We start from the raw sequence: 115,343 nt of genomic DNA on the forward strand, positions 1-115,343 counted from the left end.
TCTTCTTGAACTCTTCCTTATCGGCATTCATCTTCTTCATGTCCATACCAAGAGCTGCTTGTGCCTTAGCCTTAGTTGAAACATCAGGGATAGCGATTGGTTGCTGAACACCTTTCTTGGCTAGCAGTTGAGCAAGCTTGATACGTGCATCACCCGCTTTATCTACTGCAGTACCGAGTATGCGCAGTGCTTCGTCAGCCGCGTGAGCCGCTACACCGTGAGAGGCAGTAGCATAATCCCAGCGCCACTGTGAATGACGGATATCCATTAAGATAGGCTTCATTTCAGCTTCAGTTGCGCCAGCGTCCCAAGCCGCTTTAGCTTCAAAGTGCGCTTTAACTAACTGAGACTCAGCACGTTCTTTAAGGTCAGCAACTTTAACTTTACGCTCTTTAGTTAAGTTAACCATGAACTCTTTGCTTTGAGAGTGACAAGTCGCACAGGTTTCTTCGAAGCGATCGAATGGGTTACCTACCTTGTGGTCGGTAAACTTACGACCTTCAGCATTCTTAACTTTAGGCATATGACAGTCAGTACAGCTAACGTTGTTCTTACCGTGTACGCCTAGCTGCCAAGTTTCATAACCTGGGTGCTGTGCTTTCAGCATTGGTGTCTTAGACAAAGCATGAGTCCAATCTGCGAACTCCATGTTGTCGTAGTAGACTTCCATCTGCTCAACAGTTGTACCCATATCCCATGGGAACTTCACAAAGCCTTTACGATCTTTAGTCTTCTCGAAGTAGTATTCTACGTGACACTGACCACAAACCATTGACTGCTTGTCTTTCTTAGACGCTTTATCAAATGGTGTGCCTAATGTTGCCATTGCGCGGTCGGCAAATGGACGAGACATACGTAGTTTAGAAGAACCTTTCTCGTGGCAATCTGCACAACCGATAGTATTAGCGATTTCAGCACCGCCTTTGTACCACTTACCAGTGAAGTAGCCATCTTCGCCCTGCTCTTCAATAACGCGAGGCACATCAGGGCTCTTACAAGACCAACATGCCATTGGCATTGGGCCATCTTCAGCAGACTTTGGTGCACCGGTACGAAGCGTGTTACGAACATCAGTCAATGCATACATATGACCACGAGGCGCATTATAATCTTTCGCGAAACCGTAACCTGCCCACAACACAACTAGGCTAGGTACTTCTTCAAGCATATCTACAATTTCTTCGCTTTCAGCAGTGTCATGCCAGCTGTTGTACTGCTTAGAAAACTTATCTTTATAAACTTCATTGCGGGGCTCAGTTTTTTCACTTGCCATTGCGCCAGTAGCCATTAGGCTAGCAGCGACCAAAGCACTTAGTGCAAAGGTTTTAGTCGTTAATGTTCTCACCATCTCATCTCCGTGTTACTTTTTATAGTAGTCTTTATAACCACAACATCTCCAAGGCCAAAGTTAGTCCCTTAAGCCTATTAAAAATATACCCCTTATGGGGTATCCGGGGTAAAACTTGAGGCAGATCATAGTGTGAATGTGTTGTTGGTCACATTTTTGCCACTTTGTTAATTTTATCAGCGACTGCTAAACAAGTAACATAGTCCAAAGTTCCGATTTCTCTCTATAATTTAATGAGTTCTAATACATGAAGAAAGGCAGTCTCACCTCCACAATATTAAGGTTAATGTTAACCCTAATTTTACTTTCCAGTGGACTCGCCACATTCGCTATAGCCAATTTGGCATATAGCCTCGGGGATGCAAGAGCCATCAACGCTTCCGGCTCGCTGCGAATGCAAAGCTACCGCCTGATGTTCTATGCCAACTCTGGCAGTGAAGAGGCAGACGAAAAAATCAAAGAATTTGAAGCCACCCTGCACTCGGATGCCTTAAAACGCTCTCTGGACTGGATGACACCGGATGATCTCTCCTCTCAATACCTGCTAGTAATCGAAAAATGGCAGATGATGAAGCAGTATATTGAAGAGGAAAACAGCCGCCTCTATGTCTCGGCACTAAAAGATTTTGTCGACACCATAGATCTGTTCGTACTGGAAACTGAAGAGTTCGCCGCCTTCAAACTCAAGTTACTGGCGGCCAGCCAGATCTCAGGCCTGGGACTCATGTTATTAATCGCTTTCTTTGCGGTACGCTTTACAAAGCGTAAGGTGGTAACCCCCCTAAATCAGCTGATGGAGTCTGCTAACACCATCTCTAAGGGGGAATTTGATGTCACCATGCCTGATAGTGAATATATCGAGCTCAGCTCCCTCAGCAATGCCCTGGCCAGCAGTGCTAAAGAGCTATCAACTCTGTATAACAATTTGGAAAACCAGGTCAAAGAGAAGACCTTTGCACTGACTCGCGCCAATAATGAATTAACACTCCTTTATGACAACTTGGTGATGCTGCACTCCGGAAAACTGGAGCTCAGCACCCTTAAGCAAGCGCTGAATCAATTGCGAGCGCACGAGCCCAACAGCTTCTTGCGTCTGGTGATCGCTCAAGATGACAAAGAGAAACTCTATATTGATGCTGATGGCGGCTGGCCAGTAGCCTCGCGCAGTCAAACACGTTTCCCGCTAAAATTTGCCGACAACGAACTGGGCTATTTGGAGGTCACTTCGCTTGGGGAGATCAATCATCCGCTCTTTAAAAACTTCGCCATCATGTTGGCCCGCTCTATCGTCATCCATAACTCGGGTGAACAACGCCAGCAATTGGCCTTGATGGAGGAGCGTGGCGTGATCGCTCGCGAGCTACACGATTCTCTGGGTCAGTTACTGTCCTTTCTTAAAATTCAGGTCAACCTGCTCTCCAAGGGACTCGATAATCAATGCCGCAGCCCTCAAGTAGAGGAACAGCTCAAAGAGATCAACGAAGGGGTTAATACCGCTTATGTTCAGTTAAGGGAGCTCCTGTCCACCTTCAGGCTCACCATTAAGGATCCTAACCTCAATCATGCCATTGAGATGATGCTGGATCAGCTCAGGGGACAAACCACCGCCAAGATAACCCTGGAGGACAAGCTACCCATACAGCTTTTGGGTGCACATCAGCATATACATGTCCTGCAGCTCACCCGAGAAGCGACCCTCAATGCCATCAAGCATGCTCAGGCTGATCACATTCATATCTCCTGCACTCGCAGCGGCAACAACGTCAAGATCAGTATCAGTGATGACGGGGTAGGCTTAGAGAAGCTAAAAGAAAGAGATCAACATTTTGGCATAGGAATCATGCATGAACGCGCAAGTCGCCTCTCAGGTGTGGTAGACTTCAGCAGCAATGAGCAGGGGGGAACGACGGTGACCTTGATCTTCCCACCTGAAAAAGAGCCTAGTCAGTAGGGATACTGACGATATAAGATACTAATTGTTAAACAAAACAGACCTCAGTGGAGGCTATACAAATGGGCAAACCCTATTCAGTTTTGGTTGTGGACGATCATCCCCTGTTACGTCGTGGGATCTGTCAACTTATCACCTCTGATTCAGACTTCACTCTCTTTGGTGAAGCAGGCAGCGGCCTAGATGCCCTGTCGGCAATTGCCGAAAACGAACCGGATATCGTACTGTTAGACCTCAACATGAAAGGGATGACAGGGCTAGATACCCTGAACGCTTTGCGTCAGGAAGGAGTGACCAGCCGCATAGTGATCCTTACGGTATCCGATGCGAAGCAGGACGTTATCCGCCTCGTGAGAGCCGGCGCCGATGGTTACCTACTCAAAGATACTGAGCCGGATCTGCTATTGGAGAAACTCAAAAATGCCATGCAGGGTCACCGAGTGATCTCTGATTCGGTTGAGGAGTTTATCTACGAACTGAAAGATGGCGCCGACGAGCAGGACTGGATAGCTAACCTGACGCCAAGAGAACTACAGATCCTCGAGCAGTTGGCCGAAGGCAAGAGCAACCGGGTGATCTCTGAGCAGCTACATATCAGTGAAGGCACGGTTAAAGTCCATGTCAAAAACCTGCTGCGTAAAGCAAATGCCAAGTCACGCACCGAAATGGCGGTACGTTACTTAAACCAATAAACTTGACCTTGCGCGAGTTTATAAAAAAGGCAGCCTAAGGCTGCCTTTTTAGATCTGACCAATAAATCATCGACTCTCATCGATAAAGGCTTGCCAACTACTAAGCGCCGCCTCAAAATCTTCCAAGCCGCAATAGGCCTGAGACTCGCCATCATACAGAGACATAGACTCATCCAGCAGGGTGTCGTCCTCCGTCTCGAGCACGTTGGCAAACACTCTTACCTGCTCTTCATCCAGTTCAATGGACACTGCTTGGCCAATAAAACGCTGCTCTCTAATCTTACCCTGCTGCAATGCCGCTATCGCCTCTTGCACCTGGCCGATTAAGGTCTTGTCTTCGCCCAACTCATCGACAAACCAAAGCCCCATTATCTCGTGATCCATGGTGAATTGGGCTACCAAGGTTCCGGTTAATGTATTGCGGCGAAATTCATATTCCATAAACAGTCTTCCCAAATAATGCTCTGCAAATTTTAAACTAAGAAAAAGACAATTGCAGGAATATCCGCTCGAGCACAGGGTAAACGCCGATAAATTGATCTGCCACTGACGCTAACGCGCAGGCATAAAAAAGGGCGCCTCAGCGCCCTTTAATTAGCTAAATCAAGCTTATTTGGCTGCTTCTTCAGCTGGTACCGCCTTCTCGATAGAAAGTAGTTCCACTTCAAAGATCAGTGTCGAGTTGGCAGGAATGCTACCGGTATCACGGTTACCATAGGCCAGCTCTGAAGGGATAACGAAGCGGTACTTAGCACCCACTGGCATCAGCTGCACGCCTTCGGTCCAACCTGGAATAACGCGGTTTAGCGGGAACTTAGCGCTCTGACCACGAGCGATTGAACTGTCAAATTCGGTGCCATCGATCAGCGTACCCACATAGTGCACTTCAACCGTGTCTTCTGCCGCTGGCTTATCGCCCGTTCCTTCAGTGATCACTTCATACTGCAGACCAGATTCAGTTGTCACCACACCTTCTTTCGCCTTGTTGGCTTCTAGGAAAGCAGCGCTTTCTGCCTGGGCTTTTTCAGCCAATGCAGTCGCTTGTGCCTGACGTTTCTCATTAAGCTGCTCGTCAAGACCTTGCAGTACTGTCTGCATCTCTTCTTCGGTAAGCTTAAGCTCATCGTTCAAACCGTTGCTAAAACCTTGAATGATCAGGCTACGATCCACAGGCAGACCCAACTCTTCCTGCTCTTTAATATGGCCTGACATATATTTACCAATAGACGCGCCGACACTATAGGCTTGCTTCTGCGCCTGAGTCTCGAGTTTGACTTCTGCCGGTTTTGTTGTTTTTTGTTCTTGATTACAGGCAGTTAGACCAACCACCGCCAACGCGACCAGTGACATTTTATAAATCGACTTCATTAAAGCTTCCTCAGCATTTTCTTGTGGTTACAATAACCTTACTCTTCTAAGACGAACCACTTTATACTAGTTAATTAACATATACCAATTACATTGATGAAGTTTCATCTAGAAGGCTGGCGGGGTATTTTTGCCAGCACATGTAATAGCGCTTGAGCTAGAGACAACTAAACCAGGAACAAGTTCATGAGCAAATCCAGCTTGCTGCATTTTTGTACACTGATAGCTTGTACACTCCTGCTGAGTGCCTGCCAGCCAAAGCCTCAGGTCAACAGTATCATCGCCGAGCCCAGCTATGATGCCAGCCTCTCGCCCAATGCCAGCCATCTGCTGGTCAGCACCACCAGTAACAATCTACAACTTTGGGATCTACAAACACAGACACTGAAATACCAATGGCTCCATGGCAGTCAAGGGGGCACAGCCATAGATACCGCTCTATCGGATAACCTAAAGTATGCCGCCTCCCTCAGCCGTGACTCAGTTGCCCTGTGGAACATGGAGGATGGCCAACCCTTGGGATGGTGGTCACTACCTGCCACAGGACAAACCCTGGCACTTGCCAACAATGGCACCTTGCTAATCGGCCTCACCGACGGCAGCGTAATGTCACTCAATCATCAAACCAACACCTTGATTAAATTCCTCGGCCATAGTGAGAAAGTAAACAGCGTGGCTCTCTCGGCCGATGGTCGCTGGGCATTGTCTGGCGGGAATGATAACCAGGTGGTTCTCTGGCAAGCGAATACCGGCCAGCCGCAGCGTCAGTGGCAGCTCCCCAGCCGTGTGCTTCAGGTCAGTCTAAGCCAAGATGCGAGTCTGGCCTTTGCCGCCGACAGTACAGATCAGGCCAAGATCTGGCAGACCCAAAGCGGCGACGCCGTCTCACAACTGAAAATAAAGCGGCGCACAATGAACTTTTCCACCGCACGCTTTACCAATAATAATCTCACCCTACTCACAGGCACCCCGGCTCGAGAAGTGAACGTTTGGCGGGTCACCGATGGAAAAATGCTCGCAAACTGGCAAGTTACCCGCACCGAACGTGCGCAAATCAAGGGCGCCGTTGTATACTCAGTGGCAGAAACCCCCAATGGGCAGATCATCAGCTTCGCCAGCAACGGTTTGCTAGAGACTTGGCCCATGCCACAGCAATAAAGGAACATTTGGTGCAACTAGAACAAAGAATCGAAGATCTCGAGATGAAACTGGCTTTTCAGGACGACACCATAGAGTCACTGAATCAGCAGGTGATCAGACTCAACGATCTTCTTGCCGAGCAGCAGGAAAAATTACGTTTACTGACCAGCAAGCTGTCACAGGTAGAACCCAGCAACATTGCCAGTCAAGCAGAAGAGACACCGCCACCACACTACTAAGGTGTGCGGCGGCCATCGGCGCACCTGAAAGCGTCATGCTCAAAGATGGAAAACCGCTCATAAAGGATTTGAATCTATATGCCAAGTCAGCCAAATGCGTTTGTCAGAGTCATCAAGGGTTATACAGCGCCGCTGCTCACCACCCTAGTCTCACTCTGTCTATCGGGCTGCGCCTTTAACAGTATTTTCATTAGCTACCCTTCACAACTTGCCCCCATCAAGGCAGAACTCGGCAGACAAGCATCACCCGGGCTTTACCATCAGCTCGACGATGCCATCACGGGCCAGGATGGACTCTTATATGCCCAGGAGGCGGGGCGAATCGCACAGATCAGCGGCGACTTTGAAGCCAGCAAGAGCTACTATCAACAGGCGGCAAAAGCCTATGAAAAATTTGATCAACAGGCAGTGCTCAGCGCATCCGATCTGGGAGCAAAGGCCAGCAGCTTGTTCATCAACGACAATGTGATCCCCTACCGTGGTCCGGGCTATGAGCGCATCATGTTGCATCAATATCAGGCCCTCAACTACCTCTTTAGCGGGGACAGTCAAGGTGCTCTGGTGGAAGTCAGGCGCAGTAATGAGCTACAACAAAGCGAGCAGGCCAGATACCAAAAGTCTCAAGCGTCGGTACAGGCGATGGCCAACGGCACCATAGACGCCGAGGTTAATCGACTTGGCCAAGCGGCCGGAACCACTACAAGCTCTTTCTTAAACGCCTATAGTTACTACACCACGGGTCTGCTACATGAGCTATTGGGGGAAGAAAACGATGCCTTTATCGATTATCGTAAGGCCGCTCAAATAGCCCCTGACAACCCTTATCTGCAGCAAGATTTGGTGCGGCTCGCCAAAAAACTGGCCATGCCACAGTATGAGGAGTTTAAGCGCCGTTGGGGCGATGCGCTGCTCGCCAAGCCAGGCCAGGGACAGGTTGTCGTTTTGGTCGAGAGAGGCTTTGTCCCAGAGAAGCAAAGCTTTACCGTACCTTTTCGAATTGATGGTAACTGGCAAACGGCTTCGCTAGCCACCTACCCTCCACAGCGCGCGGCGATGAGTGCCGCGGAGATAGCCGGGTTTGGCACTGTGCTGCGCGCGGCGCCACTCGCCAATATAGATGCCTTAGCCATCACGGCACTTAAAGAGGAACTGCCCAGCGCCTTAATACGACAAGCGGCCAGGGTATACGCTAAGGCAGAGATGGCGCGCAGTGTACGAAGTGAATCTAAGCGGCGCCGGGACGAGTTAGATGCCGGTGCCATAGCCATGCAGATCTTTAACGTGGTCACAGAGCAAGCCGACAGGCGTAGCTGGTTGACTCTGCCAAGGCAGGCACAACTAGCCAGGCGTTATCTGGATGCCGGTCAATATGAGATCCGCATAGGGCAGTCCCAAATGCAAACGATTGACGTAAAAAGCGATAAAACCACATTAATTTGGATAATTGATACTGGTAATTTCACCCGTTTTTATTCAATAATCATCTAATCTAGATAAAGGAATCGGTATTTTTATGAAAAAATTCAACCTCATTTTTATCATTGCAGTGGCTATCGGCCTGGCAGGCTGTCAATCTAAGGTCCAGTACGGTGATGCAACTGAAGTCGAAACCGTCAATGAAAACTTCGGTTCTACCGATCTGCAGGCGATCACCGCCAAGATGGTCGACAGCATGCTGAGTTTCCCACCCGTGGTTGCCATGACAGCCAAAGATCGTCCAATCATCTTTGTCGACAAGATCAAGAACAAGACCTCGGAGCATATCGATACCGAATCGGTAACAGACTCTATCAGCAATAAGCTGTTACGCTCGGGCAAGTTCCGTTTTATCGACATGACTAAGGTCGACGCAGTTCGCAAGCAACTGGATTACCAAAACAATTCAGGCATGGTAGACCCATCGACCGCCATCAACTTCGGCCGTCAAATTGGCGCCCAGTTTATGCTTTACGGCAATCTATCGAGCATCGTCAAGCAAGATGGCAGCACCACAGATGTCTATTACAAGATGACCATGCGTCTAATGGATCTGGAAACGGGTCTGATCGAATGGTCTGACGAAAAAGAGATCCGTAAGACCAAATCTAAGTCTTTCCTCGGCATGTAAGTGAACCTTGTCGAATGAGCCAATAAAAACCAGCCTAGTGCTGGTTTTTTTATGGCGTTCTCTTGCTCAGGCTGGCTTCTACCCTGAAAAACATCACACAATTTCTGCCGATAAATTCTACTGCGCGGCCAAAGAGTCATGTAGAATGAGGCCGCTATTGGCACAGCTAAACATCGCCAGCTTAGCCTTAATAACTAAGTCTTAATGGATAAGCTTTAATGCCTAAGCCTTAATGGATAAGCTTTAATGCCTAAGCCTTACGCCCATCAGTCAGCTAACAAGGACCCATTTTGAAACTGTTTTCGCTTTGCGCTATTAGCCTTACCACTCTTTTGATTAGCGCATGCCAGAGCACGGCCCCCGCCCCTAAGCAGCCCTCGACCAATCAGGACGGTATCAGCGCCACTATTGCCCAGCAGCGAGCGAATCGGGTCAGCGAGGTAAGTTACCAACTCCATCTGGATGTCACCAATGACAGGCAATTAACAGGCGAAACTCAGATCCAGTTTAGGCTTACGGATAACCAGCAGGCATTAAGGCTAGACTTCAAGCAGGCACAGATCAGCAATCTGGTGATCAACGCTCAGAAGCTTTACCCCAATTATGACGGCAACCGACTCCTGATCCCTGCGACGTTACTGCGTAGCGGCAACAACCTGATCAGCCTGCACTTTCGCAAGGCCTATAGCCAGGGCGATCAGGGCTTGATCCAATACCAAGATCCCGCCGATGGTCAACGCTATCTCTATTCGCACTTTCTGCCATCGAGTGCGCAAACCATGATGCCCCAGTTCGATCAACCGGACCTTAGAGCCAGCTACCAGCTCAGTGTACTCGCCCCTAAAGAGTGGCAACTCGCTAGTGCTGCAACGCTGCAAAACAGCCAGGCCCAGGGCGATAATACGCTATGGCAATTTAACCCCAGTTTGCCGGTCAGCCCCCATAACTTCTCACTACTGGCGGGTCCCTACCAAAGCTGGCAGCAAGATAAAGATGGCATCACCTTACAGCTACTGGCACCTCAATCTGTCGCATCACAGATAGAAGCAAATACTTGGTTAACGCAAACCGCTCAGGCCATGAGCTACTATGAGCAGCGTCTGGCGACCCCCTATCCCTTTGGCCATTATACCCAGGCCATAGTCCCCCATCTGCCCTCTGACTTTCGCGCTAGTATGGGGCAAACAAGTTTTAATCTGGCAAGCTTAGCGGCAGCCGTTCCGGGCCGTTTACTTCGACAAGCTCTGGCCGAGCAGTGGCTGGGAAATCTGGTCACCCTAAAATGGTGGGATCAATTCTGGCTAAATCAGAGCCTGGCGCATCTTGTCGCCGATGATGCCGAGACTCAGCTTATCGATAAGCCAATAGAGGCCAGCTTAGCGCTGGATAACTACAGCCGCAGCGCGCCTCAAATAGCGCGGCAGGTCGCCAATAGCCTGGAACTATTTGATGGCAATACAGTGCCAAATCTGAACAAGGCAATCGCTCAGCTTAGCCAGCTTAAATTTATGTTGGGCGAATCCCATTTTTACCAAGGGATAGCTCACTACCTTAAGACCTATCCCCTGCAAAATGCCGATCTGAACGACTTTCTTTTGAGCCTGGAGACTGTCACCAATCAGCCACTCAGCCAGTGGGGACAAGAAGCTTTTATGCGCGCTGGTGTCACTCGCCTAACAACCCGTTTCAGCTGCGAAGGGGGACGCATTAGCCATTTTGATCTCCACCAGCTAAATGGCGGCGCAGCATCTAATAGGGTCAAGCTAGGCTTATTTACCCTGGGGCGCCATGCACTGCATAAGAATCTGGTGTCCGAGGTAACCTATCAGGGTGAGCACACGACGGTGAAACATCTTAATGGCGTGCGCTGCCCGGATCTGGTGTTTAGTAACTATCAGAATAAGGCCTATGTCAGGGTCAAGCTCGATGACACCTCGCTGGAAACGGCGCTGCTGCACCTGAGTAGCCTAGAAGAGCCTGAGCTGCGTCTCATGCTTTGGCAAACCCTATGGGAGTCAGTCCTTGCGGGCGAACTGCCCCTTAACCGCTTTATCGGCAGCAGCCTAATCAACCTGCCCGCTGAGTCCGAGCCTCAGGTGCTTGAGAGCGCTCAAGAGCTGCTGCGTCAGGCCAAGGCGATGCTGGAACAGATGAGCCCTAATCAGCAACGCTATAGCCGGCAGGCTCTCAATGCCATTGCCCAGATGAGCCTGCGACTGACTATCAGCAACAAAGCTCAGCCTGAAGTGCAATCTCTGTGGTTTGACAACTATCTGCACTTTGCCGTCAGTCACCAGGCCAAACGGCATCTGGCGGCGCTGCTCGATGGCAAAGAGCAATTAAGTGGTATCACGCTTACGCCAGAGCGTCGCTGGCAGATGCTGATCCACCTCAATCGTTATGATTACCCAGGTGCCGAGCGACTGGTGCAGCGGGAGAAACAGGCCGATGACTCCAAACTCGCCCAACAGGCCGCGCTGAGCGCTCTGGTCGCCAGACCCAGCGCCAAAGAGAAGCGTCAGTGGTTTGAACGAGTACAGTCTCACACTCAAGAGAGTGATCCACAATTACTGGAAAAATTGACGCTCGTGATGCGTCAGCTCTACCCCAGCGAACAGAAAGCCTTGAGTCAGGCGAGCGCCGAGCAACGTCTCGATGAACTGACGCAGCTGGATAAACGCAACAGCCAAGCCTTTATGCAGCAATATACCCGCTACCTGCTTCCGAGAAGTTGCAACTATGCCAGTGTCGCGCGCCTACAGGCATTGCTGGCACAACCTGAGGGATATAGCCCAACCACCTTGAAGGGGATCAACCAAACCATAGAAGCAGAACAAGAATGTATTCGCGTATTGGAGGCGATGCAGCATCTTCCCTAGACCTATGGCAAAGGATTTTAGGTTATAGTGAAAAGAGCAGCCAGTAGCCTAGTCAACAGGAGAATCCCATGGGCATTTTTCAACTTGCCGCCATCGCCATCATAGGAGCCTTCGCCTTTGCGGCCTTTAAGGAACATAACAAACGTCAGGTCAAAGAGGACAACAGCGAGCTGGATCAACTTAAGGCAGAGATAGATCAGCTCAAGGCTCGTATAGCCACCTTAGAGAAAATCGTCACAGATAAGGCTTATCAGCTAAGGGATGAGATAGATAAGCTCTAGCAGTTAACTGGCAGAGATAAAAAATGCCACCCTAATGGGTGGCATTGTTAGCGACAAGCTTAAACGAACAGATCTTTGATATTCTTCAAGTCGCCCTTACCGCTGGCGATCTCCTCTGGCGACAAGCCAGACACCTCGTGCGGGAATACCAACCAATCTTCAGACTCATGGATAAAATAGTCTGGTTTTAACGACACCGCAGTATTCTTCGGCTTGTAGTATGGGCAGGCAATGCGCACATCTCTCGGCATGTTAAGACGCATCAGCTCAGCCAGCTTCTCTTTCAGGGCGTGGATACTACGGCCCGAATCGAACACATCATCGACAATCAGCAAGCCATCATCAGCGTTAGCGTTCTCGACGATATAATGCAGGCCGTGCACCTTGATCTGTTTGCTCTGTTTGTCCGTGCCTATACCGTAGTAGGAAGAGGTACGCACTGCAATATGATCTGTCTCGACCTTTTTGAAATCAAAATATTCCTGTACCGCGATCCCTATCGGAGCGCCACCACGCCAAATGCCAACAATGAACTGTGGCCTAAAGCCGCTTTCATAAACTTGCGCCGCTAGTCGGAAAGAATCCTCCAGCAGTTCTTGTGCGGTAATAAAGTGTTTATCAGACATCAGGCCGTCCCCATCTTTTTCTATTTGGTCTTTGAAAGGGAGGAAGTAATCCTTTTTCGATTAGGCTTCACCCCAAATGCAGCGTAGCACAAGGGCGGCGTATTGAGTTTCAACACGACAACAAGCAGGGCTACGGGATTTGGAGCTGAATTTTATACTAAAAAAACCAGAGGTGCTGAACTAAATCGTGAAACTTGAACTGGGGATCCATTTTTTTATACCAATCCCCCAAGCAAGTGCTCAGCAATGGCTAGATAAAATGCCTGAAAACAAGGAAAAAACCTTAGATAACGACATTCACAATTGGTGAACAGCCCTATGGAGCATTTAAACAAGCTTAAATTATTACTATGGGCAATAAGGTAAAAAGCCGCCTCGAAGGCGGCTACATCGACTAATTTAGGCTCACGCCGCGGCAATCTTGGGCTCACCCGCCTTAGTTACGGCCGCGTAATGTTTGTCACTTGCCTCACTGAATTCGGTATCCAGTATGGTATCGACATAGTGCCAGTCACTGCGCACCGCCTCTGGAGTAAAGGTCAGCAGCATAAAACCACGGTCCCTTAAGTTGGTGTACTTTAGCCCTTCCACCAGCTCGACCACGCCCGCTTCGGTCACGCCTTGCTGATCCTCACTAATGCCTAAGTAATACTCAAGTCCAGGCGATGAAACTGAGCTGGTCGCGTACTCAACCCCCACCACGTCACCATGACTGTCCTTAAGCTCGTTTGCCCAGGCGTTATGAGTATCCCCGGCAATCACTACCAGGTTTGCCCCCGTCGCCTTTGCCGTGGCCAAGATCACCTCGCGCTCATAGGCATAACCATCCCAGGCATCTAAGTTATAGGGAATAGATGGCATCTGTAACAAGGCCATCACTTCAGGAGTTAGCTTGTGTTGATTACCAATAAGATAACTGTATTCCTGCGCCGTTAGCGTAGGGTCATTCGCCGCCGCGCGGGCCGCCAGCTGAGCCAGAGCCCCAAGTTCGGCATACTGATACACAGACAGCTTCTGCATGGCGATCGCCGCAGGTAACATCATGGTGCCCATCAATACCTGTTGTCCCAGCACCTGCCATTTACCGGTGGCGCTAAGCAGGCTCGCCTGCAACCACTGCAGTTGGTCGGCGCCGAGCAAGGTGCGCTCGCTGCTGGTCACATCCCCCATAAAGCGGGCGCTGTCCATGGCACCTGTGGCCCCGTCCACATAGTCGGCATAATCCAGCTGCTTATCACGCGCCAGCACACGAGTGTCCAACATATGCAGATCGACCAGATCGCCAAAGCTAAAGGAGCGATAGATCTCCTCGTGATTACCTTCACGCCAAGGACGAATTGGCAGCCACTCAAAATAGGCTTGCAGCGCCGCCATCTTACGCAGCTCGAAGTCTCCTTCACCTTCATTATGATTTTCCGCGCCGTCAGACCAAGTATCGTTGGCGACCTCATGGTCATCCCATACGGTGATGAAAGGCACCTTGGCGTGCAGTGTCTGTAAGGCACTGTCGCCACGGTATTGGCCGTAACGGGTACGATAATCGCTTAAGGTAAAGAGTTCACCGGCAGGCAAGACCTCACGGCCAAGCTCGGCAGCATTTTCGCTGGCATAACCCTCGCGAGCATATTCATAGATGTAGTCACCCAGATGCACCACGGCGTCCAGCCCTTCCTGCTCACTCGCCAACTGATAGACATTAAAGTGACCGGCTGGGAAATTAGCACATGACATGACTGCCAGCTTGACCTGCTCGACGGCGCCCTCTGGCAGCGTCTTGGTCATGCCCACATCCGAGGCTTGCTCGCCAGACATGAAGCGATAGTAGTAAGCGGTACCCGAATCCAGGCCGATAGCATCGACTTTCACCGTATAGTCGCGCTCGGCATTAGTGGTCATCTCACCGTTAGAAATCAATTGAGTAAAGCTGGCATCTGTGGCGATCTCCCAGCTGACGTTAATATCGCCATCGACTTCGGGAGTCACTCGGGTCCAGAGGATCACGGCGCTGTGAGTGGGATCGCCACTGGCGACACCGTGCAGAAATTGTACCTTGGCGGCGGTTTCCACCTTATCGTCATCACTGCTCGAACAGCCCATCAAGCCATAGGAGACCACTGCGGCACCGACACCATTGGCCGACATGGCCAAAAAATCCCTGCGAGAATATTTCGTTTTCATTGTTATTCCTTTATTTGAGCCTGTTATCCCTAGCGCCTCTCCCCCACATCATGTGAAGCTGAAAACTCATACTTCGAAAGATAACTGACCTTGTTATTGTTATTCCTGGTAAGAGGTCCAATGACCTTAATTGTCAATTAACAATATTGCAAAATTATTATGGTCACAGCAACAGATAGTTCTAACTAGTCTCACCGGACAAAGCAGCTAAAAATATTAAAAATAGATAAATAATTGGAATGAGGCAGCACATTTTGCCAACCAAAGGCCCCTTACTTCATACAGACTAGAGCATTTATCACAAGCTGTTATGATTAAGCCATCACCATAGTTGAAGGAGTCGACCATGCGAGTTAGCGATATCATGACCACGGAAATCGTGTGTATCAGCGATCAGGCCACGATTAAAGATGCTCACCTGTTAATGAGTAGCCGCGGCGTGCGTCACCTGCCGGTAGTCAGCGAAAATGACGGCGCCTTAGTCGGCATACTGACCCATAAGAAGATGATAGCGACCGTAATGAGCATACTGACCCATTACGGCAATGAAGGGTTAGATCGTCAAGAACGTCGCACCTTAGTGGCCGACATCATGGAAAGGGAATTTCAAAAAGTCACTCTGGATGAGCCCCTGTTAGTCATTGTCGATTACTTTATCGACAACAAGTTGGGCTGCCTGCCTGTGGTAAACGATAGCCATAAGGTGATTGGCATTCTCACTTCATCGGATTTCGTCAAACTCTGCGCCACACTGCTTAAGCAATAGCGCAGACGAAAGCTTAGGCAAGGGCTAAGGCGCGAAATAATGGTTTGGCCATTACGATAGAGCGCGGCCCAAAAAGCTATACCAACAAATAGGCGAATAATGGCGCGCCGACCACCATGGCGATACCAGTAAAGATCATGGTCAGGCTGGCGACAACTCCCTCTTCCCGACCATATTCGGCGGCTTTAGCGGCCCCTACGCCATGAGCACTGGCACCTAAGGCTGCTCCCTTCGCCAAGGGGCTGGAGATCCTGGCGAGCTTAAATACAGGCCCACATAACACCATCCCCAGTACACCCGTCATAAGCACTAATACGGCGGTCAGGTCCGGCACACCACCAAACTCCGTTGTTGCTTCCAGGGCAAATGGCGTCGACACAGATCGCACCAAGAGACTATGTGATAACTCAGGCGGCAGATAGATCACCTGACTCAGTAACCAGGAAGAGAGCAGCCCAACCAGCAACCCGGTCAACACTCCAAGACCCAGAGTCAAAGGGTAACGCCTGATCAACCGGCGCTCTCGGTAGATAGGCAGGGCAAAGGCGATAGTCGCCGGTGCCAGCAACATACTTAAATAATGGTTGTACTCGAAATAAGTTGGTAAGGGGATGGCAAAAAAACCGACCAGAGCCAGCAATATCGCTGGCGTAAGCAGCATAGGCGATAAGTACCAGTAGCCGAAATGCCGATAGAGGCGTTTGCTCACCCCATAGCTGACTAGCGTTGCCAGCAGACAGGCCAGCCCCAAAAGTGAGAGGTGCAAAAAGGAAAACATTCTAGGCTCCCTTAGTCGAGTCAGCGATTGGTCGGCGCAAACGACGCTCATACTTGAACACGCGATCGATCACTAAGCCGGTGAACAACAAAACGCAGCCACTGCCCAGCACTAAGGTACAGAGTAAGCTGACCCCATATTGCTCTAACAAGGGGGCATAATGAATCGAGGCAACCACAGGTGGAATAAAGAAGAGCAGCAACTCACCGAGCAACCAGGCTGCGCCGCGTGCCACGAAGCGCTCAGGTAACCAGTTTAATGCCAACAGAGTCAGCAGCGCCGCCAGACCTATCACACCACTGGGTAATGGCAACGCCAGTCGCGTCACCAACCACTGGGCACCTATAGCCAGCAGAGATAATAATCCGACCTGAAGCGCCAGCTGTAACAGGTTTCGAAAAGAGAGAAGATAAATGGCCATCACATACTCAGCCCAAAAGAAGATAAAGGGATCTTACGCTTGCCATTTAAATAAAAAAAATGAATATTATTTATAAAACCAATTACCAAAAGCTATCTAAAGATGGATATTAAGGCACTACAGTATTTTGTCGACGTGGTGGACTCTGGCGGTTTCAATCGCGCCGCTGAGCGTATCCACCTCAGCCAGCCCGCCCTTTCTAAATCGATAGCCCAGCTAGAAGCCGAACTCGAGCTTCCCCTGCTGACCCGGGGCAAACGAGGAACTAAGGTTCAACTCACCCCCCATGGCGAAGTGGTTTACCGCCATGCGCTGACGCTACTTGCAGCCAAGAGGGCGCTAACAGAAGAGTTGGATAAGCTGAAGGGACTGAGCAAAGGATGCTTGCGACTGGGACTGGCGCCTCTGGGCAGTGCAGAACTATTCGCCCCCATCATCGCCAAGTATCGTCAGGCCTATCCAGAGATTGAAACCCAACTGCTGGTGCGGGGGGGTGTCGAGCAGACCTCGGCACTGCAACAAGGAGAGATAGAACTCGCGACCGGCATTATCGATCTTAAAGAGCAGTACGAAGGAATTGCCATCCACACAGAGCCTATGGTGGTCGTGCTTCCCAGCGAACATACACTGGCTAATCTTAGCGAGATCCCCCTGGGCCAGCTCGACGGCTATGCTCAGATCTTGTTTGAACCAGAGTTTTCCCTGCACGAGATGGTGCTCAACGCCTGTCAAAAATCTGGAGTGACCATCACGCACCCCACTCAGGTGAATCAGCCTGAATTTGGCGTGGCCTTAGTGGCAGCGGGCATTGGCGTGATGTTACTACCTAAATTCATTGCCGAGCGCTACCGCCACCAAGGGGTATGTCTCAAGGCACTGACAGAGACAGATCTCAGTTGGCAGATGAGCCTATTCTGGCGCAAGGATCATAGCCTCTCTTTTGCCGCCCAGGCGATGATAGCGCTGGTGAAACAACATCAGGCCACCAGCCCCTAATAGCCAGGGGGATTCATCCATCAGGCTGTGCAAAGGCAGTACAAAAGCATTGCCTGACAACGCCCGACTGAGTCAGCCCCCAAACATGCCAATTTAGGGGGCTGCAGCCATCTAACTTAAAAACTATTTAAAAAAAATGATACCGCCACACAAGGCAATAACTTAACTTAAGTGTTAGCGACGAATCCGTGAAAAAAGAGACATCACCACCAAGGCTGCCGCCCCCACTAAGACGCCAAACAGCGCATTGAGAAGACTCGGGGTGATCCACGCCAGTACAGGCCCTACCAAGGCAAACTGCTCAACCCAGTGAGCCGCCTGCTCAAAATAGCTACCGATGGCATGCACACCATGGGTCAGGATCCCGCCACCCACCATGAACATAGCGATGGTGCCAACCACGGTCAGCCCCCGCATCAGATAAGGTGCCGCATTGACCAAGGCGCCGCCAAGCTTACGGCCAAATCGTCTAGTTAAGCTATCCCCCTGACGCTGACTCAAATAGAGGCCCGCATCGTCAAGTTTGACGATCCCCGCCACCAAACCATATACCCCAACGGTCATCAGCACGGCGATGACCGCCAGAGTCACTACCTGAGTCATGAAACTACTCTCGGCCACCACGCCTAAGGTAATAGCGATGATCTCGGCAGAGAGCACAAAGTCGGTGCGGATCGCTCCAGCCACCTTCTGCGTCTCAAATGCCTTGAGATCTTCGGCGGCCTTTATCATCTCACTCTCGCTCATGGCAGGCTCATGCTTATGGGTAAGCGAGTGATAGATCTTCTCAAACCCCTCATAACAGAGAAACAGGCCACCAAACATCAGCAGCGGCGTCACCGCCCAAGGAATAAAGGCACTGATCAGTAACGCTGCCGGCACTAAGATACATTTATTGCGCATCGACCCCTTAGCCACAGCCCACACCACAGGCAATTCACGGTCGGCGTTCACCCCTGAAACCTGCTGGGCATTTAACGCCAAATCATCCCCCAGCACGCCCGCGGTTTTACGGGCAGCGACCTTACTCATCAGGGCAACATCATCCAATATTGCTGCGATATCATCCAACAGGCTTAATAGACTCGCGCCAGCCATGCTCTCTCCTTATTCTTTCCAATATCCTTTGCCAGGCCCATTTGCGCGTTATCAAACTTCACAAAGGTATCCAGCGAACTATTAGCGTAACCTACTCTTTAGCCTGGCTCTTTTCCAGTCGCTAACCAGTAAAACGCCTGACTGCACATTAACTTGGGAGATTAAGCACAAATCTTCTGAGTGAGCTTTAAGCCAAATTGCCAAGCAAACTAACAAACTGTGTCATTTGACATACGCTCTGGCGCAACTAGGGGTATAATAACGACAAAATGCTTCGTATATCCTTAATAGGAACTCCTTATGACTCAAGATGAAATGAAAAAAGCCGCAGGTTGGGCTGCCCTTGAATATGTCGAAAAAGACAGTGTTGTCGGTGTGGGCACAGGCTCGACCGTTAATCACTTTATCGATGCCTTGGCAACCATCAAGGCCGATATCGAAGGCGCGGTGTCTAGCTCTGAGGCCTCAACTGAGAAAATGAAGGCATTAGGGATCCCAGTATTCGATCTCAACTCAGTTGACCAACTCTCTGTCTATGTCGATGGCGCCGATGAGATCAACGGCCATATGGACATGATCAAAGGCGGTGGCGCAGCCCTGACCCGCGAGAAGATTGTTGCCGCCGTGGCCGACAAGTTTGTCTGCATCGTGGATAACACGAAAGAGGTCGATGTACTGGGTGAATTCCCTCTGCCTGTCGAAGTCATCCCTATGGCGCGCTCATACGTGGCTCGCGAGCTGGTGAAATTGGGCGGCGATCCGGTTTACCGTGAGGGTGTGATCACCGACAATGGCAACGTGATCCTCGATGTGTACAACATGAAAATCGTTAACCCGAAAGAGCTGGAAGAGAAAATCAACCAGATCGTTGGTGTCGTCACTAACGGCCTGTTCGCCAACCGCGGCGCAGACGTCCTGCTGGTAGGTACCCCAGATGGGGTGAAGACGGTTAAGCTATAGCACTAAGCTGATACACCAAGTTTAGCCATACCAAAAAGCCACTCCTAGAGTGGCTTTTTGTTTTACAGACTCTCCACCTTATAAAACACTCTCTTAATAAAGACACGCACTTAAAGTCAGTGGCTCACAAAATGTGAACAAGTTGTAAAAACAACCATTTTTAAGTAAGGTACGGGATTCAAACCGCAAGCAAATAAGACAGGTAAGTCGACCTCATCGCTTTTAAGGGAATGGCACATGCGAATACTCTTTCGCTCACTGATACTCTTCATTTCACTCCTATTGATTCTTGTCCCCGCAACATATGCTGTACCAAAAGGCGAGAAAATTGCAGAGATAGGCAGTGAAAGATATGACATTTTCAAATTGGAAAATGGGCTAAAAGTGCTGCTAATTCGCGGTGAAGATACCCAAATTAGCGGCGCTGCGATCTCAATTTCAGGCGGCCGAATGTCAACGCCGGAGCAGCTACAGGGACTCCCACATCTGCTTGAGCATATTGTCTTCCTAGGAAGCAACACATATCCAGGGACCAGTAATTGGCATGAATTCATCAACCAGCACGTAGGGTGGTCCAATGGTTCAACTCTCAGCGATCTGACAAGATTTCAATTTCAACTTAAAAATGATGGGCTTAAGGAAGGATTAATAAGACTGAACGCAATGCTATTTCACCCAAGTATTAACGCAAGGACAATCAAAATAGGGCTATCGGAAGTAGATAAAGAGTTTACTTCCAAAAAAGAAAATGATTGGCAGGGGATTCTTTCTGTACTGCGAGCCGCCGCTAATCCTAAGCATCCTGGCTCAAAGTTTGGTATAGGCAACACGCAAAGCTTGCAGGCAAGCTCAAGCCAGCTAAAAGCGGCACTGAAAAATTATCAGGCTCAATATTATGTTCCAAGGAATATGACACTTGCAGTCTATACACATTCGGAATTACCCGAGATGCGACAATTCATTGAAAACGTATTTGGGCAGCAAAATAGCTTCTCTTCGCCATTAGCAGCTAAACGCTCTAATAATATTTCAACAGTAAATGATATCCCGCAGACGGCTTTAACTCCTCCTCTATTCAATAAGGAAAGCTTAGGTTCGCTAATCGCCGTACAAACTCGCTCACCAAGTCATACATTAGATCTCCGCTTTGAGCTGCCGCCAGCCATAGATCACCCAACCCATGCACTATATCAACTCATTGCCGAATTAATTGGGCATGAAACTAAAGGCTCAATCATCGCCAGACTAAGAAACCTTGGCCTAGCCACAGAGCTAAATACAGTCTTTCAAGGGGATGGCCAAAACGAAGTGTTAGACATCTACATTCGCTTGACCAATAGCGGTCTCCGCTCGTTAGATGAGGTAATAGGTGTCGTTTTTAGCTATATCAACTTGCTTTCAACACATGAACTTCCGTTGTATGTGCAGGAGGAGCGAATCCAAATATTAACTCGGAGCCAATCACTTATAGGAACGCAAGATGTCGGTGATTGGCTGGGAGAGCTATCAAAGGACATGCTAAGGATGCCGACGACGAATTGGCTCCAATATAAATATGAGACATTTAAATTCTCACACTCAACAATATCCGCAGCTTTGAAAGCCTGGTTACAGCCTAGGGCAATGCAGGCAGTACTAAGCTCACCAAGTGTCACTGGCAAGCATAAAACACCTTACTTCAACACCAGATATTCATTGCACAAGTTTAACCATTCGCAAATGAAAAATTGGCAAGCCTCTCAACACGATGACTCGTTAGGTTTCCCGACGCCAAACCCTTACCTGAGCACCGCGACTGGAGAGCCGATAATTGACAGCGTAATGCAACTTGGCGACCTAGAATCTCAAATACACCTTATTGATATTAAAAACAGCTTAGAAGCCAAGGTTATAGTCAATCTCTCTGCTAAAAACCTCACTCTTTCAGCCAAGACGGCAACACCTTATTACCTGACGCTAAAATTTATCTTAATGAGTCGGATCGAAATGGCACTGGGCGACCAGCAATATTTTGCCTCATTAGCAGGTTATAGCGTTCGAACAGAGTTCACTCAGGATGGAGTGAGATTGATCTTTTCAGGGAGAAGAGAAGGCATTGCCAAGTATATAACCGATGTCATTCAGGCTGCTGTAAAAACGCAAGTCACTCAAGTTGAATTTGATGCCATCACTGATCACGCTCTTAATAGACTCATCTCTTATTTCAATGCCAATAATTTCAACCAAGCCTCTTTTGACAGCGAACTCAAAGTGCGTGGCTACGAGTGTACTGCTACTGAAATTATTGAAAAATTAAAAAAAGTAAAACTAGATCAAGCTTCGCGTCTTATGTTTACGACTCAGATTATCGATAATGTTCGAACAAAGGGCTTTTTAAAGATTTTCTATGCCGGAGACCTAGCTTACTTCAAGACAAACGCATCTTTTAAAGATTGGGTGCAAAAAAAAACTGAGTCACCAAAAAACAAACCACAATCCACCTCATCAGAAATTGATATAGAAACATATCCCAATTTTCCATCAATTTATGTACTGGCAACACAGAATGTGGTTTCTTGGCGTATTGCTACGGTAAGCCAAGAACTCGACGAATTAGCAGCCATACTGGTCGACCGAGAGCTTTGGGAAACCAAATTCAAGACGTTTATGCGTCAGGATAAAAAGATTGCTTATCATGCGGGGATCAGAGTTTCTCGCTCAATTCATCGACCTTCTCTGGATTTCATCATCGAAAGTAGTGAACATCAAACAGGAAGAACACTCACTGAGGTGTACAGAAACTTTTTTCAACAAAGTGTTGCCTCCCTAACCGATGAAGAACTTGATATAGCCAAGCAACAAGCCATTCAACGATTAAAACTTAAAAGCAAGACACCTGAAGGAGCGCTCGAATTGATGCAAAGTAGCCTCTATTTTCTTGCCTCTGATAACCTCAGTGAGTACCTGACACAGTTAGAAAATAAGATTAATGCTGATAGTTTAGAAGCCATACAGCATAGACAAGCCTGTCGCTTGTCTATGATTAACCATAAAAATCTACCTGCAAAGCAGGTAGATTGCTACGTATCAATCACTAAACAAGACGACGCAAGTTCAAAGCACGTCAATTATCTCTAACTTAGTAGGCCACGCTGATCCGCTGACGGGCATAGTTGTCAGTGCTCACCAGATCGACCATTGCCTTGGCATAATCGGCTACCGAGATGCGGCTGCGTCCCTGCTCATCGGTAAAAAACTGATCGCCACCGATACGATAAGTACCTTCACTGTCACCAGGATAGATCTCTGCCGCGGGGCTGACAAAGGTCCAGTTCAGTGGTGAATCACTTTCTCTGAACACCTTAAGCGCCTCCCCTTGGGCAAGAGCCTCATCTTTGTATTCAGGGGGGAAATCGGGCGATTGCACCAACATCTGCCCAGGGGCAAGCTCCAAACTGCCGGCGCCGCCAACCCACAAGAGACGTTGTACCTGTGTCTTAGGCAGCAGTTCAAGTAGCGCCTGAGCACTTTTTGGGACCAACTCGTGCTGTCCATTGGCACGACCACCAATGGCGGCGATCACCAGATCGATATCGTTAAAGTGTTCCGGGGTGATCGTCTCACTCAAATCTAACTGACGCGCCTGCCCCCTCTCATTCAATTTTGCAGGGTCTCTGACCAAGGGGGTTACCCTTAACTCACGGCTCAACGCCTCTTGCATAATGGCGCTACCTATCCAACCTGTGGCCCCGATAATTGCAATATTCATCTTCTGTTCCTCACTGTGTGACTAAATTGGCATTAGTTTACTTAGCCAAGATATCGTGATAAACAGCGTAAATAGAGCAATATTGTTTCAATATAAGATACTTATATGGATAAGATCAGCGCGATTCGTAGTTTCGTCGAGGTGGCCAGCTGCGGCAGCTTTACCCAGGCCGCCGAGCAGTTGGATCTCAGTCGCTTGCAGGTCTCCAGACACGTGCAGGAAGTTGAGCGCTGGCTTGGCCTCAGGCTATTGCACCGCACCACTCGCAGTGTCAGCCTTAGCGTGCAAGGTGAGGAAGCCTTCATCTATTGCCAGAAGATCCTAGACGAAGTCGCTAGCCTAGAGAGCCGTTCCCAGCGTCACAGGCAGGAACTGGTGGGCAGCATCAGAGTCGCCTCTCCCATCGGCTTAGGGCAAAACTTGTTATTCGAGGCTATCGACGCTTTTACCCGCCAACACCCTCAAGTCAAGATACAGTTGGTATTGTCTGACGAACTGGCACAACTGGTTGGCGAGCGTGTCGATATCGCCCTACGCTATACCCATCAACCGGACGAGAGCCTTATCGCTCGCCGCCTGATGCAGATAGACTCAGCGCTATGCGCCTCTCCCCACTATCTAAGCCAGCACCCGGCGATCACGCAGATAAGCGATCTTAGGATGCATAACTGCCTGCTTCACAGCAGCCAGAGCCGATGGGATTTCGTCAAAGATAACCAGACCATAGCGCAGAGTATCAGCGGCAATCTGCAGGCCAACGACATGGGCGTACTGCTAAAAGCTGCCATTGGTGGTAAGGGAATCATTCTCTTGCCCTGCGATCTCGCCAATCCTCACTTAGCCTCGGGTGAACTCGTTGAGGTCTTGCAAGGCCATCATCTGCCCAGCAAGACACTGTGGGCCGTCTATCTCTCGCGTAGCTATCAGCAGCATCTCGTACGCCATTTCATCGACTTTATCGCCGAGCGCTGGCAACAAGACATCAATAAGTGGCGACCTGCTAACCAATAGAAAAAGCCCTAGTGTAAACAAATCGGCTAAGGCGTAGCGATATGCTTGCACTGGCAGCGGGTGTGGATCTCAGCCTTTAGCTTTACATGACAAGGGATCAGGATATGATGCTGATGCTAATGGTATTCATTGCCACACGGACACTATGTTACAAGGACCCTAAGTTACAAGGACACTTTGCGCCAAAGACACTGTGCTACAAGGAATAAGGCATGCTGGAAGCTGTACTGTCATTAATCGTCGCCACTGGTTTACTCTTAGGCTCACCAGGCCCGGCGCCACTGGCGCTTGCTGCCACCGGGGCCACCTTTGGTATCCGCCGCGGCGCCCCGTTTCTGCTGGGTATACTCCTTGGCCTCTCGGTCGCCATCATAGGTGCCAGTGCTGGACTCGCCGCACTATTTAGCCGCTTTCCCGAGCTCAGGCTTGTCTGTCAGCTGCTCGGCGCCGCTTATATCACCTTCATCGCCTACAAGATTGCCAGCGCGCCGATCACCAGCCTAGATGCGGCAAAACAGGCGCCCAGTTTCAAAGACGGCTTCATCCTCAATCTACTTAACCCAAAGGCCTATGCCGCCTTTCTGGCCATCTTTTCGCAGTTCCTGTTGCCGCTGGAAAACACCGTCTTAGGGTATCTGGCGACAGGTGTCTGCGCACTCATGGTGGCAACTCTGGTCGACACTCTCTGGCTGATCTTCGGCGGTCTGCTGCGCCCGCTGTTTGCCCGCCCCAGAGCGGCGCGAATAATGCGCATCAGTTTCGCCATCGCCATGTTGCTAGCGGTGGGCTATGCCCTGCTTCCCTAGCTCTACAGACAAACAACGCCAAACGCCATACACTTAAAATTGGGTTACTAGGAAAATAACAAGATGTCAGATCGCAGCGCCATCAAGGAGTTCACCATGATCCCCAATGTGGGTAAGGCCACGGCGGCGGATTTCCATCAGCTTGCACTGCATCACCCTAAGGATCTTATCGGGCAAGACCCTTACCAGATGCACGCGCGGTTAGAGGCCATCACGGGCTGTCGGCAGGATCCTTGTGTCATCGATGTCTTTATCGCCGCGGTGCGCTTTATGGAGGGAGAAGACGCTCAGCCTTGGTGGCACTACACCGCCGAGCGTAAGGCCCATTTGGCGAACAAGAAGTGATTTCGTGCGCCTTACATTTGGGTTAGTTGCCGCTCAAACGCTTGGCGAATGAGATAGCATAGGCGACAGATCTGAGCTTTAATACAGGATCGCTACTGGCCAATACGCCCTTTGCCAACACATTGGGATCATAGTTGATCTTCTCACAATGATCGTCGCCAGCACTGTGCATCGTTAACTTACCCAGGCTTATCACCTTTCGAGACTCAGGCCAGGCCTGTGAAGGATCATTTACCGGATCTTGGGCTTCGCCAATGATAGCCTGTAAGTCGAATGAGCGCTGGCCGTCACTCAGTTCTTGCTGTAATTTTTTAGCAAGAAAGCTTTTCGGTAACTGCGCCATCTGTTCTTCTGTCAGAGGCAACTCCCCCTCGTCCGGTACCAAACGCCATTTAAACTTCGTTTTCTGACCCTTCTCATCGACCAGATAGAAAGCGTGAATACCAAAGTATTGGGCACGGGAGTATGAACTCGGCGGGTTATGGCTTTGCAACCAATTAAACTGCGGCAGAGTACTGGGGTGTGCCTGTCGATACTCTGCTAGCTTGGCGAAATCAACTTTGCCCTGCTCGTTGGGTAGCAAGGTTTTCAGCAGCCCAAGAAAGGTTTCAGGATCTTTACCGGGAAAGACGGGGGTCGTCAGACCGGCAATATTATGCACAGCCCCATTAGGCAAACTAAATTGCACACCTATGCCGCGCGGAGAGCGCGCGGTCTCATCGGCATAAGGGTTCCCCCCTGCCATGGAGAAGCGAATACTGGCTTTAATATCTTGACCACTGAATAAGTTGGCATGTGAATAGAGCGCTGCCTCCTTAGAAGGCGAAAAGCTACCCAGTGCACACACGCCCTTGGCATGACCTTTCCTGACGCCTGGATGCTTACCGGAAAGCTGCTCAAACACTTCAATAAAATCATTCCCCTGCACCGCTGAATTGGCAGGCGAACTCAGTAAAAAGGTCGGTAGCAATAAAAAGAAAAGCCTCGCTAAATGTCCCATTAAATCGATCTCCTTGGTCTATTTACATCTGGCTAAATTAGCCTTGAGCAGTATAAGACCCAGAGAGGAAGGATTATCTTTCCCCTATAACACCCATTGATAGGAAAATCTCCCAAGCAGGCCTCCACAATCGGCTTGCCAGCTAGGCTAGGCAACAAAAAGCCCAGACTTAGGCCTGGGCTTAATCAATCAAAAAATATGTCAAAGATTGGCATTACAGGGAAAAGTTAGCAATCGTCTTCTGAATGCCCACCACGTCAGTGCCCTTCTTCAGCTCTTTTACCAAGGGCTCCTTTTGACCTGAGATCCACAGCTTTAACTCGGCGTCCATATCGAAGGTACCGGCAGTTTCCACCTCAAAATGGGTGATCGCCTTATAAGGGACAGAGTGATAACTCACCTTCTTGCCTGTCACTCCCTGCTTATCGATGAGGATAAGACGCTTGTTAGTAAACACAAACATATCGCGCACCACGCGGTAAGCCAGCGCTAACTGCTCGTTGTCTCCCATGATAGGCCCCAGTTCCTGCGCCAACTCTTGCAGGTCGACTTCGGCGGCATTGCCCATCAGTGCATCTAACAGTCCCATACTTTATCTCCTTTAAAGTGAACTTAATTTGTTCTCTAGCCTATACCTGGCGATTGGCACCGACAACCATCATTTCACATTTAGGGCAGTCGAATACCAGCTTGAGCACATCTTTACCTATCTCTATCTGCAGCGGCTCTGCCTTGATGCCGGGCACCTCTTTCGGGCAGAGGTTAAAGTTAAATCGCAGACAGTGCTTGGTGACCATGAGTGGCGCATCTTCGGTAACGCCGTTCTTCTCATAGGTGTCCTCAATCTCAATCACCCCATGACGGGTGTAGAAATCTTTCGCCTTCTCGTTAGCCACGTTACCCATGAAGCTCAGATGCTTAAAGGGATAAACCGCGTCTTGGTTGTATTTCCACGCCTGTGGCCGCTCATAACCCTCGACACGAGCCAGCTCAAGGGCGGCAACGGTATCGCGGCGCAGGCCGTTAAGTAATGAGGCCGGCATAAACCAGGGACTAGCGGTGTCGATACGTATTTCGCGCGCCTCAAAGTCTGTGCTACCCAGCTTGCTCAGCTGTTTACGTATATTGTTCAGTGTCTTGTCTGCGTCTGTGGCAGGTGTCTTTTCCAGCTCAAGCTCACAGCTTGCGCTCAGGCCATATTGGTCTGTCATGGTCAGCGCGACCCCTTGCTCGGTATCACTCAGGGTCATATCCACCTTGATGATCCGCTTAGCCGACTCTTTGGCCAGCACAGTTTCGAATGCCTGATCATGGTTACGATACAAGGTAGCGCCTACCTTGAGATCGCCCGGCACGGCAATCACATACAGCTTGTTGCCGTCGGCGCGGTTAACCCTGAGCCCCTGCAGCTTATCGTCAGACTGTTTGGCCTTCTCATAGTTAGGCGGGAAGTAACACAGGCCGTCACCATTATTAAAGCTATGGATCGATTCGACCTGAATAAAGTCTTTACCCAGGGCCGCCACCTTGCCCACCTCTTCGCCAATATATTTAGGCGAACGGAAATCGCTGACCCCCTGGCTGCGCTCATTGACGAAATAGTCGGTGCGACCACGGTTAAAGGTCTTCTCAGTATTTGGGGTAAAGGTATGCTCGCAGCGGCCATGACTTGAGGCAACAAACTCTGGACGGCGCGCCATGATCTTGTCCAGCTCCTGACGATAGTGAGCGGTCACGTTTTTCACATAGCTAAGATCTTTAAGTCGCCCTTCAATCTTAAAGGAGCGAATACCAGCGTCGATTAGCGCCTCTAAATTATCTGTCTGGTTGTTGTCTTTGAGCGATAGCAGGTGTTCATTTTGTGCCAACACCTCACCCTGACGCGTCTTAAGATCGCCAGGCAGGCGACACATCTGCGAACACTCACCTCGGTTGGCACTGCGGTTACTAAAGGCGTGACTCAGGTTACACAGACCGCTATAGGCAACGCACAGGGCGCCATGGATGAAGAACTCCAGCTGCATGTTCGTCTTGGCCGCCACATCACGGATCTGACTCAGCCCCAGTTCACGGGCAAGCACCACCTGAGAGAAACCCACCTGCTCAAGAAAGGCGACCTTCTCGGGATTACGATTATCCATCTGGGTACTGGCGTGCAGGGCGATAGGCGGGATATCCAGCTGGAGTACCCCCATATCCTGCACAATCAAGGCATCTGCACCAGCTTCATATACTTGCCAGATCAGCTTCTGCGCCGCTTCCAGTTCATCGTCCATCAAGATGGTATTGATGGCGACAAACACCTGGGCATGATAGCGGTGGGCAAACTCACATAGACGCGCGATATCCTCGACGCTGTTACCAGCAGTCGCTCTGGCACCGAAGGCCGGACCACCGATATAAACGGCATCGGCACCATGCTTGATGGCCTCGATACCATAATCGGCATTCTTAGCGGGCGCCAACAGCTCGAGGCGGTTTGAGCGGGTAGTTACCGGCGCTATCGGGGCGCTATCGGGGATAAAAATCTCAGGCTTGTCCATGAGGAGTCTCGAATCAGATCACAGATAGATAAAAATTAGGGGCGCGATTATAACAGACCTGGCTCACAAAACACCTCGCCGCCGCGCACTTTTTCGCCAAATTAGCCATTCTTCAGGCTCGCAGGCCGTTGGATTAATGCTTCAGACGACATGAATCACCACAGACTTAATAATGCACCGCCAGCCAGATAGTCTCCTCACGCTCGCTGGTCCAGCTGACTCTGTGTTTAACATGGGCGGGAATATTGAGGTGGTCGCCCACCTTGAGATGCACCACCTCGGCGTGCTCAAACACTAAGGTCGCCTCCCCCTGTAACACCATGACCCACTCACTTCTGTCTTGATCGTACCATTGCCCCTCTGGCGTGCGATGGGCCTTAGAGACAATACGCTCGATTAACACTGCGCCCGTATCCACCAGTGGCTCGAATACCTCCTGGCTCAGATCCTGGGGCAAAGATTGAAAGATGTTACGTGTTTCCATAGACGTTCCTTTACGGCAAAGCCTTGGCTTAGTTTGCCTCTAACAGGGTCTTAAGGTTATCTAGTCCCTGGCTCAGATCCCTCTCGACCATTGCATCGACCTGCATCAAAGGCAGCAGTATGTTCATCGGATAGGCCATATGGCCACTGAAGCCCCAGTGGACCTCGGTCTGATTCGGCCCCAGCGCCTCGGTGGTAATATAGGCAGGTGACACCGCCTCGAACGGCGTCTTAAACCTCAGCTCATACTCTATGCGCTTACCGGGGAAAATCGCCTTAATCTCCTGCTCCCCGGAACCGACATCAGGGTTCTCACTGCGCCAGCCGGAAACAAAGCCTACGGTGCCATCCTCCCCACGATAATATTGCTCCATGGCCGAGTCCATCTTGGCCCAGACGCTAAACTGATCCTGATTTTTAAGCATTCTCAAGAAGTTAAAAACCTGATCCTTAGGTTTATCGATAACGATATGGGTATTAACATGATAATCCTCTTCGATAAAGAGGGCGGCGATAAAGGGAGAGGAGAGCAATAGCAGCACGAGTATCAGCAGCTTTTTTAACATGGCGAGTTCCTTCAAATGGTCGGTACCAGCACGCCAGCCGGTGTAAACCTACTCGTCTTAACATAGTCAAGAATCAAGGCTTTGGAAAGCCACACCAGCCAAGAACCCCAAGAGAGAGCCCATAGTTAACAAGAGCTTGCAAACACCATTGCCACAAAGCAAAAAAGCGCCTCGATTAAGAGACGCCCTTTACCAAAACCAGAAATGTCTGAGGAGCCGAGTCCCTATGGCGATTAGCCAGCCTTGAGGGCCGCTAGTCTAGCCTGTAGCAGCTGATTTTCCGCCTCGATATGCTTGTAGAAATCTTTGTCAGCCAGCTTTGACGCTGCCGCCTCGTCGATCACTAACACGGCGTCTCTATGCAGTTGCAGCGCCGAAGCCGGACAGGCGGCGCTTAAGGCCCCTTCTACCGTGGCACGAATCGCCTCAGCCTTGTTTTCACCGGTCGCCAGCAGCAACACCTTCTTGGCATCTAAAATGGTGCCTATGCCCATAGTGATCGACAGATGGGGCTGATACTCTCCCTGCGCAAAGAAACGGGCATTATCCTCAATCGTCGCCTTGGTCAGTGTCTTGACCCGGGTGCGTGACATCAAGCCAGATGAGGGTTCGTTGAAACCGATATGACCATTGCGCCCGATGCCGAGCAGTTGGATATCTATGCCACCCGCGGCTTGGATCTGCGCCTCATATTGCTCACAGGCAGCGATAGGATCTTCGGCATCTCCCGGCGGCACATGGGTGTTAGCCTTGTCGATGTCGATGGCATCGAACAGCTGCTGATTCATGAAGTGGCGATAACTCTGTGGATGGTCAGCATCTAGCCCCAGATACTCATCCAGGTTAAAACTGGTGACGCTCTTAAAAGAGATCTCTCCAGCTTGATTGGCCGCCACCAGTCGCTGATAAAGAGATACTGGCGTCGAGCCGGTCGCCAACCCCAGTACTGAGTCGGGCTTACGCTTAAGCTGATTGATGATGAGGTTGGCACCATATTCCGCCACCTCGGCGCTGTCTCGTAGAATAACAATTTGCATAATTTGACTCGTCCCAGCCCTATGTTAGTCGCAATGTTCACAGTCGCGCCTATTCAACCGCAATTGAAATGACCCCAGAGATGGCGCGCTCATTAGAGGAATTAACATTACTATAACCACAAATGACAGCGTTGTCATTATTAATCTGACGATAATATCGACGCCGTTTTCGTGCTAAGATCGACTCGATACTTTTCCACAAGAGCCCTATCTCAGTGACCGCAGACTCAGCCAATCCCCAAGTGCAGCACTTTATGATCTACAAGCCTTATGGCTTTCTCAGTCAATTTGTTGCCGAGCGGCGTAAACGTAAACCCACCCTATCAGAGCTAGGCGAATTTCCCGCTGGCATCATGGCCATAGGCCGTTTGGACCATGACTCCGAGGGCCTGCTATTACTCACCACTGATGGCAAGACCAGCCACAATATACGCAGTAAATCGATTGAGAAGGAATACTATGTACAGCTCGATGGAGAGATCACCGACCAGGCGATTACCAGGCTCTGCGAAGGCGTTGAGATAGGCATTAAAGGGGAGAAATATTACACCCTGCCTTGCCGGGCACGCCGTCTAACACTGACGCCCGATTTACCGCCGCGGGGGCGAAAGATAAGAGATGCGCGCCACGGCCCCACCAGCTGGGTGAGCATCACTATCACTGAGGGCAAGAATCGTCAGATCCGCAAGATGACTGCAGCCGTCGGCTTTGCCACCTTAAGGCTAGTGCGAGTACGAATAGGCGATATTAACTTGGGCAAGCTGACGCCGGGTGAGGTTAGGCCGCTGAGTCTAGTTTAAAGTTGCTCAGGCGCTGACGACAGACTCAGAAAAAGCGCCTGATGTAAAAACAAGCAGGCAAAGCGGTTAAAGCAAGCCTAACGCAGAAAGTCACCCAGCTCGTCGACGACTCTGGGCTGACTGTACAGATAGCCCTGCGCCTGATCGCACCCCGCCGCCTTAAGAAATGCCGCCTGCTCCGGTGTCTCAACCCCCTCGGCGATAATGCAGAGGTTCAACGCATGCCCTAAGGCGATCACTGCCTTAGCGATAGCGGTATTGTTGCTATCGCTAGGAATATCGCGAATAAATGACTGATCTATCTTTAGCTTATGGATCGGCAAACGTTTCAGATAGTTAAGTGATGAATAGCCGGTACCAAAGTCATCCACCGACAACTCGACGCCCAGCTCACCTAGCTGTTTGAGTACCTCAATTACAGCCAAAGGATCAGACATCATACAGCTCTCGGTCACCTCCAGCTCCAGATACTCTGGGGGTACCCCAGCTTCATCGAGCACTCGCCTAACTTGATCGAAGAAATGCTTCTGTTGCAGCTGCGGCCCCGCCACGTTCACTGAGATGCGTCCAAACGCTTTTCCCTGAGCCAACCACAGAGCAGCCTGAGCCGCGGCCTGTTTCAATACCCAGTGACCTATCTCGTTAATCAAGCCTATCTTCTCTGCAACGGGAATAAACACCGCGGGTGAGATCTGCCCAAGCTGCGGATCTTGCCAGCGCAGCAAGGCCTCAAAACCAATGCATGCGCCTGAGCTTAGATCTAACTTAGGTTGATAGACTAAGTAGAAGGTGCCATTACTGATAGCATCGTGCAGGGCGCTCTGTAACTTAAGGTGCTCCACAGATTCTAATGTTAGCGACTGGGTATAGAAGGCGTAATTATTGCGGCCATTGCGCTTAGCCCTATGCATGGCCGTGTCGGCATTACGCAATAGCGTATCGCCGCTTTCGCCATCACCCGGATAGATGGCAACCCCCATGCTGGCAGTCAAACGAATACTGGCTTCATCGTCAAATAGAAACGGCGTATCAAATACCTCTCGCAGACGACTCACCATGAGAGAAACATGATCGCCACTCTCGATATGGGGCAGTACGGCGATAAACTCATCACTGCCGAGCCTGGCCAGAGTCCCCTCATTTCCCAATTTCTGCCCTAAACGTCTGGCGACCTCGACCAGGATGGAGTCACCCGCCACATGACCATAACTATCGTTAATATGCTTAAACAGGTCCACATCGATAAAGATCAACGCCAGTTCAGTCTCTTCTCGCACAGCATGGCGCAGCTCCTGCTCCAGATTGGCCGAGAGCATCAAACGATTGGGGAGCTTAGTTAAGGGATCTTGGTATGCCAGCCTCGCCAGCTCTTTTTCACTCTTCTTCTGCGCCGAGATGTCGGCAAATACGGCAACAAAATAGCGCACCTGATGATCGTCATCATACATGGAGCTGATAGTCAGCTGTTCGGGATAGATGGCGCCGCTCTTGCGACGATTCCAGATCTCGCCATGCCACTTGCCATTGGTTAAGAGTGAATGCCACAGACGATCGAAAAAGGCTTTGTCATGTCGACCCGAATTAAGGATGCGCGGATTTTTCCCCAGTACCTCTTCACGGCTGTAGCCTGTGATCTCACTGAAGGCGCCATGCACTTCCACTATCTGACCTTCAGCATTGGTGATCACTACACCTTCTACTGAGTTCTCAAAAACATTGGCAGCCAGTTCCAGCTGCTCTTGGGCCGCCTTATGAGAACTAATATTGCGTGTGATGCCAATCACCCCTTCCAGGGTGCCATCGGCCGCCACCACGGGCACCTTAGTGGTTTCCAACCAAGATTGAGATTGGTCAATATCATTGGCCTCACACTCAGCTGTCGCAACGTGCACGCCGCGCACAATCGACTCATAATCCCCCGTCACAAACCCCTCGGCCACATCTGGCTCGAAGATCTCATCGTCAGTGCGGTTAAGCAGCTGATCTCGACTACGGCCCCAGGCAAGCTCAACACTGCGGTTGACCAGTACGTAGCGCCCAGCCACATCTTTCATCCACACATGCTCAGGCAGGCTATCGATAAATAGCTGCAGATCCACTCTGGGCGATCTGTCTGGCTGTGACGATAACAGCTGCTGCCGGTGGTCTTGATACAGGGTCACCAAGCGATATTGAATCGCTTGGCAGGTCATTCGCACTAAGGCTGCAACCCGATCACCATGACCCGCTTGTTCATTAGGAATTAGGCAGATGGCGCCATAAATGGCTTGAGAAGGCCAGAAGATAGGGTGCAGTGCGATATCACCGACATAAACGGGTGCCGGAGGCAAATGGGATTGTTCTATGTAGGCGCGAAATAACTTGAGCCCCTGAGCACACAGCTGCTCAACGCTCAGTCTATGAGCTTGGTTGTTATCACCCACAGCCAGCAAAGGTGACAGGCTATCAGAGGCGGTTAAGCTAACCAGGAAAACACTGCCGTCAAAGGCTTGTGCCAAGGTCTCTATCGCCTCTTGCCACTCCTGTAACGCTTGCGCTGGAATCTTGATATCTATCACTATTCGTCTCCGAGAGCGACGAGCTACTGTCACTATCCCACAATCCCTTTGCTAGCATATCGCCAATTTATCTAGATGGACACAGGCAAACGGCATAAATTAACCTTAAATTAACAAAAACATGTTAAAGCGAACAAAGTTCAGGTCATGACCAGCATTTACCTCATCTTACACTAGAAATAGATTAACTTATCAGTCATTTAAACCAAGATAAAATCAAAAGTGGCTGATAACCCCCAGCCGCAGAGATAAAAAAAACCAGCCCTTAGGCTGGTTTTGTCACGAGCGAATTTGCTTACCCCTGGGGACGCATCGCCGGGAAGAGGATCACGTCACGAATAGTGTGCGTATTAGTAAATAGCATCACCAAACGGTCGATACCTATACCTTGACCCGCAGTCGGTGGCAGACCGTGCTCAAGCGCCGTGATGTAATCGGCGTCATAGAACATGGCTTCGTCGTCACCCGCATCTTTAGCATCTACCTGGGCCTTGAAACGCTTATCTTGATCTTCAGCATCGTTCAGCTCGCTAAAGCCGTTAGCCACTTCACGACCACCGATAAAGAACTCGAAACGGTCTGTGATGAAGTGGTTTTCATCGTTACGACGTGCCAGCGGCGAGATATCAGCAGGATAACCTGTAATGAAGGTAGGCTGCATCAGCTTAGGCTCAGCGGTTTCACCGAAGATCTCTTCCAATAGCTGACCACAGGTCCAGAACTTCTCGATGGTCATGCCCAGGCTCTTAGCCAGGTTACGCATAAACTCGACGTCTTTAACCTCTTCATAGGTCATCGACTGAATGGTCTCATTGTCTGGATTGTACTTCTTGATCGCATCCAGCATGCTCAGGCGCTCATATGGACCACCAAAATCGATAGTGTGATCGCCATAAGGCAGCTTAGTATCACCCAGCAGATCTTTGGCAATTGACGAGAGCATCTCTTCGGTCAGATCCATTAGATCCTTGTAGTCGGCGTAGGCCATATAGAATTCCATCATAGTGAATTCTGGGTTATGGCGTGGCGACAGACCTTCGTTACGGAAGTTACGGTTAATCTCAAACACACGCTCGAAACCACCTACAACCAGACGCTTAAGGTAAAGTTCAGGGGCGATACGCAGATACATCTCGATATCCAGCGCATTGTGATGAGTAATGAAAGGACGCGCCGAGGCACCACCCGGGATGCTGTGCATCATAGGGGTTTCTACTTCCATAAACTCTTTGCTCACCATGAAGTTACGGATAGCCGTAACCACTTTAGAGCGCATGACAAACGCCGCGCGAGACTCTTCGTTGACGATAAGGTCTACATAACGCTGGCGGTAACGCATCTCTTGGTCAGTCAGGCCGTGGAACTTCTCTGGCAGCGGACGCAGCGCCTTAGTCAGCAGCTGATACTCTTCCATGTTGACATAGAGGTCACCCTTGCCAGACAGGTGCAGCTGACCGGTCACACCGATAATGTCACCAATATCCAAGCCTTGATACTTGGCCTTAAGCTCTTTCTGCACATCTTTACCAGCATAGGCCTGGATGCGACCGCTCACATCCTGGATCACCAGGAAGGGACCACGCTTAGCCATGATACGACCAGCGATAGAGCGCTGGACATTCATCTCTTCCAGCTCTTCTTTGCTGTAGTGACCGTACTCGGCCTGGATATCTGCAGCCTTGTGTTTTCGATCGAAGTTATTCGGGTGACCGTTAGCAGGGCAAGAAGCGCGAACGTGATCTAACTTGGCACGGCGCTCTGCAATTAACTTGTTTTCGTCTTGAGTTTGTTCAGTCATCTTCTTCTCTCGTTAAAGGCCAGATTTCAGGCTAGCTTCAATAAACTTGTCCAGATCGCCATCGAGGACGCTCTGAGTATTGCGATTTTCGACGCCGGTACGCAGATCTTTAATACGGGCATCATCCAGCACGTAAGAACGGATCTGGCTACCCCAACCGATATCAGACTTAGCATCTTCGGCGGCTTGCTTATCGGCATTCTGTTTTAACATTTCCAGTTCGTACAACTTAGCCTTTAGCTGCTTCATTGCCGAGTCACGGTTCTTGTGCTGGGATCTATCGTTCTGACACTGCACCACAGTATTAGTAGGCAAGTGAGTAATACGAATCGCCGATTCCGTCTTGTTAACGTGCTGACCACCCGCACCCGAAGCGCGATAGGTGTCGATACGCAGATCCGCCGGATTAATATCGATCTCGATAGAGTCATCAATTTCCGGATAGACGAACACAGAACAGAAAGAGGTATGACGCTTGCCCGAAGAGTCGAACGGTGACTTACGCACTAAGCGATGCACGCCCGTTTCGGTGCGCAGCGAACCGAAAGCATATTCACCGGTAAACTTAATGGTCGCACCCTTGATACCGGCCACATCACCGTCGGTCACTTCCATAAGCTCTGGCTTATAACCTTTGGCTTCGCCCCAACGCAGATACATACGCAGTACCATGTTGGCCCAATCCTGCGCCTCGGTACCACCTGAGCCCGACTGGATATCCAGATAACAATCTGATGCATCGTGAGGACCCGAGAACATGCGGCGAAACTCAAGCTCTTCCAGACGTTTCTCTAACTGTGCCAACTCACTGTTAGCATCGTTAAAAGTGTCTTCGTCTTCCTCTTCGATAGCCAGTTCCAGCAGGCCTTCGACATCCTCAAGGCCACTGTCCATATCGTCTATGGTCTTAACAACGGCTTCTAATGCGGCACGCTCTTTCCCCAGAGCCTGGGCATTATCTGGGTCGTTCCACACTTCCGAGCTTTCCAGCTCTCGGCTAACTTCTTCTAGACGCTCACTCTTGGCATCGTAGTCAAAGATACCCCCGAAGAAGTTGGGTACGCTCAGCCAGCTCCTTGATTTTAGATTTAACCGGATTTACTTCAAACATGACTCTTCTACTTAAAAATCGATAGGCAGGAATGCAAACGCGGTATTTTAACTCAATCGCCCCTATTCGCATAGGGGCTGTTGACCTTCCCTGTTTATTTCTGCAGCAGTTTGTAGGCAATTCATACAAGGCAGAGCCGATGTTGTGAAGTCATGCTACATAAAGTGGCGATATCACAGCAGAAATGGCAGTCAAATCCTACCCACAGATTCGATCCCCCCCTTTTCTACAGGCTGGCTATACTGTTCAATATGAAACCAAAGAACCAATGTTGCTACCATGAAGATGAAGGCTTCTCCTGCACCGAACCAGCCGAAGCCTCAGGCCTATGCTATTGGCATGATCCTAAAATCATTAAAGATAAGCCGGAAGATATCGCCCGCCTAGAGGCCTTTGCCCGTGGAGGCGGTATGCTACGGGGGATCTCCCTCAAACGGGCCAATCTGCCCGGCATAGATCTGGTCAGACACCACCAAAAAACCGGCTTCGACATGAGCCATGCCGAGCTGTACCGCGCCAACCTGCAAGGGGCGCACATGTTTAATCTCAACTTGCAACATGCCAGCCTGATGAAGGCCGATCTGCGCGAGGCCAATGTGCACTGTGCCAATCTGGTGGGCACCAACCTGCTTGGGATCAAATGGAATGGTGCCAAGATAGAGAACATCAATACGGGCAAGGTGTTAAAGCAGGAGCGCCTGGCCAATGAGGCTGAGCGGGTAGGCGAGCAGGAGATCGCCCAGGACTATTTCGAACAGGCCGAGGAGATCTACCGGGATCTGCGCAAGGCCGCCGAGCGCGAAGGCTTGTTTGCCATGGGCGGTAATTACCTGCGTAAAGAGCTCACCATGCGCCGCCACCAGATGCCCAAATTCAGTTATTCCCGCATTCTGTCTAAGATAATCGATATCTTCTGCGGCTATGGCGAAGCCCCTAACAGGGTGATCGGATTTTCGATGGGGTTTATTTTCGTCTGCGCGCTGCTCTACCTGTTTACAGGCTTAAACTATGACGGCAACGTCCACGTGTTTAAGTGGAGCAATGAGTTCTGGACCAACCTGACGCTATTCTTCAATTGCCTCTACTACTCAGTCGTCACCTTTACCACCTTGGGCTACGGCGACTTTACGCCTATAGGTTACTCCCGGGCAATCGCCGCCATCGAGGCCTTTACCGGCAGCTTTACCATCGCCCTGTTCGTGGTGGTGTTCGTTAAGAAGATGACCCGCTAACCGTAAACTGTGATCCACCTCAAACCACATAATTACCAGCATGGTGCAAGCCAACAAACCCAGCGCAATTTGTGAACAACACTGCAAATGCAGCACAAAAAATCACTACTAAGACCTGTGGCGAAAAGGGCTCTAGGTATACTCAAGCAAACCTTGTTTCTCTAATTTACCTATAAGCATTCACCTAAAAATAGATTTGCCATCGAGACCAAGGTTACCTAGCTAACGCTTAGATTCTAATAAAAGGTCCCTACAATGATAGAACTCACCTTCGACGGTCAAATCGTCAAAGCCAACCGGGGCGACGATCTGTTAACCTGCGCCAAAGCAGCGGGTATAGCGATCCCAAATTTATGTCATCTGGGTAAACAACTGGACGACAAGCTCGAAGGCAAACAGGATTGCAATCTCTGCTATGTAGAGCTGCGCGATGCCAACGGCCAGATCAGCACAGTCAAGGCCTGTAAAACTGAGATCCAAGCGCCACTAGAAGTGATCACCCACTCCGCCGCACTCAGTAAACGCCGTCAGAGTGCGCTGAAACATCTGCTGAGCGATCACTTCGCCGACTGCGAAGCCCCCTGCCAGCAGGCTTGTCCGGCCGGTGTGGATGTACAATCCTATCTACTGCATATCGCCCAAGGGAACCATAAAGAAGCGGTCAAGGTGATCAAACAGACCCTGCCCCTGCCGCTTTCTATCGGCCGTGTCTGCCCAGCCTTTTGTGAATCCGCCTGTCGACGCGGCGAACTGGATGAGCCCCTGGCTATACGTCAACTTAAACGCCACGCCGCCGATTTCGATCTCGACAGCGACGATACCTATGTGCCGCCCAAGGCCCCCGCTACCGGTAAAAAGGTCGCCATCATAGGCAGCGGTCCTGCCGGCATCAGCGCCGGTTACTACCTTTCGAATGCCGGGCACGAGGTCACCATCTATGAATCCATGCCCCAGGCGGGCGGCTGGCTAAGATATGGTATTCCCGAGTACCGTCTTCCTAAGGCAATTCTCGACAAAGAGATCGACCTACTGTGCCAAAACGGCCTCACGATACAGACCAATACCCGTCTTGGCCAAGATATCCACCTCAAGGCGTTAATCAGTCAATTCGACGCCGTCTGTCTCGCCATTGGCGCCCAAAAGGCGGTGCCCATGAACTATCCAGGCGTGGACCTTGAAGGCTGCTACCTGGGAGTGGATTACCTCAAAGATCACTGCATGGAAAACCGCTACCATACAGGCAAGAAAGTGGCTGTGATCGGCGGCGGTAACACGGCTATCGACTGCGCCCGCACCGCACTGCGTAAAGGCGCCGAGGTAACGCTTGTCTATCGCCGTACCCGAGACGAGATGCCGGCAGAAGACTATGAGATCGAAGAGGCGGAACATGAGGGCGTGCGTTTCTACTTCCTCACCAACCCAGTGGAAAACCATGGCGATGCCGATGGCCGTGTCACAGCCGTCACCTTTGAAAAGATGTGCCTGGGCGAGCCAGACGCATCGGGCAGACGTTCACCTAAGGCAACTGGCGAAACCTTTACCGAAGATTTTGATACCGTTATCCCTGCCGTCTCCCAGACACCAGACATGGAGTTTTTGATCCACCCTGAAAGCCAGCTCTCCACCGGTGAGGTGGCGCTGACCCGCTGGAACACCTTCTCCGGCTGTGAACACACTATGTCATCCGGAGTCGAGAAACTCTTTGTACTAGGCGACTCGCGCACAGGTCCAGCGACTGCGGTCGCGGCAGTAGCCGACGGTCGTAAGGCGGCTAATGCTATCGAGAAGCTACTCAGTGGCGAGCTAAGCTGCGAACTCACACAAGCCCCCTTTAATTCGCAAAAGCAGGACAAGCAAAAGCCAGATGAGCAACACTTCCCTGACAGATTGCTGCAAGCCAAGGCCAAGATGCCAGAGCTGGCGATCAATAAACGCCTCAGCAACTTCGATGAGATAGAGCTGGGCTTTAACGATGAAGAGGCGATGCTCGAAGCCGCCCGCTGTCTGGAGTGCGGCTGTCAGGCCAATACCGAATGTGCCCTGCGCGACTACGCCACCGAATACCGTATCGACGGTGCCACACTAGATAAGCAAGGCCACCGCGCCTTTACTCAGGATACCAGCAGCCCCTTTATCAACTTCGATCCTAATCGTTGTATCAGTTGCGGCGCCTGCGTCGCCGTTTGTCACCAACAGTCGGGACACAAGGCGATCAGTTTTGAGCCCGACAGCTACCTGGCTCTGCCCCAGGAAGTCGCCACAGAACCTAGCCGTCAGGCACCTCGCGCCGGTTTTCGCGCCATCATGGCCGACAGCCAGTGCGTACAATGTGGCAACTGTGTTCAGGTCTGCCCAACTGGCGCCTTGACCGATGCCAGATACAAGCGCCAGGGCGTTAAGAGCGAACTGAAACAGACCTCAACCGTGTGCACCTATTGCGGCGTGGGCTGTCGTGTCATCATCCATAGCGATGCCGTGACAGGTGAGATCAAACGCGTCTCCGGCGACAGCCGATCCGAGGTCAACGAGGGGATGCTCTGCGTCAAGGGCCGCTTCGGTTTCGACTTTATTAATAGCCAGCAACGCCTGACCCAGCCACTGCTGCGCAAGCAAGGCGAGTTAGTCCCCGTTAGCTGGCCTGAAGCCCTAAGCTTTATCGGCGACAAGCTTAACCGCATCAAGGCAGAACATGGTGGCAACGCCATTGCAGGCTTAGCTTCGGCCAAGGCGACCAACGAAGATAACTATCTGTTCCAAAAGTTGTTTAGAAGTGTTATTGGCACCAACAACATAGATCACTGTGCGCGCCTGTGTCATGCCTCGACCGTGACCGCCCTGCAAGAGAGTCTGGGCAGCGGCGCGATGACCAATGATATTCCGTCGATAAAATTCTCGGATCTTATCTTTATCCTAGGCTCGGATACCGAGTCGGCGCACCCCATCATCGCCTCCAAGATCAAACAGGCGGTCAGCCAACATGGCGCCCGGTTAGTGGTCGCCGATCCTAAGCGGGTCAGCATTGCCGACAGCGCCGAACTCTACCTGCGTCACCGCCCCGGCAGCGACGTCATGCTGCTCAACGCCATCATGCAGGAGATCATCAAGCATGGCTGGCACGACAGCGACTACATCAGTCGCCGGGTCGAAGGCTTCGACGAGCTCTTTGTCGAGGTGATGAAGCCAGATTATAGCCTAGACAATGCGGCCAAGATCACTGGGGTCACCGCCGATGAGATAGCGCGTCTGGCCAAGATGATAGGTACAGCTGAGAAAACCGCTATCTACTACGCCATGGGGATCACCCAGCACACCTCGGGCCATGACAACGTCACCGCCATTGCCAACCTGCAACTCCTGTGTGGCAACATAGGCATTGAAGGCGCTGGAATTAACCCACTGCGCGGTCAGAGCAATGTTCAGGGCGCCTGTGACATGGGCGCACTGCCCAACTACTTCACCGGCTACCAGAAGGTGACCGATCCTGAGGTTCAGGCGAAATTCAAACGCGCCTGGCAGCAGGAGAATCTACCGAATCAAATCGGCTTAGCCGCCACCGAGATGATGCACGCTCTGGCTCATGGCAAGCTTAAGGCGCTCTATGTCATGGGAGAAAACCCCGTACTGAGCGACCCGGATCAAGCCCATGTGATGCAAGGGCTGGAGTCGGCCGAGCTGCTGATCGTGCAAGATATCTTTATGACTGAAACGGCGCAGCTGGCCGATGTGGTGTTACCGGCAGCCAGTTTCGCCGAGAAGCAAGGGCACTTCACCAACACAGAACGCCGGGTACAGCGACTGCAGGCGGCGATTAACAGCCCAGGTCAGGCTAGACCCGACTGGCAGATCATCACAGATATCGCCAAGCTGATGCAGGCCGATTGGCACTATGACAACGAGCAGGCGATCTGGCAGGAACTGACTCAGGTGACGCCTCAGTATCATGGCATCGACTGGCAGGATACCGACCCCAATAGCGAACGCGGTCTGCTGGGCAAGCAGTGGCCCTGCCCGGAAAAGGGGCATGACGGCACACCATTAATGCATCAGCAAAGCTTCACCCGCGGCAAAGGCAAGATGCAGCCGGTAAGTTATCGACTGCCAGCCGAACTGCCCTGTGAAGATTACCCCTTCACCCTGTCGACCGGACGTCTGCTGGAGCAGTTCCACACAGGCACGCTCACCCGCAAGACCGCAGGCCTCAACGAGCTGGGTTCACCTAGGGTGATGATGTCGGCCATAGACGCCGATCGCCTGCAGATAGCCAATGGCGATATGTTGACCCTGTCGACCCGTCGCGGCAGCATCAATATCGCGGCCTTTGTCACCCGTCGTGCCCAGCCTGGCGTCTTGTTCTTGCCGTTCCATTTTGCAGAGGCGGCGGCTAACAAGCTCACCAATAATGTGCTCGACCCAGTGGCCAAGATCCCCGAATTTAAGATCTGCGCTGTCAGAGTCGACAAGACCAGCGAGGCGATAACCTGGTCATAGGCTGGCTAGCGCTCAGGCCATAAAAAAAGGCCGCAACATGAGTTGCGGCCTTCTTATTTATAACACTCGCTACACCTTAAATTGTCCTACCAGGCTGTCTAGAGTGCGTCCCTCATTAGCCAATGTCTGGCTGGTATCTGAGGCGCTGTTACTCGCCTGCAACAGCTCATTGACGATATCTTGAATAGCAAACACGTTACGGTTGATCTCCTCGGTCACTGAGCTTTGCTCTGTGGCGGCTGTCGCAATCTGAGTACTCATATCATTGATTGAGGTCACAGCAGAGGTTACCGCTCCTAAACTATCAGATATAGCCCGCGACGAGGTCACCGAACGATGACAACTCTGCTGGCTCGACTCCATACTGCTGACGGCCAGCGATACCAGGTTATGCAATTCAGACAGCATCTCGTTAATCTCTAAGGTGCTGGCCTGAGTGCGACTGGCTAGGCTACGTACCTCGTCAGCCACCACGGCAAAACCTCGACCCTGTTCACCGGCGCGGGCTGCCTCGATGGCAGCATTCAGGGCGAGCAAGTTAGTTTGCTCGGCAATGCCACCGATCACGCTCAGCACACTGTTGATCTTCTGTGACTGCTCATTGAGCGAGTTGATGTGTCCGGCGGCCATATCGATTTCAGACATCAGGGTCGACACTTCATGTAGCGAGCTGTCGACACACTGCTGGGCGTTACCCACATCTTGAGTCGCCGCCTGAGTCGCCTCGGCCACCTGAGTTGTGCTCATGGCCACCTCTGAGGCGGTTGCCGACATCTCGGTAATGGCTGTCACTACTTGATCTGTCTCGTTGTTATGACTGATCAGCTGCTGCGCCATGGCCGACGTCTGCGATGAGATGTTATCCGCGCCGTTTTTCACCTCGACCGTGGCTCTGGCCACATCCTTGATGATCCCCTGTAGCTTATCGACAAACTGATTGAAGGCGCGGCCAAGCATGGCAATTTCATCCACCCCCTGCACGTCGAGACGCTTAGTTAAATCCCCTTCACCTTTGGCAATATCTTCAAGGTTTTGCACCATATTATGAATAGGGTTAACCATACGCTGAGCCGCCACCAACATCACCACGGCAGTGATCACCACCAGCACCAAGGCAAAGGCCAAGATCATCATCGCCTTCTCGCTCATATGCTTGGTCATCACCTCACGATAGCTTTCCACTTGAGCATCGATATCGTCGGTGTAGGCACCTGTACCCAAGATCCAGTTTTTACCCGGCACTGTAGCGGCATAGCCAATCTTAGGCACTAAGCCTGTGACGCCTGGCTTGGCATAGTCGTACATAAAAAATCCGTCACCGCTTCTAGCCGCATCGATTAAACCAACGACGATCTTTTTACCATTAGGGTCTGTCATGCCAATCTGCGCCGTACCTTCCAAAGCAGCATTAACGGCGTGAAAACGGTTGTAACCGTCAAAATCATAAATAAAGAAATAGCCAGCGCTACCAAAACGCACATTGCGCAGCGCCTTGTTGACGTCGCCTTCCGCCCCTAGTGATACCTGGTGTGAGACTATGTCTAGGGCGATATCGACCTGATCTTTTAGCTGCGCCTTACGTTCGCTGTAAAGACTGGTTTTAAAGGTCTCCATATTCTCTTCGAGAGAGTTAGATTCCAAATTGTAGGTAATTGAAACTAAAAGTATAAAACTTAATATCAGAGGCAGGAGAGCAAATACCAACAGCTTATTCTTCATTCTTAATTGCCACATACTTATCTCCAAAAGGGAATTGATTCGATACATATGTAAAATATAGTCAAAAAGTACTCATGTCAGTGGCTAATACGAAATAAATTGTAATAGATCAATATTACTTCCCCCGCTCCCAGCCCCCGAGAATAAAAAAAGCCAGTATTCCATCCCTAGAATACTGGCGATCACTTAAGTTAATGATTTAGGTCGAAGTGACCCTAATGACTACTTGTGGCGATTAACGTGCAACCTTGCGACGCAGACCAGCAAATACCAGCAGCATCAGGGCACCAAAGCCTAGTGCACCGCCGTCGTCACTACTCTCTTCAACTTCTGGCTGAACTTCTGGCTCAGGCTGTGGCTCAACACCATCAGAGACAACCGTCAGCATAAAGCTGGTCGATGCTGCATCGCTTGGGTTTTCCACATCACTCACTGTGACAGTGACTTCTACCTCACCATAGAAGTTTTCTTCTGGTGTGATAGTGATTTCGCTGCCAGAGGTGTGGCCGTCGACGACCGCAGTGATATGCTCACCGGTCACAGTGATCTGGTTAACACTGTTTTGCTCATCGGCGTACATCACGGTAATACCTTCCAGGCTAGTGTTCTCAGCGACACTCTGGTCGGCGATTGAGCCTAGGCTAATGTTAGACGCAACACTTACCGTATGGCTCATGTTGATATCGGCCATGCCTTCTACCTGACTCACGGCGTTAACCGTAAGATCCTGACCGGCGGCATTGTCCTTCACGCGAGTCCAAGCGGTGACCTCGAACTGTGATGACTCAGGACCCACATAGTCGTAACAGATAACCAGGCCATCAGACAGCTTCTTATCTAACTCTCCATAGCTGAACTGCTCGCCAAGAAGCTTCTCCAAAGGACCATACTGATACAGCGCGCCTCGGAAACCTTGCAGACCCACAGAACCGCGACCATCTTGTGAACCAAAGTCCAGATTGTCATAGGCCATCATCATCTCGTACTCACCATCACCATGACGGGTGTTGACGTTGAAGATTAGCTCGAAGTCGAATCTGTCATCCAGCTCTTGCCACTGATAAACGCGGTTCGCATCACGGCCCGCTGGCAGGTATGTACGTGCATTATCATATTCCAGAATACCCCAACCGGTTTGGGTAACGGCAATCGAAATACCTGAACGCTCGCTCCAGTTATTCACCAGTGGTGCCGACAAGATAGCTTTTGGTGCATTAGGATCAAGCACCTCGAAACCACGCCACATCATACCGATCGACTCGTAAGGGAAGCTGTTATACGGGAAGATATCATGATATGGGAAGAAGAAAGGTTGGCCTTCCCATAGCGACACTATGCCGTGAGCATGGATATCCAGTGCATTTTGCTTACCTACGTTGAGGTTTTCACTGTTGTTATACAGATGGAAGCTGTCATAACGACCACTGAAGATCATATCGATAGGCAGGGCAATCCCTTTACGGTAAAGGATGTTGTTGTCCTTACCATTGATGGCACGACCATTGGCATCATATTCAACCGGTGCGAAACCGCTGAACAGTGGGTAGATACGGAACTCTTCGAGATCCACATAGCCACCCGGATTCGAGTTACCAAAGTTCGGCGTACGGCACATGGCATCTTCTAAGTTAGTGGTTATGTTGTAGCTAGCTTCAACATCCGCCGTATTAGGCTGAATACCGCTAATGGTCAGCTTGCCATCTTCTACCGTGATATCTGTCACTATCTCTTTAGATGAGGTCAATACATCTTCCGCATTCAGGCTTAGGCCTGCTGGGATATCGGCGCTAATGGTAAAGGCGCGATCCGCACCACTATCGTTAGGCTGAACCTCGAAGGTGAATGGCACCTGCTCACCCAGATGGGCACCGGTTTGCGGCACATCCAGATGTACATCATCAATACCACGCTCAAGCTTAAAGGCCACCTTGCCTATGTTGCCAGCGTTGATCTCTGAACTGCCAAAGTCGATCAGTGAGTAGTAAACATCGCCTTCAACCATCTCAGGTATGTTCCAGTTCACCTGGATATCCACCGGATCCTGACCATTGCTGGCAGGTACTTCCAGGCTCATGTTAGCAGCTACATCGTCAGTCACTACGGTTGTCGCAAATTCGAAGGTCTCTTCCATCGCGTCATAGTAGTTGTTCTGCGCCGCTCCCTTTCTTGGGTTGTAGAACAGTGCCCAATATTGGCCTTCTTCTGGCTGGTTGATGTTACAGAAGTTGTTGTACTGAATGTGGTTAGAGACACACAGTAACTCTTCAAACGGATCCGCCTTACCGTTACCGTTATAGTCCTTACCCACATAAACCAGCAGATTACCTTTATCTAAGGAGCCTTCCAGTTCACTCTCTGTGGTACCAAAGGTTTCGACCATCAAACGACGAGCATTAGCCGGCACCTGAATCATCTCCACGTGAGTCGCCTCATCTAAGCGCTCTTCCATCGGCACGCTCTGATCGGCATTGCTGCTCCAAGGGAAGCTAGCATCGTTATCCTTCGGCAGCGTGATGGTTTTCACATCCGCCTTCACCGGCGTAAAGATGCGACCTTGGATGTTGTCGCCTTCCGGCAGGCTGATCCCCTTGATGATCGCATTGCCATCATTGCGGTGAGCCGTTGCTGCCAGACGTCCTGGCATGCCGTTCTTGTCATACTTGAACACCACTGGCCAGTGCGCCTCAGACGCCGCGCCGCTGGTTTCGGTGAAGATCAGGTTAGAGTGCAGCTCTACTTCCGCGTTGCTGAACCAATCTTGGGTATCCATGATCGACGCTTCGACCACGATATCCAAGGTTTCGCCCGCTTCCAGGGTAAACTCGCTCGGCGTTACCTTAATAGACACACCGTTTTGTGACATCTGTGAACGAGAATCAAACGCCCAGTTAATCACGTCATCATGGGTCACACTCCAGCTACCCGCTGTGGTGGCCTTAATGGTACGGATCCATTGACACTGTGGCTTACACTCGAAGTTCACTAGCTGAGGGATATTCAGCTTGTGCACCGCGCCACCGTTTTGCGGATCGGCAGCCTTAAAGTTATCCACTGTCTCATCCATGATGAAGCCAGCCTTGGCAGCATTGGCCACATTGATACGGCCTGTACCAGCACGGTAGGTCGACGCCAGGACCACATCACCATTCTCATCATTGAGTCTGCGGTACTGCACCTTGTTCTCGGCGGTCATTGCCAGCGCAGATTGAATCTCGGTAGCGCTCCAGCTTGGCTTAGCCTGCTTAAGCAGTGCCATGGCACCGGCAACATGCGGCGATGCCATAGATGTACCGCTCAGGAAGGCAAAGTCGCCCGAGGCGCCGCCGCTTACAAACGGATGCTCATCGGCAAAGGCCGCATAGATGTTAACGCCAGGGGCGGCAACGGCCGGGATCAGGGCTTCTGGTGTCGACGGGCTAGGGCCACGAGACGAGAAGGCTGCCAACCAATCGGCGCGCTCAGGATCTAAGTCGCGATCGATCAAGGTTTCAGAGATGGTTAGCACATGGTCGCTACCTTTAGCTAACCAATCGCTCAGACCGTAACCCGACATGCCGTTGTCCCAGCGACCATCCCACTCTTGTTTGGTGATATGAATGCTAGGCACTGAATAAGCCGCCGTCTTTACGATGGCGTCGGCATTGGCATAATTGTACATGATCATGCCATCGGCGCCGCCCGCCTTAATGTTGTCGGCCTTGGCGTTACGGGCAATACCATTAGGATCGTTGAGATTGTTACGCTTACATACCACGATCACATCGCTCGGGTTACCACCCGCATCAGTCAGATCGAAGGTACCTGCAGGGAATGGCTCGCCACAATATTCATCGCCATAGTCGCTGGCCTTCACCACTAAACCCGTTACCGAGCTGGTGTTCACCGCACCGCCGACGATCTCGCTCCAGCGCGGCATTTCACTGCCACCCACAGGATCGACTAGCTTGGTCTCAACCAAGATCTCACGCGAGTGAGTGCTCGCCGCCACGTTCATCAACCAAGGTGAGGCATGATCGATGGCACCGAAATATTCTTGATATCCCTGAGGCTGGCCAGAGTTACCTGCCGCAGCCGCCACTGAGATCCCGGCTTCGCGAGCAGACAGGAACGCCAGTTCCACGTCGTCGCTCCAAGGATGAGAGTCCTGGCCACCGATAGAGAAGTTAATCACATCCACACCATCGCTGATGGCATCTTCGATACCAGCGATCAGGGCTTCACCCGGACAGCCGCGATTGATTTCATTTGATGGGTGACAGACCTGATAAGAGATGATGTTGGCGTGAGGTGCCACACCACTCATGCGCGGGAAGAGTGCTTCTTTGACCACGCTGCCATCGTTGACGGCGCCCGGTGCAGGATTAACAAAGTCCACATCTAACAGCACGTTACCCGCGGCGGTAGAGGCCACGTGAGAGCCGTGTCCCTGATAATCTTCACCCACTGCTGGGCGAGTGTCGCCATATTCACCGCTGGTAAAAAAGTCGGTGATCACAGGATAGGAGCGTACACCAATGAGTTTGTCGTTACACAGGCCTTCGAAGCCCTCTTTCAAACAGTCACCCACATATTGGCCAGCGCCCCAAGGGTTCTGGTGGTCATAACCATCATCGCCGACATCGGCAAAAGATCTATGGTCTGTGTTTACCCCGGTATCGATAATACCGACGATCACATTCTCCCCTTTGTAGGGCAAAGAATCCGTCACAGTACCTGTCCAGATCTTGTCCGCACCGATTAGCTCTGGGCCGACATCGGACAGCAGGTCATAGGTCTTAGAGCGACGAACAGAGGCCACATTGGCCTGTTGCGATACGCGTTGAGCCTCTTCTTGAGTCATGGCCATAGAGAAACCATTGACCGCATTAGTAAACTGCTGGCGCACAGAGCGATCGCCAAGGGTAGCCGACAACTCGGCAATCACGGCTTGCTGCTTGCTCAGTAGCTGATCGCGATACTGTTTAATCTCGCGATTTACCGGCTGACCAGCGACAAACAACTTGGCCTCACCGGGTTTAGTCTTAACAGTGTTTCGCTCACTGCCACCTTGAGCCAGCAGGTTAGCGCCCGCCTGTGCCAGGGGCTTCTGATGGAGTCTGACGATATAAACGTGCTCCCCTGTCAAACCCTCTTCGACAACGAACTTATCGCTTTGGCGAGCGATCTGCACGTTAAGGCCGTCGTTTTGCAACAGGTTAACCTGTTGCGCACTAGCAGCGTTGAGCTGCTTCGCCTGCTCTGCGGTAATTTTCAGTGGCTCGAGTCTTTCGACCTTACCTGGCGACACTGCTGCCGCTTGCACCATGCCGGCGCTATAGAGCGCTGCCGCCACAGCTGTTACTAATGTTTTCACTCTCATGAAACTGTCCACCTTATTTTAGTTATGCCCTGATGAGATTTTTTATTTGCATATATATTCACCAGCGAAATGACATATAATCATGTTGCCGAAACAAAGGGAGACTGCTTTGGTGTAGCATTTTGTAGTTTTGTTAAAAAGCAAACATATAGTTAACACAGAGTGAATTTAGTTAAGAAAGGGGACATACACCTACGTTTAAGCGCTTTACAAAATCAATATAAATTGATTAAAAACAGGCGAATAAGCTAAAACCCAACTAGACTAGCCTCATGGCTTAAATACAACAAAACGGCTACATATTGAGGTGGAAGCCATGGAAAAATTGCTACGCACAGTCTGTCAATAGCGAAACTTCAGGACTAATGGCGACGATGGCTCAGTACCTTGTATAAACTGACAAGGCATGATTATTCAGATCTATTCATGGCGGTAAAAGCTCAGCAAAGCCCCCTATGGTACTAGGTTCAGCCAGGCCAACGGGGACACAAAAACCGCCCGTGCCCTACTCGAAATAGCATGGCAATGCATGTAGCATTTTGTACACTTGTTAATATTTTTACAGACTTTTAACCTAGGATCGTTTTAGATTCTACTCTTCTGTTTTAGGATGTGGGTGAAGACCATGAAGTACCTTTTGTCGGGTCTTATTTTCTTATCAGGGTTTATCCTGTTCGAAGCCAGGGCCGATGACCAGATAGATGATATTACCACGGGCGAATTTCACTTCACCCTCGCCGCAGGCTATGGCGGAATCGAGAACCCCAGAGCGAAATCCGACGATATCATCACTTATGTACTACCTAGCTGGTCCTATTATGATGAACGCTTCTATATCGAAAACTTCACCTTAGGCTATAGCCTTTATGAGTCAGAGCGCTTCTTGGTGGATCTGCAAACACGTCTCAACGAAGACGGCTTCTTCTTCGAACTGGATGGCTGGAACAAGGTCTTTCTTAGCGACATACTCGGTTTCAAACCCAATAAACAGCCGCTGTTTGGTCCAGAGATCCCTGAGGTAGAAATTGAGCGCAACATCTCCTATCTCGGCGGCCTGAGCACTAGCTGGCTCACTCCCTACGCCGACATTACCCTAGGTTATTTTCACGATGTCAGTGGTGTGCACCAAGGCAGCGAAGTGCATTTTAAGGTAAAAAAGAACGCGGCATTTTCGTGGGGCGCCCTGGGATTTGAGGTCGGTGCGATCCGTAAAAGCAGCAAGCTGATCAGCTATTACTATCACTTTACCCAATCTGAACTGGGCCGAAGCCGTGTTCCTCAACCTCAATCGGCCGCGATTAATTACCATACCAGCGGCGTGCTCAATCTGCCTCTCTGGCAAGATGTCAACTTCGTCGCGATAATCACCTACACTTGGTTAGGAGATGAGATCACCAAAAACCTTATGGTAGAAAAGGATGGATACCTATCGGGATTCGTTGGAGTCAGCTATGCCTTCTAACGCCGTCAGCCTGATGAAATACCTGCTGCTACTGTCCTTGGTCGCCAGCTTTTACTCCTATGGCAACACCACACAGGTCAATGTCAAACCTAAGACCTGTGCCGTCATTGAGGCTGGTAGCCCCTGTCATATGACGCTTAAGATCAGCTATCGACTCGATGCCCTTGAACAAACCTGTATCTGGATAGCCCTGCGCAACGCGCCCGAACAGTGCTTCGACAGCTTGGATGTGGATCACCTGCTCGAGCTGACCCTCACCCAGGATACCCAGGTTTTGATTAAGACCCTTAACGACAAAATACTCGACGAAGTGACTATCAAACTCGCGACTTATCAACCCGTTAACACCCGTAAACGGCGAGGACTTAACTGGAACTTGTTATGACCAAACCTAAGATACTGCTGATCGAAGATGATCTGGATTTGGCCGAACTCACCCTGCTCTACCTGACACAGCAAGGCTTCGACCTGACCCATAGCGAATCGGCCCAAGCGGTCGCCAAGTTGCCTGCCGATCAAAGGTTCGATCTCATCATCTGCGATATCATGCTGCCGGATACCGACGGCTTTAGTCTGTTTGCCGAGCTACAAGAGCGCTATCAATGCGTGATCATCTTTATGACCGCCCTCGATGGTCAGCACGACCAGATAAAAGGCCTGGAACTTGGCGCCAGCGACTATATTGTCAAGCCGGTCAATCCAGAGCTCTTGGTGGCACGCATAAAGGCTAACCTGAGAAAAATGCCTGGTGAGGCAAAGTCTGAAGCCATCACACTGCATGACTTCACCATAGATCACACCCACCAGCAGCTGTCGATTGCCGGTAAGGCGCAGAAGGTAACCACTCAAGAATTTGATCTCTTGTGGATCTTCGCCCAACATCCGGGCAAGGTGCTCAGCCGCGAATTTCTGTTTGAACAATATGTAGGGCGTCCCTACGACGGCCTGGATAGAGCAATAGATCTTAAAATCAGTCGTCTGAGAAAGAAGATAGACAGCTACCAGATTGCCGGGCTCACCATCAAGACGGTCCATGGCCAAGGTTATCTGTTTAACTATCTGCCGCAGACGTCGGTTCGCTAATGAAATATCAATTCTACCGTCTCTATGCGCTACTGATATTAAGCAGTGCGCTGATCATCTGGTCCTTCAGCGAGATCCACAGCGCCATGCAGCAGGTAGAGTCTTACCAGATAGATGTCGACAGTGTGTTTCGTGGTTTGAGCGACAAAGATGCGAGTGTCCTGATCCGCCGCCTGCCAGCCGATGAGCTGGCCTTGCCAAGCGATCTTAGCGACAAGCTGGGCCAGGGTGAAACCATCGCCCTTACTCTCAGTGGCGGCGAAACCTACTACTACCGCCAAGCAGCTGATAAAAATGAGATTATCGCCTTTGGCCCCGTAGTGAAGCCACTTAACCACCCCATGCCCACCGAGCTGATTATTTTTGCCCTCTATGCAAGCCTAGGCTCTCTCGCCCTACTGCTGATCTGGCCGCTGTTTCGGGATCTCTCTCGCCTGCAGCAATCGGCTGTCGACTTCGGTGCTAACCCGAGAAAGATGGAGCAGATCATCAGCAAACGCTCGGCCATTTATCCACTGGCCAAGGTATTTAACGAGGTCACGGTACAGATTGTCGACTTTTTGCAGATGCATAAGGAGCTGTCGCGCACCATCTCCCACGAGGTCAGGACCCCGCTGGCACGTATGCGCTTTGCCCTGCAACTGAGTAAGGCGCAACTGGATGACAAGTATTGGCAGCGACTTAACGCCGATATCGATGAGATAGAGCAGCTGGCCAGCAACTATCTCTCCTTTGCCAAGTTAGAACATAGGGAAAACCAGCTGAAGAAGAGTTGGGTGACGCCGAAACAGTTCCTCAAGCAGCTGGAGGAGAAATTTGCTATCTACCAGCACAAGATAGCGATCGATTTCGATGGTGATGACAACCAGGTGTGCCTCGACCCCAACTCCATGACCATTGCCACCCAAAACCTGATCATGAATGCCCTTCGCTTCGCCCAAAGCCGCATCGAGGTGAGTTTTTACTGTGACCAAGGCAACTGCCAGATCCGTGTCGAAGATGATGGCCCGGGCTTCGAAGGCAAAGGCAAGCAGCTACTGGCTGCCTTTGCCCGGGATAAGGAACAATCAGACGGCTCGGGTTATGGCCTGGGGCTATACATTGCCCGCAAGATAGCCATCTGGCATCAGGGACGACTAGAGGTCGCCCAAGCCAGCCATTTGGGCGGCGCCTGCCTTACCATTCAATGGCGCAATCAAGCGGTTAATTAACACCGCTCGTCACGCCAAGCACGACCCCCAGCAGGCCATAGCCTAATAAGAGCCACAAGATGCTGGGGCGATAACGCCGCAACAGATAGCCTCCCACTAACACCCACAGAAGATCCAGTGCAGAAGCTATGGCAGAGGTGATCACCGGCGAGATCAGCGCCGCCAGCAGCAAGCCCACCACGGCGGCATTCAGCCCCATAATGGCGCCGCGAAATTTTGGCCTGGCCATCAAGGCCTGCCAACTGCTAAGCACTGACAGCTGCAGTAAAAAACCGGGCAAAAAGATCGCCATGGTTGCCACTATGGCGCCTAACAGCGGCGCGTCTGACCAAGACTCGGCCCCGAGAAATGCGGCCAGGGTGAACATGGGCCCGGGTACCGCCTGAGCCAGCGCATAGCCAGTAAGAAAACGTTCACTGCTTAGCTGCTGACCAACACTGCTTTCAAGTAGCGGCAGCACTACATGGCCGCCACCAAATACCAAGGCGCCTGCCTGATAAAACTGCGCAAACACTTGGGTTAGCCCACCGCCCGCTCCTATCCACCACAAGGCGACGCCAAAAAGCAGCAAAAACAGCGCAAGTGGTATAGGTTTCAGCCTCAGGGACTGCAGGGGTTCATCGGGCATACTTTCCAGGGCAGTAGGGGACAAATAATAGCCGCCAATACCGGCAGCCATCAGCAAAATCGCCAGTTGACTGGCCAAGCCGCCCAGCAGCAGCGTCACTATGGCGGCGCACAACATCAGCAATCGAGTCAGCCCTTGGCGACAAAACTGGCTAAACATTCCCAACACGGCATCGGCGACCACCACCACAGCGAGCAGCTTAAGGCCGTGGATCAGTCCCTGAAACCAGCTGGTCTCCAGCCAGCCAAGGCTCGCCACCGCCAGCAGATAAAGGAGTATAAATGAGGGTAAGGTAAAGCCAGCAAAGGCCGCGATGGCACCGGTAATGCCAGCCCTGTGATGGCCAATGGCAAATCCCACCTGGCTTGATCCAGGCCCAGGGATCACCTGGCTCAAGGCGACAATAGCCCCAAAGCGCTTTGCATCGAGCCACTTAAGCTCATCGACAAAACGTCGCTTAAAATAACCGATATGGGCCGCAGGCCCGCCAAAACAGACCAGACCTAACAGCAGAAACTGTTTGAAAACCGCTCCCAAGCTAACCTCCTCATCCTAGGTTGATGAGACTAGATTATGACAGCAAAATGACGCGCCGATGACAAGCGTTAGGCTTGACGCTGCAACATCACCAGCACTTCAAAGTGATCCGTATGGGGGAACATGTCAAACAGCTGCACCTTAGTCACTCGATACCCTGTAATGGCGCGCAGATCTTTGGCCAGTGTCTTGGGGTTACAGCTTGAATAGAGAATCGCCTGGGGCGCAAATTCACTGAGCGAATGGCACAGCGCCTCGCCAATTCCCCGTCTGGGTGGGTTGACGATAATAAGATCCGGTTTCTCTTCACCGCGACTGTCGCTGGCGAAGGTGGTGGAATCGAGCGCGGTGAAGCGCACATTGGTCAAGCCCAGCGTCTCGGCGGACATCTTGGCGCAGGCAATGGCTTCAGCCTCTATCTCAATACCGGTAAGGGCGACGTCCTTAGAGGCGCAGTGCAAACCAAAGCCCCCCACTCCACAGAAGAGATCCCAAATCGATTTTGGCGCCAACTCCCGCGTCCATTCACGGGCACTTTGGTAGAGCTTGGCCGCCACCTCGGGATGGGTCTGAAAGAAACTTTTTGGGCGAATATAGAGGGGCACCTGATTAAACACTTCCTCGAGACGTGTGGCTTGGGTCAGAAAGATCTCCTCCTCCCCTTCCAAGATAGCCATGTGCACGGGCTGCAAATTAACCGACACCACCTTGATCTCAGGATGCTCCGCCAAAAGTGCTGGCAGTTCGCGCTCGATACGGGGAATCGCCTGCTCGGAGCGCATTACGAAGCGCAGCATATATTCTCCGCGCACCTGGCTGCGGGTCAGCAGAATAAACTTCAGCTCGCCCTTGGCCTTATCTACGCGATAGGGCGGGATCCCCGCCTGGCGTACAAAGCGTTCCAGCCGATGCAGCAGTTGCTGCATATCTTGAGGATACAGGCTACAGTCACACAGGCTCACCGCCTCACCGCTAGGGCTCACCAGCCCCAATAGGGGTTGATGGGCGGCGCCTAAAACCACCATCTTGGCCTTATTACGAAAGCCTGACTCAGGCCCCACCACAGGAGGCAGCCACTGCTCTACCGGCAGATCTTTTAGCAGTGCCTCGAGCGTCGCCGATTTCGCGGCCACCTGTTCGTTCAGGGGCGTCTTGAGATGACGGCAGGAAAGGCATTGATTGGCATCGAAATAGGCACACTTCACAGATATTTTGCTCGCAGCTAGGCTTAAAAAAGGCGCCTTACTTTAGCCTTTTTGAGGAGAAAAATCACCATTGTCAGGTGTACTCTGGGTCGCTTGCACAGGTGTCAGCCTTAAACTGTCGACATCGGCCCGCACCGGCTTAACCCCGCGGCGCGTTTTCACCCAGGCTACGGCCTCCTTGGCCGTATGCCTGAAGGTGGTGAGCTTGCCGCCATAGACAGTCAACAAATTCGGATGTGTCTCGCTAGACACCATCATGGTGTCTCTGGGCAGATCGAACGCCTCTCCCGACTGCTTTGGCAACACCCTCACGCCGCAATAACGGCCTATGATCCGATCGCCAAGAGGCCCTTGGCTTTCAGACAGCGGAAAATAGTGACGATAGATCCCCAGCAGGTAAGCCTCTTCTGCATGGGTCACACCCGCTGCGTCGACGGCATCGATAGGGGTTTCGGTAGTCCCTAGCATGGTCTTTCCCTGCCAAGGCATAACGAACACCACGCGCTTATCGTAGATTGACTCCAGGTAGAAGATGCCACTCGGCGCGGGAATATCCAGCACCAGATGACTGCCTTGCACCAGCTCAACCGGTGAAGCCTGGATCTTAGGGACCACCTGCCCCAGGGTCTGATTGACCCAGGGGCCTGTGGCATTGATAACACAGCGACTGCTAAGCCATTGCATTTCACCGCCCGTTTCATAGCTCACGATACAAGAATCTGGCCTGTGCTCTATCTGCTTAAGCTCTACTTGGGTCAGCAGCTGAGCGCCAAGTGCCCGGGCGCTTTCGGCCACCGCCAGGGTCAGGCTGGCATCATCTGTCTGAGCATCCCAATAGCGAAACACGGCCCTAAGCCCTTTCAGTTTGAGTCCGGCGAGCTGACCCCACTGGTTAGCGGGTATCGACTTGAACTGCCCCAAGGGGTCAAACTCACTGAGCAGGGCGTAGAGGCTTAGCCCGGCGCGAATGGCCAAGGGACCGCGCCGACTGTCACTATAGATAGGAATATAGAAGGGTACTGGCTTTACCAGCTCGGGGGCTAAGGTCAGTAGCGCCTTGCGCTCGGCAAGCGATTCGCGCACCAAACTCACCTGACCCGACTCAAGATAGCGCAGGCCACCATGGATCAGTTTGCTGGAGTTCGACGAGGTCTTCTCACCCAGCCCATCTTTTTCAAGCAGCACCACAGAGTAACCAGCGGCCTGGGCACATTGGGCGATCCCAATCCCGGTAATACCGCCGCCAATCACGACTAAATCCACTGCTTGCATAGCGCTTCCTTTGGTTTAATTAACCTTTAACCTTGGCTCGCCCGTTGCAGATACTCATAGGCCTTATCACATAAGCGCTTAAGCTCGGCAAACTCCTCGGGTTCCCCCCCCAGCTTGCAACGCATCTGTAGTGGAACCGACTTAGCCTCTTGTTGCAACGCCCTGCCCTCATCAGTTAGTTGTAGCACTCGCACTCGCTCATCGGTATCACTGCGGCCACGGGTGACTAACCCTTTAGTTTCCAGCCGTTTGAGCAAGGGTGTCAGGGTGCCAGAATCCAGGTGTAACTGCTCACCTAAGGTCTTAACGCTGATCCCTGGGTGTTCCCATAACACCAACATCGCCAAGTATTGCGAATAGGTCAAATCCAACGCCTCCAATAGGGGACGATAGGCACGTACCATGGCATTGGCGGCGCTGTATAGTGAGAAACAAACCTGGTTTTCGAGTGCCAACGGGTTAGGCTGAGTATCTTGGCTCATGGGTAAGGCTACCATTATTAAATTGCACACAACTTTTGCCAAGTTTACGCCATGAACCGACTAAAGTGAAAATTTATCAATAAATTTTTTTGATGCGTAAATAGTCAATAATCCGTCAATTTTACATAGACTTAAGCAAATAACTTAGCAAAACCATCTAGATGCAAACCGACTAAATACTGGCGCTAGGTTAAATACTCAAACTCATCGACATAAAGCCTAAAACCCACCTGTGAATACGGTTGCTTTTCCAGCGACAATCCCCTAAATTCCCAGCATTATTTAGCTCTATACACTAAAAAACACATTGGAGGTGTTCACTATGAAGCGACAACTGCTAGTGATCTTGTCAATTCTCTTTGCGGCACAGGTCCATGCACGCTGCCCACAAAACATCAGTTTGGGCGATATCCCTTTTGACAAAAACAGCTCATATTTCGACAGCCAATATGCCAAACAACTACAACAGCTGATCGAAAAGACCCAGGCTGATACGGGCTATCTGCTACTGGAATTCCCGCTCTACAAGGGCGAAACAGACAAAAAGATCAGGGAATATAATCTCTGGCTCGCCAATCGCCGTATTGAGCGAGTGAAAAACTTCCTGACGAAGTCAGACTACCACCAGCCTGTGGTCACCAAACTACTAACCGCAAGCCAGGAAGATACCCGAACGCTGAGTATGCATTGGTGTCAGCAAGAAAGTGGTGAGACAGCCATTGCCAGCGCTGTCGCCCCCAGTCGCAATCTGCTTAAGTAAACCCATCAGCGATTTTAAAACTCGTCGCCTGTGCACTTAACTGCCGGGCGGCGCTGGCCGCACACATAAAAATCCGCGCAAGTTAACATTTCCAGTATATTTCAAGATTTATGTTGCAAATCTGAAACATAAACTTAGCCTCGTCGTTGGCGCGCAGTACACTATCCCTAGAACGCCTTTGTCATCGTCTTTTGGCAAACCAGCCCCGGGAGGGATTATGTTTAGAGCCCTGATGTTTTGTTTTCTGCTACTCTCCAGCGCATTACCCAGTTTCACACAGGCAGCAGATAATTCAGTATCTGAAAATGCCACTTGGCATTATGTCAACGCCGACGGTCAGCTTAAGATTAAACTCTATTTTTTCTGGTCTAAGACCTGTCCACACTGCGCCGAGGCTCATCCCTTTATCGACAGCCTTCCAGAGAAGTATCCCTGGATAGAGCTTGAATCACACATGGTTTCTCAAGCGGGCACCCAGAAAAAATGGCAGAGCATCGCCGAAAAAACCAAAGTGGCAGCGCGTTCAGTCCCCTATATCGCCGCCTGTGAGCAAGCCACTGTGGGCTATAGCAGTGAGGCAGTAACCGGACAATTTATCTTGTCACAGCTCAAGGCCTGCTACCGAGCCTTAGGCGGTGTTGTGCAAGCAGATGATACCCAACCCCATGCTGGTGAGTCCTCAGGCCAAGGAGAACCCTTATTTGCCACCTGTAGTGCCAGCAGCGACCCCGGCACCTGTGACATAGGTTTAGGTGAAAATCCCGAGGCTGCACCTGTTACTAAGGTACAGCCCATTGAGCTGCCGCTGATCGGCGTCGTCGCACCAGAGCAGCTTTCCTTACCTGTGCTCACCGTAGTACTGGCTGGCGTTGACGCCTTTAACCCATGCGCCTTCTTCGTGCTGCTGTTTTTACTCTCTATTATGGTTAACGCCAAGAGTCGCACCCGCATGTTGATAGTTGGGGGCATCTTTGTATTCTTCTCAGGTTTTATCTACTTCCTGTTTATGATTGCCTGGCTCAACATCTTTGAATTATTGGGCGCTGGCAGCGATGGTGGCCTGATCATTCTCGGGGCAGGTATTCTGGCACTGATTGCCGGCACCATTAACATCAAGGATTACTTCTTTACCAAAGGGGAAGTGAGCCTGTCCATGTCGGCAGAAAACCGTACAGGCCTCATTAAGCGCATGGGTAAACTCACCAGTGCCAGCAGTATGGCTGCCATGATTGCGGGAACTGTTGTACTGGCGATATTGGCTAACGCTTATGAGCTACTGTGTACCGCAGGCTTCCCAATGATCTACACCAGCGTACTGTCAATGCACGAGCTCCCAGCATATGAGCGTTACCTCTATCTGGCCTTCTACAATGTGGTTTATGTTATCCCGTTAGCAGCCATAGTGATCGCCTTTAGCGCCACCTTAGGTAAACGCAAACTCTCTGAAAAAGAGGGACAAACCCTGAAACTCATGTCAGGGATCATGATGATCGGTCTTGGGGGCATGTTGGCACTCGACCCGACGGCACTGCAAAATGCTGTACTCGCGGTTGGCTTGATTCTAGCGTCTATCGTACTGACCTTTATTATCAGCATCACTCGCAAACAGATAGACAAGCGCAAAACGGTGAAGCAGTAGCGCAGATAATGGCTCAAGTTTTCCAAAATGACGCCGATAGCACTATAGTTAACCTATGTAAAATTGGTTAACTATAGACTCTCACCCAGTTTAAGGCGGTAAGCATGGCAATAACAGTTGGTACCAGTAATCTACAACCTAACCTAAGCAATGGAAGCATTGGGGTAAAAGTTGCACAACTCGCTAAAGAGCAGCAACAAGCAGAGGGAGAGATTGCGCTACAACTGATTGAAGCAGTTGACTCGGCGCCGAGTGCTGGGCCAGTAGGAAACAGTGGTCACAATATTAATACCACAGCTTAATCAGCATAAAATTTAAAAGCCCTCATCTAGAGGGCTTTTTCATACTCGCAGCATGGCCTACTCTTCAGCCTTCGCCACGCCCACACTGAAACAATCCCGTCCTTGTGCCTTACTGAGGTAAAGCAGCTGATCGGCGCTGGCGGTCAAATCCTGGGCACTCAGGCCAGGCTGCCATAGGCTAACGCCCTGAGAGACTGTCACAAATGCACCTAAATCTGAATCAGGATGAGCTATCTCAGCAGCCTTCAGCGCCGCGCGGATCTGCTCAGCAATATGGCTTGCGCCATCGAGATCGGTATCGGGCAATATGACCGCAAACTCCTCACCACCATAACGAGCGGCAAGATCCCTTGGACGAGAGGCGATACCGTGTAGTACCTCTGCTATACGGATCAAACACTTATCCCCTTGCTGATGCCCAATACTATCATTGAGTCGTTTAAAGTAGTCCACATCCAGAAGAATCATGCTCAAGGGATCCTTAGTGCGTTTGGCGGCCTTTATCTCCAGCGCCAGCACCTCATCGAAATGACGTCGATTACTCAAATTAGTCAGGCCATCAATCAGTGCCATATGCTTAAACTGTTGCAATAGCTGTTGCTTCTCCGCATCTCGCAAGATCGCCTTTCTAAACCACTCCTGCAACACTTTTTGCCCGGTCACTATGATCACCAAGAGACAGGTAAACTTGGTCACGGCAAAGATAGGGTTTTCCGGAGTCTCGATAATCCTAGTCACTAAACTGACCGATAAAAGCGGAATGACGCTTACCAGTAACCAGTTACGCAGCGGAAACAGTGAAATGGCAAAGGTAAACACCAGTACATCCACCACTGAATCGACAATAGCCAGAGAGGTATATTCACCTAATATGCTGTAGGAGCTGGTGAGCCAATAATGCCCCACCACAAAGTAGATCCAGGCGACCTCTAACACCAACAAGTAAGCCAGCACCAATCCTAAGCGATGCCGTTCAGGCTGACGATAGAGAATGCCGGCCAGACCAAACAGGGCGATACACAAGGCAGGCATCTGCAACACCAAGAGGTCCTGCACACTCAACAGATGATGCTTTTGCAACACTGTGGCAAAAAAAATGGCAACCAGCAGAAATACGGACAGGTAAGCGGTCCACTTTACCGAACGGCAAAGGTAGATATGGGTCTCCTGGACTAGGAGTTGGTCAAAGCTTTTTGGCTTACTATTCATCCTTCTCTGCGCTCGCCCCTCTTTTATGACACTATTCACACTCACTCAGCTTAAGTAATTATAAAGACGAATAAAAAAACAGCCAGCATTACGCTGGCTGTTTACTATTTATACTCGCCTTTGCCATTAAGCAGCGACTGCGTCTGCCGGCTCACCCAGACGGATCAGGTAGTCGAATGCGCCAAGCGAAGCGGTTGCACCGCTACCCATGGCGATGATGATCTGCTTATAGGCAGAGTTAGTCACATCACCTGCGGCAAATACGCCGGGCAGTGAGGTTTGACCCTTGGCATCGACCATGATCTCGCCCCGCTCGGTCAAGTCGAGTGTGCCCTTGAGCCACTCGGCATTAGGTACCAAGCCAATCTGCACGAAGATACCGGCGAGGGCGATATGATGACTTTCACCTGTTGCCCTATCGGTATAGTTCAGTCCTTGCACTCGCTTGCCATCGCCGACCACTTCCGTCGTCATGGCCTGGGTGATTATCTCAATATTGCCCATAGAGGCTGCCTTGCGTTGTAACACGTCATCGGCGCGCAGCTTGCTGTCAAACTCAAGCACAGTGACATGCTCAACGATATTGGCCAGATCGATGGCCGCCTCTATGCCCGAGTTACCACCGCCAATCACGGCGACGCGCTTGCCCTTAAACAGCGGGCCGTCACAGTGTGGGCAGTAGGCGACGCCTTTGCCGCGATATTCTTTCTCGCCCGGCACATTCATCTCGCGCCAGCGAGCGCCTGTGGCCAGAAGTACCGTTTTGCTGCGCAGTAGTGCGCCACTTTCGGTTTGGATCTCAAACAACTCACCGGACTTGAGACTTAAGGCACGCTGGTTATCCATGATATCGACATCATAGTCATGCACATGAGATTCGAGATTAGCCACTAACTTTGGGCCTTCGGTGGCTTTCACCGAGATAAAGTTTTCAATTCCTACGGTTTCGGCCACCTGGCCGCCAAATTTGTCCGCCAGGATACCGGTTCTTAAGCCCTTACGCGCCGCATAGATCGCTGCCGAGGCGCCAGCCGGGCCACCACCGACCACTAACACGTCGAAAGCCTCTTTCTGATTTAACTTTTCCGCTTGGCGGCTGGCCGCATTAACGTCCAGCTTGTTAAGGATCTCGACAACGCTGATCCCACCCACTGAAAACGGCTCGCCATTAAGGTAAACAGAAGGTACCGCCATGATGTTGCGCTCGTTCACTTCATCCTGGAACAAGGCGCCATCTATCATGGTGTTTTGAATATTAGGGTTGATTGCCGCCATCATATTAAGCGCCTGCACCACCTCGGGACAGGTTTGACAGCTCAGCGATATATAAGTCTCGAAGCGATATTCACCTGGCAGGTCACGGATCTGCTCTATCACTTCAGGCGCAAGCTTGATCGGATGGCCACCCGTGTGCAGCAATGCCAGCACCAAGGATGTAAATTCATGGCCCATCGGCAAACCGGCAAAGTGGATCTGACTCGCGCTATCGGCATTAGTGATGGTCATCGACGGGGTACGTACACCCTCTGATTCGGTCAACGATACGAGATCCGACAACGAGGCAATATCTTTTGCCAACGCCATTAATTCTTGTGCTTTAGGACGCTCATCTGCCGATACGACAAGTTCAACTGGGCGCTTGAGGTTTTGCAGATAGGTAGTCAGCTGATTTTTTACATTCGCATCTAACATGATAACTCCTAGGAAAAAGAGGCTCCCAACGGGAGCCAAAAACTTAGGGAAAAATTGCCGGCTCTAATGCAGGGGGAGATGAACCGGCAATAAAAAAGATGATGATGAAATTTACTTTGGCTTTCGCCAGGTCACTCGAAATGATGAGGCCCGAGTGACCTTAGGTGATGCTTAGATCTTACCTACTAGGTCCAATGAAGGTGCTAGTGTATCTTCACCTGGCTGCCATGCTGCTGGGCAAACTTCGCCGTCGTGTGTGGCAACATACTGAGCCGCTTGAATCTTACGTACCAGCTCAGAAGCGCTACGACCAATGCCTAGGTCATGAATTTCGGCAACCTTGATCTGACCTTCTGGGTTGATAACGAAGGTACCACGTAGTGCCAGACCTTCCTCTTCAATCATCACGCCAAAGTTGCGCGAGATAACACCTGTTGGGTCACCGATCATTGGGTAGTTGATCTTGCCGATGGTGTCTGAGCTGTCGTGCCATGCCTTGTGGGTAAAGTGCGTATCGGTAGACACTGAGTACACTTCAACGCCCATTGATTGCAGCTTCTCGTAATGGTCAGCCATGTCACCTAACTCTGTTGGGCAGACGAAGGTGAAGTCAGCAGGGTAGAAGAAAACTACTGACCACTTACCCAGTAGGTCTTGCTCTGTCACAGAGACGAAATCGCCATTGTGATAGGCAGTGGCAGAGAAAGGCTTGATTTCGGTATTGATGATAGATTGAGTCATTGTTTACTCCAGTGCTCGTTATTAACAGTAAATTTGTGGGGGGAGGCGTTTGCCTTAACCCCGTGTTCTTTGTCGATGTGAAGATAATAACGAGACTGGATAATTAAATATAACGGATAAAAGCTATCATACTAATCGGTTTTTAAGATTGAACTTATTGTTGTGATAAAAACCGATGAAGGGAAATGAAACGGATTAGGACTCCCAGGGTTCAAAACGGGTCAGGCTGCGGGCCAATGGAAAGTCGAGTCGCTGCGATAACTGCTGCGCCTCGCTCTTTAGGCCACTACTGCTTATCTGCCTGGCTTGTTTACCGGCGATCACAACCCAATTGCCACCACCAGTCAGACAGGCGTACACATCGCTAAAGTGTTCTTTGAGCAAGGCGAGTAAGGCTTGATTGCGGCTGTGCTCCTTCCAGCAGTTAAGCACCAGATAACCATCGACCTTGAGCAGCGCCGCGGCATTGGCAATAAATACCTCACTATGCTGCTGCTCATCCACGCCTCCGGCATGATAGATATCGGCAAAGATAACGTCGGCCTTCTTGTGCTTGCCTTCGGCCAGAAATGCATTGGCATCTTGATGAACAAGGTTAAGTTTCTTGCCCAGGGGTAGCCAGAAGAAGCGTTTGGCAATGTCGATCACCGCCTCTCTCAGCTCAACGGCGGTAATATTGATCCCCCGATCGAAATGACGCAGCGCCTGAATAAGTCCCCCGCCCCCCAGACCGAGTATTATCACCCGCTTGGGCTTGATAAACAGCAGCACCAATAACATGGCCTGCAGATAGGTATGCATAGGGAGATGCAGAGCAGACTTGGATAATTTGCTCTGCTCATCGTTGTCACCAAAGGAAAGTAGCCGCACCTCCCTATCTTCCATCACCAATAGTGGGCCAAAGGCATCCTCACTGGAATATAGGGTGGTAAAATCTGACATCTGCTTCTCCGCTGGGCGCCAACAGTGACAGGCGCGATAAAGGCGCTAGTATGCCGCAAATCCTTGCGCAGCACAGCAAGCAAAGTACAAAAGCTCTTATCGCGCACTGGCCTTTGGCACTAAATACTGAGTAAGGCGACTCACAGCGTCACAACTGCCCACCAAGGGGCGTGTTTTTTTAAAGCTCAAGTTCACATTGCAATCGGGCAATTCTTATAGTATTTGTTTGAAATCTTTAGCTGATTTCTCACACACCATGACTCAAACTCTGCTTATTAGCTGCCTCTACATCGGCATATTTGTTTTTGCCCAGCGCCTGCTGACCAACTGGGTAGCCAAGCTGGCCGAATCCAAACAGGTCTCCTTTAAGCGCACTAAGCTGGTGACTCAATATATTACCTATCTGCTATTTATCATCATCGCCTGTCTGTGGGTGGTGTCATTGGGCATTGAGTATCAACAGGTCTCCCTGTTTATCTCCTCGGTATTTGCCGTACTGGGCGTAGCCTTAGTGGCCCAGTGGTCGATTTTAAGCAACATCACCGCTGGGGTCTTAATCTTCTTCGTCTTCCCCTATCGCATCGGTGACCGCATCAAGATCATCGACAAGGATGAGGATGTCACAGGCATCATCGCCGAGATCAGCCTGTTCCATGTGCTGATCGAGCGCAGTGACGGCATCACCATCACCTACCCCAACAACCTGATGTTGCAAAAAGGGGTATTGAAATTAAATCAGACGCAGACCAAACCGTTAAGCGAATCGCCAGAGAAAGACCATACTCAAGTACAAAGCGATTAACCGACAGGGGGCATAGATGCTCACGACATTACACTATGATCCGCAAACCGATACGCTCACCAGAGGTGATGCCTCGCAAATCGCTAGCTGGCAACAGCGAGAAGACACCATACTCTGGCTTAATATCGACGGCGAGATAGACGATCAGCTGAGCGAGTCTTTGCAGCGGGATTTTGGCCTGCATCCGCTGGCGCTACAGGATGCCTCCCGGGATCGTCATCCCCCCAAGGTGGAAGATTTTGACGGTCATACCTTTATGCTGCTCAGGGGGCTATCGGCAGACTCTGACTCCATCAACTGTGACAACATAGTGTTGGCGCTCTTCGTCGGTCCACGTTTTATCGTGACCCGTCACAGCAAACGCTCACTCTCCATCGAACGTACTATGAATGCACTGGAGGTGGGTGAGCTGTCGCTGCAAAACACCGGCGCCGTGGCGCTGAAACTCAGCCGCTATGTGGTTAAGCGTTACCATAAGATCTTGTTCGATCTCGAAAGCCGCCTGGAGGAGCTGGAGACAGTGATGCTGACCACGGCAGATGACAAGATCTTGGCCGAGGTGGTGCTGTATAAGACAGATCTCACCCGCCTAAGACGCAACTTTCATTATCACGTGGAGCTGTTTGACACCCTGCGCAGCGCCCCATCGGTTCCCTTCGACGACAGTCTCTACCACGAGATCAACGATGTCTGCGAGCACCAGCATAGGGCGGCCAGCCTGGCGGATCTCTTCTACCAGGTTTCCAGCGATCTGATCGACGGTTATATCTCCATCAGTGCCCATAGGCTCAATAACATCATGAAGGTATTGACCATTATCACAGCTATCTTTGTACCGCTGACCTTTATTGCAGGGATCTACGGCATGAACTTCGAGTATATTCCTGAGCTCAAATATAAAGACGGCTACTTTATCGTCTGGGGCGTGATGCTCACCATCACCGCCGTGTTGATCTGGCTGTTTAGGCGCCGAAAATGGCTCTAGTCAGCTGCTAGCGCCAAGCGTTTAGCGCAGCTTTTAAAACAGAGTGTTTAGAGAAAGACAAAAGGCGAACCTCAGGTTCGCCTTTTAGTTCAACCAACTTTTACCCTAGCAGTACGATTAACGCAGCGTCCGCTGAAAAAAGGCGACCGCCTGTTGATAGATCTGCAGCGCCAGGGCGGGATCGTATCTATCCCCCTCATCACGCATAAAGGCATGCTGAGCATTGACCTCAAGATAAGTGAACTTGCGCCCCGTCTCGGTGAGCTTGTCATAAATGAGTCTTCGCCCCTCACTCGGCACATGGGGATCCTGCTTACCAAAGACGAGCACCAGCTCCGCCTCGATATCCCCGGTGCGGCTCAAAGAGTCGTTCCCAGGATTGGCCGGCAAGGTATTGGAATGAATATCTGTAGGATAGAGACAAAACGCAGCGACAACATCGATATTGATTGCGGCGCGGTAGGCTAAGTGACCACCGATACAGACCCCCATAGCCCCCACCTGATTGGTACAAAATGGCTGACTCATGGCAAAGTCCACCAGCGTCTGAGTGTCGCTATCGTGATGTTCCAGCGCCTTGGTAAATTTATCCTGATTGCCTTTATCTTTACCTTCATCGTCATAGGCCAACACTGTTCCTATGGGATTGAGTTCGTGAAACACTTCCGGCACTAACACCACAAAGCCATGACCGGCCATCATGGTGGCCGCCCGCGCAATGGGCGCTGTTTGCTGGAAAATTTCCGAATAGAAGATAATCGTCGAAAAGAGACCTTCACTGTCGGGGCGATAGAGATAACAGCGCATCTTGCCCGTTGGCGTGTCTATGTCGTGAACTTCCTGTTTTACCATCATAATCTTGCCCTCAGGCCAATAAACTTACCCTTAAGTTATCAGCCTGAGCCAAGCTTGTCAGGTGAAACCCGATTGACGATTTAAGATAGTTGATTAGGGCAGGTTTCGCCATTGAGCAGCTGACGCACATTGGTCAAACTGGTATGGGCGATAGCACCCAGGGCCTCTTCTGTTAAGAAAGCCTGGTGACCGGTAAAGATCACGTTATGACAGGCCGACAGGCGCCTAAATACGTCATCCTGAATGATCTGGTTCGACTTATCCTCGAAGAATAGCTCTTTCTCGTTTTCGTAAACATCCAGTCCCAGAGAGCCTATCTGGCCCGTCTTGAGCGCCTCCATGGCATCGAACGCATTTAATAAGCCACCACGACTGGTGTTGATCACCATGACTCCTGGTTTCATCTTCTCAAAACTTTCTTTGTTGAGCAGATGGTGATTCTCTTTGGTCAGCGGGCAATGCAGGCTGATGATATCGCTAACCGCGTACAGCTCGTCCAGCGGCAGATAGTCAATCCCCATATCTGTCACAAGCTGATTAGGGTAAGGATCATAGGCTACCACTGTGCAGCCAAATCCCAACAGGATCTTGATGGTGGCGACCCCAATCTTACCCGTGCCTATCACACCTACAGTACGGCCATGCATGTTAAAGCCCACCAGCCCTTCGAGGGAAAAGTTGGCATCACGGGTACGTTGATAAGCCTTATGCACCTTGCGGTTTAGGGTCAGCATCAGAGCCACCGTATGCTCGGCCACCGACTCCGGAGAATAAGCGGGCACATTGACTACCCTGATCCCCAAACGCGTCGCAGCGTCCAGATCGACATTGTTGAAACCGGCGCAGCGCATCGCAATGATCTTAGTGCCATTTTTAGCGAGCTCGACCAACACCTCTTCACAGAGAGAGTCATTAACGAAGGCGCAGATCACCTCGAAGCCATAGGCCAGTTTGGCCGTCTGCATGCACAGACGGTAATCAAAATACTCTATCTGCGCGCCGAAGGCCTGGTTGGTGCGGTTGAAATGTTCCATGTCATAGTGCTTGGCACTAAAAAAACCTATTCTCATCTTGGCTACCTAATAGTGATCTAAATGGGGTAAAGGCTTGTCATCCTAGTAATCACAAATTGCCTCAACCTGTTATCGCTCCATTATAGCTAAGGAAAGATGTGACTTAACAAAGATAAATCACCTTCTGGATCACGAAATGGTTATCTTTGTGAGCTGCCAATGTGTTTTATAGCCATTTCCTGCTAAGCTGGCGCAAATTTTCACAGACCTTTCGCCCTATGAGTCATAAGCATAAGCCGATTTCCGAGAAAAAATTTTGGCTACAACGCCTGAGTAAAACCAGTCTGCGCGCCCTGCATATTTTAGGCATAACAGGCGCTGGCGGCGGTATCTTGTTGGGTGTCGACAAAACGCTGTGGTGCAACTATTGGATCTTAGCCATGGGCAGCGGCAGCCTGCTAATGCTCTGGGAGGTAGTGAGAGATTGGCGTTGGCTTATTCAACTCAAAGGAGTGCTCACGTTAGTGAAACTCGGCCTTCTGGCGCTGTTTATTCCCTTGGCTAACTATAAACCTGAACTGCTGATCGCCATAGTGCTGCTGTCGGTGGTCGTCTCCCATGGCCCTGCGGGTCTGAGACATTTTTCAATACTGCATGGACGCCGCTTAGATGGACGAAAAGAGATTAAAGGCTGAAGCCGCGCCGCTGCTGACGCAAAATAGTCAGCTTTTAGGGCTAGAGACCCATCCCCAGGTGCTCGACCTGGCCTGCGGCAGTGGCCGTAATGGCCTCTGGTTGGCCGCCCAAGGCGCTCATGTGAGCTTTGTCGACAGAGACGTAAGCCGCCTCCCCAAACTACCGCCTCACTGTCAGGCCAAAACCAAGGACCTGGAAACTGGCGAGGCGCAGCTTCCCAAAGCTCAATATAACATTGTCTTGGTATTCAACTATCTGCACCGCCCCTTATTTGAGACCATTAAAGAGAGCATCAAGCCCGGCGGGCTAATTATCTACGAAACCTTTATCACTCAACAGGCAGAGGTAGGCAGACCGAAAAACCCTGATTTCTTGTTGCACGAGGCAGAGTTAGTAAAATGCTTTTCCAACTGGGAGACTTTGCACACTTTCGAAGGTAATGTAGGCTGTGAAGAGACGCCTTGCTTTAAGGCGCAATATATTGGCCGAAAACCAGCTAACTAGGATCTATAAGCGTTAAGGACGATTAATGTTTCCCTACCCCGAACAGTACCAGCTCGCCGCACCGCCATTAGTTACCGCCCTTATGGTATTTTGGTCGATAGTATCGCGCGCCTTATTTGGCGACGATAGTGCCATCGCCTTCTACCCACTCTTTATGCTGTTTCCTCTCAATATCTTATTGCACGCCAAGCTGATCTGGCAGGCCAAAGGCATTGAGCGACTTGATCAGGGCGTCTACGCCTTCATCCATCTAAGCCTGGCCTTCGTGGTCTGGACCTTTGCCATCATGCATGTCAATGGCCACGGTTTTTAAGTGGTATGTTCTACACAGTTAGCCCGTTTATAGACTCTCAGTTTTAGGGCGCTACACTTGCATTAAGCGCCCTCTTAGCGGTATCTTTGCAGCCCTTTTAGCCGTCAAGACATGTTATGACTGATTTTGTGTATGCGCCGCCTACCGAGCCTTGGCTTGAGATCCTTCATGAAGATAAGGATATTATGGTAGTCAATAAGCCCTCAGGCCTCCTTTCTGTGCCAGGGCGCGATCCTGCCTACCATGACAGCGTCTACACCCGCGTCTTACGCGATCATCCTAACGCTCAAATTGTCCATCGTCTCGATATGGCCACGTCAGGCATTATTGTCGTAGCATTAAGGCGCAGCGCCGAGCGGGAACTCAAGCGTCAGTTTCGCGATAGGGAAACCCATAAGATCTACTATGCGCGTGTCGCCGGTCATGTAAAACCCGAACAAGGCAGCGTCGATTACCCTCTCATCTGCGATTGGCCCAATCGACCTAAACAAAAGGTAGACCACCAAGTGGGCAAGGCCTCTAAGACACTGTTTGAGGTGGTTAGCCGAGCCCGTCGCTCCACCTTGGTTAAGCTAACCCCCATCACCGGGCGCTCTCACCAGCTACGTGTGCACATGATGGCCATAGGTCATCCTATCCTGGGCGATAACTTCTATGCCGATCCGCTGGCCAAGCGTCTGGCACCACGTTTGTTGCTACACGCCCAATCGCTGAGTCTGACCCATCCCTACAGCAAGCAGCCGATGACCTTTAGCACGCCGATCCCCTTTACTCAGGTCACAGATCAACAATAGGCCCACGACATACTGGCTTACACCTAAAACTTTAATCATCTCGCTAAAAAATTAGCAGTTTGCTAAACAATACCGTAAATTACCTCATATTATTGACTTAAAATGGTATGTAGTAATGGATAGTTCATTTCAGCGTGATCAGCTCGACAATCAGATCCTCTCAGCACTTATGGAGGAGGCCCGTACCCCTTTCGCTGAGTTGGCGAAACGCTTTGGTGTGAGTGCCGGCACCATACATGTGCGAGTAGAGAAGATGAAACAGGCAGGTATTATCACGGGCGCCCAGATCACGGTAAACCCCAAGGCGCTCGGTTATGACGTCTGCTGTTTTATCGGGATTAATCTCAAAAGCGCCGGCGACTACCCCGCCGCCATCGCCAAACTCAATGCCCTAGAAGAAGTGACTGAGGCCTACTACACCACAGGCAACTACAGCATCTTTGTGAAGGTGATGTGCCAATCTATTGATGGTTTACAACATGTGCTGATCAATCGCATTCAATCCATCGATGAGATTCAATCCACTGAGACACTCATTAGTTTACAAAACCCCATCAGCCGCGCGGTTAAACCCTAAGCCAGTCTCACTAGGGCTTCCAGCCTTAGTGAATACTACTACTAAAAAACTACTTACAACTTTTTCATCTACCCGCTTTAACTTTGGCAATCTTTTGTGTTAAAAAGAACAAGCCGTCAACACGACAGCAACAAAATAAAAAAGTATTAGTAACCAAAGTTACAGCAATACCAATAGTGTTTTGTGTCTCAAAACACTTCTATTTGACAAGGAAGAAGTTGTGAAAACTAAATTATCTCTAGCCATTTCAGCAGCGCTGATCTCGAGTGCGGCTGTAGCCAGCAACCAGTACACCGCAAACCCATATGCTCCGGAAATTACCTCTGCTGATAGCTATAAGAAGCCAACAGCTTCTCAGCCTTCACAAGTTGCTCCGCAGCGTTTCATCATTGAACTGAACTCTCCTGCAGTAGCTAAATACCAAGGCGGGATAGATTCACTGGCTGCAACAGCCCCTAAGAAAGGTCAAAAAGTTAACGTACAGTCAGCACCAGCCCAAAGCTATGCTAGCTTCCTCGCCAAAGAGCAATCACAATTTGTGAATGAACTGGCGAAAAAAGTGCCTAACGCCAAAGTTGAGCAAAGCTTTAAGACCCTATTTAATGGTGTAACAATTGTTGGTCAAGGCCTAAGCATAGAGCAGCTAGCGGCTATGCCTAACGTTAAGTCTGTCTACCCAGAGACCATGTACGAAGTGAACATGGATTCATCTCACGACGTCATCAACTCTGCAGCAATGTGGGAAGCGGTTTCTGGTATGGAAAACGCGGGTAAAGACGTTCGCGTAGCGGTAATTGATACAGGTATTCGTCCAGAAAACCCAATGTTTGCAGGCGAAGGTTTCACAAAACCGGCTGAAGGAATGCCAGGCGATGACTACTGTTCAACAGTCGATGCAAGCTTCTGTAACGACAAGCTAATCGTTGCCCGTTGGTCACAACCTACTTTTGAAGTGTGTGCCGATGAACATATGAGCCCACTAGGTTACGGTGGCCACGGTTCTCACGTTGCCGGTACTTCTGTAGGTAATAAGGTCACTACAACCTATGAAGGTGTAGAAGTTGAGCTATCAGGTGTTGCACCTGCGGCCTACCTCATGGTCTACAAAGCTCTATTTACTAATTCAGAATGTGCTCGCGGTAGCGGCTCTAACATCATGCTGATGGAAGCGATGGAGCATGCCGTTAATGATGGCGCAGATGTTATCAACAACTCATGGGGTGGCGGCGCAGGTGGCGACCCAGCCAACAGCCCATATAAATCTATGTATGAAGCTGCTGAGGCTGCCGGGGTAGTTATAGTAACTTCAGCAGGTAACAGCGGTAATGGCCCACAAACTATCGGTTGTCCAGCCTGTATCGAATCAGGTATTACCGTTGCAAACACCACAACGGGTCGCTTCTTTGCTAACGCCCTAACCGTTGACGGTGAAGAGATTCTTGCACTGCAAGGTAACAATGGCCTGTTAGAAACAGATATCACAGCACCTATTATTGCTGCTGCTAATATCGATGCAGAAAACACCCTTGGCTGTACACCGTTTGCTGCCGACTCTTTCAAAGATGGTATCGCACTGATATCTCGCGGTTCATGTTCATTTGCAACCAAGGCTGAAAACGCTGAAGCTGCGGGTGCGAAAGCATTGGTCGTTTACAATAGCGTACCAGGTGCTCCAATCTCTATGTACATGCCAGACTCAACACTGCCTGCAGTAATGATCTCTAATGCAGACGGCGCAGCAATTCTTGAAGGTCTGGGCGATGACACAACAGGTACTATCGCAGCAGAAGTCACTCGTATCGTTAATAGCAAGTTTGCTGATCTTCTGAATGACTCAAGCTCTCGTGGCCCTAACGGTAACCAAAACATTCTGAAGCCAGATCTTGCAGCGCCAGGTACTTCTATCCTGTCTGCAACCTCTCCTGATCAAGACGGTACTGATTTTACCACTATGACAGGTACCAGTATGGCTAGCCCGCACGTTGCAGGTGCCGCAGCTTTGATGAGCCAGCTACACCCAGACTGGTCAGCCAACGACATCAAGACAGCGCTAACCTCTACTGCGCACATGGACGGTGTGCTTGATGATGATGCAGTAACGCCAGCCGACCCATTTGCAATGGGTGCGGGTCGTATGGATTTGGATGCTGCGGCTAAAGCAGTACTGACTTTCGACAAGCCATCTATCGCTTCAGATTCTTGTGTTGGTCCATGTACTTTCACGCGTACTGTATACAACAAGAGTGACGAGAAGACCTCTTGGGAGCTTTCAGCTTCGTCTGATAGCGCAGGTATCAGCGTATCGCCTTCATCACTGGAGCTGGAAGCTGGCGAATCAGCAACCTTCACGGTAACCGTTGACTCAACTTACAGTGAATACGGTGCTTGGATCTTCGGTAACGTCATGATCAAGAGCGCATCTCACCAAGATGCTCACCTACCCGTTGCCATCCTGGCTAAAGAATCAAGTGATGCATCACTGATCTCTACCATGGCAACCAAGGCTGATCTGACTGCTGCGGAAGATATGCCAATCAAAGCCGTAGTGAACAACACTATCTTTGAAAATACCGTAACCGTTACTGCTATGGCTCCAGAGGGTACTAAACTTACCTCTGCCGACGATGTGACCGTGACGCTAAATGGCGCATCACAAAATGGTTTCGAAGTCGATGAAGCTCTTGGCCGCATCACTTGGGTAGGTCAACTTGAACTACCCGAAATGCAGACTGGTAAAGGAACCGGCGCAAGCCCAAGTATCTTCGATTTAGACCTCGCCTATGTACCTGCCTGTGCCGACGGATGTGATGAGAAATCATTCACCTTCAACCTACCGGCATTTAAGTACAACGGTGCGACTTACACTCAGCTAACTATCTCTGACAACGGTCTTGCGGTTGTTGGTGGCGGTTCAACGTCTGGAACTTGGAACAACAAGGCGCTACCAGATAGCGCTAATCCAAACAACATTCTGGCACCATTCTGGAGTGACTACGACCTAAGCGACGGCACTGCCGACGACACTGGTGGTGGACAGCTAGGCATTCAGGTTGTTGCCGCAGGTGAGAGTCAGTGGATTGTTGTCGAATGGAAAGATGCTCAGCTATATGCTGATGCCTCTGGCAACAAGTACAGCTTCAGCCTATGGATCCAAACTGGTGACGTAGAAGATATTTGGTTCAACTACCTAGATATCCCTAACATGCCAAGCAATGTCACTATCGGTGCGGAAAACATCAGCGGTAGCGTAGGTACAACCTTCCACTACAATGGACAAGGTGGCACTGTTACTACTGACGATTATGTTGCACTGCAAGCGACCTCTTCAGGCAGCGTAGAAATCGACTACCTTGCGACACCAACTAGCTTCAACCCAGGTCAAACAGACAACTTCTCTGTTGACGAAGAAGCGACCTTGGAAGCAAACGTGTTAGATAATGACACGGTGACTAAGAAAGTAGCTCGCGTCTCTGTAACTGGTGACGGCATGACAGCTAATGCGCAACGCATCATAGATGTTGCACCAGCGGGTGCCCTAGGTGAAGCGACAATCGTCGATGAGCCTGCACACGGTGAAGTGACTCTTGAAAAAGATGGTACCGTTACCTACACACCTGAAGATGATTTCTTCGGTAAAGACTCATTCACTTACACTTCTACGGATGCTGAAGGCAACCTTAACGAAGTAACGACTGTGAATGTGATGGTAAACAACGTTAACGATGCGCCAACTGTTGCACCTACAGGTATGACAAGTACCGAAGGCTTCGTGGTTACCGCTAAGGCTAACGGCAAAGACGTTGATGGTGACAGCCTCACTTACACTTGGACACAAACATCGGGTACACCTGTTACCTTTAACAATGGTGGTGCGGAAATTAAGTTTACCGCTCCAATGGGTGACCACACGCTGACCTTCTCTGTTGTGGCTAGCGATGGTGAACTTGAAAGTGAAGCGGGTACTGCAACCATTACTGTTAACGCCAAAGAAGAGAGATCTTCTGGTGGTTCACTGGGTTGGTTTGCACTGCTAATGCTACCATTTGCTGCGCTACGTCGTCGTAAATAAGTAGATAGCTTAAACAGAAAAAGGGAGCCGCTTGGCTCCCTTTTTTTATTTTTTGCATATCGACATACTAAGCAGGTCTAGCAATAAAGCTAAAGCGCAAACACCTTAGTCATCACCTTATAAAGCTCTGTGCCTTGGTACACTGAAGCCGACGCAAAGTGCAGCACAGGCACGCAATCTACCGGCAGACTTAAAGGCACTATGGCCTCTTTTTCTCCATACCTGTCGACACGTAAAATGTTAGCGAGTGGCTCGCCGGCATTAAGCGGTTGCCCCACCTTGGCCTTATACTCCACCAAACCACCCAGTGGCGCATGGTACTTCTTGTAATCTTTCAAATAACAGGCATACCTAGGCATATCTGCAGGCACAATACACTCACCAATCACGCCTCGTTGACTGAGGTAGGCCAAAATCCCTTCGACATCAACCAAGGCGTCGGCCAGATCGATATTTTCCTGACTCCCAAGCTCCAAGGTAAAGGCCGATACAGGCACCTCAAGCTCACGCCCCTGACTGGATAAATACTCGCTCAGTTGCCACCAGGGGCAGAAGATAGACTCATCCATCGCCCCGCCAAACTCATTGGGGATCAGCAAGGTATAGGGAATAGAGAAAACCTTGGCAGCATCTTTGTCATACTCAGGGCAATAGAGGTGCTTGCAAGACTTTGGACCAGTATGCAGATCCAGCACGATATCCGCTTCATGCCCCATCTGCTGCAAACTCACCGCCAGCCTATGGCCAGTAGTGATCCCCCAAGGCTCATGTAATCGACTGTGGCATCGTTCTACCAGCAGGGCCCTATAGTGAGCAATAAGCTCTACGTCCCCAAGATGACTATGCCCCTGATACCAGCTGGCAATATCCAGCTTATGATCGAGATACTCTCGGTTCCAGTTAACCCCAGTAATGGGATCGAACCTGCCCAGAGTAAACTCGCCACTCTTTTGATTGATCCCTAATGGATTCGCCAGAGGGACTAGGGTCACCTTGCCCCTCAGCTCAACCTGCTCAAGCGCCTGCATCAACTGATAAATGACGGCATTGCCCTGCACCTCTGCGCCATGAACATTGGCCTGAATATAGACGCTAGGCCCGCTGATCTCCTCGGGGGAAAACTCAAACAGAGTAAGCTCAAGATCTTGACCAGTGGCTAGCTCGCCAATCTTAAGCATCGAACGACTCGGTTTCATCTTTATCCTTCGAATAGATTCTTATGTAAGGCGCTCACTACCTGAGCCGCCTCAGACTCGGCCACCAATACACAAAGGTTATGTGGGCTGGCTCCCTGACAGATCATCCGCACGTTATGAGGCTCTAACACCTCAAACACACGGCGGCACACGCCGGAGGTGGTCGCAATCTTATTGCCGACAATCGCGACTAAAGCTAAGCCCTCTTCAACGCGCACACGGCAGTGTTGCGACAGCTCCTGTAACAAAGCCTCGTTCAGCAAACTATTACCCGCCGAATCTGAGCCAGTCTTATCTAAGGTCAGCGATACGTTCACCTCTGAAGTAGTGATCAAATCAACACTGATCTTATGTCTTGCCAGAGTGGCAAAGGTTTCAGCCAGGAAACCTTGGGCATGGAGCATCTGCAGGCTGTGCAGATTAAGCAAAGTCTGATCGCGGCGCACCGCTACCGCACGGTAGATGGGCTCTTCACTAACTTGATGGCGAATCCAGGTGCCACCCAGCTCAGGCGCCTTACTGGAACCCACAAATACCTGAATCTTATGTCTGACGGCCGGTAATATGGTTGCTGGGTGCAACACCTTGGCGCCAAAGGTCGCCATCTCGGCCGCCTCATTAAAACTGATCTCAGGAATAGGACGCGCATTTGGCGCCAGACGAGGATCGGTAGTAAAGATACCTGGCACATCTGTCCAGATCTCCACCGCCGAGGCATCCAATGCCTCAGCCAGTAATGCGGCAGAATAGTCACTACCGCCGCGGCCTAGCGTTGTTGTCGCGCCATGTTCATCGGCGCCAATAAAGCCTTGAGTCACGATACGCTGCTCAGCGAGCAGGGGGAGTAGATGTTGGCTGCAGAGGCTTTGCAACACCTCGATTTGAGGCTCGGCGCGGCCAAAGTGGCTATCGGTGCGCATTACCTGACGCACATCAAAGGCACTGGCTCGCTCGCCCTTCTCTCTTAGCACAGCAGCAAACAGTACAGATGAACATTGCTCGCCCTGAGCTAGCAATTCATCTATGACTGCCTTATCACGGCTTTGCGCAAGCGTCTCACTTAAGGTCGCAATTCTGCTAAGAATAGCGTCTAGGCGGGCAGCCACTTCATGGGGCTGGCCTAGTTCATCTAGGATCTTATATTGAATCGAGGCAATCGACTTTAGCAGTTGCTGGCGACGTTCATCGTCGAGGCGCTCCTGCGTCAACTCCACCAAAAGATTGGTTACGCCGCTCGAGGCGCTGACCACCACCACACGGGTTTCAGGATTGGCCAATACAATATCGGCACAGCGGTTCATCGCCTCATAATCGGCAACGGAAGTTCCACCAAATTTTGCAACAACAATAGACATTAGCGCACCTCAACCCAAGTAGCTGATAGTGACAGAAAAGAGATAAATAACATTGAATACGCTCCGAACTTACTTCGTTCGAAGAGCCTGGTGCAAAGATGACGCACCCCAAGACGGGAAACAGCGATTGCCACCAGAAGCTCTCCACCAATTAACAGGTGACAATCGATGGGATTCAGCCCAGTCGACCGATAAACAGATGAAACCAAACATCTCTCTATCTCGGCGCTAATCTCCCTCATAAACCATCATCGGAGTTTGGACTCCTCAAGCTTACTACCTAGTTAACGCTCCTCTTCTGTATCGCTAACCTTAAGGTTAGGATGCTTGAAAACTATCAAATAACGGAATAAAAAGTCAACGTTATTTTCTCACGCCACAATGAAAGCTATTCATAATAGCTGCAGGTGCTAATTGCTGATGTCAGGCAGTTCGTTGACTAAGCAGACCCGAGAGGAAAACTTGCCTAAACCCAACTCCTCATAATCCACCAGGCAAGGCACTAAATACAGCTCGTCATTATCCACAAAGTAGATGGCATTTTGGTTAAACACCTTACCTAACTCCACCGCATCGGCCTTATCTAATGACACCGCCCAGCTCTTCTCCATATGGCCTCTGTCGGTCGATGCACCGATCAAAGCACGATATGGATATTGCAGACGTAAAATGTGGCGTTGTAACTGTTTATCCAGAAGACGATTTTGCGAGGGGGAGAGGTTTTTGCCTTTGGGGTTATAAGCGGTGATGATTGCAAAAGATAATGAAGAAGAGAAAGGTTGAGTAAGTAGGAATTGCGTTTGTTGATAACATTGCCAAAAGTGTTCGTTGCCTGTGCTCATCACTAAAATATTCCTAAATTAGATTCAGTCGATTATAGCAAAATTCACCCAGCTTCCTAGTAGCGTGATGTAGGTCACTTTATTAAATTTTATTAATAACTTTAAAATCAAAGGCTTAAAAAAATAGATGTGACTTACATCATATCTCCAGGTAATTTTGTTAACATTTCATTTGTTAACAAATGACTAAAACGAGTACAATAAGTTCGTTGATTCACTTCCACTCATCTCACGATGAAATACTTTTTGTTACATCTTGTCGACGACAAGGTCATCAAAAGTTAGTCGATTTCCTGTATAAAATGTGAGCTTAGGCTGATTTAGCATTTAAACTTGAAAATATTAAATAGTTAGCGGAATTAATGCCGACTACTATTAATCGAAGTGAATACAGTTCGCGTTTCTTTTGAAAGAGATACGTTGCTTTACTAATCATGAAGTGTGTTGCTGTTTCAATATAGTTAGATGAAAGCACCTACGTGAGTTCAGTAATTGTCGCGAAGACAGACAGGGCGCAGCAACACCAACTAGCGCTCATGGTTAGAACAGTTTTAAACAAAAATTAGGTAAATAAATATGCAAAACCCGCACATTCTGATCGTTGAAGATGAAGCCGTTACCCGGAACACGCTAAGAAGTATTTTCGAGGCTGAAGGATATGTGGTAACTGAAGCCAATGATGGCGCAGAGATGCATAAAGCCATGCAGGAAAACAAGATCAACCTTGTCGTGATGGATATCAACCTTCCAGGTAAGAATGGTCTACTGCTTGCGCGTGAGCTTCGTGAAATCAATAACATCGGTCTAATCTTCCTGACCGGTCGTGACAACGAAGTTGATAAGATTTTGGGTCTGGAAATTGGTGCTGATGACTATATCACTAAGCCATTTAACCCACGCGAACTGACTATCCGTGCACGCAACCTGCTGACTCGCGTCAACAGCACTGGCGGCGAAGCCGAAGAGAAAAGTGCCGTAGAATTCTACCGTTTTAACGGTTGGAGCCTAGAGATCAACAGCCGTTCACTGGTAAGCCCACAGGGTGAGTCATACAAGCTGCCGCGTAGTGAATTCCGCGCCATGCTGCACTTCGTTGAGAACCCAGGTAAGATCCTAACCCGTGCTGACCTGCTGATGAAGATGACTGGCCGTGAGCTTAAGCCACACGACCGTACTGTCGATGTGACTATCCGTCGTATCCGTAAGCACTTCGAAAGCTTGCCAGATACGCCAGAAATCATCGCCACCATCCACGGTGAAGGCTATCGTTTCTGCGGTAACTTAGAAGAAGCATAAATCACATCCAGCTAGCGCAAATGTGATTTAGTTTAAAAAGCCAGTCTTACGACTGGCTTTTTTGTACATGGACTGTACTCATCCCCGGTGGCCAAGGAAGGCCAAAGAGGGGATTTGTACATGGATTGTACTTATCCCCGAAGCCCATGGATGAGCTAAGAGGGGGTTTGTGTCTGGAACACTTATGCCAAAACCCATGGATGGATAGCTTTGGTATTTGTACCTAAAGACTTAATAGCACTTACCTAATTTACATCATCACGCTGCATTCCTTTGAATCGCCTACCCGGCGAGGGATGTGCAAGCACAATTTTGGCACGCCGAATTTCCATCCTTGGAGGCTCCACGACGACGTCCTGTCGTCAAGGGCCAAAATCGTGTTTACACTAGTATCTCTATCTCTTCGATTTCGCTTCTTTTGATAGGTGCACAAAGACTCAACAACTAGACTATCTAGCATAAGTTAAATTTGCTGTACTTTATTAAAGTTAATTCAAAACAAATTCATCTGCCTTTAGGACTGCTATTCCCACAAAAAAGCCCTGCTACTTTCGAAAAGCTACAGGGCTTTTATTTTGGGCTAAGGCTTAAGAGCGATAGCCTAGTGCTTCAGCTGCCTCTCGAGAAAGTCAGCCAGTGAGCGATACAGGTGGGTACGCACCTTCTCGCCGCGCATCGAGTGCTTAGAGCCGGGGTAATCTATCATCTGGAACAGCTTGCCCTCGTCCTGCAACGCCTTATAGACGCGGGTGCTGTTTTCAAACAACACATTATCATCGGCCATGCCGTGGTACATGAGTAGCCCTGACTGATAACCTTTCACATACGGCAATACGCTACTGGCCTCATAGCCTTCGGCATTCGTCTCTGGGTGTGACAGATAGCGCTCGGTGTAGTGAGTATCATACAGCGACCAGTCGGTTACTGGCGCGCCCGAGATGGCAGCCTTGAAGTAATCAGGGGCCTTAAACAGGCTCATCAAGGCCATATAACCGCCGTAGCTGTGACCATAGATGGCAATATTCTTGCCATCCACATAGCTAAGGCTGCGCAGATAATCGACACCCGCTTTTTGGTCGTTCACCTCGGCTTCGCCCAGGTGCTTATAGATCACCTGCTCGAACTTGGTACCACGATGGGCCGAGCCACGATTATCCAACTGGAACACGATAAAACCCTGTTGCAGTAAGTACTGAGTGAAATAGTCGTGCTCACTCCAGCTATTGACCACCAGCTGAGCGTGGGGACCACCGTAGACGCGCACCACTACAGGATATTGCTTAGTGGCGTCAAACTGCGTCGGTTTAAATAGTCGGTACTGCAGCGCCTGACCATCTTCAGCCTTTATCTGACCAAACTCGGGTAGCTGCCACTGACCAAAGAATGGATAGAGGGGATGGGCTTTATCCACCTTATTCTGCTCTACCCAAGCCAGATGTTTGCCCTGCTCGTCATGCAAACTGATCTGCGGCGGCTGCGCCAGGCTGTTGAAATAGTCGAGGTAGATAGACTCCTTGTCGGCAAATACCGGCGCATGCATACCACTACGCTGACTCAGCTGCTCAATCGCGCCACCTTTTAATGGCACGCGAAACAGATGCTTTTCAACCACGCTGGCCTTGCGACCGGTAAAGTAGACCCAGCCGGCCTGCTCATCCACATGCACTAACTCATCCACAGCCCAATCGCCTTTGGTCAACCGCTTCAGCAGTCGCCCTTGCAGATCAAACAAGTAGAGGTGATTAAAGCCATCACGCTCTGACGCCCATAGCATCTGTGGCGATTTTTTAAGGAAATGCAGATCATTGTTTAAGTTCACCCAGGCATCGCTCTCCTCGCGGATCATGGTCATGGGTGCATCTTGGCTGCGTAGATCTATAATGCGCAGATCTAAGGTCTTCTGATCTCGGCTCTGCCACTGAAAAGAGAGCTGCAGACTATCTGGTAACCACTTCACTCTCGGCAGATAGATATCCTTCTCTTCACCCAAGTCGACCCAGCGCACCTGCTTATCGGCCAGCGTCACCACACCTAAGTCGATGACGACATTATTCTTACCCGCATAGGGGTATCGCTGCTCGGTCAACTTGATGCCATCGGCATAGATCTCATTGCGAGTCACCAGCTCAACGCCGGACTCATCGATGCGGGTAAAGGCGATGGCCGACTCATCCGGCGCCCACCAGTAGCCCGTCATCCTGTCCATCTCTTCCTGGGCGACAAACTCGGCCATACCGTTCTTAATCGCACCGCCGCCATCTGTAGTCAGGGCGGTCAGCTTTTGGCTGCGCAGGTCAAATACATAGAGATTTTGATCCCGAACGAAAGAGACATAATGCCCCTTAGGCGACAGCTTAGCATCTGTGGTAAAGCCCTCGCCCACAGGCAGCGGCGTGACCTTGTTATCGCTCAACGAATAGTAATAGAGGGCGCCCGATGCCGGGATCAGGAGCGCCTGACTATCGTCTGCCCAGAAATATTCCATGATCCCCTGACCATAGATACGCTGACGCTCACGTCGCGCCTTCTCTTCATCTGACAACTCAGCGCTTTTCAGCTTATCAGCGTCAAGCAAGATGCTCTGCTTGCCCGTAGCCACCTCCATCTGCCAGAGATCGTAGAAGTGTTGATCTTCCTTGCGTCCCGCCAGATAGGTCACCCGCTTACCATCAGGCGACAGCTTAAGCCCTCTTGGACTACTGCCCGCGAGCGCAGGCGAAGCATAGAGTCTTTCTATGGTTAAAGGTTCCATACCGCCGACCGGCTGAGGAAGTTGAGATTGTGACGCACTTACCGTTTGAGATAAAAACATAGGCACCGCCAATAAGGCTGAACTTATCCATTTTTTAGTCATTATTATGTCCTGGATATAAAACAGGTTTAAAAGCCAACAAATCGCAGGCTAGCATTGTGCCCTAAAGTGACATAAAACAAAAACCGCGATCTTGGCAGGCTAAATTGCCGCTGAAAAAATGATTCAACTGGGGTAGAATCGCCCGCATAACTAGCATTTATAAATACGATCTGACCTCCATGGTGAGCCTAGCTCCAAATGTCATAGGAAATAACATGCAAACTCTGGCACAACACCTTACTACTCAAGGGATCCAAGCCCCGCTAGCCCAGCTATTGACCACACTGGCCGATACCTCTAAAGCGATCAGTCACGCGGTGCGTCATGGCGCCCTCGCCGGCGTACTCGGTGCCACCGAGCAGGAAAACGTTCAGGGCGAGACCCAGAAGAAGCTCGACGTGATCACTAACGAGATGCTTAAAGACGCGCTAAAGGCCGACAAATCGGTTCGCGGTCTGGCCTCAGAAGAGGAAGATCATATCGTTGAAGTGGGTGAAAGTGGCGACTTCCTGGTCTGTTTCGACCCTCTCGATGGCTCATCAAACATCGACATCAACTCACTGGTCGGCACTATCTTCTCGGTACTGCCAGCACCTCAGGGTGAACTCAGCGAGCAGAGCTTCTTACAGCCAGGTCGCCAGCAAGTTGCCGCAGGCTATGTGCTCTACGGACCATCCACCATGCTGGCCCTCACCACAGGCCAAGGGGTACAGCTATTTACCCTAAACCCAGAAACCAACGAATACCTGCTGACCAACGAAGCCATGTCCATTAGCAAGGACACAAGCGAATTTGCCATCAATATGTCAAACCAGCGTTTCTGGGAAGCGCCGATGCAGACCTATATCGCCGACCTGCTACTGGGCAAAATCGGTCCGCGTGAGAAGTCATTCAACATGCGCTGGATAGCTGCCATGGTGGGCGATGTGCACCGCGTACTGTCACGCGGCGGCCTGTTTACCTACCCGACCGACAACAAGAACCCAGAGAAGCCCTACAAACTGCGCCTGATGTATGAGGCGAACCCTATGTCTTTCCTGGTTGAGCAAGCCGGTGGCAAGGCCTCTACCGGCTATGAAACCATCATGGATATTCAGCCAAGTGAGATCCACCAGCGCGTCGCGGTGATCTTAGGTTCGGCTAACGAAGTCGATGCCTGCCTTGAATACCACGGTCAGGACTACAGCGAAGAACCCAGCCTGTAATCTTGATTGCACAGCTGTTTAATCAATAAAAAGTCGCCCGTTGGCGACTTTTTTATTAGCGCATAAAACATCAAAAGAGGCGATTCACGACTTGGATTCCAATAATGCCCTTAATGGCGCCGGAAGTAGATCTCTCGATTTTTCCGTAATAACTTTTTCATGCTTTTGCCAAAGCACACCAAGATACACCACTCCAAGCCCAATAATGGATAACGCTATTGGAAACAGCCAATTATCTTCAAAGACATCATAGGCCAGATAACTCAAATATCCACAACTGCCCAGGGCGCCAAAAACCACAAACACTCTACGAACAAGCAGCGCGCCAACGCCAATCATCAACAGATTAATGCAGAAGTAGATAAACTTAGACAGTTCATTATCAGAGTGCTGAGAGGTTAACCCCCCCCAAAAGGCGATAACCCCAAAAATATAGATCCAAAAGGCGTAGTCAGCTTTATGATGAGACCTAATATCGACCCAAAAAGCGAGACCAAGCATTAATAGGCCTAAATACAATGAGACTAAGGATCTCAGCCCCCAGGTTATGTCATCACCCGAGATCACAACCGTTATATCCATCGTCATGTACCAGAGCGTGACTGCAATAGGCATAATTAAAAAAGGATATTTATATCGCCACGCAATAATGACACCGACAACTAATGTACCAAGCTCCATGTATAACCAATGCCAGGTTACGGCTCTGTGATATTCTCTATATGTATTCGAATCTGGCCACACGCCTAACCATTGTTGAAGCCCATAAATCGCTAAAGGCGTTAAACAGACGACGAAGGTGGCGCAAATGCCAGCAGGAATGGTGAGGCCTCTTGCCGAAAACCTATTAGTCAACTTTAAGCCAATAGCCGCATACAGCATTGAGATAGATAAAATGCCCGCGCCCCCAAATGACTCCCAGCCTAAGTTCATGAAAAGTGTCATCGCGCCGATGGCGATAAGCCCACCTAAATAGTAGAGCACATGGGTAAAGGTAAACTTAGGGTTAGCACTAGGCTGAGCCGCCAAGAACTGATAAAGGGCTTCAGCCTGCTGAACTGAAATGATATTTTCCCGCGCCGCAGCATCTAACTGCTTCTTAGTCACATCCATGTTTACCCCCTGACATTAATTTGTGTCTAGCACAGTGACTACTGTGATATTGCGATAATCACTTGTTATCTTTGCCTTTCTCGATTGAGCTTATCCACAATGGCACGCAACTTTGTCATTTTAAGCTCGGTAAGCAGCACTACAACAAACAGCCACAGGGCTCCGGCAATAAAAACGGCATTAATTAAGCTGCCACTCTGGTGCTGATATCCATAAAGCCCGAGTATAAGGATTAAGACCGCCGCTAACGACATGCCCCAATCGTTTGTACCAAGCTTATATTCATCCTCGGCAATATCTTTACTCACAGTAACAGGATTAGCCAAGCCATCTAACTTCACGACGGCTTTACGATTTTTAAGCCTGACGTTAAACCCTTCACCCTTGAGCACTTCCACCACTCTGTCCATAATCCTTGGCTTACTTCCTTGTTAATGCATAACACCCAAACAGCCACCACAAGTGACACTTAGACTTACAGTAGGCTTTATTAAACTCGATTATAGCCTCAACTTGTTATTCATTGATTTGCGCTGAAGCGCTGCGCCTAAACCAATAGAAGCAATATAGCCATCCACCAGGCGGAAAGATAAAATTTAACAGACAAGAATAAAACACAACTAACGCAAGATTGTTAGCACTTCCTTTTGCAAACCTAATTGTCAGGTAAATCACCACAAGGGCCAGGGCAAAATACACTTGTCCCCAGAGCGTTGCGTTAATGTTCATTGTTTTTTAAACTCCATTTTCAAACGATTCGACAGCTTATCACAGGTACTAGAAGCCGACTCAACCCGCCGCAATGACAGCGCCTCCCTCGAGTGACCATTCAAATAACGCGGTTAACCAATATTGCCGACTCAACAGGTATACACTATGTGTAACTTTGTCACCGACCTAGACTTTATTCAGTAATCGCAAAAAGTTAACAGCTATTACTCTCACAAACAATTTAAAGAGTGACCGTCAGAGAAACACCCAAGTCTTCCATCCCTGAGCATTGGCATAAGTGTTCCAGACACAAATCCCCTCTCTGGCTTTCTGACCTTAGGTCTAAATCCTTCCCTAGGATTTTAGACATTTCCCAATTCCCTGTGGGTCAGGGAGGAAATGCACTTAAATGTCGGGAACATTTCAGGCCTTGGCCACCGGGGATAAGCATATCCCTATACAAATACCAATGCCTTCCATCCCTGGACATTGGCATAAGTGTTCCAGACACAAATCCCCTCTCTGGCTTTCCTTGGCCACCGGGGATAAGCATATCCGTATACAAAAAAGCCACGGCGGAGACCGTGGCTTTGGCGGTGGCTTCCTAGCCACCTTTTGGGATGTTGCTAAACTATGTTAGTAACCTATGAGTTAGGTTAATTAAGAAGATTTAGTTCTTCTTAGAGTATTTCGCTGCTTCTTCACCCGCTAGGCGACCAAAGGTGATGATGTCAGAGATAGCGTTACCACCAAGACGGTTTGCACCGTGAACACCACCTGTCACTTCACCTGCGCCATACAGACCAGGAATAACTTGCTTCTTAGCATCCATGATCTCAGCTTTAGTATCGATCATCACACCACCCATAGTGTGGTGAACACCAGGTGTGACTTCGATAGCGTAGTAGTTACCTACGTTTAGTGCGCGTGGTAGGTTAGGACGTTCGAAGTCAGCATCTTTACCGCTAGTGACAAAGCTGTTGTAGCGTGCCACGGTTTCGGTCAATGCCTTACCATCGATACCTTCCATCTTACCCAGCTTTTCTAGGCTATCTGCACTTGGTGCAACACCCAGGCCGATATACTTGTCGATCTTCTTCAGTGACTTACGAACTGAATCATCGAAAATCAAGAAAGCAGACTTACCAGTTTGTCCCAGGATAGCCGCAGAAGCTTTGTCTCGGGTGGTAATTTCGTTAACAAAACGCTTACCTTCACGGTTAACTAAGATAGCCCCGTTACCACGTACCGCTTCAGTTACCATCACACCACCTTTAACAGACAGTGTTGGATGCGCCTGAATATACTCAACATCTTTCATCGCTGCGCCAGCGTTTTCTGCGACATCTAGACCATCACCCACTGCACCAGGTTGGTTAGTAGAGATGAAGCCTTTTAGCTTAGGATCTAGCTTAGCAACACGCTCATTGTTCTTCGCGAAACCACCGGTTGCCAGAATTACCGCATCGGCTTTCACCCAGTAGTAACCCTTATACATACCCTTAACCAGGATACCTTTAACCTTACCGCTGTCATCTTTTAGTACTTCGATACCACGAGTATTCATACGGATATCGATGTTACGCTCAAGCGCATTATCGTACAGCACTTGTACAACATGAGCACCGACACCAGCACCACCTGTTGGACGGTGTGAACGGTTAACCGATGCGCCACCCATACGACCCACGTCATTGAGGTCTGCGCCCATCTTGGTCATCCAATCAACAGAACCTTTTGAGTGAGAAGATAACACTTCAACAAGCGCTGGATCGTTAATGTTACGGCCACCTTTCATGGTGTCTTTAAACATTAGCTCAGGGCTATCTTTGATATCTTTAGCTTTCTGCTGATCTGTCCAAGCAGCGTTCATACCACCCGCGGCTAACTTAGCGTTACCGCCGATAACAGGCTCTTTCTCGATCAGAATGACTTTTGCGCCATTATCATGGGCAGATACCGCGGCAGAGAAGCCAGCGCCACCAGAACCCACTACAACAACGTCTACGGTATCGCGAGGTGCGCTAGCAAGAGCCGCTTGACGTTCTGCTTTATCTTTTGCCAATTCTGCAATAGAAGGTTCATTACGTTCCCACTTCTTCGCATAAGGCATGTTGAAATCGAAGCTATGGCAAGAATCGCAGTAAACCATAGACTTCTCGTGTGCGCTGTGACAAGAGGTACAGGCAACATCGCCAGGGAAGTGAGAGTCGTGGGCGTTGTAATGCTCATGCTTAGTGGTTTCAGCCACTTCAGCAAGGGTACCGTGACAAGAAACACATTGAGCGTTCTCGTAGGTTAGGCTGTCATTGGACAGCTCGCCATCGGCTGTATGGCAGCTATCGCACTCTTGGTTTTGAGCATGGAAGTCAGCCAGGTTATCGGCTGCCATCGCATTACCCATCAATCCGGCTGTGCCCATCAAAGTCGCTAGGCAAACCGCAAGTTTCATCTTTTTCATCTTTGCTCCCCCTTCTAAATGAACCGGATAAAACCGCCCAATTTAGAAGCACTTACATTATATTTAGATTAAAGTGATTCACACTTAACTTTAGAAGAAAGCCTTCATAGGTATTGATGACTACCCCAGGCTCTCACTATCGCTCAATTAAATGATTAATCAGGGAGGAAGAAGCGGCAAACGGATAAGGGTAATGGGTATCAGAAATGACACCTCAATCACATGCCCAAAGAGAGCCTATGCAAGTATGCATAATCACAAAGGGGTATATGCAAAAACGCATAGCGTGGCGAGACCTGGATCACACCTCTTTTCATTAGATCAGAAATCGCTAATTCGCGTAATACAGCACAGTTTATTGCTTTAAAAAGCCGTAACATTTCCCCATGAAACGCTTACTTCTCTTTATACTATTTATCAGCTTTCCTGCGCTCGCTCAGGAGAGCATTGTCTTTGGTGTTCACTCAAAAACGGCGCCACTGGAGTGGCGCAATAATGGTGTCGACCAGGGGTTCAACGTCGAGCTGATGAACAGGATCGGACAGATCATCGATAAACGCATCATCATCCGTCGCAAGAGCTTCCAGCAACTGGTCAGCGACGTACACAATCCCGATAGCGATATCGACGTCATTGCCGTAGTTAGCCCGGTCAACCTAGACAGAAAACTGAGTCAGTCAGATCCCATCTATGCAACCCACGCCAGGGCCTATACCTTGCAGGGCAAGGCACTGATCAACAACTGGACAGATTTAGTGGGTAAACGGGTCGCCATCAAAAAGGGCGCCTTTGTCGATGTTTATCTATCGGGCTACCCACAAAAATTTAACCGCGTCGATGTGGATCTCTATGAAACCGGCTTTAAACTGCTGATCGAAAACGAAGTGGATGTGGTGATCGCCGAAAGCTTCGTGGCCCGGCGCCTGCTCCCCCTCTATCCTTCGGTGCGCAGCTCTAGTGACGCCCTTATCTACGGCGCCTTCAACTTCGTTTGTAACTCCGAAAAAGCGGCGCTGATGCACGAGATCAATGATGCGCTGCGCCAACTCAAGCTGTCAGGGGAATATGATCGCCTGGTAAACAAGTGGTTTGGTACCGGACGAGAAAAAGTCGATCTCACATCGACAGAAAAACGTATGTTCTCTCTGGCGATTCTGGTGGCTATCGTCTCGGCGACCGGCATGATCTACACAGGCTTTATCAGTGCCAGCCTACGTAGACGTAAAAAGGCCCTCGACGCCGAACTGATACAACGCCGGCGAGTCGAGGCAGAGATCTCCAATATCTCCAAACAGTTTCAATCCGTACTCGACGGTATTCCTCATGGCGTCACAATCGTCAATGATGAACTACAACGCCTGTGGAGTAACGACAACAATGTGCACCTGCTGATCTCTGAGGCATTTCATTATATCCATGGGCAGGCATTCGACCTCAGGCCCGCGGTGTTGAAGGTGTTGTCTCAACAAAAATCCCTGATCGCCGACATGATGTATCAGCAGCAATATTGGCAACTGCAGATCCACCCTATCGCAAGCGATCAGGTGGTGATATTGCTTGAGGAATCCACCGAACAACACCAGCTACGTCAGGCGAACGAAGAAGCCAGTCGCTTGGCCTCACTTGGCGAGTTGTCCGCCGGTATCGCCCATGAGATCAACAACCCCACAGGGCTTATCTTACATGCCATCTCAATGTTCTCCGCGGCGATGAAAGACTTAGGCCCTGCGGCCGATTATTATCAGCAGCGTAATCCTTTCTGGCAGATCGCCGGACTCTCGCCAGCTCAGGCTATGGATGAAATGACTGTTGGCTGCGACACTATTGAGGAAGCCGCCAAGCGAATCAGTCGTATCGTCAATGATCTCAAGCGTTATGCCCTGCCAAACTTGGTACAGGACCATGCCCCCGTCAGCCTTAATGAGGTAGTCGACGTCTCCCTGCGTCTTACGGCAAATCAGACTAAAACACTTCAGATCACCAAATTACTGCACCTGCCGAGCCCCATGATATTGGGTAATGCCCAGCAGTTGCATCAAGTGCTGATCAACCTAATCCAAAACGCCTGTCATGCCTGTCCGCCAAGAGAGGGGCATATTCAGATCAGTACACAAATTGACAAGGATCGCGCCATCATCAATGTCAATGACAATGGTTGTGGCATGGACACTCAAACCCTTAAACGAATTACAGAGCCCTTTTTTACCACACGTCGCACCGAGGGTGGCAGTGGCTTAGGCTTATCTGTATGCAGCCGTATTATCAAAGAGCATGAGGGCCTGATGCAGATACAATCAAGACCCGGTAAAGGCACCCGCATTCAACTTAGTTTTGCCTTGGTTCAGGAGTAGCAATAACAGATGAAACTTGCACGCAATATCCTTTTGGTCGACGACGAGGCTTCTTGGCTGCGTACCCTGGCTCTCACCTTAAACCGCCTGGTGCCCGAGGCAGAGATAGATACCTGCGTCGACAGCCGCCAGGTGCTGAATCGCCTACAGGTGGGCGACTACGCCTTGGTGCTGCTGGATCTGACCATGCCATTTCATTCGGGCGAAGAGTTACTGGCCATGATAAGGGCCGAGTCACCCAATACCCGGGTGATTATCGTGACAGGGGTTAACGAAGTAGACACCGCAGTGCGCTGCATCAAGCATGGTGCCTATGATTACTTTATCAAGACGGACAACGTCAGCGATCTGGCCCATACGGTGCGACGGGCGCTGGAAGTCGTAGGGCTGGAGCGCAACTACTTACATATTAAGGAGCGCTTTCTCAGTCGCACCTTAGATAATCCCAAGGCGTTTAATAATATTCTCACCTGTGAGCCTGTGCTGCTGGATCAGTTTCGCTATTTAGAGGCCGTAGCCTTTAGCCCGGAGCCTCTGCTGATTCAGGGGGAAAGCGGTACGGGTAAGAGTGAATTTGCCCGCTCCTGCCATCAACTTTTTAGCCCTGAGCAACCCTTTATCAGCCTTAATCTCGCAGGGTTTGCCAGCGATACCTTCGAACTTAAACTCTGCGGCCGACTGAGCCACCAGCCAAACGGGGAAATCGATGCGGTGACCGGACTGCTGCACCAGGCAGGCAGTGGCGTCCTCTATCTGAGTGAAATCAGTGCCCTGCCTCTGAGCGCGCAGATCACCTTGTTGGAGCTTATCGAGAGCAAGAGTTACTCCCCCTTGGGCAGCGATAGTCGCTTCCCCATCAAGTGTAAATTTGTCCTCTCCACGCAAGACGATTTGCTGGCCCTCAACAAGCGCGGCGAGTTTCGCAGCGATCTGCTCTACCGTCTGCGCGCCCATAAGATAAAACTGCCTCGGCTCGCTGAACGCCCGTTAGATATCGCAATGTTGATCAATCACTTTATCGCCGAGGCCGCCGAGGAGATGTCACTATGCGCGCCCCAGCAACCCAGAGATCTGGCGCCCAAACTATTGGATTATGACTTTCCCGGTAACCTGAATGAGCTCAAAGGCATGGTATTCGATGCCGTCAGCCGCAGCGACGGCGTGACGCTCAACATCTCACCCTTTATGGAGGCGGTTAAAGAACACAAGTCGCTGGATGCTGAGCCTGGCGATCACATCATCTTCCCTAAATCCCTGCCGACACTGGCACAGATGAACCAGGCATTGATCGACGAGGCCATGAGCCGCACCGCCAACAACCAAACTGCGGCGGCGCAGATGCTGGGGATCAGCCAAAGTGCTCTCAGCCGCCGTCTGACCAAGGGGCATTAGCTACTTAGCCAACCTCACCATTAGCCAACCTCACCATTGGCCAACAAAAAAAGCCTCTCGATAATGAGAGGCTTTTTATTTCATTAATACTGCTTTTTTTAGCTCAAGGCCTAAAGCCCGCTTAAGCCGTTTGCTGCTGACGCGCTTCCTCTTGTACCTCTTCCACCTCTTTCTCGGTGGCATCGACTATGGTGAGCACAGCGGCATCACCCACGACATTACAAGAGGTCAGTACCATGTCGATCAGTCTGTCCAGAGCCGCAACGATCACGAAAGCTTCAACGGGTAAGCCCATTTGGTGGATCAATACACCTATCATCACCATGCCACCGCCTGGCACACCACCAGCCCCCACAGAGAGCAGGAAGATACTAAACAGCAGCGCAGGCAGTTGTTCCATAGCAATCGGCGCGCCGAAAGAGTTTGCCACGAAGAAGATTGCGATGGTGATATAGATAGAGACACCGCCCATGTTCATGGTTGCGCCCAGCGGAACACCGAAACCTGCCACGGCGCGCTTAACCCCAAGCTTCTCGGTCAGAGTACGCATGGTCACAGGAATGGTGGCATTAGAGCTTGCGGTCGACAAAGAGAAGAGAATCTGCTCTTGTGTCTTAGCTCTAAACGCCTTGGCCGACACAGGAGTAAACAGACTCACCGCCCAAGGATAGACCACAAAGATCCACAGCAATAACAAGCTTAAGATCACCACCAGATACTCTATCACGCTCACGAAGAGACTGGCTTCTAAGGTTGCCCCCAGCTTGAACATCAGGGCAAACACACCAAATGGCGCCAACTGCATCACTAGACTGATGAGCTTCATCATCAACTTATTGCCTTCAGTAAAGCCCTGCTTTAACAGTGGCACGGCGCTGCCCATCGACTTAATCACGCCCCCCACCAACAGCGCCATAAAGATCACCTGTAGCATATTGCCTGAGGTGAACGCAGCCACCGGGTTGCTAGGCACTATGTTGACAATTAGCTGCATCAGGTTAGGCAGCTCAGTGGCGGTGATCTCTGCGCCGCTGCCACCTGTCATATCGACCCCAAGCCCAGGTTTAAGCAGCAATGCCACAGCCAAAGCGGCGAAGATGGCCACTAGCGTATTGATAATATAAAAACCGAACGTCTTACCGCCGAGACGACCAAAGCTCTTAAGGTCGTCGAGCTCCAGCACGCCGCAGACGATACTGACGAAGACAAGAGGCACCACCATCATCATGATCATATTGACGAACATGGTGCCTACGCCTGAAGCGACCTCGACCAAAGTGCCGGAGAAGAAGCCCACATCGGCTAAAAAATACTGAATAATGCTACCCAAGATCAGGCCAGAAAACAGCCCGATAAAGATGCGTGTTGAAAGTGATTTTGTCATCTGCTTGCCTTGTTATGTGCGCATCTATCGTGCGCTTTACACTCTCCATCTATACGTGGAGATGAGAATGAAAGCCTTAGCTTTCCCGTTACTGGTCAGTGATAGTGGATCATGCTACCCATAAATTCAATCATAATCTGGGTACGTTAAATTGATCAGACCAGCAAACAATCAACCACAGAAATAATAATGCAATGATTTTTAATACAAAAAATCACACCAACCAGATAGGTGCGGTGAATAAACTTTTACTTTCAGCACAAATAGACAACAAAATCGCCACAAAGGCATCACCAACAAGCAGTGAAAGTCTCTAAAGGCTGCAAGCGGAAAAGATGCAAAAGTCGCAAATAAATAAAAAAACAGCACAGAAAACCAATCAAGTCGGCAGAGTAGTGAGTTGCACTAGTGGGAAAACAATAAACAGGAGATGACCTAACGAACAAAATTACGGGGAGTCAAAATGGAATGCAATTACCGCATACAGCTGATTTATCTAACTATTTCTGTATACGCTAGATAGCATTAGATTCCTCGTCAACATGTGTTGCTGCTTAATACTAACCTTATTTTTCATTATCCAAGTGAATAGCGGCTTCCATTTTCCAAGAGCTGTTTTCTCAAGATAAGAGACCTGACGAATCTGTTTAAAATAATCACTGGGATCATTTATTTGGGGAATATTGAGCAAACTACAAGGCTGACTGACAGCTAGTTCTGGCAGAATCAATTGCGTACAGCCTCGTAATAAACAGGCAATTTGCAAGCCAGCGGGATCAAGATCAACAAAGGCACTAACTGTAATTTTTCTACTGAGACAAGTATCTCTTTGGATTAGCTTTAATAGCGATTTAGGCCCTGCAGCCGAATGGATACCGCCTCCGCGATAAATAAATAGCGTGCTAGATAAGCGTTGTTGAATAATAGAGTCATAATGCCCTTGAGCTACCGCATCAAAGATATCTAAATTTTCAACAATAATAAGATCTGATACAGGTTGTTGACGGCACACGTCAATAACCCTATCGACATGGAGTCGAAAGGCCGTTTGCTCATCAAACAATCCAAACTCGTCAAAATGCATCTTGCCAGCAAACATAAAAGGGGCTTTTACCAACACATAGTTTGCTTCAGGACGAATATTGGCATACTTTTCTTTCGAAGTAAGTGTTGATATCGCCATTCGATCGACATCAAAGTCGAGATTGAGCACATCTACACCTGCTTCGACCTTGACCATTTCTCTAAGTAGCACGGCATCTTCACCCGAAAAATGAAGATATTTACCTGCACCATCGGGCTGACCGATCTCCAATTGCCTGTATATTTTCTGCCAGGTCCCATTAAAAGGCACCCGAGACAATCGCTTGATCACTGCATTAGCGATGACATTCAATTGTGTCTTAGAAAATGTAGCCACAAATCTCCTTTGACTCGAGTCCTTTACGCACAAAGTCCCAGCGAAGAGTTATCTCGTCAGGCCAGCCCCAATTCAACATCACGAATGATAAAATTGCCGCTATAAATCGGATGACGCTCGCCAATAGGCTCTAATTCAAAATAGCGCCTATGCTCTTCGGGCAACCCCTCATAGCCACAGATCACCTGATATAACCAGCTTTCCGGATCCCAATCCATCTCTTTTTGTCGAAGATAATCGAGCGCCGATTGATTCATTCCTGAATCGATGACGGCGCAGAAGTACTCATCCACCGCCAATTTGAGCGGATTATCGGGAATATCAAAGTCTTCCGCCTCCACCAAGGCGAAGGGCATATCATGTTCACGCATCAGAGGATCGCGACCAGCACGGCTAATACTTTTAATCTGCGATACTAAACTAAGCAGTTCAGCTTCTTGGCTGGTATTGGCAACATCCACTGCAGCCGGCGCCAGAATCGCCTCGGAGCGGTTAAACAGAGTTGGCACCTGCTTATGACCCACATGATCCGCCACCTCGTAATCTGGATGCATATCCGTATAGAGCAGCCACCCCTTAAGCAGGCGGGTACGCCCTTGGATCTGGCGGAAACGTCCCAGCAGCTCCAATAAACGCCCCTGCACGACACTCAACTCCTGTGTACAGTCGCTCAACGTCTCCTGCAAGCGGGTCACCAGTAGTTTACGCAGCTCACGGATATCCCCTGCTATCTCACCCAACTCGCTAAACTGGAACATCTCCAGACCATTAAGCAGTTCGGTCACCTGGCTCTGGGCCAGTTCGTTTTCACGTATCTTGGCGTTGATCGTGCCCACATAGCCGAACTCGTTATTGATCCGGCTCCAGAGCACACGAATCGAGTACTTCAGCCCTTCGGTAAAGCTGTAAACCTGCTCACTGAGGTCCGCCAAATAAGCCTCGCTGGCACTGTAATCGGCCGCATGGCGGGCCTCCTTGTAGTGGTCAGCTAGGGTCTTGATGGTAGCGAGAGAGGAGCCGACATTGGCATCGATCTGACGATTACGCTCATCGCTCAACGCCTCTTCCAGCAGGGCGCGCACCGAACGTTTCAGGCGTAACTCCTGTCCAGGTTCTGGTCGCCAGAGGATGTCGGCCTTGCGCAACTTATCTATAGCGCTGTCATTTTCACCATCTTCCGCTATTGAACCTGATAAATAGACGTCCATGATGAGATCCGCATGGCGTCCCAGCTGCTTAAGCAGCTTAACGCCAGCCTGATGTAAGTTGCTACTCATATCAGATCAAGTCCCTCTGGGTTGCGGTTTCCGCCTGGGCCTCCAGGCTGAGTCCTTCGGTTTCATCGATGAAACGGATCACCTCATAGAGGTAATCCAACTTGCCGGTGGCGATATAGATCTGCTTCTCCTGGTTGGGACGCAGCAGATATCCCAGCTCTACCAGACGTTTAAACACCAACTTGATCTGTGCATCCACCTGGGTAGAGCTGGAGCCAAACAGACGATAGTGGCTGATCTTAGCCAGCTGCTCGCGAAACGCCGGAGTATCTTCGATACGGGTCTGCAACTCGTTGAGCCGCACCGCCGCACCTTCAGACAGTGGCGCGTCCTGGCCGCTGGCCTCTTGCACCAGCACTAACCATTCCACCAAGGGGATCAGCGCATGGCAGATATCGCGAAACTGACTGGAGATCACCTTACGTTCATCGTCCCCCAGTTGCAGGTAACCGCAGAAGAACACCTCGCCCTCTCCGGCCGAGGCCAGGGTGCGATTAATCTGATTCAGGTATTGCTCGACGTTATCACGAGTGGCTTGCGACTTGAGTGCGCGCCAGGCCTCTTCATTGCTGGTACGGCAGATAAACTCACCACGCAGCAAGGCTTCAATCAAGGCGCCCTGGCCCACTAATACGGTTTGTGTGCTACTGCTCATTTACACAGCCTCCTTGGCAAAACGCTGGCTCAGCTTATCGGCTATGGGGTTAACTTGCGGCTTAACCACTTGTAATTTCTTAGTTTGCTTATTAATGATGTAGCGGTTAGCAAACAGGTTAAGCACCTCTGACTCAGGGTTAGGGAAAGCGCCCAACACAGAGATGTTATTGTTCTCACAGGCATCGAAGATCTTCTTCACGTTACCGTGGTGCAGTGTACCCAGCTCGTCGATCGGCCAGTGAATGGTCACATCGGCGCGGCCACGCAGCAGGCGGGTAAAGGCCAGCAGGAACTTGCACAAGATCAGATAAGCCATACCATGGCTCGAGGATTCGTTAAGCTGACGGTCGGTGCGGATCACCAGATCGCTGTTGCCCTCTTTCAGGCGTAGCTCTATCTCTAACAGCTTGGCGATACCGCCGGTTAGGGCGGCGCGGCCGATGATATCCAACGCGCGGCGCATACTGCTGGTGTAGTGCTCATCAGGCAAGTCGGCAAAGCCCTCGGCTTTCCACTGTTTAAACGCCTTAACGAACTCCTCCAACTCTGGCCAGAACTCTAGCTCACTGATGCGCGAGCGGATACGCACCGCCGACTCGCTCACCCCGTCGAGGAACAGCTCTTCGCCCACCTCGCGGGTGATGCGGGCACTCTGCGAGGCGATGCGGCGATCGATATCCGCCAATACATCATAAAACGCGGTCAGATCGATACCAAAGTTACGCCCCTGCTCTCTTAGCCCCATGATCGCCTGAGGCACCATGACGTTGAGCAGCTGCTCAAGTTGCGGCACCAGCTTGCGATAATCCAACAGGCGAATGCCCTTGTCGTTAACAAAGCTCGACTCCTCGCGGGCGCGCTCCCAGGTCTCCGACAAGCTAGAGCCCGACTTGCTGGCGATCACCGAATCGAAATGCTCAATATACTGCTTCACCGACCCCATTAGCTGATCCCGGCGCAGCAGCAGTTCTTCACCCTGACGCAATCGCTCGGTAAGGCCACCTTGCATCTCGTCCTGACTCGAGGGCAGTTTCAGCTCGGCCAGTTTGCGCATCACGGCGCGCAGCTTGGTCAAGTTCTCCGAGGCCTCTACCTGAATCGAATCAGACTGCTTGCGCTCGCTATCATATTGCTGACGCTGATGTTTTACCTCGTTGGCCTTAGTGGTGAGCTGTTGACTCAACTCGGTCACCGCCATCTTCACCTTGCTCAGTTCGGTCTGCAGCTTAGGCTTACGGGCAAGCCAGGTATGTTGATACCAATCGTCGAAGCGCAGTACCTCACTGCGTCGCTGCTCCGCCTTGCCGATATTGCTTTCAAGCGTGCGGATCTCCTGCTTCAACTTCAAGATCTTATCTTCATCGACGCCGCGGGATTTCAGCTCATCCTTATACCACTGCTCGCAGGCCTTCTGCTCCGCCTTGGCCGCCTGGCGGCGCTCACTAATATTCTGTTTTACCTGTGACAGCTGGGCATCCAAGGCGCCAACCACTTCCTGCCAGTAGGCCTTCTTCTCCATGCGCGCCTCGAGCGCCTGCTCGTTTTGCTCCTCGAGCCACTCCTGATGCTGAGCCTTAAGCTGTTTCATCTCACTGTCGAGACGAGCAAGACGCTTCTGGGAATCAGCCTTACGCGCGGTTAGCGCCTGATTAATTTTCTCCTGCTCAGCGCGCTTCTCGTCGAACAGGCGGCGCAGATCGTCGCGGCTGTTTTTATAAGCCGTCTTAGCAAAGGTGAGTTCGCGGTTGAGTTTATCCAGCTCGGCATTGATGGCCACTAAGGCTTCTTCAGCCTCTGTCTGTAGCTGTTTGGCGCTCGCCAGTGCCTCCTCGGCCTCGCTGTAACGTCCCCTGAGTTCCTGCTCCGAGGCCGCATATTCTGGAGTCGCCAACGCCTTGAGATCCAGTTCGACACCGCAGAAGCTATCACCATCTGCCGATTTGGCCGGATGCAGGTCACTGCGATGTAAAAGTTCAGGGTTAATCAGCTTACCTATGCTCTCTTCCCAGCCCTGTACTTCCTTACGTAGATACTCAAGCAGAGTATGGGATTGAGGGAAAAGCACCTGATGCAGTTCATCCAGCGCCCCCTGGCGCTCAATCACACGAACGCCTGCCTGTCTCAGGCTTTCATTGGCCTGATCCCGCTTGGCTCTGAGCTTACGCTCCTCAGCCGTGAGACGATCTACCATGGCGTTGCAGGCTTCTTGCTCCTCGTCGGCGCGGGAGATACGCTCGTCAAACACCGCCAGGGCCAGCTTCTCTTCCTCGCTGTAGGTGACACTGTTAACCTGCATCTGCAACTCGGCCGCCGTCAACTTGAGCTGGTATTCCTGCTCATTGTGCTTAGCGCGGCCCGCGTCCATCTGCTCTCGCCAGCGTTGCTCTAGGGCTGCCAGCTCCTCGCGGCCGGCCTCCTGCTGCTTGTCTCTGGCTTCGCGATGCTTGTCCTGCTCCTTGTCGAGCTGTTCCAGCTCACGGTTGAGGTTCTCGCCAATCTTGCTACGACGTGCGTTGTAGGCCGCCTCAATATCCTGATGCTTCTCTGTCTGTAGCTTATGACGCTCGGTGAGATTCTCCAGGCTGGCGCGCCAGCTGGGGAGCTGCTCAAGATCCAGCTTGGCCTGCTCGATGTCGGCATCGAGAAAACCTGCATGTTGATCTTCGATAATATCCAGCTCATGCTCTATCTTGGCCACATCCCCCTTGGCGGCAGAGAGGTCCAAGTTGAGCTCGTCGCGCAGCTCCTTCCACTCATCGTCGAGCTGACGCAACTTGTTACCCAGATCTTTTGAGCGCTGCTGATGGATCTCCTGACGCTCTATCTCCTGAGATTCATCCTTACCATAGCCACGTTTCAGGCCAGCCAGACGCTGCTCGGCGCTGAGTAGCTGATTGAATTCCTGCTCCAACTTGTCAAACTCGGGGCGGATCTGCTCGAAGCCCTGGATCAACTGACTTTCGCGGATCCAAGACTCGACGCGCTGTGGATTAAGCCGTGAGCTGGGCGGGTTAACCCCATCCTCCTCTAAGATGGCGGCGATCATCGACTTGATGGTCTCCATCTTGCCCTCTTTGGAGTGCACCGCCTTGGCCAGCTTCTCTATGTGACGCAGCGTATGCTCATGCTGACACAGGGAGAATTGACGGGCGTAGGCCCTGAGCTCACTACGGTTGCTGCCAGTGCTGAGCAGAGTGCGATCGTTTTGAATGATGGCGCGATATTCGCGGGTGTTCAGCAGGTTAGTCACCGCCACACCGGCGCGTTTCATCTCACGGCCCAGCTCGGCCATGTTATGGCAGAGAATCGACTCCCCTTGCTGGGACTTCACATAATCAGCCAGCTCGAAGCCTTTACCGATAAAACGGTAGTTGACCCCTTTGCCATCACCGGCAGAGGCCAGCACCGCCTGGGTCAGCAGGCCGTCGTCACGCTTGTACTCATAGATGATGTAACTGGAGTCATGGGGCAGGTACCAACGCTCGAAGCTGTCACGGGTCGAGGGCACCACTCGGCTGGGATATTCACCATAAAACACGGGCACCAGACGCTGCAGCGTGGTCTTGCCCGAGGCATTGGTGCCACAAATATTAGTGTGTCCATCGAGGGCGAGTTCCACAACGCCAGGGAGGTGCGTATTGATCAGCACGATTCGATTTAAGCTTGGCATCTCTTTCCTTATCCAAACGAGCTTGTCGGCCGCCCCGAGGGGCAAGCAGCAAAGGGGAATAGCAAAACAATCCCACTAAAGTAAAACAAAGCCAGTGTCTTGGCAATCTGGCCCAGGGCTTGGATGGGATAGTCGTTTAAAAAGCGTGCGTCACAGCCGATTTCAGGTGATTTTCAAGGCAATGGCAAGCCTGCAGAACAAAGAGCTAGAGCAAAAGGTGTGAAGTTAAGATATCAAACAAAGTAGCGCAGCGTGGCTGCTAAAGAGTAGTAATAGGGGCCGACTCGCGCCGACCCCAAAATGTTAGTTGCCTTGCTGGTAACTCACACGGCGCGCCTCGTAGCGGGCCACCATCTCATCCATGCTCTCGGCTTCAAGTGGACGCAGACCGCTAAGTACGAGTGTCTTCTCTCCTGTGCCCACTAAGGTCTCGCCGCAGTGCAGCTCAAACTTCAGAGTCACATCCCCGCGCTTACCCTCGATAGCCAGCTTCTGCTCGACCAGGGACAGCTCGATATGTTTAAAATCCAGACTCGCCAGGTCGAACGACATGCTTTCATAGATCACTAAGGGACGCGCAGGGTTGATCATCACACCATGCTGCCTCATCAGCGGCACCAGCACATGGGTGAAGTTTAAGCCAGAGAAAGCCACATAGCTGCGAATAAAAGACTCTGTCTGCACCTCACACAAGGTGCTATCACCGCTGCGCTCGACGCTGAGGTATTGCTTATCCTTATCATCCAAAATGGCAAAGGCATCGCTTACGTTATCGGGAAAGACCAGATTAACCCCATTGCCTACCATGCCCTCGAAACGAAACTGCATCTTCTGGCTAAGTCCATACTGACCAAGTACTAAGGCAAACAGCAGATCTCCGGGGACGCAAAATTTCTTGGCATCGACATCATGGATAGGGTTGAAGTCTTGCGCCACACCTTTAGCGAACTCGCTCGCTTGCTGTGCTGAGACGGAAACAACTTGCTGATCTTTTTTAAAATAGTGACTTAGAAACATAATGGCTCGATAGCGATAGGGGGATAGTTAATATTTAAGAGGCACAGTCTATAGCAAAACCCACCAAATAGTTCTCCGATGACTTAAAGATACAAAATTTAACAAACGTAAACGTCTAACCATTTAAGTTAAAATTAAGGACTCAACACTAACATCTCCATGCAAAAGATAATCATTCGTATTTTCATTGGAGATTGTATGTTACGCCCGCTTAATACCTCGCTTAGTCTTATCAGCTTGAGTCTGCTATCAGTCCTTGCCACCCCCAGTTATGCCCAAGCCGGTGATGAAACGGCTAAACCACTAGAACAATTAACCATTTTCGGCCAGCGCAATCCGCTTAATACCGTCCCGGGTAGTGCTCACCAAATCACCCAAGCCGAACTCGATACCTTTAAATACAGTGACATTATGCGCACTCTCGCCTCGGTGCCCGGTGTCTATATTCAGGAGGAAGATGGTTTCGGTTTGCGGCCAAATCTTGGCATGCGCGGAACAGGCCAAAACCGCTCCGAAAAAATCACGGTAATGGAAGATGGTGTACTGGCAGCGCCCGCTCCCTATGCTTCTCCTGCGGCCTACTACTTTCCTACATCAGGCAGAATGCAATCTATCGAAGTGCTTAAGGGCAGCTCTACGGTCAAATATGGCCCTCGCACAACGGGCGGCGTGCTCAACCTCATCTCACGTCAGATCCCTGAGCAAGACCTCGCGGGTCAAGTGGATATCGCTGCTGGTCAACATGGATTTGGCAAGCTACATGCTTTCGCCGGCGGACAGGGTGAGCGCATCGGCGCAGTGGCCGAGCTTTATCGCTACCAGGCCGATGGTTTTCGCGACATTAACGGCGTCGATGGCAACACTGGATTCACTAAAAACGACGCTTTAGCCAAGATGAGTATTCGTAGTGACAAGGCTAGCCAATACCAGCAAACCCTCGAATTGAAACTTAAGTATTCCGACGAGATCTCCAACGAAACCTATATGGGCCTTACCGACGCCGACTTTGCCGCCAATCCCTACCAAAGATATTCTGCGTCTCAGAAAGACAAGATGACCACAGAGCACAAGCAGCTGCAACTTAATCATCTTATCGATCTCAACGACAGCTTGTCGCTAGGCACCATAGTTTATTACAACGAGTTTGCCCGTAACTGGTACAAAACCAGTAAAGTGAACGGACAGAGCATCAGCGGCGACGGCACGCAAATAGCTGCTGACTTCGATAGCGATCCCACCAGTGGCGATCTTAGCGTCGATGTTAAAGCCAATAATCGTCAATATCTGTCTCAAGGTATTCAAAGTGAGCTCAACTGGTTACTGGATAATCACGAAATCGCCATCGGGGCCCGCTACCATGAAGATGAGATGGACAGGTTTCAGTGGGTAGATAAATACAACATGGGAGCAGATCAGGTCATGCGTTTGAGCAGCGCAGGGATCCCAGGTACCGACTCTAACCGTATCGATAGTGCCCAGGCTATCGCCCTCTATGTTCAGGATAAAATTCAGATCGGCCAGTTCAATATCACCGCAGGCCTACGTTATGAAGATGTCGACACTCGTCGCCTCGACTGGGGGAAGAGTAATGTCGGCAGAGACGGCGAAGCCGATAAAGATGTTCGCAACAGCTTCTCGGCACTGCTTCCGTCACTCTCGGCCAGTTATCAGCTTGATGACAACTGGTTACTGCTGGCTGGTGTGCAGAAAGGTTTCTCCCCTGCTGCCCCTGGCAACAGTGATCGTCAGGAAGAGTTAAGTTGGAACTATGAGGCAGGTGCGCGCTTCAACAGTGGTAACCTTAATGCTGAAGCCATCGTCTTTTACAGTGATTACAGCAACATGCATGGTAACTGCACCGCTGCACAAGGCTGTGATGATGACAATATTGGCAACCAATACAATGGCGGCGAAGTAGAAGTCAGTGGTCTCGAACTCAGTTTAGATCACACCTTTAACCACGACGGCGATATCAGCTTTCCAGTTAAGCTCGCTTACACCTACACACAGGCCGAATTCGCCAAAAGCTTTACCTCAGATTTTGACCCTTGGGGAGAAGTAGAGGCTGGCTATAAATTGCCTTACTTGCCAGAAAATCAACTATTTGCATCGGCAGCAATGGCCGGTGACAACTGGCAAATCACTCTAGCGGCACGCTATACCGATGACATTCGTACCCAAGCAGGTCAAGGGGCGATCGCCACAGAGCAGCTGATCGAAGCCAAAACCATTGTCGACCTCTCAGGACGCTACCATCTAGGTGAGGCTCATGAGGTTTATCTCAGCGCAGAAAATCTGTTCGACACCAGCTATGTCACCACCAAGATCCATGGTTCTAATTTTGCTGGTAAACCTTTATCCGTCACCCTCGGTTATCGCTACCAATTCTAAGGCTACCGCCCCTTGGGCTCCCAAGGGGCAATTTTCAATCAGCGAATCACAATTAGAGGTGATGACTCTGCCCTCAAATGGATAAAGCAGTTAACAACAGGCCTGCTGCACACTTATTGCACAACCAAGCATTAACCTTTATTACAGAAAAACTGCAAGGCTAAATGCAATGCAAACATTTGTTAATAAAGTGATTTATTTCTAGTTCACCCCAGCTGCACATCACCACAGCGCTTTACGCTTTCTTTACAAATGTTGATCTCAATCAAAAAACTTAATGATAATTGTTTGCATTACGATATCTGATTGATAGAATCGCCAGCAACTTAATAACCCTGATACAACAACTGGGATGAGAAATGATGAAGAAAACGCTAATTGCCGCCGCGCTAGTCAGCGCATTTGCTAGCCAAGCCGCTATTGCCTCTGATGAAACTCAGGAACTGCGTAAAGTGATCGAGCAGCAGCAGAAAGTACTGCAAGATCTTGAAAAGCGTCTTGAGCAAACTGAGCAACGTGTAGAAAAAACCGCTGATGCCGTTGAAGAAACTAGCTCTGCCAAGAGTGCGACCACTATCGGTGGTTATGGTGAACTTCATTACAACAACATCACAGACAACAAATCAGGTAAAGACAAAAAAGATATCGATTTCCATCGTTTCGTGCTGTTCTTTGGCCATGAGTTCACAGAAAACACACGTTTCTTCTCTGAGCTAGAAATTGAGCATGCACTTTCTGGTGATGACAAGCCAGGCGAGGTTGAACTAGAACAAGCTTATGTAGAGCATGACTTTAACGAGATGTTCACCGGTAAAGCAGGTTTGTTCCTAATGCCTGTAGGCATCATCAACGAAACTCACGAGCCACCAACCTTCTACGGTGTTGAACGTAACCCTGTTGAGAAAAACATCTTGCCAGCGACTTGGTGGGAAGCGGGTATCAACCTCAACATCAAAGCAGCACCTGGCCTGGCCTTTGACGGTGCCATCACTTCAGGTCTGAAAGTTGATGATACTTATAACATCCGCGGTGGTCGCCAAAAAGTTGCTAAAGCTGACGCCTCGGATCTAGCCTATACCGCACGCATTAAATACACGGGCGTTGCAGGTTTAGAGCTAGCGGCTACGGCACAATATCAGTCTGATCTCACTCAAGGTAAAGCGGGTGTTGACACGGCTTCAGCGACTTTGTTAACCGCTCATGCTATCTACAGCATCGAAAACTTCACCGTTAAGGCACTGTATGCTCAGTGGGATATCGACGGTAAAGAAGCTGAAGCATTGGGTCGCGACGAGCAAAACGGTTGGTACATTGAGCCATCTTACCGCTTCAATGAAAGCATTGGCATCTTTGCTCGCTACAACGAGTATGACAACAATGCAGGTAACGGCGACGACACTAAGGTCGAGCAAACCAACGTAGGTATTAACTACTGGTTACACGAAAATGTAGTATTTAAGGCTGACTACGAAAAAGTTGGCGGCGCTAAAGATGCCGATGGTTTCAACCTAGGCGTTGGCTACCAATTCTAAGCTAGCCCTCCATAGCAGTGCTCCAAACGAGCACTGCCTATGGCTAAGACACTTTACGAGGTGTCTTAGCCATAGTGAATGGATTCATTATCACAGGCCTCATCCATTACCTTGCTACTGGGTCAATCAATGAAATCTCTTTCTGTTAAGCTCATATTTGCCTCACTCTTCGCTGCCTTCTGCGTGCAGGCCGCCAGTGTCTATCAAAGCAACGAAGACTTTATTACCCAAGCCTTCGCCGCCCCTATGCCAAAGGCAAAGGTCTACTGGTTAGAAGATGATGATAAGCAAGTGATCGAAGATATCTTGGCCCATAAATTTAACAAGATGCGAGTACGTTACTGGCAGCAGGAAGGCGAAACCGTATGGATCCTCGAAGAGATAGGTAAGGAATCCCCCATCACGGTTGGCATACATATCAAAAACAAGGCGATCGCCCAAACCAAGGTGCTTGTCTATCGCGAGAGTCGAGGTGATGAGGTGCGTCACGAGTTTTTCACCGATCAATTTAAACAGGCTAAATTGACCGGCGATCACCAACTGGATCGCAATATCGATGGTATCACAGGCGCCACCCTGTCGGTGCGCGCACTCACCAAACTATCACGCATCGCCCTCTATCTAGACGACAGGGTGACTCAATAGCACAGATGGCGATCTGCCCTGTTAGTGTTATATTATGGCCAGCGAGCAGGATACCCCTGCTCTTTTTGTATTCCTTGGGCCACCAGCCCGCATCCTTTTACCTGGATTGCTAACGTCCTAACATTGCCAAAATAAAGAAAGCCATAGATGACAAACAAACCTCGCCATCCCCACCGTAAACCTCTGTGGCAAAAACTCGCCAAAGTGTTCAGACCCTGGCACAGACGTCTAGGCATTGCCAGTGCTATCCTGGTGGTCTTGGTCGCCGCGACTGGCATCTTGATCAACCACAGCAATGAACTCAAGCTAGATACGGCTCATGTTAATCAAGCCTGGTTACTGGATCATTATGGTATCAAGGCGCCTAACCAGATCATGGTCTTCGCTACAGAGCCCCTGCTCGCGGCGAGCGATAACCTGCTTTGGCTCAAGGATAAACCTGTATTGGAGGCTCAAGGACCGCTACTTGGCGCCCTTGCCTATGGCAATCACTATGTGGCCATCGATGACCAACATCTGTATCTGCTTGATCAAGCAGGTAACTTGCTCGAGCAGCAGAGCCGAGCCACAGGCCTACCCCAAGATCTAAGTGCACTGGCCCTTGTTCCCCAAGGCGATAGCCAACAGCTTTGGCTGAACACGGCTTCCGGCAGTTACTTAAGTGACGCCGACCTCATCGACTGGCAACCGGCAAAACCACTTGTCCCCTTAGACTGGCAAACGCCCCTCGCCAACGAAACGACCTCTGGCGTCAGCCAGCGCCTTTCGCTTGCCGCCCGCGCCATGCACCTCAATTGGGAACGTGTGTTGCTAGACCTACACAGTGGCCGCATCATAGGCCTGCCCGGCACCCTGATGATGGACCTGGTGGCCCTCAGTTTAATCTTCATGGCCATCTCTGGTCTCTATCTTTGGCAGCAAGCAAGACCCAAGCAGCGCCGCCTGAAATAAGATATATAGCGCTGCTAAACAGCAATAAAAAAGCTCACCTTAGGTGAGCTTTTTTATTGCTGTGATTAACCCGGGCGCTTAGCCACCCATCAGTTTCTGCCACCAGGAGAGCGGCTCGCCACAGTTCTTCGCCGGATGATAGCTCTCAGTCAGCGCGGGGACGGCAATAACATTGCCGCACTTAGCCTGCTTGGCAACGCCTGTCTTGGCATCGAAGTAACCATTTACCACGCCTTCGACCGGTGTGCGTCTTAAACCAATAGGTGCGCGCTGTTTGAGGAAGGCCTGATACACGGCCATGGCACCACTGCTGCCGTAAAGGCTTGTCTTGCCATTGTCATCCAAGCCAACCCAAACCGCTGCCACGTTACGTTCATCGAAACCGGCAAACCAAGAGTCGCGTGAATCATTACTGGTGCCTGTCTTACCCGCCAGGGTAACCCCAGGAAACGCCTGCCCCAACTTGGCAGCGGTACCAGATGCAACCACCTGAGTCATCGCATGCTGTACCAGGAAGTCACTGGCTACAGGCAATGCCTGGCTGGCGTTGCTCTGACTGGCCGCCAGGAGCTGATTGTCTGCATCCAGCACATGGGTCACCGCATTAAGCTGACGATAACGTCCATTGTCCGCCAATGTCTGATACACCTGGGCGACCATCAGCGGCGAGCCATTGACTGCACCCAACAACATTGAGGGATAATCGGGGATCTCTTCATCCCAGCCAGACTTGGCCAGAGTGGTTGCCACCGCATCTGTGCCTATGGCCATCCCTAAGTTCACCGTTGGTACGTTCATCGACTTCTTAAAGGCCGTCATCAGAGGCACTTCGCCAGAGAACTGCTTGGTCACGTTTTGCGGTGACCAGGTCTTACCATGAGAGTTGGTCAATGTGATGGGCTCATCCTTTAACGGCGTTGCCAGGGTATATTTATCCCCCTGGCTCAAGGCCGTGGCATAGACAAAAGGTTTGATTAACGAGCCTATGGGCCTGCGAATCTCCACCGCACGGTTAAAACCATGGTAACTAGGCACCTTGTCGCCCACCATGGCAGCAATACCCGCTGAATATTTGTCGGTCACCACCATACCAACTTGTAAAGCCTTGTCTCGCTGCTCCAGCTGCTGCATCGTCTTACGCACCGCCAGCTCTGCCGCCTCCTGAGCCAATGGATCTAAGGTTGTGTAGACCTTAATGCCCGACTGTTGCAGCAAAGCATCGCCAAAACGACGTGACAGTTCACCGCGTACCACGGCAAAGAACGCCGGTAGCTTCTTGTGCACAGGTCGACTAAATTGGCGCACCCCAAGAGGTGACTCCACCGCCGCCTTATACTGAGCCACAGGCAGTTGGCCAGACTCCATCAAGAGACGCAGCACCAGATCCCGTCGTTCCTGTGCCCGCTCAGGGTAACGCCAAGGGTTATAGTAAGAAGGGCCCTTGATCGCCGCGACCAGAAACGCCTGTTGAGCTAAAGTCAGCTCGGCAATAGGTCGACCAAAATAGAACTGAGAGGCCAGCCCCATTCCATGCACGGCGCGAGACTTATCCTGACCCATATACACCTCGTTGAGGTAGGCCTCTAAGATCTCATCCTTGTCATAACGAAAATCGATGATCAGCGCCATCAGGGCTTCTCTAAGCTTACGTATGATGGAACGCTCGCTGGAAAGAAAGAAGTTTTTCGCCAGCTGCTGGGTCAGGGTTGAGCCACCTTGTACTGTGCGTCCGGCGCTGATATTCACCATAGCGGCGCGCACTATGGCAAAGGGATTTACCCCGTGATGCTCGTAAAAACTTCTGTCTTCTACCAAGATCAAGGCATCCACAATCGCCTTGGGCATCTTATCTGTGGCCACAAACAACCTATCTTCGCCATCACCTGTGATCATGCGATCCAGCAGCACGGGTTCGAGATGAAACACCGCAAGTTCACGGTTATCACTGCGCGCTACAGAGGCGACCCCTAGGCTGTCGAAGGTGATCATCACCCGCTGTTCCTCTTGGGAACCTTGAGGATGCAGGAAGGGACGTCGCCAGAGATCCACCTTGGTCTTAGAGGCGGAAAACTCTCCCACCTGACGGGGATTAGCCACCTTACGATAACCCAATAGCTTTAGCTCGGCGATCAACTGATCATGACTCACCGCCGCCCCAGGATAAAGCGCCATAGAACGGCTAAATACCTGCGCTGGCAGATGCCACTTTTGCCCTTCAAATTTACGGGCGATGATCTGATCCAGATAGATGCTATAAATCGTTAAGGCGGCAAACAGTATCAGGCCGAGCTTCCAGCTCAAAGACCAGATCTTACGCCCCCATCCCGGCTTTACGGCACTGGCTTTAGGCTTGCTTGTCTTGCCATTGGCCGACTTACGCGGCTTACGTTGCTTTGGCGTCTCTTTATTCGTCATCTCTTTTCCAGTCAAACAGCAAAAGGGCGATCACTGCCCATTTGCTGACATCTTTTTCTTGGTTAATTTGGTTGGCAAGGTGTTGGCCGGATCGTCGGGCCATAGATGCTTAGGGTAACGCCCCTTCATCTCTTTCTTTACCTCGACATAGGGGCCAGTCCAGAAGTTGGCCAGATCGGCGGTTAACGCCAACGGTCGCATGGCTGGCGACAGAAGCTCCATGGTCACCACCAATTTACCTTGGGCCAGACGCGGACTCTGAGCCATGCCCAGCGCCTCCTGCAGACGCACGCTAAGCAGGGCGCGTCCCGAGTCGTCGTAACGTATCGCCGCCCGAGTACCCGTTTTCATCGGCCAGTGGGTCGGCAGTAGTTCGTTTAATGCCTGCTGCTGGCTCCATTCCAGGCGATTGAGCAGCAGGGTGTAAAAATCCAGTCCCTTGAGCTGGTTCAGGCGGCGCACCCCATCGAGATAGGGTCCCAGCCACTTGGGCAACTCGGCCAATAGGGATTCATCGCTAACATCGGGCCAGTCTCCCGCCAGTTCAAACTGACGCGCCAGCGCCACCCGACGCCTGAGCTGCTCCACCTTATCATCAAATCCCAGCAGCGAAAGGCCTTTAGTACGGATCAGCTGATAGATAGCCTGATGAATCGTCTCTTCGTCCAGAGCCGCTAAGGGGCGTTCGCTCAATATGATAGCCCCGATACGCCGTTGAGATAAACCGTAAAAACGCGCCTTATCCTCATCCCAGCCAGTCACGACTTGGGTCTGCCCCCTGTTTGCCAGGGCGCCGTCAAACAAGGCAGGATCCAACTTAGCCGCCAGCAGAATGCGGCCACTACTTTGCCCATCGCTCTCCTGAAAATCGGCCACCACCAGCCAAGGCTCCCCCTGCAGCGCATCGTCATCGCCGAGTGCCACCCCAGCACCGCAGGCAAGTTGATAGCCCTTCACCCCACGCGCCTTGGCGATGCGATCGGGAAACGCCAGCGCCAATAAAATAGCAATATCCTGATCCCGGCTCTCACTCAACACCTGGCTAAAGGCTTTATTCCCGCCCACTCTCACCAGATATTGCTTTGCAAGCTTAGCAATCTCGCCCCCCCGGGCCTCGTTTAAATATCGCGTAATATCTGCGCCGCGTCGGGGCAAGGCTCGCGCCTCAAGTAGCGCCGCCAATACCGCCGCCAGCGGCAAATAGTAGGGACTCCCGCTCTCTTCCAACGCCTTGGCGGCCAACAACATATGTGCCAGACGGGGATGACAGCCAAGCTGATAGGCGGCGCGGCCATGGGCCGTTATGCGCCGCTGACTATCCACCAATTCAAGCTGAGTAAGCAGCTCCCAGGCAACGGTTTCATTGGCCGCGTTAGGCGGCGAAATAAGGGGCAAGGCTTGTAGGGTGTTCACTCCCCAGAAAGCAGCATCCAAGGCTGCATTGGTGAGATCACCATGTTGAATTTCCGGCTCGTCGGCCTTGAGCAGACGCTCATGCTCCTGCTGTGGCCAGAGCCTGATGCAGTGGCCAGCGCTAAGACGCCCGGCGCGGCCGGCGCGCTGGGCCGCTGAAGATTGGCTGATCCGTTTCAGTGACAGTCGATTCACCGCCGTCTTGGGATTAAAGCTGGCCTGACGCTTATAACCGGCATCGACCACCAGCTGAATATCTTCAATGGTCAGACTCGACTCGGCCACATTAGTCGCCAGCACTAACTTACGCATCCCCTTAGGCGGAGCGGCAATAGCGGCATCTTGTTGTTTGGGCGGCAAGGCGCCATAGAGAGGTGCAATCAAGAACACCTTGCTGTCGAGCCGCTCCGATAATAGGGTTTGTAAACGCCCAATCTCGCGCTGGCCGGGCAGAAACGCCAGTAAAGAGCCCTGCTGATGCTCACTCAAGGCGTCGACTATCACCTTGGCCATATGGGGCAACCAATCTTGATGAGCATCGCCGGGACGATAACTCAAACTGACAGGATAGCTGCGCCCTTCGCTGACAAGACTAGCAGCATCAGGCATTAAATCTGAGAGAGGCAAGCCATCCAGAGTGGCCGACATCGCCATGATCTTGAGATCTTCACGAAACGAGGCCTGCACCTCTAGTGCCAGCGCCAGCCCAAGATCTGTCGTCAGATGGCGCTCATGGATCTCATCAAAGATGATCAACCCATAATCCGATAACTCAGGATCTTGCTGGATCATCCGGGTCAACACCCCTTCGGTCACCACTTCGAGACGCGTCTTGGCGCTGATGCTGGACTCACCGCGTACCCGATAACCCACAGATTGCCCTACGGACTCTCCGCGCTGCGCAGCAATAAAGTGCGCGACATTGCGCGCCGCGATACGTCTGGGTTCCAACATTAGAATCTTGCCCTGTATCTGTGACCAGTCGAGCATCGCCAGCGGCAACGCGGTCGACTTACCCGCCCCGGTTGGCGCCTGCAGAATCACCTGCGAATGGCTTTCCAGGGCCTGTTGGATCTCAGGCAGGAGTGTATGGATAGGTACTTGGTTCAAAGGTGGTGTTCAATCGGCAAAAAACTGGCGACAGTTTACTAGGGATGAAGGCAAAACTAAACATACGCGCCCCGGCTAAAGGGCGCTATAAGGTTAACATCTATTCACAATAGAGCTGGCGATACCAATGCAGGCCTTCACCCGAACTCAAAGTCGCCAAGGATGTCGGCCGGGCAATGCCATAGCCTTGACCATACTCGACGCCCAAGCGCGCGAGATGTTTGGCCACCTCAACCGACTCGACAAATTCCGCCACGATTTCAAAATCCATGTCGCGGCCAAGTTGGCAGATGGCCGAGACGATCGCCTGATCCGCCCTGTCATCACACAGTTGTAGAATAAACTGTCCGTCTATCTTCACATAGTCCACATCGAGCAGCTTGAGATAGGCAAAACTTGAGAAACCTGAGCCAAAATCATCCAGCGCCAGCTTGCATCCCATGGGTTTCACCATGCTGATCAACTCCGTCGCCTGATCCAGCTGGCTGACCGCCGCCGTCTCAGTGATCTCAAAGCAGAGCTTAGACACCAGTTCGGGCTCGCCCAGCAAACGCATCTCCAGCCAATTGATAAATTCGCTATCACCGATCGACAAGGCCGAGAGGTTAACCGATACCATACTCAAAGATTGCCAGATATCGATATGTTCACTGCCCCAGCGCAGCAGCTTGTCGATCACCCAGCGATCCAGCTTGGCCACCAGGTTAAAGCGCTCGGCGGCGGGTAGAAAGATCCCCGGCGCGATCAGCTCGCCATCGGCAGATCGCATCCGCAGCAAGATCTCCAGATGTAAGCCTTCGTCACTCACACTCAGGGGTTCTATGGGCTGATAAAAGAGCTCAAATCTGTCGTTAGCCAGGGCGCCAATGATATCCACCGAGGCGCTCATCTCGGTATTGAGCTTCTCTACCACAGGATCTTGAGCACTATAGAAATACCAGGCGTTGCCGCCCTTCTCCTTGGCCAAGAGGCAGGCGGCACTGGCGCGCCGCAGCAGATCCGATATCGAATCTATATCACTCTCGCAGCGGGCCACTCCCATGCTAACGCTCACGCAATGTTTACGCCCTTCCCAGCTAAATTCATGGTTAGCCAACGCCTGACAGATACGTTCTGCCACCTGCTCGGCAATCTTGCCATCGATATTAGGCATTAAAATGCCAAATTCGTCACCACTTAGCCTGGCAACCACATCTTCCTTGCGCACCAACTGGCTCAAGCGAGAGGCCAACTGGCACAGCAAATGGTCGCCAGCCCTGTGACCACTGACATTATTGACTATTTGAAATCTGTCTATATTAATGAAACCAACAAAGGTGGCACGTTCACAGTCACAGGGATTGGACAGATCATAGATAGCCTCAAAATAGGCGCGATTTGGCAGGCCAGTTAAGCTATCAAAGTTCAGCGAGAGTCTCTGCTCATCAGTGACTTCCACCACCTCTTTCACGGGCTCAACCAACATGAGTATTGGGCCATCCTCCCCTGAGAGGGAGAGAAAGGTCACCTTGGAATCGACCTCATTGGGGGAAAATTTGAGCGGCACCTCGCAGCTCGACTGCTCAAGCACCTGATCTTTAACCAGGTTCATGGTATCAAGAAAGCGTTTTTGAGCTAATGCAGGTACCAGACTTTCTATTCGCTGTAGCGTCTCTACACGCAAGGTTTCAGATGCGCTCTGATTAAAACGTATCACCCTATCATCGGCACCGACATGCACACAGGGAATAGGCAGGCGATAGAGATGTTCGATACAAACCAGTTCATTACTCTTGGCCGCTAATCGCTGATGCGTCACCTCTTGCGCCAGACCCAGTAAATTTCCCGCCAACAGTAATTTTTGCCTGACGAGCTCTGGCCAATGTCCTTCGCAGTTATAGCGGTAAGCCCCAAAAATATATTGCTTGATCCCACCGACGGGTAAAAGCAATACACTGCGGATCTTGGCCTGATTCAGGCGTACACGACTATCGTCATCGTCAATAGCGGCCGCCACATCTTCAACGATGGCCGGTTCGCGCAGCGAGGTATAGGAATGCAGGTGGCGATTATTGGCCACCCTGCTGAGTAACAATTCGGCGTCGCGCTTACTAAAGATGGATGTATCAGACTGATACATAGCCTCAATCTGCACAGGCAGACGGCCTTTGCCAATACGTAACAAAAACAAGCCATCGCAATTATTATCGATGGCAAGTTCCTGCAACACTAGCTGCAGTTCCTCTTCCAAATCATGCTCGCACAAATAAGCAAGAGTTTGCTCGAGCGATCGCGATCCGTGTTGCGTATCGGATGACATATACTATCTAATCCTTAGATTGGCTAATCTGATACAGACACTGATTATAGTCAGAAATCATAGAATTACCCATAGGTTAAGTTGTAAACACTAGTAGTACGCGACAACAGGACACATTTAGCTACTCATGCAGCATTGACGAAATAACTCGCTTAAAATCAAACAAATAGAATATTATTCG

Annotated in this window: 87 protein-coding genes and 1 riboswitch (1 of these 88 cut by a window edge); of the genes, 41 read left to right on the plus strand and 46 right to left on the minus strand. The window is 50.6% G+C overall.

Features of this window, described 5'->3' with window-relative positions; genetic code table 11:
• Window positions 1-1,348: the 5' portion of an ammonia-forming nitrite reductase cytochrome c552 subunit gene (gene nrfA, locus CFF01_RS15285; protein ID WP_088905369.1), read on the minus strand. 53 nt of this gene lie to the left of the window's left edge; 1,348 of the gene's 1,401 nt are visible here — the first part of the coding sequence; it begins with the start codon at window positions 1,346-1,348; the stop codon falls past the left edge of the window.
• Window positions 1,349-1,595: 247 nt separating this feature from the next.
• On the opposite strand from nrfA, the gene narQ reads away from it, so the two are divergent.
• Window positions 1,596-3,299, plus strand: a complete 1,704-nt coding sequence (gene narQ / locus CFF01_RS15290) for a nitrate/nitrite two-component system sensor histidine kinase NarQ (protein WP_033537931.1) — start codon at window positions 1,596-1,598, stop codon at window positions 3,297-3,299.
• A 62-nt stretch (window positions 3,300-3,361) separates the two neighbouring features.
• Window positions 3,362-3,991 carry a response regulator gene (locus CFF01_RS15295; RefSeq protein ID WP_033537930.1) on the plus strand — a complete coding sequence of 210 codons (630 nt, stop codon included), beginning with the start codon at window positions 3,362-3,364 and terminating at the stop codon, window positions 3,989-3,991.
• Window positions 3,992-4,057: 66 nt separating this feature from the next.
• On the opposite strand, the gene CFF01_RS15300 is transcribed toward CFF01_RS15295, so the two are convergent.
• Both CFF01_RS15300 and fkpA read right to left on the minus strand, forming a co-directional pair.
• Window positions 4,058-4,432 carry a YacL family protein gene (locus CFF01_RS15300; RefSeq protein ID WP_088905370.1) on the minus strand — a complete coding sequence of 125 codons (375 nt, stop codon included), beginning with the start codon at window positions 4,430-4,432 and terminating at the stop codon, window positions 4,058-4,060.
• Between the two features lie 168 nt (window positions 4,433-4,600).
• Window positions 4,601-5,359, minus strand: a complete 759-nt coding sequence (gene fkpA / locus CFF01_RS15305) for an FKBP-type peptidyl-prolyl cis-trans isomerase (RefSeq protein ID WP_033537928.1) — start codon at window positions 5,357-5,359, stop codon at window positions 4,601-4,603.
• Window positions 5,360-5,545: 186 nt separating this feature from the next.
• Between fkpA and CFF01_RS15310 the strand changes: the two genes are divergently transcribed.
• The 6 genes from CFF01_RS15310 to CFF01_RS15335 all read left to right on the plus strand — a co-directional run bounded on the left by CFF01_RS15310 (window position 5,546) and on the right by CFF01_RS15335 (window position 12,005).
• The gene (locus CFF01_RS15310) at window positions 5,546-6,517 is read left to right on the plus strand and encodes a WD40 repeat domain-containing protein (RefSeq protein ID WP_088905371.1); all 972 of its coding nucleotides are present in this window, start codon (window positions 5,546-5,548) and stop codon (window positions 6,515-6,517) included.
• 8 nt (window positions 6,518-6,525) lie between these two features.
• A complete protein-coding gene (locus CFF01_RS15315) occupies window positions 6,526-6,738 on the plus strand; it encodes a SlyX family protein (RefSeq protein ID WP_033537926.1) in 213 nt (70 codons plus the stop codon).
• 78 nt (window positions 6,739-6,816) lie between these two features.
• A complete protein-coding gene (locus tag CFF01_RS15320) occupies window positions 6,817-8,226 on the plus strand; it encodes a COG3014 family protein (protein ID WP_088905372.1) in 1,410 nt (469 codons plus the stop codon).
• Window positions 8,227-8,251: 25 nt separating this feature from the next.
• On the plus strand, window positions 8,252-8,845 hold the full coding sequence (lpoB, locus tag CFF01_RS15325; protein ID WP_033537925.1) for a penicillin-binding protein activator LpoB: 594 nt from the start codon (window positions 8,252-8,254) through the stop codon (window positions 8,843-8,845).
• Between the two features lie 290 nt (window positions 8,846-9,135).
• A complete protein-coding gene (locus CFF01_RS15330; protein ID WP_088905373.1) occupies window positions 9,136-11,724 on the plus strand; it encodes an ERAP1-like C-terminal domain-containing protein in 2,589 nt (862 codons plus the stop codon).
• A 68-nt stretch (window positions 11,725-11,792) separates the two neighbouring features.
• Window positions 11,793-12,005, plus strand: coding sequence for a hypothetical protein (locus tag CFF01_RS15335; RefSeq protein WP_033537924.1), 213 nt, complete (start codon window positions 11,793-11,795; stop codon window positions 12,003-12,005).
• A gap of 59 nt (window positions 12,006-12,064) precedes the next feature.
• Here CFF01_RS15335 and CFF01_RS15340 read toward each other — a convergent pair whose 3' ends face one another.
• Both CFF01_RS15340 and CFF01_RS15345 read right to left on the minus strand, forming a co-directional pair.
• Window positions 12,065-12,631 (minus strand): phosphoribosyltransferase, encoded by a 567-nt coding sequence (locus CFF01_RS15340; protein ID WP_088905374.1) that lies wholly within the window; start codon window positions 12,629-12,631, stop codon window positions 12,065-12,067.
• A 405-nt stretch (window positions 12,632-13,036) separates the two neighbouring features.
• Window positions 13,037-14,809 carry an alkaline phosphatase D family protein gene (locus CFF01_RS15345; protein WP_088905375.1) on the minus strand — a complete coding sequence of 591 codons (1,773 nt, stop codon included), beginning with the start codon at window positions 14,807-14,809 and terminating at the stop codon, window positions 13,037-13,039.
• A 346-nt stretch (window positions 14,810-15,155) separates the two neighbouring features.
• Here CFF01_RS15345 and CFF01_RS15350 point away from each other — a divergent pair, with 346 nt between their 5' ends.
• Window positions 15,156-15,575 (plus strand): CBS domain-containing protein, encoded by a 420-nt coding sequence (locus CFF01_RS15350; RefSeq protein WP_088905376.1) that lies wholly within the window; start codon window positions 15,156-15,158, stop codon window positions 15,573-15,575.
• Window positions 15,576-15,651: 76 nt separating this feature from the next.
• On the opposite strand, the gene CFF01_RS15355 is transcribed toward CFF01_RS15350, so the two are convergent.
• Both CFF01_RS15355 and CFF01_RS15360 read right to left on the minus strand, forming a co-directional pair.
• Window positions 15,652-16,353 (minus strand): LrgB family protein, encoded by a 702-nt coding sequence (locus CFF01_RS15355; protein WP_088905377.1) that lies wholly within the window; start codon window positions 16,351-16,353, stop codon window positions 15,652-15,654.
• Window position 16,354: 1 nt separating this feature from the next.
• Window positions 16,355-16,774 carry a CidA/LrgA family protein gene (locus tag CFF01_RS15360; protein WP_088905378.1) on the minus strand — a complete coding sequence of 140 codons (420 nt, stop codon included), beginning with the start codon at window positions 16,772-16,774 and terminating at the stop codon, window positions 16,355-16,357.
• Between the two features lie 102 nt (window positions 16,775-16,876).
• Here CFF01_RS15360 and CFF01_RS15365 point away from each other — a divergent pair, with 102 nt between their 5' ends.
• Complete coding sequence (locus tag CFF01_RS15365) at window positions 16,877-17,770, plus strand: LysR substrate-binding domain-containing protein (RefSeq protein ID WP_088905379.1); 894 nt, start codon at window positions 16,877-16,879, stop codon at window positions 17,768-17,770.
• 174 nt (window positions 17,771-17,944) lie between these two features.
• On the opposite strand, the gene CFF01_RS15370 is transcribed toward CFF01_RS15365, so the two are convergent.
• Window positions 17,945-18,868, minus strand: a complete 924-nt coding sequence (locus CFF01_RS15370; RefSeq protein ID WP_088905380.1) for a DUF808 domain-containing protein — start codon at window positions 18,866-18,868, stop codon at window positions 17,945-17,947.
• 300 nt (window positions 18,869-19,168) lie between these two features.
• On the opposite strand from CFF01_RS15370, the gene rpiA reads away from it, so the two are divergent.
• Together rpiA and CFF01_RS15380 are read left to right on the plus strand one after the other, a co-directional pair.
• On the plus strand, window positions 19,169-19,828 hold the full coding sequence (gene rpiA, locus CFF01_RS15375) for a ribose-5-phosphate isomerase RpiA (protein WP_088905381.1): 660 nt from the start codon (window positions 19,169-19,171) through the stop codon (window positions 19,826-19,828).
• A gap of 237 nt (window positions 19,829-20,065) precedes the next feature.
• Window positions 20,066-22,945 carry an insulinase family protein gene (locus tag CFF01_RS15380; RefSeq protein ID WP_088905382.1) on the plus strand — a complete coding sequence of 960 codons (2,880 nt, stop codon included), beginning with the start codon at window positions 20,066-20,068 and terminating at the stop codon, window positions 22,943-22,945.
• 1 nt (window position 22,946) lies between these two features.
• Here CFF01_RS15380 and CFF01_RS15385 read toward each other — a convergent pair whose 3' ends face one another.
• Window positions 22,947-23,576 carry an NAD(P)-dependent oxidoreductase gene (locus tag CFF01_RS15385; RefSeq protein ID WP_088905383.1) on the minus strand — a complete coding sequence of 210 codons (630 nt, stop codon included), beginning with the start codon at window positions 23,574-23,576 and terminating at the stop codon, window positions 22,947-22,949.
• Between the two features lie 105 nt (window positions 23,577-23,681).
• Between CFF01_RS15385 and CFF01_RS15390 the strand changes: the two genes are divergently transcribed.
• The 3 genes from CFF01_RS15390 to CFF01_RS15400 all read left to right on the plus strand — a co-directional run bounded on the left by CFF01_RS15390 (window position 23,682) and on the right by CFF01_RS15400 (window position 25,738).
• Entirely contained in the window at window positions 23,682-24,587 is a 906-nt protein-coding gene (locus tag CFF01_RS15390) for a LysR family transcriptional regulator (protein ID WP_088905384.1), read from the plus strand.
• 212 nt (window positions 24,588-24,799) lie between these two features.
• Complete coding sequence (locus tag CFF01_RS15395) at window positions 24,800-25,393, plus strand: LysE family translocator (protein WP_088905385.1); 594 nt, start codon at window positions 24,800-24,802, stop codon at window positions 25,391-25,393.
• Between the two features lie 63 nt (window positions 25,394-25,456).
• On the plus strand, window positions 25,457-25,738 hold the full coding sequence (locus CFF01_RS15400) for a helix-hairpin-helix domain-containing protein (protein ID WP_033537912.1): 282 nt from the start codon (window positions 25,457-25,459) through the stop codon (window positions 25,736-25,738).
• Window positions 25,739-25,760: 22 nt separating this feature from the next.
• On the opposite strand, the gene CFF01_RS15405 is transcribed toward CFF01_RS15400, so the two are convergent.
• From CFF01_RS15405 to nagB, 6 genes are all read right to left on the minus strand, one after another.
• Entirely contained in the window at window positions 25,761-26,738 is a 978-nt protein-coding gene (locus CFF01_RS15405) for a catalase family peroxidase (protein ID WP_088905386.1), read from the minus strand.
• 214 nt (window positions 26,739-26,952) lie between these two features.
• Window positions 26,953-27,327 carry a PH domain-containing protein gene (locus CFF01_RS15410; RefSeq protein ID WP_033537910.1) on the minus strand — a complete coding sequence of 125 codons (375 nt, stop codon included), beginning with the start codon at window positions 27,325-27,327 and terminating at the stop codon, window positions 26,953-26,955.
• Window positions 27,328-27,367: 40 nt separating this feature from the next.
• The gene (locus CFF01_RS15415) at window positions 27,368-29,281 is read right to left on the minus strand and encodes a peptidase U32 family protein (protein ID WP_088905387.1); all 1,914 of its coding nucleotides are present in this window, start codon (window positions 29,279-29,281) and stop codon (window positions 27,368-27,370) included.
• Between the two features lie 166 nt (window positions 29,282-29,447).
• A complete protein-coding gene (locus CFF01_RS15420; RefSeq protein ID WP_088905388.1) occupies window positions 29,448-29,765 on the minus strand; it encodes a cupin domain-containing protein in 318 nt (105 codons plus the stop codon).
• Window positions 29,766-29,793: 28 nt separating this feature from the next.
• Entirely contained in the window at window positions 29,794-30,330 is a 537-nt protein-coding gene (locus tag CFF01_RS15425; RefSeq protein ID WP_088905389.1) for an SRPBCC family protein, read from the minus strand.
• Window positions 30,331-30,563: 233 nt separating this feature from the next.
• Window positions 30,564-31,367 carry a glucosamine-6-phosphate deaminase gene (gene nagB / locus CFF01_RS15430; protein WP_033537906.1) on the minus strand — a complete coding sequence of 268 codons (804 nt, stop codon included), beginning with the start codon at window positions 31,365-31,367 and terminating at the stop codon, window positions 30,564-30,566.
• A 254-nt stretch (window positions 31,368-31,621) separates the two neighbouring features.
• Between nagB and CFF01_RS15435 the strand changes: the two genes are divergently transcribed.
• Window positions 31,622-32,167, plus strand: a complete 546-nt coding sequence (locus CFF01_RS15435) for a pseudouridine synthase (protein WP_088905971.1) — start codon at window positions 31,622-31,624, stop codon at window positions 32,165-32,167.
• 77 nt (window positions 32,168-32,244) lie between these two features.
• Here the strand turns inward: CFF01_RS15435 and CFF01_RS15440 are convergent, their stop codons facing one another.
• The 3 genes from CFF01_RS15440 to prfB all read right to left on the minus strand — a co-directional run bounded on the left by CFF01_RS15440 (window position 32,245) and on the right by prfB (window position 37,634).
• Entirely contained in the window at window positions 32,245-34,725 is a 2,481-nt protein-coding gene (locus CFF01_RS15440) for a putative bifunctional diguanylate cyclase/phosphodiesterase (RefSeq protein WP_232479454.1), read from the minus strand.
• Window positions 34,726-35,020: 295 nt separating this feature from the next.
• Window positions 35,021-36,523, minus strand: a complete 1,503-nt coding sequence (gene lysS, locus CFF01_RS15445; RefSeq protein WP_033537904.1) for a lysine--tRNA ligase — start codon at window positions 36,521-36,523, stop codon at window positions 35,021-35,023.
• A gap of 12 nt (window positions 36,524-36,535) precedes the next feature.
• A protein-coding gene (prfB, locus tag CFF01_RS15450; RefSeq protein WP_161783148.1) for a peptide chain release factor 2 occupies window positions 36,536-37,634 on the minus strand; the annotation gives its coding sequence in 2 pieces (ribosomal slippage) (window positions 36,536-37,558 and window positions 37,560-37,634; 1,098 coding nt in all).
• Window positions 37,635-37,885: 251 nt separating this feature from the next.
• Here prfB and CFF01_RS15455 point away from each other — a divergent pair.
• Both CFF01_RS15455 and fdhF read left to right on the plus strand, forming a co-directional pair.
• Window positions 37,886-38,866 (plus strand): ion channel, encoded by a 981-nt coding sequence (locus CFF01_RS15455; RefSeq protein ID WP_033537903.1) that lies wholly within the window; start codon window positions 37,886-37,888, stop codon window positions 38,864-38,866.
• A 255-nt stretch (window positions 38,867-39,121) separates the two neighbouring features.
• Complete coding sequence (fdhF, locus tag CFF01_RS15460) at window positions 39,122-43,354, plus strand: formate dehydrogenase subunit alpha (RefSeq protein ID WP_088905391.1); 4,233 nt, start codon at window positions 39,122-39,124, stop codon at window positions 43,352-43,354.
• Window positions 43,355-43,423: 69 nt separating this feature from the next.
• Here the strand turns inward: fdhF and CFF01_RS15465 are convergent, their stop codons facing one another.
• Together CFF01_RS15465 and CFF01_RS15470 are read right to left on the minus strand one after the other, a co-directional pair.
• Complete coding sequence (locus CFF01_RS15465) at window positions 43,424-45,088, minus strand: methyl-accepting chemotaxis protein (RefSeq protein ID WP_088905392.1); 1,665 nt, start codon at window positions 45,086-45,088, stop codon at window positions 43,424-43,426.
• Window positions 45,089-45,308: 220 nt separating this feature from the next.
• Entirely contained in the window at window positions 45,309-50,432 is a 5,124-nt protein-coding gene (locus CFF01_RS15470; protein ID WP_088905393.1) for a S8 family serine peptidase, read from the minus strand.
• Between the two features lie 625 nt (window positions 50,433-51,057).
• Here CFF01_RS15470 and CFF01_RS15475 point away from each other — a divergent pair.
• Genes CFF01_RS15475 through CFF01_RS15490 form a run of 4 tightly spaced genes read left to right on the plus strand, consistent with a single transcriptional unit; the run spans window position 51,058 to window position 54,188 of the window.
• Window positions 51,058-51,894: a MipA/OmpV family protein gene (locus tag CFF01_RS15475; RefSeq protein WP_232479455.1), complete on the plus strand. Its 837-nt coding sequence runs from the start codon at window positions 51,058-51,060 to the stop codon at window positions 51,892-51,894.
• Window positions 51,884-52,279, plus strand: a complete 396-nt coding sequence (locus CFF01_RS15480; protein ID WP_157705010.1) for a DUF3019 domain-containing protein — start codon at window positions 51,884-51,886, stop codon at window positions 52,277-52,279. Before CFF01_RS15475 ends, CFF01_RS15480 begins: the two co-directional genes overlap by 11 nt.
• Window positions 52,276-52,977 (plus strand): response regulator transcription factor, encoded by a 702-nt coding sequence (locus CFF01_RS15485; RefSeq protein ID WP_088905395.1) that lies wholly within the window; start codon window positions 52,276-52,278, stop codon window positions 52,975-52,977. Before CFF01_RS15480 ends, CFF01_RS15485 begins: the two co-directional genes overlap by 4 nt.
• Window positions 52,977-54,188 carry an ATP-binding protein gene (locus CFF01_RS15490; RefSeq protein WP_088905396.1) on the plus strand — a complete coding sequence of 404 codons (1,212 nt, stop codon included), beginning with the start codon at window positions 52,977-52,979 and terminating at the stop codon, window positions 54,186-54,188. Before CFF01_RS15485 ends, CFF01_RS15490 begins: the two co-directional genes overlap by 1 nt.
• Here the strand turns inward: CFF01_RS15490 and chrA are convergent.
• The 4 genes from chrA to CFF01_RS15510 form a co-directional block, all read right to left on the minus strand.
• Entirely contained in the window at window positions 54,181-55,353 is a 1,173-nt protein-coding gene (gene chrA, locus CFF01_RS15495) for a chromate efflux transporter (RefSeq protein ID WP_088905397.1), read from the minus strand. The two genes, CFF01_RS15490 and chrA, sit on opposite strands and share 8 nt — an antisense overlap.
• Before the next feature lie 68 nt (window positions 55,354-55,421).
• Window positions 55,422-56,558, minus strand: a complete 1,137-nt coding sequence (gene rlmC, locus CFF01_RS15500) for a 23S rRNA (uracil(747)-C(5))-methyltransferase RlmC (RefSeq protein ID WP_088905398.1) — start codon at window positions 56,556-56,558, stop codon at window positions 55,422-55,424.
• A gap of 42 nt (window positions 56,559-56,600) precedes the next feature.
• Window positions 56,601-57,830 carry a glycerol-3-phosphate dehydrogenase/oxidase gene (locus CFF01_RS15505; RefSeq protein WP_088905399.1) on the minus strand — a complete coding sequence of 410 codons (1,230 nt, stop codon included), beginning with the start codon at window positions 57,828-57,830 and terminating at the stop codon, window positions 56,601-56,603.
• A 26-nt stretch (window positions 57,831-57,856) separates the two neighbouring features.
• Window positions 57,857-58,312, minus strand: a complete 456-nt coding sequence (locus CFF01_RS15510) for a MarR family winged helix-turn-helix transcriptional regulator (protein ID WP_269768262.1) — start codon at window positions 58,310-58,312, stop codon at window positions 57,857-57,859.
• Between the two features lie 322 nt (window positions 58,313-58,634).
• Between CFF01_RS15510 and CFF01_RS15515 the strand changes: the two genes are divergently transcribed.
• The 3 genes from CFF01_RS15515 (at window position 58,635) to CFF01_RS15525 (ending at window position 61,013) form a co-directional block, all read left to right on the plus strand.
• Window positions 58,635-59,072, plus strand: a complete 438-nt coding sequence (locus tag CFF01_RS15515) for an OmpA family protein (protein ID WP_033537892.1) — start codon at window positions 58,635-58,637, stop codon at window positions 59,070-59,072.
• Window positions 59,073-59,289: 217 nt separating this feature from the next.
• Window positions 59,290-60,711 carry a cytochrome C biosynthesis protein gene (locus tag CFF01_RS15520; protein ID WP_088905400.1) on the plus strand — a complete coding sequence of 474 codons (1,422 nt, stop codon included), beginning with the start codon at window positions 59,290-59,292 and terminating at the stop codon, window positions 60,709-60,711.
• Between the two features lie 104 nt (window positions 60,712-60,815).
• On the plus strand, window positions 60,816-61,013 hold the full coding sequence (locus CFF01_RS15525) for a cytoplasmic protein (protein ID WP_088905401.1): 198 nt from the start codon (window positions 60,816-60,818) through the stop codon (window positions 61,011-61,013).
• A gap of 57 nt (window positions 61,014-61,070) precedes the next feature.
• Here the strand turns inward: CFF01_RS15525 and CFF01_RS15530 are convergent, their stop codons facing one another.
• The 4 genes from CFF01_RS15530 to CFF01_RS15545 all read right to left on the minus strand — a co-directional run bounded on the left by CFF01_RS15530 (window position 61,071) and on the right by CFF01_RS15545 (window position 65,597).
• The gene (locus CFF01_RS15530; protein ID WP_088905402.1) at window positions 61,071-62,222 is read right to left on the minus strand and encodes a GGDEF domain-containing protein; all 1,152 of its coding nucleotides are present in this window, start codon (window positions 62,220-62,222) and stop codon (window positions 61,071-61,073) included.
• Window positions 62,223-62,348: 126 nt separating this feature from the next.
• The gene (ahpF, locus tag CFF01_RS15535) at window positions 62,349-63,914 is read right to left on the minus strand and encodes an alkyl hydroperoxide reductase subunit F (protein ID WP_088905403.1); all 1,566 of its coding nucleotides are present in this window, start codon (window positions 63,912-63,914) and stop codon (window positions 62,349-62,351) included.
• A 171-nt stretch (window positions 63,915-64,085) separates the two neighbouring features.
• Window positions 64,086-64,655 (minus strand): alkyl hydroperoxide reductase subunit C, encoded by a 570-nt coding sequence (gene ahpC / locus CFF01_RS15540; RefSeq protein WP_033537888.1) that lies wholly within the window; start codon window positions 64,653-64,655, stop codon window positions 64,086-64,088.
• A 195-nt stretch (window positions 64,656-64,850) separates the two neighbouring features.
• Window positions 64,851-65,597, minus strand: a complete 747-nt coding sequence (locus CFF01_RS15545) for a spermidine synthase (protein WP_033537887.1) — start codon at window positions 65,595-65,597, stop codon at window positions 64,851-64,853.
• Window positions 65,598-65,853: 256 nt separating this feature from the next.
• On the opposite strand from CFF01_RS15545, the gene CFF01_RS15550 reads away from it, so the two are divergent.
• Both CFF01_RS15550 and CFF01_RS15555 read left to right on the plus strand, forming a co-directional pair.
• Window positions 65,854-66,399: a mechanosensitive ion channel domain-containing protein gene (locus tag CFF01_RS15550; protein ID WP_033537886.1), complete on the plus strand. Its 546-nt coding sequence runs from the start codon at window positions 65,854-65,856 to the stop codon at window positions 66,397-66,399.
• A gap of 16 nt (window positions 66,400-66,415) precedes the next feature.
• Window positions 66,416-67,384 (plus strand): magnesium transporter CorA family protein, encoded by a 969-nt coding sequence (locus CFF01_RS15555; RefSeq protein ID WP_088905404.1) that lies wholly within the window; start codon window positions 66,416-66,418, stop codon window positions 67,382-67,384.
• 117 nt (window positions 67,385-67,501) lie between these two features.
• Here the strand turns inward: CFF01_RS15555 and CFF01_RS15560 are convergent, their stop codons facing one another.
• Both CFF01_RS15560 and CFF01_RS15565 read right to left on the minus strand, forming a co-directional pair.
• A complete protein-coding gene (locus tag CFF01_RS15560) occupies window positions 67,502-68,239 on the minus strand; it encodes a dienelactone hydrolase family protein (protein ID WP_088905405.1) in 738 nt (245 codons plus the stop codon).
• A gap of 80 nt (window positions 68,240-68,319) precedes the next feature.
• Window positions 68,320-69,309, minus strand: coding sequence for a 2-hydroxyacid dehydrogenase (locus CFF01_RS15565; protein ID WP_088905406.1), 990 nt, complete (start codon window positions 69,307-69,309; stop codon window positions 68,320-68,322).
• A gap of 221 nt (window positions 69,310-69,530) precedes the next feature.
• On the opposite strand from CFF01_RS15565, the gene CFF01_RS15570 reads away from it, so the two are divergent.
• From CFF01_RS15570 to CFF01_RS15595, 6 genes are all read left to right on the plus strand, one after another.
• Window positions 69,531-69,947, plus strand: a complete 417-nt coding sequence (locus tag CFF01_RS15570) for a hypothetical protein (protein ID WP_033538006.1) — start codon at window positions 69,531-69,533, stop codon at window positions 69,945-69,947.
• A complete protein-coding gene (locus CFF01_RS15575; protein ID WP_088905407.1) occupies window positions 69,922-70,452 on the plus strand; it encodes a class I SAM-dependent methyltransferase in 531 nt (176 codons plus the stop codon). Before CFF01_RS15570 ends, CFF01_RS15575 begins: the two co-directional genes overlap by 26 nt.
• A 25-nt stretch (window positions 70,453-70,477) precedes the next feature.
• Window positions 70,478-70,765 carry a hypothetical protein gene (locus CFF01_RS15580; protein WP_033537881.1) on the plus strand — a complete coding sequence of 96 codons (288 nt, stop codon included), beginning with the start codon at window positions 70,478-70,480 and terminating at the stop codon, window positions 70,763-70,765.
• Between the two features lie 116 nt (window positions 70,766-70,881).
• Window positions 70,882-71,559 (plus strand): bifunctional tRNA pseudouridine(32) synthase/23S rRNA pseudouridine(746) synthase RluA, encoded by a 678-nt coding sequence (gene rluA, locus CFF01_RS15585; protein WP_033537880.1) that lies wholly within the window; start codon window positions 70,882-70,884, stop codon window positions 71,557-71,559.
• A gap of 115 nt (window positions 71,560-71,674) precedes the next feature.
• Entirely contained in the window at window positions 71,675-72,136 is a 462-nt protein-coding gene (asnC, locus tag CFF01_RS15590; protein WP_011864588.1) for a transcriptional regulator AsnC, read from the plus strand.
• A 220-nt stretch (window positions 72,137-72,356) separates the two neighbouring features.
• Window positions 72,357-76,205: a S8 family serine peptidase gene (locus tag CFF01_RS15595; protein ID WP_033537879.1), complete on the plus strand. Its 3,849-nt coding sequence runs from the start codon at window positions 72,357-72,359 to the stop codon at window positions 76,203-76,205.
• A gap of 89 nt (window positions 76,206-76,294) precedes the next feature.
• Here the strand turns inward: CFF01_RS15595 and CFF01_RS15600 are convergent, their stop codons facing one another.
• The 3 genes from CFF01_RS15600 to CFF01_RS15610 form a co-directional block, all read right to left on the minus strand.
• Window positions 76,295-77,401, minus strand: a complete 1,107-nt coding sequence (locus tag CFF01_RS15600; protein WP_088905408.1) for a succinylglutamate desuccinylase/aspartoacylase family protein — start codon at window positions 77,399-77,401, stop codon at window positions 76,295-76,297.
• Window positions 77,402-77,403: 2 nt separating this feature from the next.
• A complete protein-coding gene (lysC, locus tag CFF01_RS15605; RefSeq protein WP_033537877.1) occupies window positions 77,404-78,756 on the minus strand; it encodes a lysine-sensitive aspartokinase 3 in 1,353 nt (450 codons plus the stop codon).
• A 129-nt stretch (window positions 78,757-78,885) separates the two neighbouring features.
• Window positions 78,886-79,062, minus strand: a riboswitch (Lysine riboswitch).
• Between the two features lie 104 nt (window positions 79,063-79,166).
• Window positions 79,167-79,598, minus strand: coding sequence for a DUF3293 domain-containing protein (locus CFF01_RS15610; protein WP_088905409.1), 432 nt, complete (start codon window positions 79,596-79,598; stop codon window positions 79,167-79,169).
• A gap of 576 nt (window positions 79,599-80,174) precedes the next feature.
• Here CFF01_RS15610 and arcA point away from each other — a divergent pair.
• Window positions 80,175-80,894 carry a two-component system response regulator ArcA gene (arcA, locus tag CFF01_RS15615; RefSeq protein WP_033537875.1) on the plus strand — a complete coding sequence of 240 codons (720 nt, stop codon included), beginning with the start codon at window positions 80,175-80,177 and terminating at the stop codon, window positions 80,892-80,894.
• Window positions 80,895-81,495: 601 nt separating this feature from the next.
• On the opposite strand, the gene CFF01_RS15620 is transcribed toward arcA, so the two are convergent.
• Window positions 81,496-83,748, minus strand: a complete 2,253-nt coding sequence (locus CFF01_RS15620; protein ID WP_088905410.1) for a S9 family peptidase — start codon at window positions 83,746-83,748, stop codon at window positions 81,496-81,498.
• Window positions 83,749-83,963: 215 nt separating this feature from the next.
• Here CFF01_RS15620 and CFF01_RS15625 point away from each other — a divergent pair, with 215 nt between their 5' ends.
• Entirely contained in the window at window positions 83,964-84,953 is a 990-nt protein-coding gene (locus CFF01_RS15625; RefSeq protein WP_088905411.1) for a class 1 fructose-bisphosphatase, read from the plus strand.
• An 84-nt stretch (window positions 84,954-85,037) separates the two neighbouring features.
• Here the strand turns inward: CFF01_RS15625 and CFF01_RS15630 are convergent, their stop codons facing one another.
• The 3 genes from CFF01_RS15630 to CFF01_RS15645 all read right to left on the minus strand — a co-directional run bounded on the left by CFF01_RS15630 (window position 85,038) and on the right by CFF01_RS15645 (window position 89,238).
• The gene (locus CFF01_RS15630; RefSeq protein WP_088905412.1) at window positions 85,038-86,066 is read right to left on the minus strand and encodes a DUF2157 domain-containing protein; all 1,029 of its coding nucleotides are present in this window, start codon (window positions 86,064-86,066) and stop codon (window positions 85,038-85,040) included.
• A gap of 65 nt (window positions 86,067-86,131) precedes the next feature.
• A complete protein-coding gene (locus CFF01_RS15635) occupies window positions 86,132-86,476 on the minus strand; it encodes a hypothetical protein (RefSeq protein ID WP_088905413.1) in 345 nt (114 codons plus the stop codon).
• A 971-nt stretch (window positions 86,477-87,447) separates the two neighbouring features.
• Window positions 87,448-89,238, minus strand: a complete 1,791-nt coding sequence (locus CFF01_RS15645; RefSeq protein WP_088905414.1) for a flavocytochrome c — start codon at window positions 89,236-89,238, stop codon at window positions 87,448-87,450.
• A gap of 386 nt (window positions 89,239-89,624) precedes the next feature.
• On the opposite strand from CFF01_RS15645, the gene CFF01_RS15650 reads away from it, so the two are divergent.
• A complete protein-coding gene (locus tag CFF01_RS15650) occupies window positions 89,625-91,589 on the plus strand; it encodes an ATP-binding protein (RefSeq protein ID WP_088905415.1) in 1,965 nt (654 codons plus the stop codon).
• Window positions 91,590-91,598: 9 nt separating this feature from the next.
• Window positions 91,599-92,981 carry a sigma-54-dependent transcriptional regulator gene (locus CFF01_RS15655; RefSeq protein ID WP_088905416.1) on the plus strand — a complete coding sequence of 461 codons (1,383 nt, stop codon included), beginning with the start codon at window positions 91,599-91,601 and terminating at the stop codon, window positions 92,979-92,981.
• Window positions 92,982-93,102: 121 nt separating this feature from the next.
• Here the strand turns inward: CFF01_RS15655 and CFF01_RS15660 are convergent, their stop codons facing one another.
• The 6 genes from CFF01_RS15660 to CFF01_RS15685 all read right to left on the minus strand — a co-directional run bounded on the left by CFF01_RS15660 (window position 93,103) and on the right by CFF01_RS15685 (window position 102,406).
• Entirely contained in the window at window positions 93,103-94,365 is a 1,263-nt protein-coding gene (locus CFF01_RS15660) for a dicarboxylate/amino acid:cation symporter (RefSeq protein ID WP_088905417.1), read from the minus strand.
• A gap of 496 nt (window positions 94,366-94,861) precedes the next feature.
• Window positions 94,862-95,785, minus strand: a complete 924-nt coding sequence (locus tag CFF01_RS15665) for a DUF7281 domain-containing protein (RefSeq protein ID WP_088905418.1) — start codon at window positions 95,783-95,785, stop codon at window positions 94,862-94,864.
• Between the two features lie 56 nt (window positions 95,786-95,841).
• Window positions 95,842-97,062: a phosphoenolpyruvate carboxylase gene (locus tag CFF01_RS15670; protein ID WP_088905419.1), complete on the minus strand. Its 1,221-nt coding sequence runs from the start codon at window positions 97,060-97,062 to the stop codon at window positions 95,842-95,844.
• Window position 97,063: 1 nt separating this feature from the next.
• A complete protein-coding gene (locus tag CFF01_RS15675) occupies window positions 97,064-97,717 on the minus strand; it encodes a condensin complex protein MksE (RefSeq protein ID WP_033537858.1) in 654 nt (217 codons plus the stop codon).
• Window positions 97,718-101,389: an ATP-binding protein gene (locus CFF01_RS15680; protein WP_033537857.1), complete on the minus strand. Its 3,672-nt coding sequence runs from the start codon at window positions 101,387-101,389 to the stop codon at window positions 97,718-97,720.
• A 303-nt stretch (window positions 101,390-101,692) separates the two neighbouring features.
• A complete protein-coding gene (locus tag CFF01_RS15685; protein ID WP_088905420.1) occupies window positions 101,693-102,406 on the minus strand; it encodes a DUF3581 domain-containing protein in 714 nt (237 codons plus the stop codon).
• Window positions 102,407-102,604: 198 nt separating this feature from the next.
• Between CFF01_RS15685 and CFF01_RS15690 the strand changes: the two genes are divergently transcribed.
• The 4 genes from CFF01_RS15690 (at window position 102,605) to CFF01_RS15705 (ending at window position 107,925) form a co-directional block, all read left to right on the plus strand.
• The gene (locus tag CFF01_RS15690) at window positions 102,605-104,797 is read left to right on the plus strand and encodes a TonB-dependent receptor family protein (RefSeq protein ID WP_088905421.1); all 2,193 of its coding nucleotides are present in this window, start codon (window positions 102,605-102,607) and stop codon (window positions 104,795-104,797) included.
• A 362-nt stretch (window positions 104,798-105,159) separates the two neighbouring features.
• A complete protein-coding gene (locus tag CFF01_RS15695) occupies window positions 105,160-106,329 on the plus strand; it encodes a porin (protein ID WP_088905973.1) in 1,170 nt (389 codons plus the stop codon).
• 129 nt (window positions 106,330-106,458) lie between these two features.
• Entirely contained in the window at window positions 106,459-106,974 is a 516-nt protein-coding gene (locus tag CFF01_RS15700; protein WP_088905974.1) for an FMN-binding protein, read from the plus strand.
• 147 nt (window positions 106,975-107,121) lie between these two features.
• Window positions 107,122-107,925 carry a PepSY domain-containing protein gene (locus CFF01_RS15705; protein WP_088905422.1) on the plus strand — a complete coding sequence of 268 codons (804 nt, stop codon included), beginning with the start codon at window positions 107,122-107,124 and terminating at the stop codon, window positions 107,923-107,925.
• Window positions 107,926-108,003: 78 nt separating this feature from the next.
• On the opposite strand, the gene mrcB is transcribed toward CFF01_RS15705, so the two are convergent.
• From mrcB to CFF01_RS15720, 3 genes are all read right to left on the minus strand, one after another.
• Window positions 108,004-110,340, minus strand: a complete 2,337-nt coding sequence (mrcB, locus tag CFF01_RS15710; RefSeq protein WP_088905423.1) for a penicillin-binding protein 1B — start codon at window positions 110,338-110,340, stop codon at window positions 108,004-108,006.
• Window positions 110,341-110,370: 30 nt separating this feature from the next.
• Window positions 110,371-112,863: an ATP-dependent helicase HrpB gene (gene hrpB / locus CFF01_RS15715; RefSeq protein WP_088905424.1), complete on the minus strand. Its 2,493-nt coding sequence runs from the start codon at window positions 112,861-112,863 to the stop codon at window positions 110,371-110,373.
• Window positions 112,864-112,963: 100 nt separating this feature from the next.
• Window positions 112,964-115,162, minus strand: a complete 2,199-nt coding sequence (locus CFF01_RS15720; RefSeq protein ID WP_088905425.1) for a putative bifunctional diguanylate cyclase/phosphodiesterase — start codon at window positions 115,160-115,162, stop codon at window positions 112,964-112,966.
• Window positions 115,163-115,343 lie beyond the last annotated feature (181 nt).

It is taken from the genome of Shewanella marisflavi (assembly GCF_002215585.1).
Taxonomy (GTDB): Bacteria; Pseudomonadota; Gammaproteobacteria; order Enterobacterales; family Shewanellaceae; genus Shewanella; species Shewanella marisflavi.

What these genes read in the sequence shown, in the direction of transcription:
- narQ (WP_033537931.1), top strand. Translation starts at nt 1,596, where the DNA reads ATGAAGAAAGGCAGTCTCACCTCCACAATATTAAGGTTAATGTTAACC.
- CFF01_RS15295 (WP_033537930.1), top strand. Translation starts at nt 3,362, where the DNA reads ATGGGCAAACCCTATTCAGTTTTGGTTGTGGACGATCATCCCCTGTTA.
- CFF01_RS15300 (WP_088905370.1), bottom strand. Translation starts at nt 4,432, where the DNA reads ATGGAATATGAATTTCGCCGCAATACATTAACCGGAACCTTGGTAGCC.
- fkpA (WP_033537928.1), bottom strand. Translation starts at nt 5,359, where the DNA reads ATGAAGTCGATTTATAAAATGTCACTGGTCGCGTTGGCGGTGGTTGGT.
- CFF01_RS15310 (WP_088905371.1), top strand. Translation starts at nt 5,546, where the DNA reads ATGAGCAAATCCAGCTTGCTGCATTTTTGTACACTGATAGCTTGTACA.
- CFF01_RS15320 (WP_088905372.1), top strand. Translation starts at nt 6,817, where the DNA reads ATGCCAAGTCAGCCAAATGCGTTTGTCAGAGTCATCAAGGGTTATACA.
- lpoB (WP_033537925.1), top strand. Translation starts at nt 8,252, where the DNA reads ATGAAAAAATTCAACCTCATTTTTATCATTGCAGTGGCTATCGGCCTG.
- CFF01_RS15335 (WP_033537924.1), top strand. Translation starts at nt 11,793, where the DNA reads ATGGGCATTTTTCAACTTGCCGCCATCGCCATCATAGGAGCCTTCGCC.
- CFF01_RS15340 (WP_088905374.1), bottom strand. Translation starts at nt 12,631, where the DNA reads ATGTCTGATAAACACTTTATTACCGCACAAGAACTGCTGGAGGATTCT.
- CFF01_RS15345 (WP_088905375.1), bottom strand. Translation starts at nt 14,809, where the DNA reads ATGAAAACGAAATATTCTCGCAGGGATTTTTTGGCCATGTCGGCCAAT.
- CFF01_RS15350 (WP_088905376.1), top strand. Translation starts at nt 15,156, where the DNA reads ATGCGAGTTAGCGATATCATGACCACGGAAATCGTGTGTATCAGCGAT.
- CFF01_RS15355 (WP_088905377.1), bottom strand. Translation starts at nt 16,353, where the DNA reads ATGTTTTCCTTTTTGCACCTCTCACTTTTGGGGCTGGCCTGTCTGCTG.
- CFF01_RS15360 (WP_088905378.1), bottom strand. Translation starts at nt 16,774, where the DNA reads ATGGCCATTTATCTTCTCTCTTTTCGAAACCTGTTACAGCTGGCGCTT.
- CFF01_RS15365 (WP_088905379.1), top strand. Translation starts at nt 16,877, where the DNA reads ATGGATATTAAGGCACTACAGTATTTTGTCGACGTGGTGGACTCTGGC.
- CFF01_RS15370 (WP_088905380.1), bottom strand. Translation starts at nt 18,868, where the DNA reads ATGGCTGGCGCGAGTCTATTAAGCCTGTTGGATGATATCGCAGCAATA.
- rpiA (WP_088905381.1), top strand. Translation starts at nt 19,169, where the DNA reads ATGACTCAAGATGAAATGAAAAAAGCCGCAGGTTGGGCTGCCCTTGAA.
- CFF01_RS15380 (WP_088905382.1), top strand. Translation starts at nt 20,066, where the DNA reads ATGCGAATACTCTTTCGCTCACTGATACTCTTCATTTCACTCCTATTG.
- CFF01_RS15385 (WP_088905383.1), bottom strand. Translation starts at nt 23,576, where the DNA reads ATGAATATTGCAATTATCGGGGCCACAGGTTGGATAGGTAGCGCCATT.
- CFF01_RS15390 (WP_088905384.1), top strand. Translation starts at nt 23,682, where the DNA reads ATGGATAAGATCAGCGCGATTCGTAGTTTCGTCGAGGTGGCCAGCTGC.
- CFF01_RS15395 (WP_088905385.1), top strand. Translation starts at nt 24,800, where the DNA reads ATGCTGGAAGCTGTACTGTCATTAATCGTCGCCACTGGTTTACTCTTA.
- CFF01_RS15400 (WP_033537912.1), top strand. Translation starts at nt 25,457, where the DNA reads ATGTCAGATCGCAGCGCCATCAAGGAGTTCACCATGATCCCCAATGTG.
- CFF01_RS15405 (WP_088905386.1), bottom strand. Translation starts at nt 26,738, where the DNA reads ATGGGACATTTAGCGAGGCTTTTCTTTTTATTGCTACCGACCTTTTTA.
- CFF01_RS15410 (WP_033537910.1), bottom strand. Translation starts at nt 27,327, where the DNA reads ATGGGACTGTTAGATGCACTGATGGGCAATGCCGCCGAAGTCGACCTG.
- CFF01_RS15415 (WP_088905387.1), bottom strand. Translation starts at nt 29,281, where the DNA reads ATGGACAAGCCTGAGATTTTTATCCCCGATAGCGCCCCGATAGCGCCG.
- CFF01_RS15420 (WP_088905388.1), bottom strand. Translation starts at nt 29,765, where the DNA reads ATGGAAACACGTAACATCTTTCAATCTTTGCCCCAGGATCTGAGCCAG.
- CFF01_RS15425 (WP_088905389.1), bottom strand. Translation starts at nt 30,330, where the DNA reads ATGTTAAAAAAGCTGCTGATACTCGTGCTGCTATTGCTCTCCTCTCCC.
- nagB (WP_033537906.1), bottom strand. Translation starts at nt 31,367, where the DNA reads ATGCAAATTGTTATTCTACGAGACAGCGCCGAGGTGGCGGAATATGGT.
- CFF01_RS15435 (WP_088905971.1), top strand. Translation starts at nt 31,622, where the DNA reads ATGATCTACAAGCCTTATGGCTTTCTCAGTCAATTTGTTGCCGAGCGG.
- lysS (WP_033537904.1), bottom strand. Translation starts at nt 36,523, where the DNA reads ATGACTGAACAAACTCAAGACGAAAACAAGTTAATTGCAGAGCGCCGT.
- CFF01_RS15455 (WP_033537903.1), top strand. Translation starts at nt 37,886, where the DNA reads ATGAAACCAAAGAACCAATGTTGCTACCATGAAGATGAAGGCTTCTCC.
- fdhF (WP_088905391.1), top strand. Translation starts at nt 39,122, where the DNA reads ATGATAGAACTCACCTTCGACGGTCAAATCGTCAAAGCCAACCGGGGC.
- CFF01_RS15465 (WP_088905392.1), bottom strand. Translation starts at nt 45,088, where the DNA reads ATGTGGCAATTAAGAATGAAGAATAAGCTGTTGGTATTTGCTCTCCTG.
- CFF01_RS15470 (WP_088905393.1), bottom strand. Translation starts at nt 50,432, where the DNA reads ATGAGAGTGAAAACATTAGTAACAGCTGTGGCGGCAGCGCTCTATAGC.
- CFF01_RS15475 (WP_232479455.1), top strand. Translation starts at nt 51,058, where the DNA reads ATGAAGTACCTTTTGTCGGGTCTTATTTTCTTATCAGGGTTTATCCTG.
- CFF01_RS15480 (WP_157705010.1), top strand. Translation starts at nt 51,884, where the DNA reads ATGCCTTCTAACGCCGTCAGCCTGATGAAATACCTGCTGCTACTGTCC.
- CFF01_RS15485 (WP_088905395.1), top strand. Translation starts at nt 52,276, where the DNA reads ATGACCAAACCTAAGATACTGCTGATCGAAGATGATCTGGATTTGGCC.
- CFF01_RS15490 (WP_088905396.1), top strand. Translation starts at nt 52,977, where the DNA reads ATGAAATATCAATTCTACCGTCTCTATGCGCTACTGATATTAAGCAGT.
- CFF01_RS15505 (WP_088905399.1), bottom strand. Translation starts at nt 57,830, where the DNA reads ATGCAAGCAGTGGATTTAGTCGTGATTGGCGGCGGTATTACCGGGATT.
- CFF01_RS15510 (WP_269768262.1), bottom strand. Translation starts at nt 58,312, where the DNA reads ATGAGCCAAGATACTCAGCCTAACCCGTTGGCACTCGAAAACCAGGTT.
- CFF01_RS15515 (WP_033537892.1), top strand. Translation starts at nt 58,635, where the DNA reads ATGAAGCGACAACTGCTAGTGATCTTGTCAATTCTCTTTGCGGCACAG.
- CFF01_RS15520 (WP_088905400.1), top strand. Translation starts at nt 59,290, where the DNA reads ATGTTTAGAGCCCTGATGTTTTGTTTTCTGCTACTCTCCAGCGCATTA.
- CFF01_RS15525 (WP_088905401.1), top strand. Translation starts at nt 60,816, where the DNA reads ATGGCAATAACAGTTGGTACCAGTAATCTACAACCTAACCTAAGCAAT.
- CFF01_RS15530 (WP_088905402.1), bottom strand. Translation starts at nt 62,222, where the DNA reads ATGAATAGTAAGCCAAAAAGCTTTGACCAACTCCTAGTCCAGGAGACC.
- ahpF (WP_088905403.1), bottom strand. Translation starts at nt 63,914, where the DNA reads ATGTTAGATGCGAATGTAAAAAATCAGCTGACTACCTATCTGCAAAAC.
- ahpC (WP_033537888.1), bottom strand. Translation starts at nt 64,655, where the DNA reads ATGACTCAATCTATCATCAATACCGAAATCAAGCCTTTCTCTGCCACT.
- CFF01_RS15545 (WP_033537887.1), bottom strand. Translation starts at nt 65,597, where the DNA reads ATGTCAGATTTTACCACCCTATATTCCAGTGAGGATGCCTTTGGCCCA.
- CFF01_RS15550 (WP_033537886.1), top strand. Translation starts at nt 65,854, where the DNA reads ATGACTCAAACTCTGCTTATTAGCTGCCTCTACATCGGCATATTTGTT.
- CFF01_RS15555 (WP_088905404.1), top strand. Translation starts at nt 66,416, where the DNA reads ATGCTCACGACATTACACTATGATCCGCAAACCGATACGCTCACCAGA.
- CFF01_RS15560 (WP_088905405.1), bottom strand. Translation starts at nt 68,239, where the DNA reads ATGATGGTAAAACAGGAAGTTCACGACATAGACACGCCAACGGGCAAG.
- CFF01_RS15565 (WP_088905406.1), bottom strand. Translation starts at nt 69,309, where the DNA reads ATGAGAATAGGTTTTTTTAGTGCCAAGCACTATGACATGGAACATTTC.
- CFF01_RS15570 (WP_033538006.1), top strand. Translation starts at nt 69,531, where the DNA reads ATGAGTCATAAGCATAAGCCGATTTCCGAGAAAAAATTTTGGCTACAA.
- CFF01_RS15575 (WP_088905407.1), top strand. Translation starts at nt 69,922, where the DNA reads ATGGACGAAAAGAGATTAAAGGCTGAAGCCGCGCCGCTGCTGACGCAA.
- CFF01_RS15580 (WP_033537881.1), top strand. Translation starts at nt 70,478, where the DNA reads ATGTTTCCCTACCCCGAACAGTACCAGCTCGCCGCACCGCCATTAGTT.
- rluA (WP_033537880.1), top strand. Translation starts at nt 70,882, where the DNA reads ATGACTGATTTTGTGTATGCGCCGCCTACCGAGCCTTGGCTTGAGATC.
- asnC (WP_011864588.1), top strand. Translation starts at nt 71,675, where the DNA reads ATGGATAGTTCATTTCAGCGTGATCAGCTCGACAATCAGATCCTCTCA.
- CFF01_RS15600 (WP_088905408.1), bottom strand. Translation starts at nt 77,401, where the DNA reads ATGAAACCGAGTCGTTCGATGCTTAAGATTGGCGAGCTAGCCACTGGT.
- lysC (WP_033537877.1), bottom strand. Translation starts at nt 78,756, where the DNA reads ATGTCTATTGTTGTTGCAAAATTTGGTGGAACTTCCGTTGCCGATTAT.
- CFF01_RS15610 (WP_088905409.1), bottom strand. Translation starts at nt 79,598, where the DNA reads ATGAGCACAGGCAACGAACACTTTTGGCAATGTTATCAACAAACGCAA.
- arcA (WP_033537875.1), top strand. Translation starts at nt 80,175, where the DNA reads ATGCAAAACCCGCACATTCTGATCGTTGAAGATGAAGCCGTTACCCGG.
- CFF01_RS15620 (WP_088905410.1), bottom strand. Translation starts at nt 83,748, where the DNA reads ATGACTAAAAAATGGATAAGTTCAGCCTTATTGGCGGTGCCTATGTTT.
- CFF01_RS15625 (WP_088905411.1), top strand. Translation starts at nt 83,964, where the DNA reads ATGCAAACTCTGGCACAACACCTTACTACTCAAGGGATCCAAGCCCCG.
- CFF01_RS15630 (WP_088905412.1), bottom strand. Translation starts at nt 86,066, where the DNA reads ATGGATGTGACTAAGAAGCAGTTAGATGCTGCGGCGCGGGAAAATATC.
- CFF01_RS15635 (WP_088905413.1), bottom strand. Translation starts at nt 86,476, where the DNA reads ATGGACAGAGTGGTGGAAGTGCTCAAGGGTGAAGGGTTTAACGTCAGG.
- CFF01_RS15645 (WP_088905414.1), bottom strand. Translation starts at nt 89,238, where the DNA reads ATGAAAAAGATGAAACTTGCGGTTTGCCTAGCGACTTTGATGGGCACA.
- CFF01_RS15650 (WP_088905415.1), top strand. Translation starts at nt 89,625, where the DNA reads ATGAAACGCTTACTTCTCTTTATACTATTTATCAGCTTTCCTGCGCTC.
- CFF01_RS15655 (WP_088905416.1), top strand. Translation starts at nt 91,599, where the DNA reads ATGAAACTTGCACGCAATATCCTTTTGGTCGACGACGAGGCTTCTTGG.
- CFF01_RS15660 (WP_088905417.1), bottom strand. Translation starts at nt 94,365, where the DNA reads ATGACAAAATCACTTTCAACACGCATCTTTATCGGGCTGTTTTCTGGC.
- CFF01_RS15670 (WP_088905419.1), bottom strand. Translation starts at nt 97,062, where the DNA reads ATGAGTAGCAACTTACATCAGGCTGGCGTTAAGCTGCTTAAGCAGCTG.
- CFF01_RS15675 (WP_033537858.1), bottom strand. Translation starts at nt 97,717, where the DNA reads ATGAGCAGTAGCACACAAACCGTATTAGTGGGCCAGGGCGCCTTGATT.
- CFF01_RS15680 (WP_033537857.1), bottom strand. Translation starts at nt 101,389, where the DNA reads ATGCCAAGCTTAAATCGAATCGTGCTGATCAATACGCACCTCCCTGGC.
- CFF01_RS15685 (WP_088905420.1), bottom strand. Translation starts at nt 102,406, where the DNA reads ATGTTTCTAAGTCACTATTTTAAAAAAGATCAGCAAGTTGTTTCCGTC.
- CFF01_RS15690 (WP_088905421.1), top strand. Translation starts at nt 102,605, where the DNA reads ATGTTACGCCCGCTTAATACCTCGCTTAGTCTTATCAGCTTGAGTCTG.
- CFF01_RS15695 (WP_088905973.1), top strand. Translation starts at nt 105,160, where the DNA reads ATGAAGAAAACGCTAATTGCCGCCGCGCTAGTCAGCGCATTTGCTAGC.
- CFF01_RS15700 (WP_088905974.1), top strand. Translation starts at nt 106,459, where the DNA reads ATGAAATCTCTTTCTGTTAAGCTCATATTTGCCTCACTCTTCGCTGCC.
- CFF01_RS15705 (WP_088905422.1), top strand. Translation starts at nt 107,122, where the DNA reads ATGACAAACAAACCTCGCCATCCCCACCGTAAACCTCTGTGGCAAAAA.
- mrcB (WP_088905423.1), bottom strand. Translation starts at nt 110,340, where the DNA reads ATGACGAATAAAGAGACGCCAAAGCAACGTAAGCCGCGTAAGTCGGCC.
- CFF01_RS15720 (WP_088905425.1), bottom strand. Translation starts at nt 115,162, where the DNA reads ATGTCATCCGATACGCAACACGGATCGCGATCGCTCGAGCAAACTCTT.